This is a genomic window from Rhizobium sp. BK275 (assembly GCF_014193555.1).
Classification (GTDB): Bacteria; Pseudomonadota; Alphaproteobacteria; order Rhizobiales; family Rhizobiaceae; genus Rhizobium.
The window spans coordinates 228936-343015 of the sequence record NZ_JACHZL010000008.1; the positions used below are offsets into that span (position 1 = coordinate 228936).

Genomic DNA, 114080 nt, shown 5'->3' on the forward strand with positions numbered 1-114080 from the left:
AACCCTGCCGCCGCTGGCGACGATCATGCTTGAACCCGAGAATTAGTGACTGGTGGGAGGAGAAAATGGTAGAAAGACGCATTCAGCCACTTGCCCGCGATGCAATGGCCTATGTTCTGGCCGGCGGTAGGGGAAGCCGCCTCAAGGAGCTGACCGACCGGCGTGCCAAACCGGCCGTCTATTTCGGCGGCAAGGCGCGCATCATCGATTTCGCATTGTCCAATGCCTTGAATTCCGGCATCCGCCGCATCGGCGTCGCCACGCAATACAAGGCGCATTCGCTGATCCGCCACATGCAGCGCGGCTGGAACTTCTTCCGTCCGGAACGCAACGAAAGCTTCGACATTCTGCCGGCATCGCAACGCGTTTCCGAAACGCAGTGGTATGAAGGCACTGCCGATGCCGTCTATCAGAACATCGATATCATAGAGGATTACGGCGTCGAATACATGGTCATCCTCGCTGGCGACCATGTGTACAAGATGGACTACGAATACATGCTCCAGCAGCATGTCGATTCCGGCGCCGACGTGACGATCGGCTGCCTGGAAGTACCGCGTATGGAAGCGGTCGGTTTCGGCGTCATGCATGTCAACGACAAGGACGAGATCTTCGCCTTCATCGAAAAGCCGGCCGATCCTCCAGGCATTCCGGATAAGCCGGATTTCGCTCTCGCCTCCATGGGCATCTACGTCTTCCGCACGAAGTTCCTCCTTGAGGCGCTGCGCCGCGATGCCGCCGATCCAACCTCGAGCCGCGACTTCGGCAAGGATATCATCCCCTATATCGTCGAGCATGGTAAGGCGGTCGCCCACCGCTTCGCCAAGTCCTGCGTCCGCTCGGATTTCGAACACGAGCCCTACTGGCGCGACGTCGGTACCATCGACGCCTATTGGCAGGCCAATATCGACCTGACGGCGATCGTTCCGGCCCTCGATATCTATGACAAATCCTGGCCGATCTGGACCTACGCCGAAATCACGCCACCGGCGAAATTCGTCCATGACGACGAAGACCGCCGCGGTTCGGCAACGTCGTCCGTCGTTGCAGGCGACTGCATTATTTCAGGCGCAAGCCTCAACCGGAGCCTTCTTTTCACCGGCGTACGGGCCAACTCCTTCTCCAAACTGGATGGAGCGGTCATCCTGCCCAATGTGAAGATCGGCCGGCGCGCGCAGCTCAAGGATGTTGTGATCGACCATGGTGTCGTCATTCCGGAAGGCCTCGTCGTCGGTGAGGATCCAGAACTCGATGCGCGGCGCTTCCGACGCACGGAAAGCGGTATTTGCCTGATCACGCAACCGATGATCGACAAGCTGGATATCTGACTTATGAAAGTTCTTTCGGTTTCGTCCGAAGTCTTCCCTTTGATCAAGACAGGGGGCCTTGCCGATGTGGCAGGCGCCCTGCCCATAGCCCTCAAATCCTTCGGCGTCGAAACCAAGACCCTCATGCCCGGTTATCCCGGTGTCATGAAGGTCTTGCAAAATCCGATCGCCCGGCTGGAATTTTCCGATCTTCTGGGCCAGCCGGCACGCGTGCTTGAGGCGGAGCATCAGGGTCTCGATATCCTCGTACTCGACGCCCCCGCCTATTACGACCGCCCCGGCGGCCCCTATCTCGACACGACCGGCAAGGATCACCCGGACAACTGGCGCCGTTTTGCCGCCCTTTCGCTGGCGGGCGCCGAAATCGCCGCAGGCCTGTTGCCTGGCTGGCGGCCGGATCTCGTGCATGCCCATGACTGGCAGGCCGCCATGGTGCCGGTCTATATGCGCTATTATCCGACGCCCGAGCTGCCGAGCATCCTGACGATCCACAACATCGCCTTCCAGGGCCAGTTCGGCGCCGATATCTTTCCCGGCCTGCGCCTGCCACCCCACGCCTTTGCCACCGAAAGCATCGAATATTACGGCACCGTCGGCTTCCTGAAGGGCGGCCTGCAGATTGCCTCGGCTATCACCACCGTCAGCCCCTCCTATGCCGATGAAATCCTGACCCCGGAATTCGGCATGGGCCTGGAAGGCGTCATCGCCAGCCGCCGCAACGTGCTGCATGGCATCGTCAATGGCATCGATGCCGACATCTGGAACCCGGCGACTGATCCGGTCGTCCACACGCATTATGGCCCGACGACACTGAAAAACCGTATCGAGAACCGCAGGTCGATCGAAGAATTCTTCCATCTCGACCATGACAATGCGCCGATCTTCTGCGTCATCAGTCGGCTGACCTGGCAAAAAGGTATGGATCTTGTCGCAAGCACGGCAGATAAGATCGTCGCACTCGGCGGCAAGCTCGTCGTGCTCGGATCCGGCGAGGCAGCCCTCGAAGGTGCGCTGCTCGCCGCCGCCAACCGCAACCCGGGCCGGATCGGCGTTTCCATCGGTTACAACGAGCCGATGTCGCACCTCATGCAGGCTGGCTGTGACGCGATCATCATCCCCTCGCGCTTCGAACCCTGCGGCCTCACCCAGCTCTATGGCCTGCGCTACGGCTGCGTGCCGATCGTGGCGCGCACCGGCGGTCTCAACGATACCGTGATCGATGCCAATCATGCCGCACTTGCAGCAAAGGTGGCGACAGGCATACAATTCGCACCTGTAAACGAAGAAAGCATGCTGCAGGCACTGCGCCGCGCCATGCACCTCTACGCGGATCAAAAAGTCTGGACCCAATTGCAAAAGCAGGGCATGAAGTCGGATGTCTCTTGGGAGAAGAGCGCCGAACGTTATGTTGCCCTGTATTCAAGCCTCGTCTCGAAAGGCATGTGAACTAAAATGATCAAGTCCGTTCCCACCACGCCCTATCAGGACCAGAAACCCGGCACTTCAGGTCTGCGCAAGAAGGTTCCCGTCTTCCAGCAACCGAACTATGCTGAGAACTTCATCCAGTCGATCTTCGATTCGCTGGAAGGCTATCAGGGCAAGTGCCTGGTCATCGGCGGCGACGGACGCTACTACAACCGCGAAGTCATCCAGAAGGCGATCAAGATGGCCGCCGCCAATGGCTTCGGCAAGGTCATGGTGGGCAAGGGCGGCATTCTTTCGACACCCGCAGCCTCCCACATCATCCGCAAGTACAAGGCTTTCGGCGGCATCATTCTCTCGGCGAGCCACAACCCAGGCGGCCCGACAGAGGACTTCGGCATCAAGTACAATGTCAACAATGGCGGTCCGGCACCGGAAAAGATCACGGACGCGATCTTCGCCCGCTCCAAGGTGATCGAAAGCTACAAGATCGCCGACTTCGCCGACGTCAATATCGACCGCATCGGCAAGGAAGAGCTGCCCGGCGGCATGATCCTCTCGGTCATCGACCCGGTCGAGGACTATGCCGCGCTGATGGAAGAGCTCTTCGATTTCGGCGCGATCCGCAATCTGATCAGCCTCGGCTTTCGCATCGCCTTCGATGCCATGAGCGCCGTTACCGGCCCCTATGCCAAGGAAATCTTCGAGAACCGTCTCGGCGCGCCCTCCGGCTCCGTTCGCAATTTCATGCCGCTCCCGGATTTTGGCGGCCATCACCCCGACCCGAACCTCGTTCATGCCAAGGAGCTCTACGACGAGATGATGGGTGAGGATGCTCCCGATTTCGGCGCCGCATCCGACGGCGACGGCGACCGCAACCTCATCATCGGCCGGGGCATTTTCGTAACCCCGTCCGACAGCCTTGCTATCCTCGCCGCCAACGCCAACCTGGCGCCCGGCTATTCCGGCGGCCTCGCCGGCATTGCCCGCTCCATGCCGACATCGGGCGCGGCCGACCGTGTCGCCGAAAAACGCGGCATCGGCATCTACGAAACCCCGACCGGCTGGAAATTCTTCGGCAACCTGCTCGACGCCGGCATGGCGACGATCTGCGGTGAAGAAAGCGCCGGCACCGGCTCCAGCCATGTCCGCGAGAAGGACGGTCTCTGGGCTGTATTGCTGTGGCTGAACGTTTTGGCCGTACGCGGCGAAAGCGTGCAGGAGATCGTCACCCAGCACTGGCAGACCTACGGCCGCAACTATTATTCCCGCCATGACTACGAAGGCGTCGACAGCGATGCTGCAAACGGCCTTGTCGATAATCTGCGCAGCCAGCTTTCCACCCTGCCTGGCAAGACCTTCGGCGATCTGACCGTCGAGAAGGCAGATGACTTCGCCTATCATGATCCGATCGACAAGTCGGTCAGCGAACATCAGGGTATCCGCGTCCTCTTCCAGGGCGGCTCACGCGTCGTCTTCCGTCTTTCCGGCACCGGCACGTCTGGCGCAACCCTGCGCGTCTATATCGAGCGCTACGAGCCGGATTCGACTCGCCATAATATCGAAACGCAGGAAGCGCTCGCAGATCTGATCGCAGCCGCCGAAAGCATCGCCAACATTCGTGAGCGCACGGGCCGCAACGAGCCGACCGTGATCACCTGATCCCGGGGGGCATATGGGGGGCAACAGTTCCGCACAGGGCGGCGCCATCGTCTTCGAAACGGGCGTTGAATTTTCTGTTTGGTCGCATCATGCAACGCAGATCGATCTCTGCCTCTTCGATGAAGACGGCAAGGAATATGCAAGGCTCCCCATGGCTCGCGACAGCGGCCATGTCTTCCGTCTTTTCGCCGACAGCGTGAAGGAGGGTGCCCGCTATGGCTACCGCGCGGACGGCATCTACGCCCCGGATAACGGCCTCTGGTTCGACCCTTCGAAACTGCTGATCGATCCCTATGCCAAGGCGGTAGACCGGCCCTTCCATTACGATCCGCGCCTCGCCATTTTCGGCGAGGATACGCAGCATCTGATGCCGAAGTCGGTCGTTACCAAAGACGCGCCCGTCAAAATCCGAAAGCCGCTCTTCAAACCGGGCGGCTTTATTTACGAAGTGGCGGTCAAGCCCTTCACCATCCTGCATCCGGATGTGCCGGAAGCTCAGCGCGGCACGGTCGCCGCTCTTGCCCATCCCTCCGTTATCGCTCACCTGAAGCGCATTGGCGTCGATGCCGTCGAGCTGATGCCGATCACCGCCTGGATCGACGAGCGGCATCTGCCGCCACTCGGACTTACGAACGGCTGGGGCTACAATCCTGTTGCGTTCATGGCACTCGATCCGCGCATCGTGCCGGGCGGTATTGCAGAGCTCAGCGACACGGTGGCGAGACTGCATGAGGAGGGCATTGCCGTCATCCTTGACCTCGTCTTCAACCATACAGGCGAGAGCGACCGCTATGGCGCAACACTATCGCTGCGCGGCATCGACAATCTCAGCTACTATCGTCACGTGCCGGACCGGCCGTCCGTGCTCGTCAACGACACCGGCACCGGCAATACGGTTGCCTGCGATCATCCCTATGTTCAACAGCTCATCATCGACAGCCTGCGCCATTTCGTGCGCAATGCCGGTATCGACGGCTTCCGTTTCGACCTTGCCCCCATTCTCGGCCGCACAGAAAACGGCTTTGAGCGGAATGGCACACTGGCCGCGATCCTCACCGACGATCTGCTCACCGATCGCATCATGATCGCCGAACCCTGGGATATCGGTCCAAGCGGCTATCAGCTCGGCAATTTCCCGGCGCCCTTCCTGGAATGGAATGACCGTGCCCGCGATGACATCAGATGCTATTGGCGCGGCGATGGCTGGAAGACGGGTTCGCTCGCAACCGTGCTGGCCGGCTCGTCGAACATCTTCTCAGCCAATGGCGGAACAGCGACCCGCAGCGTCAATTTCCTCGCGGCCCATGACGGCTTCACGCTCATGGACCTCGTCTCCTACAGCGGCAAGCACAATGAGGCGAACGGCGAGAACAATCGCGACGGTCACAACGAGAACCATTCGTGGAACAACGGCGTCGAAGGCGAGACCGTTTATCCCGTGATCCGTGAGCGCCGCAAGGCCGATGTCATGGCGCTCATCTCTACGCTCTTTGCCAGCCGCGGCAGCATTATGCTCACGGCGGGCGATGAAGGCGGACGCACGCAGCATGGCAACAACAATGCCTACTGCCAGGACAATGAAATCACTTGGGTCGATTGGAAGCTGCTGGACGAAGACCTGATCGCCCATACCGCCTTCGTCGCTACGCTTCGTCGCCGCTTCTCGGTATTCTCCGATCTGACCTTCTTCTCCGGCAACGGTGATGTGGAATGGATATCGCTCTCCGGCGAACCGATGACAACAGGCGAATGGGAAACACCCTCGCTCTCCACTCTCGGCATGATGATGGCGACCCGCGATCGTTCTTCCCGCAAACAGACCCGCCTCGCCGTCCTGTTCAATCGCTCCGAGCAGCATCAGCTATTCACGCTTCTCTCAACCGGCGAAGCAAACTGGCGCCAGCTTCTGCCCGGCGAGACGCGAAACGTCGCTGCCCGTGTCATGGTGGAACCGCGTTCAGTCGCCTTTTTCGTGGAAAATTGATCCACGTTACCGGCCTGCGAGAATCGTTGTCGCAATCGTCATGAATGCGCGATAAGGCTTGCGGCTGCGGCTTTTTACGAGGAATGCATGGTCACGGAAATTTCGCTCTCGGATGTCCGGGAGCTGGTCGGCACGGAAACAGGATTATCTGACTGGATACTCGTCGATCAGAAGATGATTGATGCCTTTGCCGGGGCAACCGGCGACCATCAGTTCATTCACGTCGATCCTGTTCGCGCAGCAGCCGAAAGCCCTTTCGGCGGCACCATCGCCCATGGTTTCCTGACGCTCTCTTTGCTTTCGACGATGAACTACAACTGCTTGCCCAAGGTGCGCGAGCAGACCATGGGCATCAATTACGGCTTCGACAAAATCCGCTTCATGTCACCGGTCAAAAGCGGCACCCGCATCCGCGGCCACTTCGTGCTTTCGGATGCCCGCTTCAGGGGCGCCGGCATGCTGATGACGACCTATGACGTCTCGATCGAAATCGAGAACGAAAAGAAGCCGGCGCTCACCGCCCGCTGGATCACGATCATCCAGTTCGACCCGAAGGATCGACCGGAAGACGCTTAAGGCCAATTGCGGGGTTTAGAGCAATTCCGGCAACAGTGTGAGCGGTTGCGTGTTCGGAATTGCGTAAAACAAAGACCTAAAGCGTGGCCAGCGAATCTGAAAGATCGCGACACGCTTTAATGTCCTGCGTCCTCCGCACCTTCGGCCAGCAGCCCGAAAACATAATCCGAAAACGACCGCCAGCACTCCACCCGGAACGTATCGTCCTCGGTTCGAAAGAGCACGACCTCGGCCTTGCCGAAGATCGTCCGCGAGCAAGCGCCCACCGGAAAGACTTCGAGCGAGAGGTCCTGCGGGCAACCAACGGAAAGGGTTACCACTGCGCCAGGTCCCGAGACGATGAAACCGACATTGCGATGGGACACATCAACTGCCGAATGAAGAGCGCCGGCATCAGCGAGAAGTGCAGGCAGGTCCGAGCCGTCCTCATCGATGACGAGCCATTCATCCGGCCCCAGCCAAAGCACCGAGCGCCCCGCAGCGCGACCGGACGTCTTGGGTATAGTCGGCAAAGCTACTCCCAAAGCGGAGGAGAGTGCCGATACGGATTCAGCCGGCGCGCGCAGCGAAAGACGGCTGGCAACTGGCGCCACCGTCACGCGCACCGTGGCCGAACCGGCAAGGAGACCGGAAAGCGCCGGTTTGCGAATTGTGACCTCAGCCATGGATACGGCCTCCTTCCTTGTCAAAGAACACCAGATCCGTCACCTCGACCGGAATTGTCCGATCCGGCATGGGCACATAGAGCGTCTCGCCGACGAGGTTGCGCCCACCTTCAACCAATGCAAAGGCGATCGAGCGGCCGCAATTTTCCGACCAGTAGGCCGAGGTCACATGACCGAGCATCGTCATCGGCTTCGGCTGGTTCGGGTTGGCAACGATCTGCGCCCCCTCTTCGAGCACCAGCTTCTCATCCTTGGTGGCAAGACCAACGAGCTGCTTGCGACCTTCCTTCACAAGGTCCGGGCGCTTCAGGCCGCGGATACCGACGAAGTCCGCCTTCTTCTTGGAAACAGCCCAGGAAAGCCCCGCATCGTCGGGCGTCACGGTGCCATCCGTATCCTGGCCGACAATGATGTAGCCCTTTTCGGCGCGCAGCACATGCATGGTCTCCGTGCCGTAGACGCAGGCGCCGAGCGGCTCGGCACTGGCCCACACGGCCTCCAGCACCGACTGGCCGTAGTCGGCGGGCACGTTGATTTCGAAACCCGTCTCGCCGGTGAAGGAGACACGGAAGAGACGCGCCGGAACGCCGGCTACCTTGCATTCCGCAACACTCATATGCGGGAAGGCTTCGTTGGAAATATCGAGACCCTCGACCAGCGGCGCTACGATGTCGCGCGCCTTCGGCCCCTGCACGGCGATCACGGCCCATTGCTCGGTCACCGAGGTCAGCCATACCTTCAGATGCGAGAATTCCGTCTGCAGGTAGTCTTCCATATGGTTGAGAACACGCGGCGCCCCGCCGGTCGTGGTCGTCACATGGAAGCGATCCTCGGAGAGACGACCGACGACGCCGTCGTCATAAACGAAACCATCCTCGCGCAGCATGATGCCGTAGCGGCATTTACCTGGTTTCAGCGTATCCCAGGCATTCGTGTACATGAGATTCATGAATTCGGCGGCATCCGGCCCGACGACCTCGATCTTGCCGAGGGTAGAAGCGTCGAAGATACCGGCGGCCTCGCGTGCCGTCCGGCATTCGCGGGCAACGGCCTGATGCATCGTTTCGCCGGCACGAGGATAAAACCAGGCGCGCTTCCAGTTGCCGACATCTTCGAAGATCGCGCCCTTGGCCTCTTCCCAGGCGTGCAGGGGCGTCTTGCGCGTCGGGTCAAACAGCGGCCCACGCGAATGCGAGATCAACGCACCATAAGTCACCGGCGTATAGGGCGCGCGGAAGGTGGTGAGACCGACCTGCGGAATATCCTTGCCGAGTGTTTCGGCAGCGATCGCCAGGCCATGCATGTTGGAAAGCTTGCCCTGATCGGACGCCATGCCGTTCGTCGTGAAGCGCTTGATATGCTCGATCGAATGCATGCCCTCGCGCACAGCAAGGCGGATATCCTTGGCGCAAACATCGTGCTGGAAATCGATGAAGGCCTTAGCATTCGTGTCCGGCCCGGCACCTTCGGCCGCACCGATCATGCCACCCGTCCAGTTGAAGGCCTGCTCGACCGAAATCCCGATCTTGCTGCCCGCCTGTCTGCCAACGGCCTGCGCCATCAGTTCACCGGCGGCAAGCGATTCCTCGACGGTTTGCTGCAGGCCGTCCGTCCCGTTGCATGCGCCGACGGAAAGGCAGTCCTGTGCGTAGGTGCCGGGCAGGAAACGCTGCGTCTCCGCATCGAAGGCAACCTTGCCCCGCGACTGCGAGAAGAGGTGTACGGAGGGTGTCCAGCCGGCGCAGACGAGCAGCGCATCGACGGCGATCTTGCGTGGCGAACCACCGCCGTTGCGCGCCACCGTCATAGAGGAGATGCGCAAAGCGCCCGATGTGTTGACGACCGACTGGCCGGTCAGCACATCGATACCGAGCGCACGAGCCTCAGTGAGTACCGCCGCACCTGGCGCTTGCCTGATATCAACGATCGCTGCAATCGAAACACCCGCGCGCTTCAGGTCGAAAGCAGCCTCGTAAGCCGAGTCATGCGCGGTATAGATACCGACCTTCTGGCCAACCGCAACGCCATAATGATTGAGATACATGCGGCCAGCCGAGGCGAGCATGATGCCCGGCCGGTCGTTATTCGGAAATACCATGTGGCGCTCGATCGCCCCGGTCGCAAGCACAACGCGCTTGGCGCGGACCTGCCACAGCCGTTCGCGCGGCAGATCGCGGGTGGGAAGAGCAATATGGTCCGTGACCCGTTCGACGAGGCCGACGAAATTGTGGTTGTAGTAGCCGAAGGCTGTCGTGCGGGTCAGGACCTGCACATTCTCCATGGCCTTCAGCCGCGCAAGGGTCTTCTGTACCCAGGCGTAGCCGTCGAGCCCATCCACCTTGACGCCAACATCGAAACGCAACGCGCCGCCGGCTTCCGCCTGTTCGTCGCAAAGGATGACTTTGGCGCCGGCTTCTGCAGCGGCAAGTGCTGCCGAAAGCCCGGCAATACCGGCTCCGGCGACCAGCACGTCGCAATGAGCGTAGCGGCTGGCGTAATGGTCAGGATCGCCCTCTGTGGGTGCGACGCCAAGGCCGGCAGCGCGGCGGATCATCGGCTCGTATACGCGTTTCCACGCAGCCCGCGGCCACATGAAGGTCTTGTAGTAGAAGCCCGCTGCGAAGAAGGGCGAGAACAGGTTATTGATCGCACCAATATCGAAGGAAAGCGACGGCCAGCGATTCTGCGACTTCACGATCATGCCGTCGAAGACTTCCTGCACGGTTGCCCTGACGTTCGGCTGCTTGCGGGCGCTGTCGCGGGCGACATCGATCAGTGCATTCGGCTCCTCGGCGCCGGCCGAAAGAATGCCGCGCGGGCGATGATATTTGAACGACCGGGCGACAAGGTGCACACCATGGGCAATCAAGGCTGAGGCAACAGTATCGCCTTCGAGCGCCGTATAGCTGTTACCGTCGAAGGTGAAACGCGCGGTCCTGGCGGGCGTCAGTCGGCCCTTGCCGACAATACGGTTGGTGCCGCTCATTGGGCCTCTCCTTCAACAGCTTCATAGGTCTCGACCGGCGCATGCGGCTCGGCCGCAGTCCCGATGTCAGGCTTCGGTTCACCGGCCTTGTAGGTCATGATGAACTTGTCGCTGACAGTATCGCGCGCCGCGTTGAAGAAGCGCCCGCAGCCATGCATGTGCCGCCAGCGTTCGAAAATCAGGCCTTTCGGATTATCGCGCAGGAAGAAATACTCCTCGAACGCTTCATCCGAAATCGAAGCGATATTGGTCGGCCGAGCGATATGGGCGTCACCGGCTCCACGGAACTCGAGCTCGGAGCGCTCCTCCTGACAGTAAGGGCAATAGATCAGCAGCATGTCGTCCTCCTGTCAGTGCGCCACGGCGGCAGCTGCCGCCTCGTCGATCAGCCGGCCGGAGCGGAAACGCTCCAGCGTCAGCCCGGCATTGAACTTGTGCGGCTCGTCGCGGGCGATCAGGTGGGCGAAAAGATTGGCCGAACCAGGCGTCGCCTTGAAGCCGCCGGTACCCCAGCCGCAATTGACGTAAAGCCCCGGAACGGGCGTCTTCGACTGGATGGCCGAACGATCCGGTGTGTTGTCGACGATACCGCCCCATTGGCGCATCATCTTCACGCGGCGGAACATCGGGAAAAGTTCGCAGATTGCGTCCAGCGTATGCGTGATGATCTGCAGGCCGCCGGTCTGGGAGTAGGAATTATACTGGTCCGTGCCAGCGCCGATGACGAGCTCGCCCTTATCGGACTGCGAGATATAGGCATGCACGGTGTTCGACATCACGACGCAGGGGAAGATCGGCTTCAGCGGCTCGGAAACCAAGGCCTGCAGCGGGCTCGATTGCAGCGGCACGCGCACATCCGCCATCTTCATGACCGTTGTCGTGTGGCCGGCGGCCGACACGCCGACCTTCTTTGCGCCGATGAAGCCCCTGTTGGTCTCGACGCCGGTCACGCGTCCGTCTGGGCCGCGGCGGATGCCGGTGACTTCGCAATTCTGGATGATGTGGACACCACGGTCGGACGCCGCACGCGCATAACCCCAGGCAACAGCATCGTGACGCGCCGTACCGCCGCGACGCTGCAGGGCTGCACCGTTGATCGGATAGCGCGCCGTCGCCGAAATATCGAGCGGCGGGCAATAGGCCTTGGCCTGCTCCGGCGTCAGCCATTCATTGTCGATACCGTAAAGCCGATTGGCATGGATATGCCGCTTGAAGCTCTGCATGTCGTGCACATTGTGCGACAGCATCATGACGCCACGCGGCGAATACATGACATTGTAGTTGAGCTCCTGCGACAGCCCTTCCCAGAGCTTCATCGAGTGCTCGTAAATGTGCATGCTCTCTTCATAGAGATAGTTGGAGCGAATGATGGTGGTGTTGCGGCCGGTATTGCCGCCGCCGAGCCAGCCCTTTTCCAGCACCGCCACATTGGTGATGCCATGCTCTTTGGCGAGATAGTAGGCCGCGCCCAGCCCGTGGCCGCCGCCGCCGATGATGATGACGTCATATTCGGGTCGCGGCTCCGGCGAGGTCCACTGCTTTTCCCAGCCCCTGTGCCCACGCAGAGCCTCCCGCGCTACGGCAAAAACCGAATATTTCCGCATCCGCCATCATCTCCTTCAGGCAAAAGCTGTTCGTCGTGGCCATACAAATCGCAAATCGAATTGCGGCACAACGGTTCTTTTGCGACGTGAAAGAGCTTTTGTTTTGACACGACGATAGCTGCACCGCCTCCATTTGTGGCCGTCTCCCTTCGCAGATGCGGCATAGCCCTTTTCTCACCCAACAGGGCAGGCAGAAGCGGCCGACTGCAAATGCTAATGTTCCGATATGTGGAGTGTCACATGTTGGGTTTGCGTAGCATAGGGATCGCGGGCTTGTGCCTCACGCTGTTGAGCGCATGGCCTGCGCTTGCCGCCGAGCCTGTCGGCCAGGCAACCCTCATCAGAACCGAAGTGAGCGGACAGGCCGGTCCGATCATCGTCAATGACGAGGTCCATCGCAACGAGCGTATCCGCACCTCCCAATCCGGGCTCGGCCAGTTCGTCTTCCGCGACGGCACCAAGCTTGCCGTCGGGTGGGGCTCGTCCGTTGTCATCGACAAATATGTTTACGACGATTCCGACTCTGTCAAACGCCTCTCCATCAAGGCGGCTAAAGGCACGTTTCGCTGGGTCAGCGGCAATTCGAAATCCTCGGCTTACCAGATCCAGACGCCGGCCGGCACGATCGGCGTGCGCGGCACCGCTTTCGATTTCTATGTCGGCCCTGACGGTACGACTGCCGTGGTGCTGCTGAACGGTGCGGCCAGCTTCTGCGGCCCGGGCGGCTGCCGGCAGTTGCAGCAGCGTTGCGATTGCGTCATTGCGCGGCCGAACGGCAACATGACGGATGCGCAACCCGTCAACCGCGCCGTGCTGCAGCGACTGGGTAACCAGCGCGCCCTTCCCTTCCTTTCCGGCAATCAGAGTCTATCAGGCGGCCTTGGCCTGCTTGGCGGCTGCCGGATGGCCTCGGTTGAGCCCGAGCGTAAAGACCGGCTTCGCCAGGAACCCCGGCCGCGGGATCCGGATCCCCCACCCTCGCAGCAACCGCAGAAGCAGGATGATCCGCCGAAGCAGCGGCCGGAAAAACCGCATCACGATAAGCCGCATCATGACAAGCCTCATCATGACAGACCCCACCATGACAAACCAAGGGACGGCTGGCACGACAAACACGACAAGCATGGCTGGAAGGATAAGGACGATAGAGACGATCACGGAAGGCCGGACCGGCACGACGGGTTCAATCGTGCGGACAGACATGGCGCGTCTGACAGGCCAGGCCGTACGGAAAGGGCAGATAACCACCAGGACCAGCCGAGCAGACAGGAAAGAGGCGGCGGCGAAAACCAGACCGCCGGCAACGACCAGAGCATGGGAAGAGATCGGGATCGCGACCACCGTGGCCATGACCGGAATCACGGCTGGGGCGGAAACGGGAGCAGGGACCGGAACGGTGGCTGGAATCGCAATCGCTGACTGACTATTCGACGGCCTGGTTTTCCGGCAGATCGTTTTCCTCCCGGAAATGATCGTTCCTGCCCGATATCCGCTCGTAGAATTCGGTGAGACCGGGCAAGACCTGTACTCCGGCGAGCTTTGCCGCACCGATCAGCTTGCGGCTGTTCCTTGAGCGCACACGCAAGGCGCTCATCACGTCTTCATGGACGAGATGCAGGGCACCGAATTCCGGCGAGGTGGCGACCTTCTCGTCGCCGATCACGGCAAAGATCTGCGTTCGGCTGCTCTTTCCCTTGAGCGGAATGGCTCCCGCCTCCAAGAGCGCCGCACCGCTCTGCGCCCGCGCCGTGCTGTCGGAGATCAGGATGTCGAAACCGACGTCCTTGCAGCAGGATTCGATGCGCGCCGCGACATTCACGGCGTCACCAACCGCCGAATAGTTGAAGCGCGTCTTTGCGCCCATATTGCCGACACAGGCAAGGCCGGTATGGATGCCGATACCGATCCTGACCTGCCTAGCGTTGCCGAAACCGAAAGCATCGCGAGCGTTCAGCTCGGCGAGCGTCTCGCGCATGGCAAGTGCCGCCCGCAGCGCTTTTGCCCCATGATCCGAAACATCGACCGGTGCATTCCAGAACGCCATGATGGAATCACCGATGAATTTATCGAGCGTTCCCTCGTTCCCCACGACATGACGGCTCAGTGCATCGAGCAGCGTATTAAGGAACTGGACGACGGCGATCGGCGTCAGCTTTTCACTGATCTCCGTGAAATTGCGTACATCGACGAACATCATGGTGAGCTCACGCTCGTCTCCGCCGAGCTTCAGCGCGTCAGGCGTGTGCTCGATCCGGTGCAGCAGCGAAGGCGAGAGATAGTGGCCGAAAGCGCGCCGTACTTCCCGCCGCTCCCTGTCGATGACGAGGATGCGGAACGATGTTGCCGCAAAATGCGTGATGGAGCCGCTGACGATCGGCGCCAGCGGATCGAACAGCAGACCGGCGTAGAGAAAGCAGAACCACGACGCAACAAGCGCCATCGCGGTGATCGCCAGGCCGCAGACCAAAGCCACAGCCGGGCTGACGAAGGTCGTGACAAGAACGAGCAGGAAACCGACCACGGCAATGGAGAGGATCTCCAGCCCGTCGGCCCAGTCCGGCCGTGACAGGTAGCGGCCCGAGAGGATCTGCTCGACCGTCTGTGCCTGCAGCGAAACACCGGGCACATTTTCTCCGAGCGCGGTGGTGCGGATATCCTGCAGCCCGACCGCCGAGGTGCCGATGAAGATAATGCTGCCTTCGATCTGAGCAGCAACATCGGGGGCCGCTCCGCCGGCAGCAAGGACCTTTCGGGCCGAGATATAACGTTCCGCCCGGTTCGGCGTCACATAAAGCCAGATCTCTCCGGCAGCCGTCAGCGGGACGATGAAATTACCGATTTTCGCCGAGGTGATGATCCCTGCCCTGTCTGGCGCGCCGGCCAGTACATAGGTCGAAGCACCCTGCGCTACCCGCAACGCTTCGATCGCAAGATTGGGATAAAACTGCTCGCCATCGCTGAGGAACAACGGCACTGCACGAACCACCGATGACGGGCTGCCGGGATTGAGACTGACATGGCCAAGCCCCGCGGCATTCGCCTCCAGCCTCGGCCGGAGCGGCGTGGAAGCGTTAAGATGCGGAGGTGCGGCTAGCGGACTTTCGCCGGTAAAGGCAAAGCCGGCTTTTACCGGCGGCTTGTAATTACCCTCGTTGGAAAGCCCGAAGCCGAGAACGACAGGCTTTCCTTCGATCGATTGCGCGAATATCTCGTCATTGTCGGGCAATTGCGCCGCAAGCGATGGATCGACGCCCTCCACCTCCTGGATGACATTGCGCGGCGACATTCGGTCGGGCTCGGCGAAGATGACGTCGAAGGCGATGGCCGCCGCTCCCATGTCGGAGAGACGCTCGACCAGCGTTGCCAGCCTGTCGCGCGGCCAGGGCCACTGGCCGAACTCCCGCAGGGAAGCCTCGTCGATATCGACCACTCGGACCGGCATCGCTGCGAAGCTGCGCGGCACAAGGCGCTGATACTCATCGAAGGTGACGTCGCGGATCTGCTTCAACACCGGCGGATCGCTTGCCCGGAACATCGTAAGCGCGGCCACGATGATCAGGCCGATCAGCACACCGATCTGCTGCAAGCGCGTCATGTTTTGCTCGACCTCCCCGCCGCAGGCAGGCTACGCCTGTTCGACGTCAAAGACCATTCGCTCATGCGCACAAGCTGAAAAACAAACGGACGGCAATGCAGAATCCGCCCATCGCACCGGCCCAGTATTTTCGCCGAGATGTAACGGCAACACAGCGTGAAATTACTTCCAGATTTGGTCCTCGCTTTCGGCCCGACCTTCAAGCGTCGGCCTTGCCGAGCACGCGACGAAATGTTTCTGTGTCTCAGGGGATTTAATAATGCGATTGATGTCGAGGGGATGAGCCATGGCAGATCCGCAAGGAGAGACCACGGCAAGAACTGCCGAAGATTCGGCTTTCACCGCGCGCAGAAGCGGCTACTGGCTGGTCGTCGTCGTGCTGGCGATGCTGGCCGGACTGCCGCTTGCTGTCTGGCTCGATATCAGCGATCTCTCCGAAAGCGCTCTGCGCCGGCAGGCGCGGGACATGAGTTCGCTCGTCACAAGTATCCGCTCCTATTATTCGGCCAATGTCGTCGGCCGGGTGCTTGCTGCCCATCAGGCAGGTGACGTCAGCGGCACCGTCGTCTCCCACAACTATGCCAATATTCCAGGCGCCATTCCGCTGCCGGCGACGCTTTCGCTGGAACTCGGCGACGTCATCAGGGAGCAGCAGGCCAATATTACCTATCGGTTCCTCTCGGATCTCCCCTTCAAGAACCGTGCGCCTCACGATCTCGATAGTTTCGAAAAGGCGTCGCTCACGGCTCTGCGCACCAATTCCGGCCAGACGCTGACGGATCTCACCCGCGTCGGATTTACCGATACGCTGCGGCTCATCACACCTGTCGTCATGGGTCAGGCCTGTGTGGCCTGCCACAATACCCATCCCGAAAGCCCGAAGAAAGACTGGAAGGTGGGCGATGTGCGCGGCATCCAGGAAGTCATCATCCGTCAGCCCTATGCGAGCAATATTCTCGCCTTCAAATATCTGCTCTGCTACTTCCTCTTCGTCGCCATCATCGGCATCAGCTTCATCGTCCTGCAGCGTCAGCAGACGCGCGTCATCCACAGCGCCAACCGCGACCTTGAAGCCGCAAACGAATTCCTCGCCAGCGTTTCTCTCAAGATTTCCCGTTACCTGCCGCCGCAGATCTACAAGAGCATCTTCAGCGGCCAGAAGGATGTGGTCGTCCACACCGAGCGCAAGCGCCTGACGATCTTCTTCTCCGACATCAAGGATTTCACCGCGACGACAGAGCGCCTGCAGCCGGAAGCACTGACGGAGATGCTGAACGAATATCTGACCGAAATGTCCGCCATCGCACTCAACCATGGCGGCACGGTGGACAAGTTCATCGGCGATGCGATGCTGGTGTTCTTCGGCGATCCCGAGACCAAGGGGCCGGAGGAAGACGCCAAGGCATGCCTGCGCATGGCGGTGGACATGCAGCGCCGGCTCGGTGAACTGAAGGACAGATGGCGCAGAAACGGCACCGAGGAGCCCTTCGTGGTACGCATGGGGATCAACAGCGGTTACTGCAACGTCGGCAATTTCGGCAGCAACGACCGCATGGACTATACGATCATCGGCGCCGAAGCGAACCTCGCCGCCCGCCTTCAATCGATTGCTCAGGGCGGCGAAATCGTCATCAGCTACGAAACCTATGCGCTGGTGAAGGATATCGTTGACGCCCATCCCCTGCCGCCGATCACCATGAAGGGGATCCAGCGGGAGATCGTACCTTACGCCGTGGACGGGCTGATGCTCGGCACCGATCACAAGAGCCGCGTTCTGAGCGAACATCTGGCCGGCCTGGACCTGCATCTGGACATGGCTCGGCTTGAGCCCGCCGACCGTTCCCGCGTGATAGCCGCGCTGAAGGAAGCGATCGCCGCGCTCGACGAAACCAAGCCCGAGACGGCCCGCTTCTAGCGCCCCGTAATCATGGCCGGCATTTTTCCGCCCATTCGCACATGCCGTCTGGACTTCACTCCCTCGATCTGCTATCCCGCTTCACCAATCGCAAGGCTGCGGCCGCGCGAACGTTATATTTTTGCCCCAGGCGCTGCGCCGCCTTCCGGCATCAACCAAACCAAAGGAACGTGATTCTCGTGCAGGTACTTGTCCGCGATAACAATGTTGACCAGGCTCTCCGCGCTCTCAAGAAGAAGATGCAGCGCGAAGGCATTTTTCGCGAAATGAAGATGCGCGACTACTACGAGAAGCCGTCGCAGAAGCGTGCTCGCGAAAAGGCCGAGGCTGTTCGTCGCGTTCGCAAGCTGGCCCGCAAGCGCGCGCAGCGCGAAGGTCTGGTTGCAGCACGCTGAGGCGGCCGTCGTTTTTTCGACGTTTTCAGGTGCATGTGTGGCGGGGGCGATGAGTTTCGCCGCCGCCTTTTTTAATTTGCTGCTGAAGATTGCATATCCGCCTTGCCGGATATGATGCATGGGGAAAGCGAGCCCGAATGGCTATAATAACCTTCAACCCGTCCCGCTCGTTGCGTTCGCAGAAATCGGTCGTATTTGCCTCTCTGGCTCTTATCGCCGCACTTGGCCTTGCCGGTTGCGAAACGACCAACACGTCTGATGCTGTGATCCGCATCGACAAGGCGCAGGGCTCGCAGGAAAACATCGCGTCGCTGACGGCCGTCATCAATGCCAATCCGCGCGATCCGGAAGGCTATAATGTCCGCGGTTCCGCCTATGGTCGCGCCGGAGAGTTCCGCAAGGCGCTCGACGACTTCAATACGGCGCTGCAGATCAACCCGCGCTTCTTCCAGGCCTATGCCAACCGCGCGCTGGTCTACCGCAACATGGGTCAGCAGGCGCAGGCGATCGGCGATTACAATGCCGCGCTGCAGATCAATCAGAGCTATGACGTCGCCTATATCGGCCGCGGCAATGTCTACCGCATGGCCGGCCAGGACGATCAGGCCTTCAACGATTTCTCGAGAGCGATCCAGCTCGGCACGACGGATGGCCGTGCCTACCACAACCGTGGCCTGATCTATCAGAAGCGCAATCAGCAGGATAAGGCGATCGACGACTTCTCGAAGGCGATCTCGCTCTCGCCGAACTCGCCCGAGCCCTATAATGGCCGCGGCATTTCCTATATCGCGCTGAACGACGACGACAACGCCTTCGCTGATTTCAACCACGCGATCGAGCTGAATGGCAACCTCGCCGAATCCTGGGCAAACCAGGCTCTTGTCTACGAGCGCCGCGGCGAGAAGGATAAGGCAATCCGTTCCTACCGCCACGCTGTCGGCCTCGATCCGAAGTACCAGCCAGCCCGGGACGGCCTTGCCCGCGTCGGCGGCACGGCCGGCTAGCAGAAACAGGAAAAGGTGATGACGATGACAGCGAAACCGCATGTGATCGTCGTCGGCGCCGGCATCATTGGCGCCTCCATCGCCTGGCATCTCACACGCAAGGGTGCAGCAGTCACCATCATCAGCGAAGAACTCGGCGGTGTGGCGACACCTTGCTCCTTTGCCTGGATCAATGCGAGCTGGGGCAATCCTGAATTCTATTTCCATTTCCGCCGCAGGGCGATGGCCGAATGGAAGCGGCTGACGCGGGAACTGCCCGGCCTGCCGCTTACCTGGTGCGGCGGCCTCTGCTGGGATATACCGCCGGCCGATCTCGAAACCTATGCCGATGAGCATGGCCGTTGGGGCTACGGTATCACCCGGCTGAACCGGGAAGAAAGCGCGCTGCTCGAACCCGGCCTCGGCGAATATCCGGATTTCGCCCTCTATATCGCAGAAGAAGGTGCGGTGGAGCCTGTTGCCGCCGCACGTTTGATGCTTGCTGATGCTGAGGCGCATGGTGCGACATTCGTTCATGCCACGGTCAACGGTCTGCTTCAGAGTGGTGGACGAGTCATCGGGGTCGTCACGTCGGAAGGCATGCGCGAAGCCGATCATGTCGTGCTGGCCGCAGGCGCAGGCGCAGTTCCGGTCGCTGCCTCGGCGGGAATAACATTGCCGCTCTCCACGCCGGCCGGCCTGATCGTGCACTCCCGTCCTGTCTCGAAACGCTTGAACGGCCTCGTCATGACACCGCGTCTGCATATGCGCCAGACAGCGGAAGGCCGTATCATCGCCGGCACGGATTTCGGTGGCGGCGCTCCCTGCGAAGACCATCAGGCAAGCGCTGCGGAACTCTTCGCACACGTGAAGGCGACGATCATAGACAATGGCGATTTGAAGCTCGATTTCTTCACTATCGGCTATCGCCCGACACCGGCTGATGGTTTTCCCATCATCGGAAATGCCGGCCTGCCGGGTCTCTACGCCGCGGTGATGCACTCCGGTGTCACACTTGCCCCGCTTGCGGGCCTGCTGGCAGCCGAAGAGCTTCTGTCAGGCAAGAGTGACGAAAGCCTCATGCCTTTCCGGTTGCAGCGCTTCGCCGAAGCAGGATAGTCGACAATAAAATTGACGATTTTACACCTGACTATTTTAGTAGGTTGCAACCAAATGCCCTGCCCCCTAACATGACCGTGCTTTGATAGCGGGCTATTGGGCGGTACGAATGTAAGGGGCGTTTGCGAGCGATGCGGATTCTTGCTTTCGTGACAGCAGGCGAAACCGTGCTTCCGCAGCATCCAGCCCCGACAGACCAGGGGCGGCATCGATGAAGTTTGCCGTACGTCTTTTCCCGAAAGCTGCGATCGGAACATATCTCGTCGCCATGGCCGTGGCGATTGCGCTACCGATCTTCGCCTTCGTTGCCCTTCTTCTCATGCAGTTGGAAGATAATCAGCGGTCCACACTCAAGCGCGAAACCGCACAGGATGCGCTGGCGCTGTCGCGAACCATCGACCGCCAGCTTCAGGATATGGCGACGACTTTGCGGCTGCTGTCCTCCTCGCCGGAGCTGGAGGGCGGCGACTATGAGTCTTTCTACAATCGTACAGAAACGGCGCTGCGCGGCGATACGCTCTATGTGATCGCCGTCGACAGGGCCGGGCAGCAATTTCTCAATACCCGTCGCGCCTTCGGCACGCCGCTCGGAAAGACGACGAACATCGCGGCTTTCGAAGCCGCGATGAAGTCCGGCCGGATCGAAGCCTCCGACGTCTTCGTGGGTGCAACGAGCGGCACGTGGGTCTATAACGTCACCCTACCGCGTGACGAGGATCCTGTCGCCGCATTGATCATCACCCAGAATGCCAACGACCTCGCAAAACTCGTCACGACCGAAGGTCTTGCCTCCGGCTGGTCGGCAGCGGTGATCGATCAGGGTGGTCATGTCGTAGCGAGCCGCGGCCCCGCTAATCTGCAGCCCGGCGAAGCCTTCGACCCACGCATTCTGCCCTCGCTCGTCGCTTCCAGCGGCGTTTTCGAAGACAGCGATATCCTCCCGCACGCCATGCTGGGCTATGCGCAGATTCCCGGCTGGTCCTGGAAGACGGTGGTATGGGGACCGATCGCTACTGCGCAGGCACCAATACTCAGCACCTGGCGCTTCCTGCTGATCGGCGGCCTCGTGCTGCTGCTCGTCGCCGTGCTTGCCGCCTATGCCGTTGCCCGACAAGTCCGTTCCACGATCCGTGAAATTGCCGACATGGCGAACCGGCTCGGCGAAGGCCATATCGTCTCGCCGGTCGAAACCAGCGTTATCGAGGCCAACCAGGTAGCGATTGCGCTTTCCAATGCCTCTTTCGACCGCAGCCAGAGCGAGGACCGGCTGCGCTTCGTCATGCATGAACTGGTCCATCGTACCAAGAACCTGCTGACGCTCGTTCTCGCCATGATGCGTCAACTCTCCAAACAGGCCGACAGCGTCGAGACATTCCGGCTGGCCGTCGCCCATCGCCTTGAAGGGCTCGTGCGCTCGATCGAGCTTCTGACAGGCGAACAGTGGTCCGGCGTCTCGCTGCATCGCGTCATCGATATTCATCTTCAGGCTTTTCCGCAGGCCCGTGAGCAGGTGAAAATCGAGGGTACGGATTTTATCCTCAAGCCCGATGCCGTTCAGAACCTCGGCCTAGCACTGCATGAACTTGCTACCAACTCAGTAAAATACGGAGCGCTGTCCGTGCCTCAAGGCCGTGTGCGTTTCGAATGGCAGCCGGCAGAGGACGACATGCTGCGTTTCACCTGGACTGAAAGCGGCGGTCCGCCGGTCAAACCGCCGGCGCGCACTGGCTTCGGCACCACCGTCATCAAGGCGCATGCCGCCGCCGCTTTCCGGGGCAAGGTCGATATTGACTTCCGCCCGGAAGGTCTCGTCTGGATCCTCACCGCCCAGCGTGGGATGATGGAGCGCGAGTAGCGCAACCGGAACAATCACTGCAACCGTCCGTTTCGAACAGGTCATTCAAAAGGAGAAGGACCATGTTCAAGCAAACCATGATTGCGGCTGCAGTCGTCTCGGCTGCAGCCTGGGCCGGGTCTGCCACAGCTGCCGACTATATGTCGCTTGGCCGGCTCGTCTGCGGATCGGATGGCGGCCAGGGGCTGATCGTCACGTCTGAGAAGAACCTGATCTGCACCTATACGCCAGCTTCCGGTGGCCCGAAGGCGGTCTATGCCGGCAAGATCGAAAAATTCGGCATCGATATCGGCCAGACCGGCAAGAGCGTGATGATCTGGCAGGTGCTTGCCAAGACCGGCACCAATGTTCCCGATTTCGCGCTGGCAGGAGAATATTACGGCATTGGCGCCGATGCCAGCCTCGGTGCCGGTGGAGGTGCCAAGGTCATTGCCGGCGGCACCAACAAGGCCTTCATGCTGCAGCCGCTGAACCTGCAGGCCCAGGAAGGTCTCAATCTCGCCGTCGGTGTCGAGAAGATGACACTGGTGCCGGGCGAAATCTGATCGCTCCCGGCGGCAAATGAAAAGCCCGCCGAAGCGGGCTTTTCGATGAGAGCAATTCCAGCGGAAATGCGCAGCGGCTTTGCGTCGGGAACTGTGTAAGAACAAGGCGATAGAGCATTTTCGGGATTCGAGGAAAAACGAAAACGCGCTAATGAGCGATCGCCTTGTTGATCTCTTCCGTCACCTTCTTGGCATCGCCGAGCAGCATCATCGTGCCGTCCTTGTAGAACAGCGTGTTGTCGATGCCGGCGTAGCCCGAGCCGAGCGAGCGCTTGACGAACAGGCAGGTCTTGGCCTTATCGACGTCGAGGATCGGCATGCCGTAGATCGGCGAGGTCTTGTCGTCGCGCGCCGCCGGGTTGGTGACGTCGTTGGCGCCGATGACATAGGCGACATCGGCCTGGGCAAATTCCGAGTTGATGTCCTCAAGCTCGAAGACTTCGTCATAAGGCACATTGGCCTCGGCAAGCAGCACGTTCATATGGCCGGGCATGCGGCCGGCGACCGGATGAATCGCGTACTTCACCTCCACGCCGTTCTTCTTGAGATTATCGGCGAGTTCGCGCAGCGCATGCTGTGCCTGCGCCACCGCCATGCCGTAACCAGGCACGATGATGACTTTCGAGGCATTCGCCATCAGGTAGGCCGCATCTTCGGCCGAGCCGAGCTTAACGGTCTTGTCCGAGTTATCCGCCGCACCACCCGACGTCTCGCCGCCGAAACCGCCGAGGATGACGGAGATGAAGGAGCGGTTCATACCCTTGCACATGATATAAGACAGGATCGCACCCGAGGAGCCGACCAGCGCGCCGGTGACGATGAGCGCCAGATTGCCGAGCGTGAAGCCGATGCCGGCGGCGGCCCAGCCCGAATAGGAATTCAGCATCGACACGACGACTGGCATGTCGGCGCCGCCGATCGGCACGATCAGAAGCACGCCGAGCGCCAGCGACAGAGCCACGACCGCCCAGAAGTCGAAATGGCTTTCCGTCACCGCCAGCCCGATGATGAAGAGCACGATCAGGGCAAGCAGGGTGATGTTGATCAGATGCCGGAAGGGCAGCAGGATCGGCTTGCCGGACATGCGCCCGTCGAGCTTAAGAAAAGCGATGATGGAGCCGGTGAAGGTCAGCGCACCGATCGCCACGCCGAGCGCCATTTCGATGCGTGCTTCGGTGTGGATCTGACCGATCTCGCCGATTCCGAAGGCATCAGGCGTATAGAGCGCCGATGCGGCGACCAGAACCGCGGCAAGGCCGACCAGCGAATGGAAGCCGGCCACGAGCTGCGGCATCGAGGTCATGGCGATGGTGCGGGCGATATAGGCGCCCGCACTGCCGCCGATGGCAAGACCGAGGATGATGAGCACGAAGCCGCCGAAATCCGGTGTTGCCAGCACCAGCGTGGTGAGGATCGCAATCCCCATGCCGATCATGCCATAGAGATTGCCCTTGCGGCTGGTGGCCGGATGCGAGAGCCCGCGCAGCGCCAGGATGAAGAGCACGCCGGAAACGAGATAGAGGAAGGCTGCAAGATTGGTCATCGGCGCCTCACTTGTCCTTCTTGCGGTACATTGCCAGCATGCGCTGTGTGACGAGGAAGCCGCCGAAGATATTCACCGAGACGAGTACGAGGGCCACGAAACCGAAGCCGGTCGCAAGGCCGCTGGTCGAAATGCCGACCGCAAGCAGCGCACCGACGACGATGACCGAGGAGATCGCATTGGTCACGGCCATCAGCGGCGTATGCAGCGCCGGCGTCACCGACCAGACGACGTAGTAGCCAACGAAGATCGACAGCACGAAGATCGCGAACTGGAAGACGAAGGGATCGATCGCCCCGCCGGTTGCGGCACTTGCCGCCTCAGGTGCCTGGGCAGCAGCGGTGATAACCGCGGTGACGGCCTGGTCGAGCTGTTCCAGCGCCTTGTCCATTGCTTCACTGGCCATCAGTTATCCCCCTTCTTGGCGCCGCCGAATGCCGGATGCACGACATCCCCCGCATAGGTCAGCATCGTCGCCTTGATGAGCTCGTCTTCGAGGTTGAGCACGACCGATTTCGTTTCCTTGTTCACCATCGTCTCCAGGAAGGTGACAAGGTTCTTGGCATAAAGCGCGGAGGCACTGGCGGCCACACGGCCCGCCATGTTCGAGAAGCCGACTACCTTCACGCCTTCGACATCGGCGACCTCACCCGCGACCACGCCTTCGATATTGCCGCCACGCTCGACCGCGAGATCGACAGCCACCGCACCCGGCTTCATCGAAGCCAGCATGGCGCGCGACACCAGCCGCGGCGCCGGACGGCCGGGGATGAGTGCGGTCGTGATGACGATGTCCTGCTTGGCGATATGCTCGGCTACGAGTGCCGCCTGCTTGGCCTGGTATTCGGTGGACATTTCCTTGGCATAGCCGCCGGCCGTTTCCGCCGCCTTGAACTCTTCGTCCTCGACGGCGATGAACTTGGCGCCGAGCGAGGCGACCTGTTCCTTGGCCGCGGGGCGGACATCTGTCGCCGAGACGGCGGCGCCAAGACGGCGCGCCGTCGCGATCGCCTGCAGACCGGCAACGCCCGCACCCATGACGAAAACCTTGGCGGCGGGAACCGTACCTGCCGCCGTCATCATCATCGGCAGGGCTCGGTCATAAACGACGGCGGCTTCGATGACGGCCTGATAGCCGGCAAGATTGGCCTGGGATGACAGCACGTCCATCGACTGCGCGCGGGTAATGCGCGGCATCAGTTCCATGGAGAAGGTGGAAAGACCCGATCGAGCCATCGCGGCAACCGCCTCGTCATTGCCATAGGGATCCATGATGGCGATGACGACGGCACCGGCTTTGTAGCCGGCAATTTCGCTTTCGCTCGGCCGGCGGACCTTGAGGATGACATCGGCGGACGCTGCATCCGCGAATGTGCCGATTGCAGCACCGACGGCCTCGAACTCGCTGTCCGGAATGCGGGAAAGCGTTCCGGCGCCTGATTCAACGATAATATCGAAGCCGAACGACCTCATCTTTTTCACGGTTTCGACAGACGCGGCAACGCGCGTCTCATCATCAGTGATTTCCTTTGCTACGAAAATGATATTCGCCAACTGCCCCCTCCTCCGGGTCAGCTGGACCGTCGCAGGCTGCTTGCCTGCGCGGGCCAAGCATCTACATCACAAAGTTCGGAAAAACCTTGTCTTCCCGCAGGCCGCGCTTAGCGGAGCAGAAAGATGCCGGCGACGAGAATGATGAGGAAGACGAGGATGCCGCCGAGGAAGCCGGCGCCGCCGAAGAAACCTGCAGCCATGGCAAGCATCAGGGCAATTAGAATCATCGTGCCGTATTTCGTGCCGGCAATGAACATGTCGTAGGTCTTTTCATGTTCCTTGTAGTCCATCGGCGCGCCGGTCTCGACCGGTCCGGTATGATGTTCGGCCATGAATATCGTCTCCCTGAAATGCCTTAACGCTGCCTGATTCCCTTGCCCCAGCAAGGCAAACCCCTACCCGCAGGGATTACACAATGACGGGCGAAAGCGCAATGCATGAGAATGCCGCAGGAACGCCTCACCGCGACATCATCCGAACGAAAAGACGACCTCAACGGCCGGATGAAAGGAGGTCCGACGACAGATGCGGTTTTCGACTGTCGCCCACGCCTCATCTGCCCTGACGGGTATCGTCCCTCTATCGCGAAGAAAGAGAAATCACAGCGGCAGATCGGTACCAAGTTCGCCTGGCGGCACGAAACGCGCCGTCGGAATGATGGTGAGAGGCGGCAGCGTGTCGTTCGGCTTGCGCGAAAACATCATGCGCTGCTCGCTGGCGCTGGAGATGAAGAAGGGGTAACGCGTCAAAAGCTTGCGCCCGACCTCGACCACATTCGTTGCCATCAGCGTCACGTCAACCCCGTAACTCTCCGCCAGTCGGCCGGGCACAATGGTATCGGCATAGAAGACCCGCTTGTAGAAGGCGGCATGCGGGGGCCGGACGGACTGAATAACGCGGTCAGCCCGGAAATACGCTGCCGCAACGATGGCGGGTCTCAGCGTCAGATAAGGAACCCATGGCATGTTGGCGGTGAGTTCCGGATCAGCCGCAAAACGCGCCGGGTCGATCAAGGTCAGCCCCGCGTCCAAAAGCTCATCCATCGCCTCGGGAAAGGCCTCTCCGGACCGACTGATACGATGATCCGGCGTCACATAGTGAATTCGGATCGTACTGACCAGTTCGCCATAATAGTAAAGACCGAAAATATAGGCATGGCTGTCGAAATCGACATCGTCCAATAGGCCTTCCGGGGCAAGCGACAGCGCGCCATGAGCCTTATAGGCCTTATAGCGCAGCCGCTCCACCTCCTCCATGTCTTCGTTGCTTTCGACACGGCGATATTCGACGTGGTCTAGAATTTCCAGGATTTTCCTGCTGAAATCGCCACGCGTAAAAAGTGTGTCTGACATTCTCTCGATCCGCTCGTTAACGGATCATTAATCATACGCCGCCGATATATAGGCAAGAAAATCTGAGAATTTGCGTTAAATTTAAATTATTAAGGTTAACGGCCCGCAAGATTTTCGGCTGGACAACCAGTCACTTGCAGGAGGCTCAGGCGACCTTGGTGCGACGGCGCTGGACGGTGCGGCGGCCGATGATGCCCTCTTGCAGCAGCGTGATGTTCTGGGAGGGCACGGGCGGCGAGAAAACATAGCCCTGCACGAGGTCGGCGCTGCGGTGCTTGTTGAGTAGCGCCAGCTGCTCCTCGGTCTCCACACCCTCGATGACAATTTTGAGGCCGAGTTCGCGGGCGAGATTGACGGTGCCACGCAGAAGCTTGAGGCGGCGGGTATCCTCGACGATGTTGCGCACGAAGGAGCGGTCGATCTTGACGATATCGAGCGGCAGCGTGTCGAGATAGCTGAGGCTGGAGAAGCCGGTGCCGAAATCGTCGATGGCGATGGTGATGCCACGGAACCTGAGTTCCGCCAGGATGGCGCGCACCGCCGCCGGTTCGTCGATCAGGCAGCTTTCGGTTACCTCGAGATGAAGCCGCGCCGCCGCCAGGCCGGATTGGGCAAGCGCATCGGCGACGACTGAAAGGATGTCAGCGTCGCGCAGATCCCGTGCCGAAAGGTTGACCGAGACAGCGATGTGTTCCGGCCAGGTCATGCATTCGCTGCAGGCCTTGAACAGCACGAAACGAGTGATGTCGGAGATGATGCCCATATCCTCGGCGAGCCGGATGAAGACGTCGGGTGGGATCGAGCCCCTTTCCGGATGCACCCAGCGCGCCAAGGCCTCGGCGCATTCGATGCGCGCACCATCAGCCTTGAACATAGGCTGGAAGACGAGGTGCAGCGCATTTGCAGCCACCGCCTCGCGTAAATCCGCCTTCAGCTTCTGCTGCTCGATATAGCGGCCGTCCATCTCGCGCTCGAAACCGGCGATGCCACCCTTTATGCGCGACTTGCTTTCGAATAGCGCAAGGTCAGCCTTGACGCTCCATTCGTCCATGGCGAAGGCATCGCTCTCAAGAACAGCATAACCGGCACTGAGCGAGACGAGGAAGGTTACTTCATCGACTTCATATTGCCCCTGGACGGCGGCATGCAGCTTGCGGATGTCGGCATCCAGCACCTGCTTGTCGCGCGCATGCGGGAAGAAGAGGATGAACTGATCCCCCATCAGGCGGCCAACGATCGCATTGCCAGCCATCTCCTTGACCCGCATGGCGATCGCACACAGCAGATGGTCGCCGGTGACATGGCCCCGCATGTCGTTGACATGCTTGAACTCGTCGATATCGAGGATCATGAAACCGAGAGGGCCACGCTTTTTCGGATGTCTGGTGAGGTACTCCTGCACGCGCTGGCCGAAATATTCGCGATTCGGCAGACCTGTCAGTGCATCGAAGCGCACCATATGCAGGATCTTCTGCTCGGCCTTCACGCGGCTCGAAACGTCTTCGAAAATCAATACGGCGCCGCCATCCGCACGTCGGCTCGCCGAAAATTCCAGCGACAAACCCTCAGGAAAATGGATGAGCGTACGTGACAGACTGCCTTCGGCGACCTGCGTCAGCTGCCGCAGGATCAACTCCGGCTGGGACGCGTCCATGAAGCTGTAGCGCGCGCCATAGCGCAACACTGCGCCGAGATCGCGATCCTTCAGCCGATCCGGTGCGCCGATCTTCAGGAGCTCGCAGGCCTTGCGGTTGATGACCTGGATCCGGTTCTCCGTATCGACCATGACGAGGCCGTGCGGCATGTTGTTGAGCGCCGTATCAAAACGGTCGGCGATGATAGTGATTTCCCGGCGCGCAATGACGTTCTCATAGAGAAACTCGCGTACGCCGTTCGCCATGGCCCGCGTCGTCAGCCAGAAAGGAATGAGGAAGATCGAGAGCACGCCGCGATAGAAATCCAGCGCCAGGAGGCTGCAGACGATCATCGGCAGGCAACAGAAGAGCGTCTGGAGGTCGACCGCGAAGCGCGAGCCGTAGTTGCGGCCGACGACGGAAACCATGGTCGCCATGGTGACGGAAATGCAGGCAAGCTCCGCAAAGGAATCACGCACGACGAAGATGGCATAGCCACTGGCGATGCCGAGGAGCGCGGTGGTGCAGGCTCCACTGGCAACGAGAATCCGCTCCCAACGCTCGATTCCGGCGTGCGGCAGGCTCTGCTTGTCGACACGGTCGAATTGCCGGAAGATGACCATGCGAGCGCCGAAGACCAGAAGGAAGGCGACCGACAGCAGGATGTAGATCGAGTACTGTGTCTTGGCAGCCACGGCAAGGCACGTCGCAACATGCACAATCACGCCAACAAGAAGCGTCATGCGGTTCCCGGAGAGAGAACTCACAAACGACAGATACACATCCTTAGGGACCCTGTTCGGGTTATGTGGCTTCATCCATACTTTCCCTGTGCGCAGGGAATGTAAACCGAACCCTTTAAAAATTGATTTCAAACGGTTCAAACATTTGGTCAATTTTTCTAAAACCATAGGATGAGCTGCATATCCAGCACGCGATATTGCAGCTTTATCGCGAGATTATTGAAAAATATATCCGCGCGAAAGTTGTTGGAATCTCTGACGGCATCACAATCCTTAGCCGCATAAGACTATATTCCAAGGCGGACCATTTATCCTTCCAATTTCAAAAACCCTGGTCTACACCGGTTATAGAGGGAGAACTGCCGAAAACGGCAAACAATAAGGGGAGGCGAATGTCGGTATTTCTGGCCGCCAGTCGACTGATCGACTCGATCAGCGAGTTCATTGGCAAACTGTCCGAATATATGGTTCTGTTCTGCTGCCTGATCAGCGCCGGCAATGCGATGGTGCGCTACGCATTCAACTACAGCTCGAACGGCTGGCTGGAAATCCAGTGGTATCTCTTCGCCTTCGTCGTCCTCCTCGGCGCGTCGCATACCCTTCGTAAGAACGAGCATGTACGCGTCGATCTGATCTATGGCTCCGTCTCCGACAGGGCAAAGATCTGGATCGACATCATCGGCCTGATCGTCTTTCTCATCCCGGCCTGTCTCTTCCTCGCAATTCTCTGCTGGCCCTATTTCCTGCTCGCCTATCAGCAGGGTGAGGTTTCAGCCAATGCCGGCGGCCTCATCCGCTGGCCTGTGAAGCTGATGCTCTTTGCCGGCTTCGCACTCCTGACCCTCCAGGGCATTTCGGAATTGATCAAGAGAATCGCCGCGCTGACCGGCACGATCGAGATCGATACGAAATACGAAAAGCCGCTGCAGTAACTCGGCGCCCGGAGGAACGGATTTGTTTGACTACGGTATCATCCCGCCGGCCATGTTCCTTGGCATGGTCATCTTCATGCTCTACGGCTTCCCCGTCGCCTTTTCGCTCGCCGCAGTCGGCCTTTTCTTCGGCATCATCGGCATTGTGACCGGCCATTTCGGAGAGGTCTTCCTGCAGGCGCTGCCACTGCGCTTCTTCGGCATCGTCTCCAACGATCTGCTGCTGGCGATCCCCTTCTTCACCTTCATGGGTGCGATATTGGAGCGATGCGGACTGGCCGAAGATCTGCTCGAAGGCACTGGCAAACTCTTCGGCGGCATCCCCGGCGGCCTTGCCTATGCCGTCATTCTGGTCGGTGCCGTGCTTGGCGCCATCACCGGCACGGTCGCAGCCTCGGTCATCACCATGGGCGTCATCTCCCTGCCGATCATGCTGCGCTATGGCTACAGCCCGCGGCTTGCAACGGGCGTCATCGCCGCCTCGGGCACGATTACCCAGGTCATTCCGCCTTCGCTGGTGCTGGTGGTGCTTGCCGACCAGCTCGGTCGCTCCGTCGGCGACATGTATCTCGGCGCAATCGGTCCTTCGATCCTGCAGGTGGCGATCTTCGTCGCCTATATCCTGATCCTGTCAATCATCAACCCGAAGGCGATGCCACCGCTGCCCAAGGACGTGCGCGGCGATTTCGACTGGGCGTTGCTGATAAAGGTACTGTGGGGCATGATCCCCTCGATCGTGCTGATCTTCCTTGTGCTCGGCACCATCTTCATGGGCCTCGCCACTCCGACGGAAGCAGGCGCGCTTGGCGTCGTCGGCGCCATGGTGCTTGCCGCCCTGCACAGTCGCCTCACCTGGCCGCTGATCCGCGAAGCCATGAGCACGACCACGCACATCACCTCGATGGTGGTGATGATCCTGATCGGCTCGACCTGCTTCAGCCTCGTCTTCCAGGGCATGGACGGCACACGCTGGATCGAACACATGCTCTTGGGCATCCCCGGCGGACCTGTCGGCTTCCTGATCTTCGTCAACATTTTCATCTTCATCCTCGCCTTTTTCCTCGATTTCTTCGAGATCGCCTTCATCGTCATCCCGATGCTGGCGCCGGTCGCCTCCAGTCTCGGTATCGACCTGATCTGGTTCGGCGTCTTGATCTGCGTGAACATGCAGACGAGCTTCATGCATCCGCCCTTTGGCTTCGCGCTCTTCTACCTGCGCTCCATCGCCAACAGGGATGTCCGCACCAAGGATATCTATCTCGGCGCCCTGCCCTGGGTCGGCATGCAACTCATTCTCGTGGCGATTGTGATCTTCTGGCCGGAATCGGTCACCTATTGGCTGGATCACGGTCCGAAAGTGGACCCGAACTCGATCAAGATCGAAGTACCGGGTTTCGGCGGTCAGCTCGGCCTGCCGTCATTCGGGGCGCCGGGCGGCAGCAATGGCTCGCCGCAGATTCCGGGCTTGACCCTACCGGCCCTGCCGAGCACGCCCCCGCCGATACCCCCCGCGCAGTAAAGCATTTACGCGAAAACGAAAGCCCAGGATTTTCATCCAGGGCTTTCGAGGCCGATATCGCTGAGAAACGGCAGAATGCCTTAGATCTTGCCCGCGCGCTGCTGGATCATCATGAATGTATCGAACGTATATTCCGACAGCTGCATCCAGAGATAGGCGTCTCTCTTGAAAGCAGTCTGATCATCGTAGATTTTCCTGAAATACTGGTTCGTGCCTGAGATTTCGCCGTAGATCCCCATCGCAGCCTGGAAGCAGGCTTCCATGATCTCCTGGCTGAACGGCCTCAGGGTCGCCCCCTCCGCAACAAGCTGCTTCAACGCGCTTGGGTTCTTCATGTCGTATTTCGCCAGCATGTTGGTGTTGGCGAAGGCGCAGGCGTCGTTGAGCGCCGCCTGATAGTGCTTCGGCAGGCTGCTCCATTTATCGAGATTGAAGAAGGCGTGCACCGTCGGGCCACCTTCCCACCAGCCCGGGTAATAATAGTACTTCGCCACCTTGTGGAAGCCGAGCTTCAGGTCGTCATACGGACCGACGAATTCTGCCGCATCAATCGTTCCCTTTTCGAGCGCCGGGTAGATGTCGCCGCCGGCGATCTGCTGCGGGATGACGCCGACCTTCTCCATAACACGGCCGGCGAGACCGGCAATGCGCATCTTGACACCCTTGAGATCATCGAGCGTGTTGATCTCCTTGCGGAACCAGCCGCCCATCTGGGCGCCGGTATTGCCGGCCGGCAGGGCATACATTCCCTGCGTGGCATAGAATTCGTTCATCAGCGTATTGCCGTTGCCCTGGTAAAACCAGGCATTGGTCAGGCGGCTGTTCAGTCCGAACGGAATGGCCGTTCCGATCGCGTAGGTCGGGTCCTTGCCGACGAAATAATAGGACGTGGTGTGGGCTGCCTCAACGGTACCGGCGGCCACCGCATCGACGGCCTGCAGGCCCGGGACGATTTCACCGGCTGCGAAAGGCTGGATCGTGAAATTGCCATCCGTGGCAGCAGAAACATGCTTGGCGATATCTTCGGCGCCGCCATAGATCGTGTCCAGGCTCTTCGGAAACGACGAGGTCATACGCCAGGAAATCTTCGGGTTTTCCTGCGCAACTGCAGGCGCAGCCAATGCAGTTGCGGCAACGGCTCCGGCGCCGGCTGTTCCCGCCTTTTTCATAAATGAACGACGATCCATCAAAAACCTCCCGTATAGATGGCACTGCGTGGCAATCCTCACCCCTACCCGCAGTAGGGGCAAAGCTAAGCATGGCGGAAGAAGCGTTTCAAGCTTTCGTCTATTAGTCTTTGGGATCACGACGCTTCTGTGGCGCGAGCCACACATCCATCGGAATCAGCAGCTTAGCAGCCAAGCGTTGACTTACCGCCCATTCTGGAGGCAGAAACGTCTGCTAGTGTTTTCTCCGGGACGAAAATGACGAAACCGATCGTTGCTATTCCTGCCGATATCCGCATCCTCGATGGCGCAACCTGGCATGCGGCGCAGCATCAATATCTCCGCGCGGCCCTGAATGCCGCCGGCGTGATGGCTTTCATCATTCCCGCCTTCGAGGAAGGGTACGACACGGATGCGATCCTCGACCGGGTCGACGGCGTGCTGGTATCCGGCTCAGCCAGCAATGTGCACCCCTCGCTCTACGGCCTCGAAGCTGCGGAAGCCGACGGCCCCTTTGACCCGGCCCGCGACGCCACGAGCCTGCCGCTGATCCGCCGTGCCATCGACCGCGCCATTCCACTTCTTGCCATCTGCCGCGGCATTCAGGAATTGAACGTTGCCCTTGGCGGCTCGCTTGCCAGTGAAATCCAGGAGCAACCTGGCATCTGGGATCACCGTAAACCTGATGTCACGGATCGCGACCATATGTACGCGATCCGCCAGAGCGTTTTCATCAGGGAAGGCTCCTGCATTGCTGGCATCGTCGGCGCCGGCGAGATCCGCGTGAACTCCCTGCATCGGCAGGCAATCGCCAGGACCGCGCCGCGCCTGCAGGTGGAAGCCACGGCAGAGGACGGCACGATCGAGGCCGTCTCCGTCATCGACGCCAAGGCCTTCGCCGTCGGCGTACAGTGGCATCCGGAATATTGGGCCGAGACCGACAAGCCTTCAAACAAGCTCTTCACCGCTTTCGGCGATGCTGTCAGGGGTTACGCCGCGAGCAGGCTGCCGCCGCTGCCGGCACAGGCAATCGGCTGAAACAGAAAGGCCGCCGGATCGCGCCGACGGCCTTGTTTCTTTCTGATCGAATGGCTCAGCGACCGCCTTCGATCTTGCGATGACGCTGATTGGCGCCATGGACGCCATAGGGATATTGCCCCGGTGTCGGCGCACTGATCTCATTGAGCTTCGCCGTCTCCTCCTCTGACAGCACCAGTTTCGCAGCCTCAAGATTGTCGGCAAGCTGTTCTGAGGTGCGGGCGCCGAGGATGACTGAGGTCACGGCCGGACGTGCCGCGACCCAGGCCAGTGCCACCTGAGCCATGCTGACACCGCGTGCCCTAGCGATCTCTTCGACAGCAGTGATGATGTCCCAGGTCCGCTCCTGCGCATTGCGGCCCGCATAGGCTTCGCCGCCACGGTTGGGATTTTCGCCGAGGCGCGTCGCACCCGTCGGCATCTCGTCACGTTTGTACTTACCGGTCAGCCAGCCGCCGCCGAGCGGTGACCATGGCAACAGACCCATGCCGGCATCCTTGCAGGCATCGACGATCTCGAGCTCGATGTCGCGCATCAGCAGGTTATATTGCGGCTGCAGCGTCACCGGAGGCGTATAGCCCTGGGCCTTGGCGATTTCGGAAGCCTTGGCAATATGCCAGCCGACATAGTTGGAGAAACCATAATAGCCGATCTTGCCGGCGCGAACAGCATCGTCGAGGAAGCGCAGCGTCTCCTCGATCGGCGTCAGGGCATCCCATGCATGCATCTGGTAGAGATCGATATGCTCGACGCCCAGACGGCGCAGCGAGTCGTTGAGCGCTTGATTGAGGTGACGGCGGGAAAGACCGATATCGTTCGGCCCGTCGCCCATCGGGAAGCGGCCCTTGGTGGCGATCACCGCCTGCTGTGCCTGCGTCGGGCGCGCCTTGAGCCAACGGCCGATAATCTCCTCCGATGCACCGGCGCTGTAGACGTCTGCAGTATCGATGAAATTGCCGCCCCAGGCGAAGTAGTCGTCGAGCATCTTGAAGGAAGCCGCCTCATCGGATTCCTTCCCGAAAGTCATGGTACCCAGGCAATATGCGGTGACGACGGCCCCGCTGGGACCGAGCTTGCGATAATCCATTTCTGCCTCCTTCCAGAAAACGCCGGCTGCCGGCATGAAAAAACGCCGGGCGGAGCAGACGCTCCCCGATCAAATCGCTATGTATAAGCTTGAGACGGCGAAATGCCGCCGATGACAGTTACGGCCGCAACAAACGGGCGCGACCGGAGCTAACCATAGCCAATCCTTCCCGGCCGACCAAGTAGGGAAACGGGAAAAAGTCCAAGGGCAAAAAAGGAAAAAGCGAAAACTCCCTCCGCCTTCGGAGGGGATGGCAGCGACGAGCTACGACTTGACGGGCGTTTCCGCCACCGGGGTAACCGGCTTGCCCTGTTCGAACCAGGTGATCAGGTTTGCGGCCACCAGATCCGCCATGGCATTACGCGTCGGCACCGAAGCCGAGGCTACATGCGGCAACAGGACCGTATTCGGCGCGGCCAACAATCCCGCCGGCACGTTCGGCTCGTCATAGAAAACGTCCAGGCCGGCAGCGCCGATCGCGCCTGCATTCAGCGCGGCAACCAGGTCATCCTCATCCACCGTCCATCCACGGCCGACATTGACCAATACGCCATCAGGGCCGAGCGCGGCGAGAACCTCCGCATTAACAGTCTTGTGGGTTTGCGGCGTCTTCGGCACGATCGCAATCAGCGTGTCGACGGCCTCGGCGAGCCCCTTCAGCGTCGGCTGGTAATCATAGGGTGCATCGGCATGGCGCGAGCGGGTGTGATAGCTGATCTTCACCTTGAAAGGTTCCAGCCGTTTGGCAATCTCTAGGCCGATACGTCCGAGGCCGTAGAGGCCGACATGCCGGCCCTTCAGCGAAAAGCGCGTCAGCGGATAGGAAGCGCCCGGCTTCCAGTTGCCGTCCCGCAACCAGTTCTCCGCCTTGGGGATTTCGCGGATGGTGTTGAGCAGAAGCGCAATCGCCGTATCGGCAACCTCGTCGTTCAGCACGTCGGGCGTATTGGTGACGATGATGCCTTTCGAGCCTGCGAGCTTGGCATCGATGCCATCGTACCCGACGCCGAAACTGGCGACGATCTCGATAGAAGGCAACTGCTCGAACCAGGCAGCCGGAAAGGCTCCGCTGACTGCTACACCACGAATGCGTTTCGCCGTCTCGGCATCGAGCTTCAGCGTCTCGTCACGATCGACGGCTGTCACCTCGAAGCGGTCCTTCAACTGGGTAAGAACGCGATCATGCATCTTCCCGGGAACGAGAACGGCAATACGGGACATGGCTTTTCCTCTTGGCTTCGGCGGTCAGCTACGCGGCCGATAGGGGCTGGTGGACTGGCGGATACGCATTTCCGGCTTGATGAGATGGATGCCATCAGGCTCATGGCTGCCGGCAAGCCGATCAAGTAGGGCGCGGGCGGCAAGACGTCCAACCTCGGTCTGGCCGTTCCAGACAGTGGTCAGCGCCGGCGTTGCAATCGAGGCCTCTTCCAGGTCGTCATAGCCTGTGACCGAAATATCGCCGCCTGGCACCAGGCCGGCGCGGGCAATGCCGTTCATGAGGCCGATAGCGACCAGATCGTTCCAGCAGACGGCCGCCGTCGGCTTCTGCGGCAGGGAAAGGAAATGCACCGCGGCTTCGAAACCGCCTTGCTTGGAACGCGGGCCGGGAATGCGCAGGTTCGGATCGACCTCGATGCCGGCCTTGCGCAGTGCATTGACATAGCCCTGATAACGGTCGCGTCCTGTCGAGGTCTGGTCCGTGCCGCCGATCATGGCGATCGTCCGATGGCCGAGGCCGATCAGGTGATTGGTGGCAAGCGAAATACCGTAGCTGTCGTCACCGCGATAGGTCGGCACATCCTGACTGTCCATGGAGCGGGCGACGAGGATCGCCGGCATGCCGTTCTCTTCCGCAAGCTGGATGTCTTCCGGCGGCGTACCGATCGCCGGCGACATGATCACCCCGTCGCCGCCGAGCTGCAGCAGGGTTTCGATGAAGGTGCGCTGCTTTTCGACGGAATCGTAATGGTTGGAAAGAATGAAAGTGTGTCGGCTGCGGTCGAGTTCGCTTTCGATCGCCTTCAGGATCTCCCCGTAGAACGGGTTCATGATGTCGTGGACGACCACGCCGATAATGCCGGAGCGCGAGGTACGAAGGCTGGCAGCGCGGCGATTGTAGATATAACCCAGTGCGCGGGCCTGTTCCTTGATCTTTTCGCGGGTATTGCCTGCCACGAGGGGACTATCGCGTAAGGCCAGGGAAACGGTCGCCGTTGATATGCCGAGCGTTTCGGCAATCGTCGAAAGCTTGATCTTCTGAGCCACGTCTCCTCCTCCAGGCAACGCGTGAAGTCGATAACGGACTGCCGCAGCGCAGCGACAGCCTTAAAAAATTTAATTAAAAGATTTAAGCGGTGCAGGCAATTCGCCTTTTGAGGAAATTTTCAATCTTCCTCATCTTCGTCGACATGCATCGCCTCGGCCTGCAGATTGCCATCGATCGCCTTCAGCAGACGCACCAGATTGCGGATTTCCTTTTCGGAAAAACCGGACGTCGCAAGCTTGTCGCAGGAGGAAGCGGCAAGCTCGATCGCCTGCACGCTGCCGCGGCCGAGTTCGGTGAGATAGACCTTGGTGAGCCGGGCATCCTCGGCATCGGGCTTGCGCTCGAGGAAGCCTTGGGCCTCCATGCGGCCGATGGTGCGGGTCATGGTGGGTGCCTTGACGCCAAGCTTCTGGGCAAGTCCGCCCGCCGTCATGCCATCGCTTTCGGCAAGCGAAAGGATCACGCCGTCTTGGCCGGCATAAAGACCGCTTTCGAGCAGGTTGCGCGACAGGACCGTGCGCATGGAGCGGGCAGCCTGCGTCAAGGCCGGCGAAAGATCGACAATCGTGTATTCGGTCTGATCCTTCTTTTTCTTGTGCTTCTTGCCGTCCTTATGCTTCTTGCCCATTGCCATCCCTTTGATCTTTAAGCACTGCCCAGGCTGCGCTATGACATTGCCCATCATCTCGTCATAAACAAGAGGCAACGCCCGTGTTGGTTCCGTCGTTCCGTTTCGAGGACAATGATCCGGCGCTCGCTCCTGAGGCCCGTCACCACTGGATCGCGGTCCTGCCGCTCGGCGCCCATGAACAGCACGGTCCGCATCTGCCCTTCGAAACCGACACATTGATCGCGCAGGGTGTCGTCGACAGGCTGAAAACCGCCCTTCCGGCCGGTTTGCCCGTCACCGTACTCCCCATCGAATCGGTCGGCTACTCCTTAGAGCACATGGATGTTGAAGGAACGAAGACGCTCTCTTTCGATACAGCCGTAAAGCGTTGGCTCGATATCGCTGAAAACCTCTCGACGCTCGGCATCCGCAAATTCGTGATGCTGAATGCCCATGGCGGCAACTCGCCGCTCATGACCATCGTCGCCACGGAAGCGCGCGTGCGCTTCAACATGCTGGCCGTCGCTACCAGCTGGACCCGCTTCGGCCTGCCGGAGGGCATCATTTCACCTCAGGAAAAGGCGATCGACATTCACGGCGGTGATATCGAAACATCCGTTATGCTGGCCTTATATCCGGACAGGGTGGATATGGAAAAAGCTGCCGATTTTCCCTCTCGCCAGACAGACTTCGCCGAGCGCTTCAAGCACCTGCGCGCCTATGGCCCGCACGCCTTCGGCTGGAAGATGTCGGATCTCAATCCGCAGGGCGTGGCCGGCAATGCCGCTAAGGCCACGGCGGAAAAGGGCGAAGCGCTGATTACCCATGCCGTTAACGGGTTGGTCGAGCTGCTGCAGGATATCGACGCCTTCGACGCAGAAACGCTGCGATGACCATCAGCTTTGCACAAAGGGCAATGTGATCTTATAACATACAAAACCCTTTGAACTGCCGCTTCCAAGCGCCTATATGAAACCGACCCATTCAGGCCCCGGACTTTGCCCTCGGGGTCAAGGCCCTATTCCTAGAGGTTCTCATGACCGACGCGATCCAGACACAGCAGAAGCCCATTCCCGTTACCGTGCTCACCGGTTATCTCGGCGCGGGCAAGACGACGCTGCTCAACCGCATTCTTTCCGAAAATCACGGCAAGAAATATGCAGTCATCGTCAACGAGTTCGGCGAAATCGGCATCGACAACGACCTGATCGTCGAGTCCGATGAAGAAATCTACGAAATGAACAATGGCTGTGTGTGCTGCACGGTCCGCGGCGACCTGATCCGTGTCGTCGAGGGCCTGATGCGCCGTCCCGGCCGTTTCGATGGCATTATCGTCGAAACCACCGGTCTTGCCGATCCGGTTCCGGTTGCCCAGACATTCTTCATGGATGACGACGTGCGTGCCAAGACCGAGCTCGATGCCGTCGTCGCCCTCGTCGATGCCAAGCATCTGCCGCTGCGCCTGAAGGACAGCCGCGAGGCCGAGGACCAGATCGCCTTTGCCGATGTCGTCATCATCAACAAGACCGACCTCGTGACGCCGGAAGAACTGGCTCAGATCGACGATATCGTGCGCGCCATCAACCCGGCCGCCCGCGTCTACAAGACCAGCCGCTCCGGCGTCGATCTCGCCCGCGTGCTGGATCAGGGCGCCTTCAATCTCGAGCGCGCTCTGGAGAACGATCCGCATTTCCTCGAGCACGGCCATGACGATCATGTCTGCGGCCCGGATTGCGACCATGACCACCATCATCACGATCATGACCACGATCATCATCACCATCACGACGGCGAGATGTCGGCCATCCATGACGTGACGGTTCAGTCCGTTTCGCTGCGCGGCGGCGAAATGAACCCGGAGCGCTTCTTCCCCTGGATCCAGAAGATCACCCAGACGCAAGGCCCGAACATCCTGCGCCTCAAGGGCATCATCGCCTTCAAGGATGACGCCGAGCGCTATGTCGTCCAGGGCGTGCACATGATCATCGAAGGCGACCACCAGCGTCCCTGGAAGGATGGCGAAAAGCACGAGACCCGTCTCGTCTTCATCGGCCGCGATCTCGATCGCGCAAAGCTGGAAGAATCCTTCAAGGCGTGCGAGGCGGCCGCCTGATGCCAACAGTTGCACCGCTTGATCTCGACGGCCACGTTCTGGCCGTCGAATTTTTAGGTGATGTCCCCTTCTTCGCGAATGCCAGCGGCACCTTTCACCGGCTCGAAGGCAGCGACAAGGTCATCGAAGCCCATCAGGGCATGTTGACAGCGATCCGCGATCCCTACAGCGAAAGCCTGATTTCCGGCGGCGAGGACGGCAAGGTGCTGCGCGTCGATGTTAACGGCAATGTCAGCGAGATCGCCTCCGCGCCGCGCAAGTGGATTTCGCAGGTCGCAGCCGGCCCGCAGGGCGCTGTCGCCTATTCCTACGGCAAGAGCACGCTGGTGCGCCTTGCCGACGGCACGACCAAGGAATTCCCGGAAGAGCGCACGGTCGAAGGCATTGCCTTTGCACCGAAAGGCCTGCGCATAGCGGCTGCCCGCTATAACGGTGTTTCGCTGCACTGGGTCGGCATGAGCGCCAAGCCTGTTGATCTCGAATGGAAGGGCGCCCATACCGGCGTGACCTTCTCGCCTGATGGTAATTTCCTCGTCACCTCGATGCAGGAAAACGCGCTGCATGGTTGGAAACTCGACGTCAAATCGGGCACCGAAGCCCGCCATATGCGCATGACCGGCTATCCGGCCAAGGTCAAATCGCTCTCCTGGTCCGCCAAGGGCAAGTGGCTCGCTTCCTCGGGTGCACCGGCCGCCATCGTCTGGCCCTTCCAGGGCAAGGACGGCCCGATGGGTAAGGCGCCGCTGGAACTCGGCACCCGCGCCAACATCATGGCGACCGCGGTGAAATTCCACCCCGCCGAGGACATCCTCGCCATCGGCTTCATCGACGGCATGATCCTCGCCGTCCGTCTCGCCGACAGCAAGGAAGCGCTGTTGCGCCGCCCCGGCAAGGGCGCCATCACGAGCATGAGCTGGAGCAAGAATGGCAAGCTGCTCGCCTTCGCCTCCGAAGCCGGCGATTGCGGCGTGGTGGATATCGCGGCGGACTGACTCCATGACAGTCGAAGTCGCACCTCTGGATGCCGGGCATATGTATCAGGCGGCCATGGTGCGGCGCGTTGCGCTATGGCACGCACTACCGCACCTTCGCGATGTGCATACGCCTGAGGAAGACGAAGCCTATTGGCGAACGCATCTGCTGGCGGAATACACGGTTCTCGGCGCCTTCGTCGACGGTGGGCTTGCCGGCGTTATTGCTTACGGAAATGGCTGGATTGAGCAGCTCTATGTTCTGCCCGATGTCCAGGGCATGGGGATTGGCACAAGGTTTCTCTCCTTGGCGGTAAACGACATGAACGACATCCGCCTCTGGACCTTCCAGCAAAATCGCCGCGCTCGCGCCTTCTATGAAGCGCGTGGCTTCTCATCCGTCGAGAAAACCGACGGCAGCGGCAATGAGGAAGGAGAGCCTGACGTGCTCTACCATTGGCGTCGCCTGCCGGAACCGGTGTATAGTGCTGATCCACTCCGCCGCTGAACACTTGGCTGTGCGCAGAGTGCAAGAACAAGGATCCGGGAATGCAAGCTTCGAATAACGCCGCCGCCAAAGAGTTGGGCGCCTTCGCGTCCGTCTGGTCGGCAATCCGTGCCGAAGCGACGGATCTCGCGAGGCGTGAACCGACGCTGCAGACTTTGCTCGAAACGCAGATCATCGGCGCAGAAAGCGATGCTGATATCATCGCGCATGTGATCTCCGCACGCCTCGCAGTGGCAAAGATCGATGCCCGAGACCTCTTCGGACTATTTCACGGCACACTGCTGGAGCGTGCCGATATCCGCGCCGCCATTGAAGCCGATCTTCTGGCTGTGCGCGAACGCGACCCCGCCTGCACCACCTATCTGCACGCACTTCTGAACCTCAAGGGCTTCCACGCCCTGCAGACGCATCGCATTGCCCATGCCCTTTGGACCGACGACCGTTTCGAGATTGCGAGCTGGCTTTCCAACCTCGCCTCGCTGGTCTTCGGCCCAGATATCCATCCGGCGGCAAGGATCGGCTCCTCGATCATGCTGGATCATGGTTCGGGCATCGTGATCGGCGAAACAGCCGTCATCGAGGATGAAGTCTCTATCCTGCAAAACGTCACGCTCGGCGGCACGGGTAAGGAAACCGGAGACCGGCATCCGAAGATCCGGCATGGCGTCATGATCGGCGCCGGCGCGAAGATTCTCGGCAATATCGAGATCGGTGCTTTCAGCAAGATTGCCGCTGGCAGTGTCGTGTTGAAGCCAGTACCAGCGCATTGCACGGTCGCTGGCGTTCCGGCTGCCGTCGTACGCATTCATCGCAATGATGAGATCCCTGCCGAGACCATGGATCAGAATATCTAAGGCAGGCCGCGCTCAAGCAGCCTGCTGGTTTTCCGCTGACGCCTCGACGCGGTTGCGGCCTTCGCGTTTCGAACGATAAAGCGCCTCATCCGCCTTCTGCACGATTCGCTCAAAATCCACGCTGTTTTCCTGACGCGTGGCGACGCCGATGCTGAGTGTCGGAAAGATCGCCAGATTTGGCATCTCCATCACGGCTGCCGCAAAGGAGAGGCGAATACGGTTGGCGATCGCGACTGCTTCTTCCTGATCGGCATCCCTGAGAACGACGAGGAACTCATCCCCGCCCTGCCGGGCGAGCAGATCGCCGGGGCGCATGATACCCTTCGACACTGTCGCAAAGAGCCGCAACACCTCATCGCCAGTGGCATGACCGTGCTGGTCGTTCAACTGCTTGAAATGATCGATATCGATGATGAGCAGCGAGACCGGGTGAACGCCGAGCAACGATACATGTCGGGCAAGGCCGCTGCGGTTGAGCGTGCCTGTCAGCGGATCGTGATGAGCAAGCTCGATGAGCTGGTTCCTGCTCCGCTCGGCCGCCATCAGCACCATCGCCATGCTGCGCAGCATGATGAAGGCCACCGCCGATACCGCCATCCAGCTATGGATCACGCTGCCGCCGAAGGGATCCGGCCCGCCGATATCACCAGTGGCGGCCAGAAAGCTGCGAACCGCGAAGATGACTGCAGTGACAACGTAGAGCCCGCAAAGAATGGCCGCCGAATAGAGCCTTTCACGGCGGGCGATGCCTGCGGCCTCCCTGACGATGGTGAGATCGCAAAGGCAGCAGATCACCGAGACATAGAGCAGGCGTTCAGATATCGCTGAGGGATCGCTGATGAAAAGCGCCACCGGCATGCTGGCGCTGACGATCACGATCCAGAAATAACGCCGGTGGATGGGATGGCGGGCAAAAGCGCGCACCGCAAAAAACATCAGCATGTAGCCGACAATGGTCAGCACATTGCCCACATCGATAGAGACATAATAGGGCACGAGATTGCGTAGCGCGACGAGGAATGAACCGATACCGACGAGCAGGTTGCTCGTGCCCCACCAGAGCGGCCAGCTTTCGAAGCGGCCCGTCGCATAGGCGGCAAACTGCAGAGCGCTCAAAACGACGCAGCTCACAGCAACGATGAAATAGATTGTCCGCAGATCCAGCAGCATCGAGCCTATCCCGAAGTCCCACGCGGCGAACCCTACAGGAAGCGATTTGCAGTTTGATTGGACGCTTCGCTAAAAATTTAACGACGTCTCGTTTTCTGCGTCAGGTTGCCCGTACTGTGCTGATGATGTCTGCCAGCAGGCCGTGCAGCGAATCGCGGTAGCCGTTGCGGGCGGAAGGGCCGCTCTCTTCCGACGTCATGACCACGGTGAGGTTGAGCGACGGAACGATATAAAGCATCTGTCCGCCATAGCCCCAGGCGAAATGCACCTTTTCTCCGCCGATCCGCCGCATGAACCAGCCATAGCCATATTCGTCGCCGGAGAAGCGCGAATTGGTGCGGTACCGCCAGGACTGGGCGACCCAGTCCGCCGGAACCACCTGTTTGCCATCGGCCGTGCGCCCGCCATTGCGGTAGAGCTCGCCGAAGGCAAGCAGGGATCGGGCGCTCATCGCCATCTGGTTGCCGCCGAGATAGATGCCCTGCGGGTCACGCTCCCACGCACCGATGCGGAAACCCTCGACAGGACCGAGCCATTCCCGCGCCAGCGCCAGCGTCGACTTGCCACCGACCTTGGTGAGAATGGCGGAGAGAAGATGCGTGGAGGCGGTGGAATAAAGCATCTCCCCGCCCGGCTGATCGGTGAAAGGTTGCGACAGCGCAAAGCGCACCCAGTTGCGAGAGGAAACCCAGCGGCCGTAATTCGCCCCCGACAGGCGATCCAGCCCCGCCTGCATGGAGAGAAGATTGCCGACCGTGATCTCGTTGAGGCGAGGATCCGGACGAACGGGCAGATCCGCCTTCAGGATCGGCGCGATCTTCTGGTCTGGTCCTTCCAGCAGGCCTTTGCCGATGGCAATCCCGACCAGCGCCGAAATGATCGATTTCGAGGCGGATTTGATATTGGTCGATTCCGATGGCGTGTGGCCGCGATAGCCATGCTCTGCCACCACGCGCCCATCACGAGCGACAACGACGGTTTTCAGCGGCCTCAGCTCGTCCCGACTTCCGAGGCTGTCCAGAAGAGCTGGGACGGAGCCTGCCGCCTGCTGAGCGGCAGCGGCAATGGGGACGAGCAGCAGAAGAAGGAAGAGAGCAAGGCGCTTGATCATGGAGCGATGAGCTAGCGCAACTGGGCGGCGAAATCAGCAGCGGAGACCGGCGATTCACGCGGACGTGAAACTTTATGATCCGCGCACCGGCCACTTGCAGTCCCGCGAAGCGGCACGACATACTGCGCATGACCAGCCCATATGTGCATCTGGAGGAGACAGCATGGCCCGCGTGATCGTCATCGGAGCAACAGGACATGTCGGCACCTATCTCGTGCCTCGCCTCGTCGAGGCCGGCCATGAAGTGGTGGCGATCAGCCGCGGCGCTGCCGCGCCCTACAAGACGAGTGAAGCGTGGAGCCGCGTCGATATCAGACGCATGGATCGCGCAGCGCTCGAGGCCGAAGGCCGCTTCGGCCATGAGATCCGTGCGCTGAATGGCGAGATCGTCATCGACATGATCTGCTTCACGCCTGACAGCAACGAACAGCTGACAACCGCCCTCGAAGGCCATGTCGGCCATTTCCTTCACACCGGCACGATCTGGACACATGGTTTCTCCACCGTCGTCCCGACGCCCGAGGAGACGCCGAAGAAGCCCTTCGGCGACTACGGCGTGAAGAAAGCGGCAATCGAAACCTATCTCTTGCGGATGGTGCGGGAGAGGAACTTCCCCGCAACCCTCATCCATCCCGGCCATATCGTCGGTCCCGGCTGGAGCCCTCTGAACCCGGCAGGTCACTTCAATCCCAATGTTTTCACGACACTGGCGCGCGGCGAAACACTGGCCCTGCCGAATTTCGGCATGGAAACCGTACATCACGTCCATGCCGACGACATTGCCGAACTCTTCATGGCCGCCATTGCCAAGCCGCAGGCCGCGATCGGCGAGGCCTTCCATGCGGTTTCGGAAAAGGCAATCACGCTACGAGGTTATGCTGAGGCGATGGCCGCATGGTTTGGCCAGGAAGCGAAGCTGGAATTCCTCGCCTATGACGCCTGGGCGGAAAAACAGATCCCGGAAGAAGCGAGAGCTACCTGGGAACACATTGCCCGCAGCCCCAATTGCTCGATGGAAAAGGCCCGCCGGCTGCTTGGCTTCACACCGCGGCACAGCTCGTTGCAGGCCGTGCAGGAAGCCGTCCGCTGGCTGATTGACAATGGCCGGATACAGGCAACGGCTCCCTGATCCCCAGACGATAGCCCGAAACAAAAAGCCCCTCCCGGAGAATGAACTGACCCCCGAAGGTTGTTGTCCAACTTTCGGGGGGTCAGTTCAGAGAATGGGAGAGGCTTTGTCGATCAGGCCGCCTTCCGGACCGGCGCGCCGGCCAGCATGCGTCCCGAAGGGACGATCATACCAGCCGCGCCGCCAAGCCAGCCCTCAACAAGTTCAAGCGCCAGAAAGCGCGAACGTTCGAAGGGGCCGGGCATGACAAGGTGACGAGCCTTTTCGGCGAAGAAGCCGAAACGCTCGTAATAATCCGCGTCGCCGACGAGCAGGATTGCACCGTGGCCGCGCTTCTTTGCTTCGAGGATCGCCGCCCGCATCAACGCGGAGCCGATACCCTTACCGCCATGTTTGCCGTCAACAGCGAGCGGGCCGAGCAGCAGTGCGTCGAGCGGCGAGCCTTCATAGTTGATGCCGGCTTCGACGTTCCACAGGCGTACCGTGCCGATGACACGGCCGTCACGGTCACGCGCGACCAGCGCCAGGCCCTCGGCCGGAACGCGGTTACGGCGGATCATTTCCGACGACTTCTTGCGACGGTCCGGCCCCATGACGCGATCGAGCAGGCTCTCGCGAGCGACCACGTCGGACGGATTTTCCACGTCGATGGTGAAAGCAACAGGCGCAAAGAATGCGCGGACAGAATCAAGAACAGCGGCCATCTTGGCCTCCCGTACCCAATACCGTTATCAGCGGTGATGACTGGAAATTGTGAAGTTGCCGCCCCGGCTGATTACGGGGCTGGCAGAAACAGGACCTTAGATGACGTAGGCCTTCAGCGGCTCGAAGCCGTTGAAAGCGACCGCCGAGTAGGTCGTCGTATAGGCGCCGGTGCCTTCGATCAGAACCTCGTCGCCAATCGTCAGGGAGATCGGCAACGGGTAGAGGTTCTTTTCGTACAGCACGTCGGCCGAATCGCAGGTCGGGCCGGCGATCACGCAGGGCTCCATCTCGTCGCCGTCACGCTCGGTGCGGATCGGGTAGCGAATGGCCTCGTCCATGGTTTCGGCGAGACCGCCGAATTTGCCGATGTCGAGGAAAACCCAGCGGGCGTCGTCATTATCAGACTTCTTGGAAATCAGCACGACTTCAGCCTTGATGACGCCGGCATTGCCAACCATGCCGCGACCCGGCTCGATGATCGTCTGCGGGATCTGGTTGCCGAAATGCGTGCGCAGCGCCTGATAGATCGACTTGCCGTAAGCTTCTGCCGACGGAACGTCGCGCAGGTACTTGGTCGGGAAGCCACCGCCCATGTTGACCATCTGCAGGTGGATGCCCTGCTTGGCAAGCTGGACGAAGACGCGCTTGGCATCGGCAAGGGCCGAATCCCAGGCATCGACCTTGGTCATCTGCGAGCCGACATGGAACGAGACGCCGTAGGACTGTAGGCCGAGCTGATGAGCGTAGACGAGAACGTCGACGGCCATCTGCGGAACGCAGCCGAACTTGCGCGACAGCGGCCATTCGGCACCTTCGCCATCGGTCAGCACGCGGCAGAAAACGCGAGCGCCTGGAGCCGCACGGGAAATCTTCTCGACTTCTTCGTGGCTGTCGACGGCAAAGAGGCTGACGCCAAGCGCATGGGCGCGGGCGACATCGCGTTCCTTCTTGATCGTGTTGCCGTAGGAAATACGAGCTGCAGTCGCACCGGCTTCGAGCGCCATTTCGATTTCTGCGACGGACGCGCAATCGAAATTGGAGCCGAGGCCCGCGAGCAGCTTCAGCACTTCCGGGGCCGGGTTGGCCTTGACGGCGTAGTAGATCGCGCTGTCCGGCATGGCGTGACGGAAGGCGTGGAAATTGTCGCTGATGACGTCGAGATCAACCACGAGGCAGGGACCGTCGGGACGTCGGGTTGCGAGAAAGTCGCGGATGCGCTGGGTGGTCATATCGATTCCCTCTTCCAATTCCAGAGCTCCGGCGTGAACCGGAGGACAAAGGGCGTGCGGGAATCGCTCAGGAACCAGCCGGTGGAGACCCCGGATCCTTGACGACGCTCGACGCGCAAGTAATGAACCAACGCCGCAAATGCGGTATAGGTTCGGCTTTGTCTGCCATGGATTGGAGGGAATATCCCTGCCGCACTTCCGGCAATGAAGGTGTGCCTCTTCAGTAACCCCCGCTGATGGAAAGCAGGGAGAGAACAAAAAGGCCCGCACCGTCGTTGCTTCAGGCGTCCTCGCATTTTCCGGTTGGCCGGAAAAGCGACTGGAGGGGTTAATTCCAGGTACCTTACCGATTTCCTCACCAATTCGAGGGTTCGGCGGACACCCATGGGCACGTGCGACTTTGGGCTGAATGGGAAATAAGAATATTTGCCTTCACAATCAAGAGAAATTTTGCGCCACCGCCCAAAAAATAATTGAACGATGAGGGACAATTTGTTCAACCTCCTTCAACAGATTTGGAGCACCGCTTATGGACACCCTGACCCGCATCCGTGCCTTCATCGATGTTGTTGAAGCAGAAGGCTTTTCCGCCGCGGCACGGCGTACGGGGCGCTCCAAGGCGCTGCTCTCGAAATACGTGCGTGAACTGGAAGACGAACTGGGCGCTCTGCTGCTCAACCGCACCACCCGGCAGTTCTCCATGACCGAGGCCGGCCACACATATTATCGTACCGCTTCCGACATCCTGAAGGAGATCGACAACCTCGCCGATCTCGTGCGCGAGAACAATGCACAGTTGAAGGGCCGCCTCAAGGTCTCCGTGCCGCGCACCTTCGTCGATGCGGATGTCGGCCAGTCCTTGATCGATTTCGCCAAGGAAAATCCGAACCTGCAGCTGGAGATCGCCGCCGACGACCGTTTCGTCGACCTGATCGAGGAAGGCTTCGACGTTGCGGTCCGCGTCACCAAGCTTGAAGATTCCGGCATGATCGCCCGCAAGATCTCCGATTTCCGCGTGCACATCTGCGCCACGCCGGAATTCCTGGAGCGGTATCCCAATATCGAGCACCCGAGCGATATCTGCAATGTGCCTTTCATCATCGACACCAATTCCCGCAGCCAGGCAAGCATCCGCTTCTACAATCCCGACAGCACCTCCTTTGCGGTTGCCGTTTCCGGGCCGATGGAAGTCAATAGCCCGCATGCCACGCTGCGCGCCGCGCTGTCGGGGATCGGTATTGCGCTGATTCCTGACTTTATCGCCCGCAAGCCGATCGAGGACGGCCGGCTGGTGACGTTGTTCAATGATTATATTCCGACCGACCGCGGCATCTATGCCGTCTATCCGCACCGGCGTTATCTGCCGGCAAAGGTGAGGATCTTCGTGGATTACCTCCACAACTGGTTCAAGAAACATCCCTGACGCGAACGGGATGCGCGCCCAAGCGTCGCAGGGACGGTCCCAATTCCGTCCCATTTTCTGGTGACAAATCACCCCAACCGAACAGGGGCAGCGGGTAAGCATGAAAAGATCGACATTTCTGACGGCTGGGCTTCTTTCGCTGGCCCCCGCCACCGCCTTCGCCCATCCGCATATTTTCGTGGAGGCCCGACTGGAAGTGGTCGCAGCACCTGACGGCAGCATTCAGGAACTGCGCAACGTCTGGCGTTTCGACGAGGTCTTCTCCTCCTCGGTCGTCATGGATTTCGACAAGAACACCGATCTGAAGCTGGAGCCGAGCGAACTTGCCGAGGTCGGCAAGACCGTCCGGGATTCGCTTGCCGATTATGATTATTACATGAACCTGACGATCGACGGGAAGAACATCACCGTCCAGAAGCCCGACATCATCCATGTCGATTACAAGGACGGCCAGCTCTTGATGTTCTTCGCCGTCAAGCCGGTCGAAAAGATGCCGCTGAAGGGCAAGCTCACCTTCGGCGTCTACGACCCGACGCTCTACACCTCAATCGATTTTCCGACCGACGACGAGCTTGCCATGGTCGGCACCAACTTCCAGTCCTGCAAGCACGCGGTCGTGCGCCCGGATGCGGACGAGGTGATCTCGGAAAACAAGCAATCGCTGACCGACGCATTCTTCAACGATCCGACCGGCACCAATATGTCGAAGCTCTTCGCCACGCGGCTGGAGATCACATGCTGACAAAACGCCTGCCTCTCGCCCTGCTCGCGCTCGCCATCATGGCTGCCGCCGCCCACGCCCAATCGCCGCTCGGTATCGGCACGGCGGAACCGAGCTTCCAGCCGACGGGCGGGCCGCTGGAGCCTCTTTTTCTCTATGTCAACTACGAGCAGCAGGCCTTCTACCGCGCCTTGACCAATGCGCTGAAAGCCATGCGGCAGGATCCCTGGCAGCTCTCTTCGCCGATCGGTCTTTCCTTTGCCTATGGCGTCTTTCATGCCGCCGGCCCCGGCCACGGCAAGGCCGTCATCTCGTCCTACATGATCGCCAACGAAGTCGAGCTTCGACGTGGCGTCGTCATCTCCTTCATCTCCGCCTTCGTCCAGGGCGTCATGGCCGTCGTGCTCGTCGGCGGCGCCTGGCTGGTGTTGCGTGGCACCGGCATCACGCTGACCATGGCAACACAGGCCATGGAAATTGCCAGCTTCGTGATGGTCATCCTCTTCGGCGGCTGGCTGCTTTTTCGCAAGCTGCGCTCGATCGCCGGCAGCTGGCCGCATCGGCAGCTGATGGCGACGCCAGCCGGCCCCGTCAGCATGATGCTGAATTGGAAGGATAATGCCGCCGAGCGCCAGAGCGCCGATTTCAGCTTTAACGGCAAGGCGCAGGCGGTCGAGCGCGGCCACACCTATGTGCCCGGCATGATCTGCGAGACCTGCGGCAACGCCCATGTGCCCGATCCTTCGCTCGTCAGCGGCGACAAGTTCAGCATGCGCGAAGCCTGGTCGGCTGTCATCGCCGTGGGCTTACGCCCCTGCTCCGGCGCATTGCTGGTCATGACCTTCTCACTGCTGAACGGGCTTTATCTCGGCGGCGTGCTCTCGGTCGTCGCCATGTCGCTCGGCACCGCGATTACGGTTGCGGTTCTCGCCACACTTGCCGTCGCTGCCAAAAGTACTGCTGTGCGCCTCTCCGGCCGCGGCTCGTCAGCCTCCGTATGGATCGGCAATACGATCGAGATACTGGGCGCAATTCTCGTGATCCTGATGGGTGTGTTGCTGCTCGGAGCCTCCCTGCAGGGATAGGCCCTCAGAGCTTCTTGCTGCGCTGATAGCGCGCCCGCAGCCAGAATATGCCGAAGAAGCACATCAACAGGCAGACGCCGACGATGACGGCCAATGTCGGCGAAAAACTGCCGATCCACAACACGATGGTCGGCAGGAAATAGATCACCAGCCCAGCACAAACCAGAATGATAGCGGCTGCAATTGCCTGCGAACGGCTTTCCGGGCTCATGGACATGCTCACTCCTCTTGTCCGGGAGTGGAATAGGCCAGCCGCCTCGCAAAGGCAACCGGCCCTGATACTGCTGGAATCGCGATGCTATTGGGACAAAGTGACCTTAGCGGAAGAAACCGTCGCCTCGATATGATCGACAAGCTGATCGGGAAGACCCAGCCTGCCGGCGAGCAGATCGAGATAGCCGCGTTCGGCACGCGAGTCCGGCTCGATCGTCAGGCGCGAGGCGGTGTAGAGTTCGACCTTCTGCTCCTCGGTAACGGCGGCTGCGACAAGCGCATCGATATCCGTCGGCTCCGAAAGCTCGTGCTCGATGAAGGTCGCGGCCTCCCCGCTGACATCGGCCGCCTTGACCTTGTCCATGATGAGGGCGCGCTCCGCATCGTCGATATGGCCGTCGGCCTTGGCAGCGGCGATCATGGCGCGGATGAGGACGAGCACGAATTCATTGCTGGTCGCGGGTGAAGCCGAGCCGAAACCGGATTCTGCAGGCGGCGGCAGGAGCACGGGATTGTTGGCCGTCGGCGCATCTGACGGTGCTGCAGGCGCCTGTCCGGCCTGATAGTTCTTCCAGGCCTGGTAGCCGAGACCGGCAATGGCTGCGAGACCGCCGATGGTGATGGCATTGCCCGCGATGCTGCGGCCGGCCTTGGTGCCCAGAAGGACGGCGGCAAGCGCGCCAGTCTTCAAGGGATTGTCCTTCGCCATCTGGATCGCATCGCCCGCCCGGTCGCGCACACTGCCGCCCACACCCGGCACCTGAGATCCCAGAAGCTGGTCGAGTAGTTTCTTCGCGTCGAACATGTCCTCATCTTCTCCGTGTTTTAGAGGCTGGAGGAGAACATAGGTTTGCGACTGCCGAAATACAAACGAGGGCGGCGCGGCCACCCTCGTTCAAAATCTGTCAGCGTTCAAAACCGGCAAGTCTCGAGAGCTCAACCCTTCAGCGCGAAAGCTTCCGAAGCGAGCTTGGTGATACCTGCCCAGTCGCCTGCCGCGACCAATTCCTTCGGCGCGACCCACGAACCGCCGACACAGATGACGTTCGGCAGAGAAAGATAGTCATTGGCATTCTTCAGCGAGATGCCCCCGGTCGGGCAGAAAAGCGTGCCTGACAGCGGCGAGGACAGCGCCTTCAGATAGGCGGCACCGCCGGCCTGCTCGGCCGGGAAGAACTTCAGAACCTGGTAGCCTTCTTCGCGTAGCGCCATGACCTCGCTTGCGGTCGCTGCACCCGGCACCAGCGGCACCGGAGAATCGGCGGCGGCATCCAGAAGCTCCTGGGTCGTGCCGGGGCTGACGATGAACTTGGAACCTGCCTGCACCGCGGCTTCCCAATGAGCAGCGTTCAGGATCGTGCCGGCGCCGACTTCCGCGCCTTCCACTTCAGCAGCAACGGCGCGCACCGCATCGAGAGCGGCCGGCGTGCGCATGGTGATTTCGATGGCCTTGAGACCACCGGCGACGAGCGCGCGCGCAAGCAGCACGGCCGACTTCGCGTCATCGACGATAAGAACCGGAACGACAGGCTGGAGTTTCAGGATGGAAAGGAGTTTCTCTGTCTTCTCGCCCATGGCCGCAGTTTCCTTGAAACGATTGAAATCGAGTTTCGAATAACGCCCTCATAAAGGCTTGTCGAGATAAAACCATCCTGCGCGACAATACGGGTATTAAATCACTATAAATTGGGTTACCGTACCGCAATCGTCACAAAAGGTTCATTCGTATGGCGAAAGAGATCGAACGGAAGTTCCTCGTACGCAGCGATGCTTGGCGCTCCGCAGTTCAGTCGAAATCGGTCCTGAAACAAGGCTATATCGCCTCGATGGACGACCGCTCAGTACGCGTCCGCATATCGGATGAAAAGACCGCGCGGTTAACGCTGAAGATCGGCCGGAGCACCCTTACCCGCGACGAATTCGAATATGAGATCCCCGTCTCTGACGCCGAGGAATTGCTCGAAAACGCCATCGGCATCGTCATCGAAAAGACGCGTTACCGCGTGCCCCACGAAGGTTTCGTCTGGGAAGTCGATGTCTTCGCCGGCGCCCATCGCGGCCTCATCATAGCCGAGGTCGAGATGCAGGCCGAGACCGACAATCCCTCCCTGCCGGCTTGGATCGGACGCGAGGTAACAGGTGACTTCCGCTACTCCAATCAGGCACTTGCCACAGAATTCGAGCACGACAGGCATGGGCTATCGCATACGGCCTAAGGCCGACTTTACGGACGAGTTCCAAAGCGCGGCCGTGGAACAGCTCACGCGTGCCATCACCGTTCTCGAGAAACGGCCGGAAGGCACCCACGAGGCGATCCACTCTTTCCGCAAGAATATGAAGCGGCTGCGTTCGCTCTATCGCCTCGTGTCCCGCCAAGCGCCGGATTTCCAGAAGCGGGAGAATGCCCGACTGAGGGACACTGCAAGGTCGCTCTCGGCCATCCGCAATGCCGCAGCAATCGTCGGCACCGGCCGCTACCTGCAGGAGAATGCTCGAAACGTGGAAGAGGCGGAGGCGCTCGGTCGCATCGTGTCCATTCTGGAAGCGCGTCGCGACTGGATGGCGGAAGCCGAAAGCGACCTCGAGCAGCGGCTGCATGATACCGCCGGCACGCTGCGGGAGGCGATCGCAGCACTCGACGATATCACCTTCGACAAGAGCCACCGCAAGAATGCCCGCATGTTGGCAAAGAGTTGGCGCCGGACGGCATCGCGTGCAAGGGAGGCACTGGATGCCTGCCACGAGGATGCAGCGGCTGAAGATTTTCACGAATTGCGCAAGCGCACCTATGACTACCGGCTCTATCACGCGCTTCTGGGCGATCTCTGGCCGAGCGCGATGAAGGTCAAGCGCGACTTCGCCAAGGACCTCGTCGAACGCCTCGGGCATATCAACGATCTCTCTGTGCTTTCAGGCCTTGTGGAGGCAGAGCCGCAGCTCTTCACCCGCAACGACGACCTCGCCCATCTGCTGGATGCCATCATCTTCCGCCAGCAGGAGGACCGGCGCGAGGCGCTGCGAGGCGCCGAAACACTCTACAGCGATGAGCCGGATGAGGAAGCGCAGCGTCTCGAGCTGCTCTGGGTCTCGATCCGCAATTGACGCATTTGCCCTGTTGACCTCAACATTGGTTGAGGTTCTAGCCTCAGCCGGTCAATGAACCCGCTGAGGAAGATATGTCTGCCGACAACGCCACGACGCCGCAAATCCAGGGCATCTACGAAACCCATCTCACCGTCGCCGATCTGAAGACTTCCATTTCGTTCTACCGCGATATTCTGGGCCTGGAGCTCGCCGCCGAATTTCCCGAGCGCCGCATCGCCTTCTTCTGGGTGAACGGCAAGAAGAACGCCATGCTCGGCCTCTGGGAAACCGGTACCGGCCCTTTGAAGATGCGTCTGCACATGGCCTTCCGCCTGTCGCAGGAGGAAATGATGCGGGCGCCGGCGCTGCTGATCCACAAGGGCCTGAAGCTGCACGGCTTTCACGGCGAGCCGATCACCGAACCGATCGTCATCGGCTGGATGCCGGCGCTGTCGCTCTACTTCCACGATCCCGACGGGCATTCGATCGAATTCCTGAACGTGCTCGACGAAGAGCCGGATGCTGCGTTTGGCATGCGGTCCTACGCCGAGTGGAAGGCGCGCGGATAAGCCACAATCCCATAGTGCCGTCCTTGCGTAATGTCATTGCGCAGGGGCCGCATATTCTGTATTTCCACGCGCATGACCGACAATGCGACCCAAACAAGCCCCTTCCTCGTGGCAGCGCTCTATCATTTTGTATCCCTGCCGCGCTTCGAGAGCCTGCAGGCGCCGTTGCAGGCGCTCTGCGAGGAGAATGGCGTGAAGGGCACGCTTCTGCTTGCCCATGAGGGTATCAATGGCACGATTGCTGGACCGGACGCCGGCATTCATGCCGTCCTCTCTTTCCTGCGCGCCCAGCCGGAATTTGCTGCCTTGGAGCATAAGGAAAGCCGCGCTTCCAAAATGCCGTTCCTGCGCATGAAAACGAAGCTGAAGAAAGAAATCGTCACGATGGGTGTCGAGAACATCGATCCCAACAAGGTGGTCGGAACCTATGTCGATCCCAGCGACTGGAATGCGCTGATCTCGGATCCCGACACGATCGTCATCGACACTCGCAACGACTACGAGACGGCGATCGGCATCTTCCGCGGCGCGGTCGACCCGAAGACCAAGACTTTCCGCGAGTTTCCCGACTGGGTGCGCAACAATCCCGGCCTGCACAACAAGCCGAGGATCGCCATGTACTGCACCGGCGGCATCCGCTGCGAGAAGGCGACGGCTTTCATGAAGGAACAGGGCTTCGATGAGGTCTATCACCTCAAGGGCGGCATCCTGAAATATCTGGAAGAAGTGCCGCAGGAAGAAAGCCTGTGGGACGGCGCCTGCTTCGTTTTCGACGAGCGCGTTTCCGTCGAGCACGGCCTGAAGGAAGGCGAGCACAAACTTTGCCACGCCTGCCGCAACCCGATCACGGCAGAAGAGGTCACCTCGCCCTACTACGAGGAAGGCGTTTCCTGCAGCAATTGTTACCATACGCGCAGCGAAGAAGACCGCCTGCGCTATCGTCAACGCCAGCACCAGATCGCGCTCGCTAAGAAGCGCGGCCAGAAGCATATCGGCACGTAAGGCGGACTTTTAACGGGCAAGGCGGCGCTGCGGCTGAACCTCACGGCGTTCCTGCAACAGCTCGTTGATCTGGTCGGCAGCCATCGGCTTGCCGAAGAAATAGCCCTGCAGGCTGTCACAACCAAAGAGGCGAAGCGCGATCGCCTGCTCCTCCGTCTCGATGCCTTCGGCGGTGACGGGAATATCCAGCGCGCGAGCAAGTGCGACCGTCGCCTGCAGCATTTCCCGCTGCCGGCCGTTGCCGGTAATGTCAGTCACCAGCGAGCGGTCGATCTTGATGCGGTCGAAGCCGAACTGCCGCAGGTAGCCGATCGAAGAGAAGCCGGAGCCGAAGTCGTCGAGCGCCACCTTGACACCGAGCGACTTCAGTCGCTCGATCGACTGGCGCGTGCGCTGCGGATTCTGGATCATGTAGCCTTCGGTGATCTCCAGCGTGACGCGGCTCGCCTCGATCTCCGTCTGCTTCAGCACATAGCGAACATAATCGGTGAAGGCCGGATTACGGAACTGGCCCGGTGAAACGTTGACCGAGATCTTCAGCTCCGGCCACTGTTTTGCCGTTTCGCAGGCCTTGCGCAGCACGAATAGCCCGAGGGATTCGATGAGGCCGCTGGTCTCTGCGATCGGAATGAAAACCTCAGGCGAAACCGGACCGTGGCCAGGCCGATTCCAGCGTACCAGTGCCTCCACGCCATTCATCTCATGCGTCGCGGCGTCGACGAGCGGCTGATAGGCAAGCGTGAGATCGCCGCTTTCGATCGCCATACGCAGATCGAGCTCCAGCGCATTGCGCTGCGCGCGATCGGTATCCATGGCCGGATCGTAGAGCGTCATGCGGGCGCGGCCGGCTTCTTTTGCCTTGTACATGGCGAGATCGGCGCGGCGCACCAGTTCTTCGCGATCGATCGAGCCGAGCGGCGACATGGCGATGCCGATGCTGGCGCCGACCACGACGATCCGCCGACCGACCTCCAGGGGTTCGGCGAGGAAATCGAGGATCTGCTCCGCAAGCTGCAATGCGGCGGCATTTTCCGCATCCGAAAGGAAAGCGATTGCGAACTCGTCGCCGCCAATGCGCGCGAGCAAGGCATCGTCAGGGATCAGCACGTCCAGTCCTGCCGCAACAGCGCGGATCAGCTGGTCGCCGGTGCCGTGGCCATAGCTGTCGTTGACTTCCTTGAACCCGTCGAGATCGAGATAGAGCAGCAGGACGTTCCGTTTCGTCTGCCGTGCTTCCGCGACGAAACTGTCCACCGCAAGGCTCAAGCCATCGCGGTTGGAAAGACCACTCAGGCGATCGCGAAGCGCTTCTTCACGCGCACTGTTTTCCTCCGCCTTCAGGCGCCGCCCGGCCAGCCAGCCGATGATGAGCAGAACGACGAAGAACAGGCCGACAAGACCAAGCGCCTGGATGACCATGGGCCGGACCTGCGCATAGCCGATATCGCCGGGCGAACGCGACACCCAGACAAGCTTGGCAAGAACCGCGCGAGCGGGGTCTGCGATCTCGACGGAATAGGCCGAAACAGAATCCGCAGGCACGAGCCGCAACCCGTTCAGCACATAAGTGGTGCCGAGAGCAGATACTTTGGCATCATCGAGATGCCGGGCGAAAATCAGATAGCGATGCTGACCGGCAGGCGCGTCCAACGCACCGGACTTCTCGCGCACAAGCGCGATGCCGACAGCCGCGATACCCTTTTCGGTCCTGATGAAGCCGGTCGCTTCCGGCTTGTCGTTGGCGTCAGGTGCACGAACCTTATCCAAAAGCAGCCAGAGGGACGGGGTAAAGAAATCGCTGACCGGCTTCTGCATGGGCAGGCCGTCCTGATAGGCGATGACGGTCTTCTTCTCGTCATCGATGACGATAGCCATGTCGAAGAGAGAGCTGTTGACGGACATCTCACCGTAATTGCTGATCGTCCATACCATGCCATCCGGCTTGTAGACATTGGCAGCCGCGTCATCCCAGGCGGCATAATCGTCGAGCGTGGCGGCAAGCTGATCTTCGAAGGTCTTGAGTGCACCGATCGTGGTTTCGCGCGAACGCTCTTCGTCGAGCACATTGGCATTTTCGGAAACGCGTTCCAGCGCCGTCAGCACCATGACGGTGACAACGGCGACAATGACCGCAAAGGAAAAAAGCACGCCGGTCACCGTGGTATGGCGGCCCAAACCCGATCCGTTGCTTCTAGACCTCAAGACTGGCGGCAATTCATACAACTCCCCGTTCAAGAAATCTTCGCAGGCAACGGTCAAGAAACGCTTAAAATCATGAGAACAATCGAGAATCCGGCTCAGGATTTACTTGAATATCGCACGCCACAGCACATTGACAACCAGTTTCCAATAATGGTAACTAGTTTCCATAACTCGATATGGAGAGCCGAAAACTTTGAAGCGCACGATCGAAGCAGACCTGCTGACGGACATTATGCTGATGGTCTTTCGCATCAATGGACGACTATTGGATGGCGGCGATCGGCTCGGTGCACCGCTGAACCTCACCAGCGCTCGCTGGCAGGTGCTTGGTGCGATCACGCTGTCTTCCGGAAACGTCACCGTCCCGGTCATCGCCGAGATGATGGGCATGACGCGACAGGGCGCCCAGAAACAGGTGAACAAGCTGGAAGAGGACGACTTCATCGAAAAACGAGCGAACCCGCGCCATCAGCGCTCGCCCTTTTATGGACTGACGCCACAAGGCGCGGAAAGCTATGCACGGATAACCGACTTTCATACCGGCTGGGCCAACAGACTTGCCGATGGGCTGGATGCATCGGATCTCCGCACCGCGCTCAGTCTCCTGAACGGTTTCGACCAACGGCTGGCGCTCGACGCCACGGAAAGCAAGGAGCAGACATGAAGACGATCATTCATGCCGGCGCGGGCACTCTGGCCATGATCCTGATTGCGGGATTTCTGACCGCAACGCTGATCTCCGAACTGCTTCTGAACGAGGCGGCCGTCCTTATGGTCAAAAAAGCGATCCTTGCCGGCGTCTGTCTGCTGATCCCGGCGATGGCAATCACCGGCGGCAGCGGCTTTTCGCTGGCGCTCGGCCGTCATTCGCCGGCTATCGACAGAAAGCGCAAACGGATGAAGATCATTGCCGCCAACGGGCTACTCATATTACTGCCCTTGGCAATCCTGCTCTATCTGCGAGCAGCTGCAGGTCTGTTCGATAGCTTTTTCTACACCATGCAGGCGTTGGAAGTGCTGGCCGGATCGACGCAGCTTGCGCTGCTTGCCGGGAACTTCCGTGACGGGCGGAAGATGACGCGAGGCAAACGCCTCGCTGCGGTAAAAACGCTACGCGCGATTTGAAACGGCGGGGCACCCATTCCCCGCTGGAAATCTGTCGATCTCAGACGACCTTGTGGTTGCCCTTTGGGAATTGGCTCGCCAATTCGCGATACCACTTGCCGCTCTTCTTGACCGTACGAACCTGCGTTTCGTAATCGACGTGAACGAGGCCGAAGCGCATGCGATAACCTTCCGCCCATTCGAAATTGTCCATCAGACTCCAGGCGAAGTAGCCGCGCATCGGATAACCGTCCTTGATCAGATCGGCGACGACATTGAGATGGTCGCTGACATAGTCGAGGCGCATCACATCATCGACCTCGCCATTGACGACGCCGGTATTGTCGCAGGCGCCGTTCTCGGTGATGTAGCACTCCGGCAGGTCGTAACGGCGATAGAGGTCCTCGACGAGCAGCTTGAGGCCTGGCGAATAGACCTCCCAGCCGATATCCGTCTTCACGTCGCTTGCCGGAGGTGCTTCCACAGTCCAGGGGAAGTCACCCCCGCGGCTCGCATCGTCGGCGACGCGATCCGGCTTATAGTAGTTGAGACCCCACCAATCGAGCTTCTGATTGATGATCTTGAGATCGCCATCTTCGATGACGGGCATGCGGTCGCCGAGCGCTTCGACGAATTCCTTTGGATATTCGCCCTTGAAGACCGGATCGAAGAAGGCGCCGTTGTGGAACTGATGCGCGCGCTCACCGGCAGCGAGATCGGTAGCACTGTCAGACCCCGGAATGATCGAGGAGGCGTTGAGCACCAGGCCGACCGGCACGCCAGACGCCTCCGAACGGATCGCCTCGACGCCAAGGCCGTGCGCGAGGTTCATGTAGTGCATGGCGTGCAGGGCGGCCTGCATGTTGCGCTCGCCCGGCGCGTGAATGCCATAGAGATGGCTGAGCCAGACGATGCACCACGGCTCGTTGAAGGTCGCTACGCTGTCGAGGCGGTCGCCAAGGCGGCTCATGACAGTCTTTGCATAGCGCTGATAGGCATAAGCGGTCGAACGCGCCGTCCAGCCGCCGTCACCGGCGAGCAGCAGCGGCAGATCCCAGTGGTAGAGCGTCGCGAAAGTCTTGATGCCGCGTGCCTTGCAGCCATCGACGAGACGATCGTAGAAATCGAGGCCGGCTTCGTTCACCGGGCCTGCGCCATCGGGGATGATGCGCGGCCAGGCGATCGAGAAGCGATAGGCATCGACGCCCATATCCTTGATGAGATCGAGGTCCTGCTCCAACCGGTTATAGTGGTCGCAGGCGACATCACCGTTATCGCGATTATAGACGCGGCCGGGCATGTTGCAGAAGGCGTCCCAGATGGACGGCTTGCGGCCATCGGCCTTGCTGGCGCCCTCGATCTGGAAGGCAGCGGTGGCAACACCGAAAGTGAAATCACCGGGAAAGCGGTCGGCAAGCTTTTTCGGATCGATCATCTCTAAATCCCATCTCTCAGTTGTGGACTGACCGTTTGCGCGGGGTTTAACCAAGCCCGCGCCCAAAGTACAGGCCGGCAGCACGAAAAACTGCAACGTTACAGGAAGAAAGACGACAGAACAGCAAGGCTGTCACAAGCCACTCTTCCGGGTCTCATAACGCCAATGTCAGCAGTCGTGATTTGCCGTCGCAACCCTGATCCTTACACGGAAAAGGGCATCGCAATATGAAAGGAAACGAATGCTCTCCTCGATCCATCTGCTGCAGCCGCATCTCCTGAGCCTGCTGCGCATCGTCTCGTCCCTCGTGCTTTTCAGCTACGGAACGCAGAAGATCCTGCTTTTCCCGGCTGCGGCAAGCGTGCCGCCCGTCGGCTCGCTGTCCTGGATTGCCGGCCTCATCGAACTCACGCTCGGCTTTCTGGTGCTGATCGGTTTCCAGACCCGCATCGCAGCCTTCGTGCTTTCGGGCCTCATGGCCTTTGCCTATTTCATCGGCCACGCATCGAAGAGCTTCTTCCCCGCGCAGAACGGCGGTGTCGCGGCGATCCTGTTCTGCTTCGTCTTCCTCTACCTGGTCGCCGCTGGCGCCGGCCCCTTCAGCGTCGATAACCTGCTGAAACGCGGCCGCACCACCGTCGCCGCCTGATCACCGAAAAAAGAAAAAAGCCGGGACGATATCGAACCGCCCCGGCTTTTTGACACGTGCTTGATAGCGTAGAACTCAGACCTTGACCCAGGCACCGTTGCGCTTCGAAGAGGCGACGCAGGCCTCGACGAAAGCGACACCCTTCACGCCGTCGTCGACGGTCGGGTAGACCACGGCCTTATCGACAGCCTTGCCCTTCTTGTGAGCGTTGATGGCGTGCGCGGCTTCCGTATAGATCGTCGCGAAGGCTTCGAGATAGCCTTCCGGGTGACCCGAGGGAACGCGGGAAACGCGGGCAGCGGCAGCGCCGGAACCGGCACCGTTGCGAGTGATCAGCCGCTTGGATTCGCCGAACGGCGTATACCAGAGATAGTTGGGATCGGCCTGAACCCATTCGAAACCACCCTTGGTGCCGTAAACGCGCACCTTGAGGCCGTTCTCGTGGCCGGGCGCCACCTGACTGCACCAGAGCATGCCCTTGGCCGGCTTTTCCGAACCCTTGGCCTTGAAGCGCAGCATCACATGGGCGTTGTCATCGAGACGGCGGCCCGGCACGAAGCTGTCGAGGTCTGCAGCAAGGCTGTCGAGTTCGAGGCCGGTGATGAACGAGGCCAGGTTATAGGCATGTGTACCGATATCGCCAGTTGAGCCGCCGACGCCGGACTGGGCCGGGTCGGTGCGCCATGCAGCCTGCTTCTGGCCAGACTGCTCGATTGCTTCCGTCAGCCAGTCCTGCGGATACTCGGCCTGGACGATCCGGATATCACCGAGTTCGCCATTGGCAATCATCTCGCGCGCCTGACGCACCATCGGGTAGCCGGTATAGTTATGCGTCAGGATGAACAGCGCGCCGCTCTCGTCGGCAACCTTCTTCAGCTTCTTGGCGTCGGCAAGGTTTGAGGTCAGCGGCTTGTCGCAGATGACATGGATGCCGCGGCGCAGGAATTCCTTGGCCGCGTCATAATGCACATGGTTCGGCGTGACGATGGAAACGGCTTCGATGCCGTTCTTCAACTTGGCCTCGCGGATCGCCATTTCCCGGTAGCTGGAATAGGTGCGCGACGGATCGAGACCGAGATCGCGACCGGACTGAACAGCCTTTTCTGGTGTCGACGACAGCGCGCCGGCGATCAGATCATACTGATCGTCGATACGTGCGGCGATGCGGTGAACGGCGCCGATGAAGGCCCCTGCCCCGCCACCAACCATGCCTAGCCGGATGCGCGGCTCGCGGGTCTGTTCGGATGATGCTTCGATTGCCATGATATTCTCCTCGAAATCCCGATCCGCTTACGACAAACCCAGCATGCGCCGGTTGGCAGCCTGATCGGTGCCGCCGGCCGCGAAGTCGTCGAAGGCCTTCTCGGTCACGCGGATGATATGCGCCTTGACGAATTCGGCCCCTTCACGCGCGCCATCTTCCGGATGCTTCAGCGCGCATTCCCATTCGACTACGGCCCAGCCGTCGAAGTTGTTGGCGGTCATCTTGGAGAAGACTGCGCCGAAATCGACCTGGCCGTCGCCCAGCGAACGGAAGCGGCCGGCGCGTTCGACCCAGCCCTGATAACCGCCGTAGACGCCCTGGCGTCCGGTCGGGTTGAACTCCGCATCCTTGACGTGGAACATCTTGATGCGGTCTTTGTAGATGTCGATATTGTCGAGATAGTCGAGGCACTGCAGAACGTAGTGCGACGGATCGTAGAGCATATTGGCGCGCGGATGGTTGCCGACGCGCTCCAGGAACATCTCGTAGGTGATGCCGTCGTGCAGGTCTTCGCCCGGATGGATTTCGTAGCAGACGTCGACGCCGTTTTCGTCGGCATGATCGAGGATCGGCTTCCAGCGACGGGCAAGCTCGTCGAAGGCGGTCTCGACGAGACCGGCAGGACGCTGCGGCCACGGATAGATGAAGGGCCAGGCGAGCGCACCGGAGAAGGTCGCATGCGCCTTCAGGCCGAGGTTCTTGGAAGCGGTCAGCGCATACTTGACCTGCTGCACGGCCCATTCCTGGCGCGCCTTCGGATTGCCGCGCACTTCGGGTGCGGCAAAACCATCGAAGGCTTCGTCATAGGCCGGATGAACGGCAACGAGCTGGCCCTGCAGGTGGGTGGAAAGCTCGGTGACCTCGACACCGTTTTCACGCGCCTTGCCCGCGAATTCATCGCAGTAATCCTTTGACGTCGCCGCCTTCTTGAGGTCGATGAGCTGGCTTGCCCAGGTCGGAACCTGCACGCCCTTGTAGCCGGTGTCGGCCGCCCATTTGGTGATCGCGTCCCAGGAATTGAAAGGCGCGGTATCGCCCGCGAACTGCCCGAGGAACAGGCCGGGTCCCTTGATCGTCTTCATGTCAGTTTCCTCCCTGAATATCGATCGTAAACGTTTTCGATAAATCTTAGTGCGCCGTCCGGTAAAGAAACGGCGCCTCCCCGCCAATGCGAAGGATTTAGCGGGGTAGCCGAAAATCAACGCGGTCTGGACCTAATCACGCTCGCCGCGGAACGGCAAGAGGTACGTGCCGCATTTTGGCTGCAACTTGTCTGAAGGCACGAAAAATGCGCCCATCCTCTCGAATGGGCGCATGCGTGAAAGCAGCAATCAGAACGGAGAATCCGGGAAGTAGAAGTTCTTGGCATTCTCCTTGGTGACGAGCGTTGCGTCGAGGATGTAGTTGCCGTGAACCGGAACCTGATCGTAGAGCGCAGCAGCCGTCAGTTCCATGGCCGTGCCGACCATTGCCGGCGGGTAGAGAACGTCGACAGGGATCAGCTTGTCACCATCCATGACCTTCTTGACCATGTCCTTGGAGCCGGCGCCGGCAACGACATACTGGATGTCGGTGCGCTTGGCCTGCTCGATGGCCTGGAGAACGCCAACGGCCATGTCGTCATCCTGGCACCATACGGCGTCGATCTTCGGATACTTCGTCAGATAGTCCTGCATGACCTTGAAGGCATCGTCGCGGTTCCAGTTGCCATACTGGCGATCGAGAACCTTTACCTTGGAGCCGGCGATACCCTTGTCGAAACCGTCCTGGCGCTGCTGATCGATCGGGATCGGCAGACCGCGGATGACGACGACCTCAGCTTCCGGAGTCTTTTCGGCAATGTACTTGCCGGCGACTTCGCCGAGCGCCGGGTTGTTGCCGGCAACGTAGAGGTCACGCACGGAATTGTCGTTGTTCGATGGCGCGCGGTCGACGAGCGCAACGAACTTGCCCTTGCCCTTGACTTCCTTGATGGCGTTGACGAGCGGATCCGGATCCGACGGCAGGATGACGAGAGCGTCGATGCCCTGTGTGTCGAGGTCCTGCACGGCATTTGCCTGCGTTGCGGCATCCGGCGAGGTTTTGACGATGACATTGAGGCCCGGATGTTCGGCCATCAGCTTCTTGGCAACGCGTTCTGCATGGAACACGACACCCGATGTCCAGCCGTGGTCGGCAGCCGGAATGGACACGCCGATCGTGTAATTCTTGTCCTGGGCGTAGGCTGCGCCGGCAAAAGCCACCCCCGCAACAGCCAGACCCAACATGAGCTTGCGCATGCTATTTCCTCCCAAAAATATCAGGGACTTGTCCAATCCGAACCGGGTGCCCTGGATAGCCCGGCCAATCCGAGAAGCAGGCTTGTCTTACGATTTGCGGACCAGCGACCGCTGCACCAGCATGGCGATGATGATGATCGCGCCCTGGATCGCACCGATGAGATATTCGCTGATGAAGTTCGAAAGCAGCATGATGTTGCCGACGAGCTCGAGAATGAAGGCGCCGCAGATCGTGCCCCAGACACGGCCCGCACCACCCTTCAATGCCGTGCCGCCGACGACGACGGCCGTAATCGCCTGCAGCTCCCACAAGATGCCTGTTGTTGCCGAGGTCGAACCGAGGCGCGGCACATAGAGCAACACGGCAATCGCCACGCAGAGACCCTGGATGACGAAGGCAATCGTCCGCACGCGGTTGACCGCGATGCCTGAATAGCGGGCAACGTCGCTGTTCGAGCCGACAGCCACGACATGGCGGCCGTAACGCGTGCGGTAGAGAATGAAGGCCGCAACGGCAGTGACGGCAAGGATGACGGCGATCGGCACCGGAATGCCGAGGATATTGCCGAAATAGGCCGGACGATAGAGCGTCTGAATATCTGCCGAGCGCAGCGTGATCGCTCCACCCTGCGACAGCCATGTCGTCAGGCCGCGATAAATGCCCATCGTACCGAGCGTCGCGATAAAGGGTTCGATCTTGCCGATCGTCGTGATGAGGCCGTTTGCGAGACCGCAGAGCGCACCGGCAATCACGGCGAAGACGACAGCTGCCGTCAGCATCAGTGTCGGATCGGCGATGACGCCGGAATTGATGAGCAGGATCATCAAGCTCGCGACGAAAGCCACCATGGAGCCAACGGAAAGATCGAGGTCGCCGGCGGAGATCACGAAGGTTGCGCCGACGGCGATGATCGCAATGAAGGCGCAGCGGGTCGCGACATTTGTAAGGTTGGTGATGCCGATGAAATTCGGATTGACCAGCGCGCCCACGATGAGGAGCAGAGCCAGTGCGGCAAAGGGCGCAACCGCGCGCAGATCGACATCACGCCAGGATCTGCGCCGAATTTCCCTGGTCTCCTCGTTAACACTCATATCCAAAACCAACCTCCCGTCCCATGACTGCTGGGCATCTTGTTTATCGCGCGGTGCGCCCGTGCCCTGCCGGCGTCAGGCCGCCGCCTGACGCTTCAGTCCTGCGGCGTAACGCATGATTTCCTGTTCGGAAATTTCGTCCCCTTCCAGGATGCCGACGATCCGGCCTTCGCGCATGACGGCAACGCGCGTGCAGAGACCGATAATCTCGGGCATTTCCGAGGAAACGACGATGATCGACCGCCCGTCGCGGGCGAGCGCCGAGATGAAATGATAGATCTGCTGCTTGGTACCGACATCGATGCCACGCGTTGGCTCGTCGATGATGATGATCTGCGGTTCGGTCTCCATGACCTTGGCGAGAAGCAGCTTCTGCTGGTTGCCACCCGACATGCGGCCGGCAATGATATTGCCGTCACGCACGCGGATGTCGAAGCGCCGCTTAGCCTTGGCAAGTGCGGCCGCCTCGCTGCTCGGGCTCAGATAACCATGGCTGACATGCCGCTCGAGCGACTGCAGGGTCAGGTTGGCGATCATGCCCGAGCCGAGCAGAAGCCCCTTCGACTTGCGATCCTTGGTCATATAGGCGAGGCCGGCGCGATTAGCCGCGCGCGCATCGCCCGAAGACACGCTTTCGCCGTGGATGACGACCTCGCCCGACAGACGCGAGCGCAGGCCGACGATCGCTTCCATCAATTCCGTGCGGCCGGAGCCGATCAAGCCTGAGAAACCGATGACTTCGCCCTTGCGCACGTCGAAGCTCGCATCCTGCACGTAGCCAGTCGAAACCGCGCTGACGCGAAGAACCACTTCCTCGTCCACATTGGGCTCGACCTTAGCGGGATAGAGGCTGGAAAGCTCACGGCCGACCATCAACTGCGCGATGGATTCCCCATCAAGCATGGAGGTCGGCGCCGTCTTGACCCACTGGCCGTCACGCAGCACCGTGACCTTGTCGGTCAGCTCCATGACCTCGTCGAGCTTGTGGGACACGAAGACGAAGCTTGTGCCCTGCTCGCGCAGCTTGCGCACCTGCTTGAAGAGCATATTGGTTTCTTCCCGCGACAACACGGCCGTCGGCTCGTCCATAAAGACAACACGGGCATCACGGCTGATCGCCTTGGCGATCTCGACCATCTGCTTGTCGGCGATCGAGAGCGAGCTGATCATCGCATTCTCGTCGACATGCGAACCGAGCACATCCAGCACCCGGCGAGTCTCCGCGCGCATATATCTGCGATCGAGCACACCGAAATGCGTAACTTCGCGGCCGAGAAACAGGCTCTCGGTCACGGTCAGATGTTCGGCGAGATTGAATTCCTGATGGATGATGACGATCCCGAGCGCTTCGGCCGCGCCGTTCGGCGGCAGCACCACAGGCTTGCCGTCGAGCACGATTTCGCCCGACGTCGGCTGCTCGAAGCCGGAGAGAATCTTGACCAGGGTGGATTTGCCGGCGCCGTTTTCACCCATCAGCGCATGGATTTCACCAGCGCGAAGATCGAAATTGACGCTGAAAAGAACCTGCACGCCGCTGAAAGACTTGCAAATGCGCCTGGCGGACAACACCACCGGTGCAGCTTCTGCGGTATCCACGGTCATGATTTCCTCCTGCGGCTCCCATCCGCTTATGTTGGGCATATGTAAACCTTTACATCGCGCATGTAAAGGTTTACATGGTGGATTTACACAGATCTGTTGTGCGGTGCCTTTGACCTCCCGGCAAGTCTGTGTAGTGTGCGGCGAAGACAGCCCAAGGCGGAGCCCCGTGTCGAATTCCACGCCCGCAACAATCGAAGACGTCGCCCGGATCGCCGAGGTTTCCATCGCGACGGTTTCGCGGGCAATCCACATGCCCGAAAAGGTGGCCAATTCGACGCGACTGAAGGTCAACCAGGCAATCGCCATCACCGGTTATACGACCAATGCCATGGCGCGCAGCCTGCGGCTCGGCCGTTCCAACATGATCCTTGTGGTGGCGCCCGATATCGGCGACCCCAACTTTTCCAACATCCTGATCGGCTTGGAGAATGAGGCTCGCGCCCATGGCTACGGCATCCTCATCGGCCATACGCAGAACGATGCGCAGCGCGGCCTCGAATATCTGAAGTTTTTCAGTTCCAACCAGGCGGCGGGACTCATCCTTTTCACCGGCATCCTGCCCTTCGGCCACCAGACTGTGACGGCGCAACTGCCGCCGAGCGTCGGCGTATTCGAACCCGTCTTCAATGGTGGCATCCCCTATGTCGGCGTTGACGACATCGAGGGCGCCAGGAAAGCCGTCGACCTGCTCCTGGCCGAAGGGCACCGCAAGATCGCCTTTATCGGCGATTCCCGCACCCGGCTGGCCTACAGCCGCCGCCGGCAAGGCTATGACGCCGGTCTCGACGCCGCCGGTGTGCCGAAAGACACGCGTATCGTGTTGGAGGGCGACGGCACGATCGAGAGCGGCCGCCATGCCGTGGAGCAGCTCTTCATGCGCGATACGCTGCCCACCGCCTTCATGTGCGTCAACGACCAGACGGCGATCGGCGTCATGATCGGCCTCAACGCCCGCGGCTACAATATCCCGCAGGACTTTTCCGTCACCGGCTTCGACGACGTGCCGCAAGCCGTCTTCATGAGCCCGTCGCTGACGACCATTCGCCAGCCGCGAACGGCAATCGGCAAACAGGCGATGGCGCTGCTCCTCGAACTCCTCTCCAACAGCCATCCGGCCGAAACGGAAATTTTGCTGCGGCCGGACCTTGTTGTGCGCAACTCTGTCTCAGCACCGCCGCGTAACTGGCAGAAGCGGTAGGCTCGAAGCCACTGTCAATGATCTGCTGTTGCCCGAACTCAATGCTGTCCTAATTTGGCGACGGACTCCTTTGTGAAGACGAGGCAACCGAGATGACGCAAGATCTGCTGACCGACAGGTACCGGGGTTACATTGCCTGCCTGAACGGACAGGATTGGGATAACCTGGGAAACTTCGTCCACGAGCATGTTCGGTATAACGGCGAGCATGTTGGACTGTCCGGCTATCGCGAGATGCTCGAAGGCGATTTTCGCGCCATCCCCGATCTCTTCTTCGACATTCAGCTGCTGATCTGCGAGCCGCCGCGTGTGGCAAGCCGTTTGCAGTTCAACTGCACGCCTAAGGGCGAGATGTTCGGTCTTCCTGTCAACGGCAGGAGAGTGCAGTTTGCCGAAAACGTCTTCTACGAGTTCCTGGACGGAAAGATCGAAAACGTCTGGTCGGTCATAGACAAGGCCGCGATCGAATTACAACTTTGAAACCCTCAGGCTTCCTCTGCGATCATGCAATCCGCCTGAACGTGCTGAATTGAAATCTCTGCACGCTGTCCCAAGGTGTCGAATGATCGTGGCGGCGGCTGTCGATCAGCTCGAAACCTGCTCCCAGCAGTTCCAGCAGACTGTCCGAACTATGGCGCGCAACTGGCAGACCGCTGCACTTTTCCGGCCCATCGAGGGCGAAAGTTCCCATAATCAGAGAGCCGCCGATCTTCAGCGCGCGTTTCAGTCGCTCGATGTAGGCCGCTTGTTCAGCCGCATCGGTCAGAAAATGGAAGGCTGCGCGATCGTGCCAGATATCATAGGTCTGCGCCGGCTCCCAAAGAGTGGCGTCGCCGGCAATCCATGTCACCTCGTCAGCCTTGACGCCGAGACGCTTTTGCGCCGTATCGAGCGCAGCCGCCGAGAGATCGAGCACAGTCACATCGACGAACCCTTCGGCAAGAAGGCTGTCAACGAGCCTTGAAGCTCCACCGCCGACATCGACGATAGCGTCGGATCGTTTTGCCTTAACGAAGTGAATCAGCTCGAGAGAAGGCGCCGGGCTTTCCTGAAACCAGCTGACATCAGCCTCGCCTTTGGTCGAATAGACGTTTTCCCAATGCAGTTTGCGATCGTCCGTCATGAAGCGCTCCAAGCGTTTTCTCCATCGCCGCTGATGGCATGCCAGATTTCCATATACCCGACCAGTACAGCCAGCCAACGTTCGCCTTCGCAAATGAAAAAGCCGGGAAGCTCTCGCTCCCCGGCTTTTCAAATAATCGAAACCGCCGATCAAACGTAGCGGTTGACGATATTTTCCAGCAGTTCCTGCTTGCCGGACTTCGGCTGCGGGTTGACGTCCTTGCTCTCGACCCACTGCGTGATCTCTTCCAGCGAATATTCGCCGCGGAAGAGCTTCTGGCCTTCGGCCGAATTCCAGCCGGCATAGCGGTCTGCGAGCGGCTGCGACAGAGCCTTGTCTTCGAGCATCTTGGCAGCAGCCTTCAGGCCGCGGGCGCAGCAATCCATGCCGCCGATATGACCGATCAGCAGGTCTGCCGGATCGAGCGACTGACGGCGCAGCTTCGAATCGAAGTTGGTACCACCCGTCTTGAAGCCGCCGCCCGCCAGGACGTAATAATAAGCCAGAGCCATTTCCGGAACGTTGTTCGGGAACTGGTCGGTATCCCAGCCGGACTGGTAGTCGTTGCGGTTCATGTCGATCGAGCCGAAAATGCCGAGCGCATTTGCGAGCGCCAGCTCATGTTCGAAGGAATGGCCGGCGAGGATGGCGTGGCCCTGCTCGATGTTGAGCTTCACTTCGTTTTCGAGGCCGTGCTTCCTAAGGAAGCCATAGACGGTCGCGACGTCGTAGTCGTACTGGTGCTTGGTCGGCTCCTGTGGCTTCGGCTCGATGAGGATCGTGCCCTTGAAGCCGATCTTGTGCTTGTACTCGACAACGAGGTTGAGGAAGCGACCGAGCTGGTCGAGTTCGCGGCCGATATCGGTATTGAGCAGCGTTTCATAACCTTCGCGGCCGCCCCACAGAACGTAGTTTTCGCCGCCGAGCTTCTGCGTGGCGTCGATGCAGGTCTTCACCGTTGCAGCGGCAAATGCAAAGACGTCCGGATCCGGGTTGGTCGCAGCACCCGACATATAGCGGCGGTTGGAGAAAAGGTTCGCCGTGCCCCAGAGCAGCTTGGTGCCGGTGGCCGCCTGCTTCTCGGCGAAGTAGTCGACGATCTCGTTCAGATTCCTCGTGTTTTCGGCAAAATTCTTGCCTTCCGGACGTACGTCGGCGTCATGGAAGCAGTAATAGGGCGCGCCGAGCAGTGAGAAGAATTCGAAAGCGACGTCAGCCTTCAGCTTTGCGGCCTTCATCGTGTCTTCGAACCACGGACGCAGGAAGGTCTGACCGCCGAAGGGGTCGCCGCCCGGCCAGGTGAAGGTGTGCCAGTAGGCGACGGCAAAGCGCAGATGGTCTTCCATGCGCTTGCCGAGAACGATTTCATCCGGCTGGTAGTGGCGGAAGGCCAGCGGGTTGGTGCTGTCAGGGCCTTCGTACTTCACTTTCTGGATGTCGCCGAAAAATCCGGTGCTCATTGGGGTTCTCCTTGGGTTTGTCGTTCAGTCTTATCGTTAGTGTCGTGCGGCCCCTCATCCGACCCTTCGGGCCACCTTCTCCCCGAGGGGAGACGGGCATGAGGCAGCGCCGCCAGTCTCTTCTCGCCAGCGGGGAAAAGGTGCCGGCAGCCGGATGAGGGGCTGCCGGCTGCAGTTCTCAATGCACCAGCGACTTGATCGCCGGATAGGTCGCGCGATAACGCTTGTAGGCATCTTCATAGGCGCCGCTCAGTGCCGAAACCGGCTCGATCGTGCCGGCCGTCACCGGCGGTGTGCAGACAGCAACCGGATCGGCGCTCGTTGCCGCAATCAGGCCGAGACGGGCAGCACCGAAGGCGGCGCCGAAATCGCCGTCTGCCGGCAGGTCGACGGGAACGCCGAGCGCAGTCGCGATCGAGGCCAGCCAATAGCGCGAGCGCGAACCGCCGCCGATCGCCGTGACGCGGGAAATATCCGTGCCGGCCGAACGCAGGGCTTCCAGATTGTCGCGGATCGCGAAGGACACGCCCTCCAGCACGGCCTGGGTCAGCACTGCGCGGCTGCTTTCATGCTCAAGGCCGATGAAGGCGCCACGGATGACCGCATCGTTATGCGGCGTGCGCTCGCCTGAGAGGTAAGGCAGGAAGGTCACGCCGGTCGGCGCCTTCAGGCTTTCGCCGAGTTCGCCGGTGAGATCAGCAGCCGACTTGCCGGTGACCGAAGAATGCCAGTTCAGCGCATCGGTGGCCGACAGGATAACACCCATCTGGTGCCAGGTATTCGGCAGCGCGTGGCAGAAGGCATGAACGGCGCTTTCCGGCTTCGGCAGGTAGGCGGCGTTGGCGGCGAAGAGAACGCCTGACGTGCCGAGCGATACGAAAGCGGCGCCATCGCTGACCGTGCCCATGCCGCAGGCCGAAGCCGCGTTGTCGCCAGCGCCACCGGCAACCACGACATCGCCTGAAATGCCCCAGGCCGAGGCGAGCTCGGCGCGCAGCTTGCCGCCCTGCTCCGTGCCTTCGATCAGCTTCGGCATCTGCTTTTCATCGAGATTGGTCGCGGCCAGCAGTTCGGACGACCAGGCGCGCTTGCCGGTATCGAGCCAGGACGTGCCGGCCGAGTCGGACATTTCCGAGATGTGCTCGCCGGTCAACCAGAGGCGTAGATAATCCTTCGGCAGCAGAACCTTGGCGACCTTGGCGAAGATCTCTGGCTCGTTTTTGGCGACCCAGGCAAGCTTCGGTGCGGTGAAGCCCGGAAAAACGATATTGCCGGTCAGCTTGCGGAAGCGCGGATCGGCATCGAGCGCGGCCGCCTCGACATAGGAACGCGTGTCGTTCCAGAGAATGCAGGGGCGCAGCACCTTGTCGGAGGCGTCGAGCAGCGTCGCACCGTGCATCTGGCCGGAGAGGCCGATGCCCTTCACTGCGGCAAGCTCCTTCGGGTGTTTGGCCTTGAGGCCGGCGACAGCCTCTTCCGTAGCGCGTACCCAATGAGCCGGTTCCTGTTCGGACCAGCCGGAATGCGGGCGCGAGACGTCGAGCGAACCATTGGCGGAACCGATGATCTTCTGATCGCCGTCGATCAGCATCGCCTTGACGCCCGAAGTTCCGAGATCGAGACCCAGATACATGTGGTATTTCTCCCTTTGCCGTTACGGCAGATTGTCTTTCAGGAATATGTCGAGGCGGATGCGCTCCTGCGCATCGATGACCGCAAGCCCGTCTGCCTTCGCCTTGAGAACACGGATCGCGCTGCGAACCTCGTGGCCGGCATCCTGATTGAGGATTGCGTCGATAGTGCCATCGAGAAGAGCTGCGCGCGTATGCGCCGTCAATTCATGGGCAATCACCGTCAGCGACCTGTCTGCCGCCTTTTCCTTTAGTGCCCGGATAAGGCCACGATTACCGGCGCCGAGGCTGTAGATGCCGATAATGCCATCATTCTTGCCGAGCGCATCGGCAATCAACATATGGGCGACTTCAGGATCGTCCCGACCTTCGAGCACCGGCAGCAGATGCAGCGCCGGAAATTCCTGCGCCATGACAGATGCAAAGCCCTCCAGGCGTTCGCGATGGTCGCGTACCAACATGGAGCCGGCCAGAATGACGATCTCGCCCCTGGCGCCGCCGAGGAAGCGTCCAAGCAGACGCGCAGCGGTGCGCCCCGCGGCGATGTTGTCGACGCCGGCATAATGATGACGCAGCGATCCCGTCAGATCGGAAACGAGAGTGACGACCGGAATGCCGTCATGCACCAGCCGGTCCACGGCAGCACGCACATCGGGCGCATCCGTGGCGACAAGCGCGACACCTGAGGGCTTTTCGGCAGCGAGCGTTTCCAGCTCGCGCACCAGCGCCTGCGGATCGAAGGCGGGCACTTCGACGATGCGGATATCCGTACGCTCAGCGGCCGAACGCGCAATCGCCGCGCGGATTTCGGCATTCAGGCCATGCATGAAGGAGTTGTCGCTGGCGGGCAGGATGAAGGTCAGCGGATAGACGCGGCCCTTGGCAAGGTTTGCAGCCGCCACGTCGCGCACATAGCCGAGATCGCGGATGGCTGTCTCCACCTTCTCCCGCGTCACATGGCGCACGCCTGGCCGCTGGTTCAGAACCCGGTCCACGGTCGCAAGACTGACACCCGCCGCAGCGGCGATATCATGAACGGTTGGCCTCATCATTCCTCCTGACGAGACCATTAGCGCCAATTTTGATGTACGTAAATCAAAAAATACGTGAGCTGGAAAACACCCGCGCTGAAGGAGCAGAGAAACCGCTCATATTTAAAAGCAAAAAGGCCCTCCGAAGAGGGCCTTTCTCGCAATGGCGGCCGGAGGTCAGTGGCCGCCACCGCCTCCCCCGCCGCCTTGCGGCGCGGGTTTCTTGATCATGACGACACCAAGGATCATCGCCAGGAAAAGCACCGTCAGCATCAGGAAGATGTCGCTGAAGGAAAGGATCATCGCCTGTTTGGTGGCCAAGCCAACCATCTGCTTGACCGCGACATTGGCTCCATCCAGACCCCAATTGTTGAAATTGGCGGTCATGTTGTTCATCTGGTCGATCGCGGCCGTATTGCCCCAATGGACGTTTTCGCGCAGCCGCTCGTAATGCACGTCTTGGCGGGTGGTGAGCACGGTATTGATGACAGCAAGACCGACGGCGCCGCCGAGGTTACGCGTCAGGTTGAAAAGACCGGATGCGCCGCGGATACGCGCCGGCGGCAGCGTGCCGAGCGCGATGTTGTTGATCGGCACCATGCACATCATCAGGCCGAAGCCGCGCAGGATCTGTGGGATGAAGAGCTCGTAGAAGTCCCAGTCCTGCGTCAGATGCGTCATGATATAGGTACCCGCCGCAAAGCTCACGAAGCCGATCGCCATCATCAAACGCAGATCGATCTTGGTCGACAGCCGGCCGGCAATCGGCGCGGTGAAGAACATCGCAAGGCCCGACACGAACATCGTCTCGCCGATCATCTGCGAATCGTAGCCACGGATACGGCCGAGATAGACCGGATAGATATAGGTGAGCCCATAAAGGCCGATGCCCATGACGAAGGAGAACACCGAGCCGAAGGAAAAATTTCGGTTCGAGAAGGCCGTCAGGTCGACGACCGGGAATTCCACCGTGAAGGCGCGGTAGAAGAAGACGACACAAGCGACAGTCGACGCGACGGCGCCTGCAACGATGTAGCTGTCGTTGAACCAGTCGTTCGAATTGCCCTCTTCCAGCACATATTCCAGCGAGCCGAGAAAGATGCCCATGGCAAACAGCCCGTACCAGTCGAACTTCTTGAAGAGCGACAGTTCCGGCTTGTCGAAATCGATGAAGTTCCAGGTGACGATCGTGACGATGATACCGGGCACGATGTTGACCAGGAACAGCCAGTGCCAGGAGAAGGCATGGCTCAGATAACCGCCGACTGTCGGGCCGATGGTCGGCGCAAGCGTGGCGATGAGACCGATGATCGGCGAGACGATCGAACGCTTCGACGGCGGGAAGATCGTGAAGGCGGCCGCGAAGACTGAGGGGATCATGCCGCCGCCGATGAAGCCCTGAATGGCACGGTAGACGATCATCTGGTCGATGTTCGTCGCCGTTGCGGCCAGGGCGCTCGCCATGGTGAAACCGGCAGCCGAGATTGCGAAGAGGTAACGCGTCGAGATGATACGCGCCAGCGTGCCCGACAGCGGGATCATGATGACTTCGGCGATCAGATAGGCCGTTTGCACCCAGCCAATCTCGTCCGTACCGGCAGAAAGTCCTGCCTGGATCTCCGCAAGCGAGGCGGAGACAATCTGGATGTCGAGGATCGACATGAACATGCCAAGCACCATCGCGAAGAAAGCGATGAGCCTTTTAGGATCCATGCGATCGGCGGCATGCGCGGGCGCTGCCGGGATCGAACCTGCCGTTGCTGTCGCACTCCCGGCCATGGGACCACCTCTGCCCTAAGGGCTTACTTCACCGGCGCCGTGCGGGTATCGACGTCGACGACGACGCTGAGACCGGCGCGCAGGCGGCCGCTGTCAAGCGCATCCTGCGGCAGGGCGATACGAACCGGCACGCGCTGGATGATCTTGGTGAAATTACCCGTCGCGTTTTCCGGCGGCAGCATGGAGAAGACCGAACCGGAAGCCGGCGAGATCGATTCGACGGTGCCGACGACAGGGTAATCGCTGTAGGCGTCGACATGGACGTTCACCTTGGAGCCGGGAACCAGATGCTGGATCTGCGTTTCCTTAAAGTTGGCGTCGATATAGAGCTGACGGGTCGGCACGAGCGCCATCAGCCGCTGGCCGGGCGAAACGAGATCGCCCTCCTGAACCGAACGGTTGCCGACGATGCCGTCATAAGGTGCCTTCAGCACGGTGAAGGAGAGGTCGCGGGCGGCTTTGTCGCGCTGGATTTCCAACGTGCGGACAGAACCTTCGGCTTCCTTGCGCTGAGCTTCGAGGATGGCAATGTTGGCCTGTGCAGCAACGATATTGGCATCGCCGCCTGCGAGGTTAGCCTTAGCCTGATCGAGCGCCGTATTGGCGTCGTCGAGGTCTGCCGTGGTACCGACCGACTTCGCCTGCAGATCACTCTGGCGCTTCTGCTTGATTTCCGCACCGCGCACCGTGGCTTCGAGGGCGGTCTTCTGAGCCTGCGCCTGCACGAGACTGGCCTTCGCGCCTTCGATCTGTGCATCGATGCGGCTCAACGAAAGCTGCTCCGTCACGATCTGGGCATTCGCCTGGTCGAGGGCGTTCTGGTAGTCGCCGTTATCAAGGGTAGCGAGAACGTCGCCTGCCTTGACTTCCTGATTGGCAACAACATTCACCTTCGCGACGTAGCCGGTAACCTTCGGCGAGATCGTCGCGATATCACCCTCGATATAGGCGTCGTCGGTCGACACGAGGAATCGGCCGTGGGTCCACCAGTCGTAGCCGTACCAGCCGGCACCGCCGAGCAGCGCCAGCACGACGACGGGCAGTACAAAGCTGCGGCGCTTCTTTGGAGCAGCCGGTGCAGGTGCGACAGCAGGCGCGGACTGCGCGGGAGCCGTCTGCGGCGCCTCGGCCTTCGGGGCTTCGGCGGGAGCTGCGATTTCCGCTTTCACCTCTTCGGCGCCGGCATTTTCGCTGACGATGCGCGCGACGTTGCTTTTCTGGTTGGTCGACATTAACGGCTACCGATCTGGAGTAAAATAATCGAACTGAACGGTTCGGTTCAGTTGACATAAAGGGTTTTTGACATCATATCAAGATGCATAGAACCAATCGGTTCGATTTCTCTGAAAGAAAACACGAATTCGCCAAGACGGTTAAGGAGACATGACACTGAAGCCCGAGGACACCGCCGTATTCAGCCCACCCAATCCGGGGGGCCGCTTTGCTGCGGGTGAGGATCCCGCCAAGCGCCAGCAGATCCTTGATGGTGCCCGGCGCGTGTTCATGAAGATGGGCTTCGACGCGGCCAGCATGAACGATGTGACCCGCGAGGCCGGCGTTTCCAAGGGAACGCTCTATGTCTACTTCGCCAATAAGGAAGAACTCTTCCACGCCATGGTCGAAACCGAGCGCGCCGCCTTCGTCGCGGCCGTTCGCACGGTCCTCGCGGAACACGACGATGTCGAGGCCGGCCTGTACGAATTCGGGATGACCTTCGTCACCCACATGACCGGAGACAAGGTCATCGATGCGATGCGTACCGTACTCGGCGTACGCGAGCGCATGCCCCTTCTCTGTCAGCGCTTCTTCAAGGGGCCGCAGAACCTGCGCACCATCATGCACGACTTCCTGGAGAAGCATGTTCGGGCAGGCACCCTGAAGATCGACGATATCGATCTCGCCGCCGGGCAGTTTCTCGACCTTGCAAGCGGTAGCTTCTTCAAGCTGCGCCTCTTCGGCAATATGGAAGGACCGCCGCCGCGCAACGAGATCGAACGCGTCATCCGCGGCGCGATCTATGTCTTCATGGCAGCCTACGGCGTTCGCAAACACGAACCTGCCTGATCCGTTTCTCCACCTCGATTGGTTTTCCGCCGGATTTGCGCAATAGCGATCAAATCCTGCTGCCGCATTTCCACTAGGAATAAGACGGCAACCAAGGGAGAGGAAATGAGCGCCATCGGACGGGCGATATGGTTCATCGAGAGCCATTTCGAAACCGATATAAGCCTCGACGAGATCGCAGAAGCCGCCGGATTGTCGCGCTATCATCTGTCGCGCGTCTTCGGTCTGGTGACCGGCCATTCGATCAGCGGCTATATTCGCGCACGGCGTCTGAGCGGTGCCGCGCTGTCCCTTATCTCGGGCTCATCCAGCATTCTCGAGGTTGCCCTCGGCGCGGGCTATGGCTCGCACGAGGCTTTCACCCGTGCCTTCCGCGACCAGTTCGGCATGACGCCGGACGCGGTGCGGCGACAGGGGCACATTCGCAATCTTGTTTTGATGGAGCCTATCAGGATGAAAACCGCAAACCTCAACGATCTCGAACCACCCCGTTTCGAAAGCCTGCCGCCGATGCTTTTCGCCGGCCTGCAGGAAACCTATGCCTATGGCGGCAACGCTGCGATCCCGTCGCTCTGGCAGAAATTCAACCAGCATTTCGGCCATATCCCCAACCAGAAAGGCAATGTCGCCTACGGGATCTGTACCCATATCGACGGCGAGGCCGAGAAATTCCGCTATATGGCGGCGGCCGAGGTATCCGACGCCGACGAGCTGCCGGATGGCTTTGCCACACTAAAGCTGCCGGCCCAGCGCTACGCCGTCTTCTCCCACCGCGGCCATGTTTCCGGCATACCAGCCACGATGGACCTGATCTTCGGCAACTGGTGGCCGACTTCGGGCCTCGAACACGGCAGCATGCCTGACATGTTCGAACGCTACGATGACCGCTTCGATCCCTATACGGGAATGGGCGTGACGGAAATCTGGCTGCCGATCAGGGAATAAAAGCCCGATCGTTTTCGTATACCCCCTTGCGGCGCTTGCCCGGCAAGTCCGTAACGATAGATTGTCCGCGTTCTTATGTGACGCAAGGGGGAAATACGCCGATGCAGGATATCATGACGCTCATTCAGGACCCGGCTGCCTGGGTGGCGCTTGTCACGCTCGTGGTGATGGAAGTGGTTCTCGGGATAGACAACCTCATCTTCATCTCCATCCTCACCAACAAGCTGCCGCGCGAGCATCGGGAAAGAGCGCGCAGGACCGGTATCGCCCTTGCTCTCGTTATGCGTCTTGCCCTGCTCGGCACCATCGCCTGGATCGTCCAGCTCACCGAACCGCTCTTCGAGCTTTTCGGCCACGGCTTCTCCTGGAAGGATCTCATCCTGATCGCCGGCGGTCTCTTCCTCGTCTGGAAGGCCACAAAGGAAATCCACCACAATGTCGATCCGGAGGACCATCAGGAGGATTTCATTGCGAGCTCGACAGGCACGAACTTCGCGTCGGCAATAGGCCAGATCCTGCTGCTCGATCTCGTTTTCTCGGTGGACAGTATCATCACCGCCGTCGGCATGACCCCGCACCTGCCGATCATGGTGGTCGCCGTCATCGCCGCCGTCACGGTTATGCTGGTCGCAGCAACGCCGCTCGCCAATTTCATCGAGCGCAACCCGACGATCGTCATGCTGGCGCTCGCCTTCCTGCTGATGATCGGCACGACGCTGATAGCCGACGGCATGGGCTTCCACGTGCCGAAGGGCTACGTCTACGCCGCCATGGCCTTCTCGGCCCTCGTCGAGGCGCTGAACATGCTGGCGAGGAACGCGCGCCGGCGAAAGCGTGAGGGCGGCCACTAAGGCCGCCCATCCATCAGAGATCCGCTTGTTGTCTCCGCCTTACTCGATAAGGCGGAGGTTCTTCTGCGCGCATGGCGGCTTCGCTGAAAAGCACAGACATCGCCTGCTTCATGTCGTCGCCGGGCTTCACGTCGAAGAACAGATCATCCGAGTCGCCCGCCCGGAGGGGCCGGAAGAGGCCCACTGGAAGCGGTTTTTCTTGACGTGTCCTTTTGAATATGGCCTAAGCGCAACCATCAGGATAATCGGCGGATTATGCGGGCAGACGCCTCCTCCAGCCGGTTCCCGAAAGATATCTGCATCCTCCAGGCCGAACGTTGCTTTCATCGAAAAGCCGCTCGGCATTCATTGACGGGCACAAAAAATGACAGCTTCCGGCGTCCGCGTCCGCATCGCTCCCTCGCCGACTGGCGAGCCGCATGTCGGCACCGCTTACATCGCTCTTTTCAACTATCTCTTTGCCAAGAAGCACGGCGGCGAGTTCATCCTGCGCATCGAGGATACCGATGCGACGCGCTCGACCCCTGAATTCGAGACGAAGGTGCTGGATGCGCTGAAATGGTGCGGGCTGGAATGGAAGGAAGGCCCCGATATCGGCGGCCCCTACGGCCCCTATCGCCAGTCCGACCGCAAGGACATGTATCAGCCATACGCTCAGGAACTGCTGGACAAGGGCCATGCCTTTCGCTGTTTCTGCACGCCCGAGCGGCTGGAGCAGATGCGCGAGACCCAGCGCGCTGCCGGTAAGCAGCCGAAATATGACGGTCTCTGCCTGAGCCTCACAGCTGAAGAAGTCACGGCCAAGATGACATCAGGCGAAAGCTCCGTCATCCGCATGAAGATCCCGACCGAGGGCTCCTGCGATTTCACCGATGGCGTCTACGGCGACGTGTCTATCCCGTGGGATTCCGTCGATATGCAGGTGCTCATCAAGGGCGACGGCATGCCGACCTATCATATGGCCAACGTCATCGACGACCATCTGATGAAGATCACCCATGTCGCGCGCGGCGAGGAATGGCTGGCCTCCGTGCCGAAGCACATCCTGCTTTATCGCTATTTCGGCTGGGACCAGCCGGTCTTCATGCATCTCTCGCTGATGCGCAACGCCGATAAGTCCAAGCTGTCGAAGCGCAAGAACCCGACCTCGATCTCCTATTATTCCGCGCTCGGCTATATTCCCGAAGCGCTGATGAACTTCCTCGGCCTGTTCTTCATTCAGATCGCCGAAGGCGAAGAATTGCTGACGATGGAGGAACTCTCCGAAAAATTCGATCCGGACAACCTCTCCAAGGCCGGTGCGATCTTCGACATCCAGAAGCTCGACTGGCTGAACGGCCGCTGGATCCGCGAAAAGCTGTCGGAAGAAGATTTCCGCACCCGCGTGCTGACCTGGGCGATGGAAAACGACCGCCTGCAGGCAGGCCTGCGCCTCTCGCAGACGCGCATTTCCAAGCTCGGCGAATTGCCTGATCTCGCCGGCTTTCTGCTGAAGTCCGATCTCGGCCTGCAGCCGGCCGATTTCGCCAAGATCAAGTCGCCACCGGAAGAGATCCTCGAGATCCTCAACGCCGTTCAGCCGGATCTCGAAAAGATCCTGGAATGGAACGTCGAGACGATCGAGGCCGAGCTGCGCGCCGTCGCCGACCGGATGGGCAAGAAGCTGAAGGTCGTCGTCGCACCGCTCTTCGTTGCCGTTTCCGGCTCGTCGCGCTCGCTGCCACTCTTCGATTCCATGGCGATCCTCGGCCGCTCCGTCGTACGCCAGCGCCTGAAGCTCGCCTCGCAGGCAGTCGCCGCCCTTGTCGGCTCGAAGTAAGAACGGTCAGAGGATTTCGACAATGGCTGACAACAAGACCGAAAGCACCCTTTCCTCCGATGCAACGGAAGTTCGCGCCCAGAAGCTGAAGCTGCTGCGCGAGCAGATCGGCGACGTCTATCCGGCGCATTTCCACCGGACGATGACCAATGCCGAATTGGCCGCAAAATACGAGGGCCTGGAGCCCGACGTCGAGACACAGGATGTCGTGACCGTCGCCGGCCGCGTTTACTCGTCGCGCAACTCCGGCATGTTCATGGACATCCACGACGCTGGCGGCAAGATCCAGATTTTCAGCCACAAGGACACGACCCCGGAAGAAGCGCGTGCGCTTCTGCCGATGATCGATATCGGCGACATTATCGGCGTCACCGGTGTCGTGCGCCGCACCAAGCGCGGCGAGCTGACGATCAATGCCCAGAAGATCGAGATGCTGACGAAGTCACTGCTGCCGATGCCCGAGAAGTGGCACGGCCTCTCCGACATCGAGCTACGCTACCGCAAGCGCCACCTCGACATCATGACCAACGAGGAATCGAAGCTGCGCTTCCAGCAGCGCTCGAAGATCCTCTCCGGCATCCGCCGCTTCATGGAAAATGACGGCTTCATGGAAGTCGAAACGCCGATGCTGCATTCGGTCTATGGCGGCGCCACTGCCGAGCCGTTCAAGACGCATCACAACACGCTGAAGCTCGACATGTACCTGCGCATCGCGCCGGAACTGTTCCTGAAGCGCACGCTGGTTTCGGGCCTCACAGACAAGGTCTTCGAGATCAACCGCAACTTCCGCAACGAAGGCGTCTCCACCCGGCATAATCCGGAATTCACCATGATGGAGTGCTACTGGGCCTATGCCGATTACGAGGACATCATGGACCTTGTCGAGCGGCTGTTCGAGAGCCTGGCACTCTCCATCCACGGAACGACGGAATTCCCCTTCGGCGACAAGACCATGTCCTTCAAGGGGCCGTTCAAGCGTGTTCCGATGCCTGACGCGGTCAAGGAAGTCACCGGCATCGACTTCCTGGCGATGAAGACCGACGAGGAAGCCCGCGCCGCTGCCAAGGCTGCCGGCTTCGAGGTCGAGAAGGACTGGACCTGGGGCGAATGCCTCGCTTTCATCTTCGAAGAGAAGGTCGAGCAGACGCTGATCCAGCCTTCGCACGTTACGCATTTCCCGAAGGATATCTCGCCCTTCGCCAAGGAGGTGCCGGGCGAGCCGCGCCTCGTCGAACGTTTCGAAACCTATTGCAACGCTTGGGAACTCGGCAACGCCTTCTCCGAACTCAACGATCCGGAAGAACAGCGCCGCCGCATGGTCGAGCAGCTCGAGCAGGCCCATGTCCGCGGCGAGAAGGAAAAGCAGCTTGACGAGGAGTTCCTCGATGCGATCGACCAGGGCATGCCGCCCGCCGGCGGGCTCGGCATCGGCGTCGACCGCCTGATCATGCTGCTCACCAACGCACCGTCGATCCGCGACGTCATCCTCTTCCCGGCCCGCCGCAGCAAGGCGGACTGAGACGCGAATTTCCCTGATAAGAAAAAGGGGAGCGACCGAAAGGACGCTCCCCTTTTGTTTATGGTGACTGGTGAAACACCGAGCCGATCGTCCATGAAACGGTGGTTTGATCAATCACCGCGTGCACGGGTGAATCCGCCAACTCGCGCATGAGCCGGCTAGCGGAATCCGATGCCTGCCTCGCGGTGTCCCAGATCACCATATCGGTAATGGTGCCATCCTCGTGTTCCACCATGATCCTTGAGCGGAAGCCCGGCTGCCGGCGCAGCCAGGGTTCGACATCAGCATTGGCTGCCAGAAAATCCTGAGCGACGAGCCCATCCTTCAAACGGAAAGAGGTTATTTCGATTGCATGTGCCATGTGCCGTCTCAGCTTAGATCATATATCCGCCCGCGACCTCGATCGTCTGCGCGTTGATCCACGCGCCATCGTCGGATGCAAGCATGGCGATGACGCGGCCGACATCTTCCGCCTCGCCGATACGACCAAGCGCGGTCTGCGAGGCAAGCAGTGCTGCAAATTCCGGATTCTTGTCCAGCGCCGCGTCGGCAAGATTGGTGCGGATGGGGCCAGGCGAAATGGCATTGGCTCGGATCCTGCGGCCGCCGAATTCCTTCGCCTGATAACGGGTCAGCGTCTCAAGTCCGGACTTGAGGGCCGCATAAGGCGCAACGCCGGCCGTTGCGACGCGAACGGAAGCGCTCGTCACGTTGAGGATCACGCCACCGTCCGCCATCAGCGGCAAGAGCGCCTGCGTCAGGAAGAACGGCCCCTTCAAATGAACATTCATGAGGGCGTCGAACTGCTCCTTGGTTACCGTCTCCATGAGATTGAATATGCCGAAACCAGCATTATTGACGAGGCAGTCGAAATCGCTGCGCCCCCAATAGGTGGAAAGCAGCCGTTTGACCTCTTCCACGAAGGCGGGGAAGCTGTCGGCATCGCCGACATCGAGGGCAAGAGCCACGGCCTGCCCGCCTTCGGCCTTGATCTCGGCAACGACCTCATCTGCACCCGGCTTGTAGCTGTTATAGGTGAGGACAACGCCCATGCCGCGTCTTGCGCATTCCAGCGCCGCTGACTGGCCGATGCCACGGCTTCCGCCGGTGATGATTGCAATCTTCATCTCTGTCTCCTTTGCTTCGATGGTCGGAAGCTATGGGAAACGGCCGGCAGACACTCCGCCGGAAACTGCCTCGTTCTTGCCTATTCCTGCTTTTGTCTTGCGCGTGATCACGTGCTGGTCCAGGATTTGGGCATGGAAACAATGCTCCACGAATTGCGCCGCTTGACGGCCCATGCCGAAAATCGTCCCACGGAGACCGGCATACCCGGCATCGTGATGGTCAAGGGGGAGATTCCCGAACATAAGCTCGGCGCCGTCTATGAACCGATGGTCAATATGATCCTCGATGGCAGCAAGACCCTGACGATCGCTGGCCGCGATTATTATTATGATCCCGCCAGCTATTTCGTGATCTCGGTCGATATACCGGCGACCGGCATGGTGCGGCAGACCGGCCCCGACCGGCCCTATATCGGCGTCAGCCTTTCGCTCAATCCGGCGCGTGTCGCGGCCCTTCTGCTGGATATTCCACTGCAATCCTATGTGGCGGGGCAGAGCGGTGGCTATTCCGTTTGCCGCATGACTCCGGAACTTTTGAATGCATGGCTGCGAATGCTGCAACTGATGGAGCGCCCGCAGGATATTCCTGCCCTCGCCCCGGCCTACGAGCGCGAGATCCTCTATCGCGTGCTACAGGGACCGCAGGGCTGGATGCTGCGCGATATTGCGGCACCGGATAGCGCCCTGTCGCAAGTAAGGCTCGCAATCCGCTGGGTTCGTGAACACTACACCGAAGCGATCGAGGTCGAAAAACTCGCCATCCTCGCCTCCATGAGCGTCTCGGCCTTTCACCGCCATTTCAAGGCCGTGACGGCGATGAGCCCCATCCAGTACCAGAAGCGTATCCGCCTGCTGCAGGCCCGCCAGTTGCTGATCGCCCAATCTGGAAACGCATCCTCGGTCGCCTATGCCGTGGGCTATGAGAGCGCTTCGCAATTCACTCGGGAATATGCACGCCTCTTCGGCCAGCCGCCGGCGCGCGACGTATCTTCGATAAGGGAAAATATCAGGCCGGCAGCCTGATCGTTGTCGGACCTAGTGGCCGCTCTTGGCAGGCGCTTCCTCTGCGGGAGCAGCTTCCGCTGGAGTGGCTGCATCCTTGGCCGCTTGCTCCTCAGCGGATGGCTCCTCAGGTTCTTTGGCCGGCACGGCGCCTGCTGCCTTGCCCCCTCCCTTGGTGGAGGCAACGGCAACCGGGTCGATGCAATCGGCCGGATCCTTGAGGCTGGCGTTCAGCGCTGCGATCTGATCGTCCGGCAGGTCGATGCGTTCGCCATAGAAGAGGCCCTGCTCGCTCGCCTTGCCGTCGTAGTAGCGGGCCGTATAGGGCTTATCATCCAGCCCTTCGACCATCTTGTCGGGATGCGCGATATAGACCACGTCGGCGCCGATCGCCCGGCCACGAATATCCGAACGGAGCGTCGGACCGTTTTCATCGAGTACGACAACCTGCACGAGGTCGGGTTTCTGCGTTGCATAGACGGCCTGGGCGACACGCAGCGCCGTCTTGATGCGCGTCATGCCGTCGACAGGCTCGGTCTTGATATATTTGCGGACCCAGACGTGGTCCTGTTTCTTGATCGTCACGAGATTGACGTCGGTACAGGCCACGCCATCGACGGATTCCTCGTCGCCCAGCAGCCTGTCCTTGCCGACATAAACTGCAGCGCCGCCGGAAACGCCCGCCAGCAGAGCGCTACCACCGATGATCAAAGCCAATTTCCGGGAAGGCCGGAATATGCGCAGTAAGGCCTTCACGCCAACTGCTCCGCCATCTGAAAACTCCAACGCAATACAAGTGACTGTGAAGCTAAGGGAAATGACGTTTCCGAATCTTTAAATGGGCCGCCCGACTTTGTCTCGAATTGGCAAAATACCAAAAAAGGTCCAGCCGCCGATGCGCTTGCCAGACCGCTGAAGTACATGTTCTAAAATGCCATGGCCTTCACGCTTCGCCAGATCCAGTATTTTGTCGCCGTTGCCGAACAGGGCTCTGTCACGCGCGCGGCGCAGAACCTGTCGATCTCCCAATCCTCGATCACCGAAGCGCTGAAAGAACTGGAAAACGACCTCGGCGTCGTGCTGTTCGAGCGCCACCCACGGGGACTCTCGATCACCCACAATGGCCACCAGTTCCTGCGGCATGCCACGAAAATCCTGGCATCGGTCTCGGATGCCCGCACCAGCTTTTCCGGCCAGCAGAGCATACCCTCCGGCACGCTCAACATCGGCGTCACCTCGCTCGTCGCAGGTTATGTGCTGTCCGATCTGCTGGCCCGCTATCGCCGCGCCTGCCCCGGCGTCGAGGTCAGCGCCATCGAGGATAATGGCAGTTATCTGGAACATCTGCTCGTCGGCGGCGAGCTGGATGTTGCAGTTATGGTGATTTCAAATCTGCGTGATCGCATGGCCCTGCAGGCCGAAATCCTGGAAACCTCGCCCTATCGCCTGTGGTTGCCGATGGGCCACCCGCTGGTTTCGGCCGATATCATCTCCATCGCCGATATCGCTCGCGAGCCATTGATCATGCTGACGGTGGACGAGATCGAGGAGAATACCGGCAAGCTGTTGACCGCACTCGGCGCCCGTCCGCACGTCGCCTTCCGCACCCGCTCGGTGGAGGCCGTGCGCAGCCTGGTTGCAACGGGTGCGGGCGTGGCGCTGCTGCCCGATCTTGTCTACCGCCCCTGGTCGCTGGAAGGCGACCGTATCGAAAGCCGCGACGTTTCCGGCTCCCTGCCCGTCGTGCAGGTCGGCATGGTCTGGCGCAAGGGCTCCAGCCTGCCGCAGGCAGCACGCGATTTCGTCGCCATCGCCGAGAACATGCGATCGGGCCGATCCCGCTAGATATCGGAATTTCCGATATCGCCTTTCTGATAAATGAATTTGCGAAACCGGCCATTCCGCGTCACCTTTTCTTCCGGGAACAAAACGCCGCAAAAGCGGCACCGAACCGGGAGACAGACGATGAAGCATCTTCTGAAATCGTGCACTGCTGCGCTCGCGAGCCTGAGCTTTGCGACACAGGCTGTCGCTGCCGAACCGCTGAAGGAGTTGGGCAAGGGAGAAGGCGCCGTCAGCATCGTCGCCTGGGCCGGTTATATCGAGCGCGGCGAGACCGACAAGAATTACGACTGGGTCACCGATTTCGAAAAGGAAACCGGCTGCAAGGTTTCCGTCAAGACCGCCGCCACCTCCGATGAAATGGTGGCGCTGATGAACGAAGGCGGCTTCGACCTCGTCACTGCCTCAGGCGACGCGTCGCTTCGCCTCGTCGCGGGAAAACGCGTCCAGCCCATCAACACCGATCTCATCCCGAGCTTCAAAACCGTCGACAAGCGCCTGCAGAATGCGCCCTGGAATACGGTGAATGGCGTCCATTACGGGGTGCCCTATCTCTGGGGGCCGAACGTGCTGATGTACAATACAGACACTTTCAAGGATAAGGCGCCGACGAGCTGGAATATCGTCTTCGACGAGCAGAACCTGCCTGATGGTAAGTCCAACAAGGGCCGCGTTCAGGCCTATGACGGCCCGATCTACATCGCCGATGCCGCTCTGTATCTGATGGCGCACAAGCCCGATCTCGGCATCAAGGACCCCTATGAACTCAACGAGGAGCAGTACAAGGCTGCCCTCGATCTGCTGCGCGGCCAGCGCAAGATCGTCTCGCGCTACTGGCATGATGCGATGATCCAGGTCGACGACTTCAAGAATGAAGGCGTCGTCGCCTCCGGCTCCTGGCCCTTCCAGGTCAACCTGCTGCAGGCCGACAAGCAGAAAATTGCCTCCACCTTCCCCGAGGAGGGCGTGACGGGCTGGGCCGACACGACCATGCTGCACGCCGACAGCGAACATCCGAACTGCGCCTATATGTGGATGGAACATTCCCTGAAGGCGAAAGTACAGGGTGATGCCGCCGCCTGGTTCGGCGCCGTACCCTCGGTTCCGGCCGCCTGCAAGGGCAACGAACTCCTGACCGATGCCGGCTGCAACACCAATGGCTATGATCACTTCGACAAGATCAAGTTCTGGAAGACGCCGGTCGCCAAATGCGCAAGCGAGAGCGAATGCGTACCCTATCATCGCTGGGTATCCGACTATATCGGCGTGATCGGCGGGCGGTGACGCCAAGCCCGATCCATGTAAATCCCCCCAGCCCCTCCCGACAGGGGAAGGGGCTGGAGTGGCACCCCGAATTCCTGTTGTAACGCCGAAGGGTTTGAGCGTGGGCGCGGCAGGGTAAGCCCCTCCCCCTAGGGGGAGGGGTTTGGGGGGCGGTTTTCAACCCGAAGCCCCTCTCGATAACATTGCAATACCGGAGCCCCCATGACGTCAGCCGTCCGTTTCCAGAAGGTGTCTCGCCATTTCGGCGCGGTGCGCGCCGTCGATGGCGTCGATCTCGAGATCGCGCCCGGTGAATTCTTCGCCATGCTCGGCCCGTCCGGCTCCGGCAAGACCACCTGCCTGCGGCTGATTGCGGGCTTCGAACAGCCGACATCGGGACATATCGAGATCTTCGGTGAAACCGCCGAGGGCATTCCGCCCTATCGCCGCAACGTCAATACCGTTTTCCAGGATTACGCGCTCTTCCCGCATCTCGATATTCTCGACAACGTCGCCTACGGGCTGATGGTCAAGGGCGTCGGCAAGGCGGAGCGGATCAGGGAGGCCGAGAAGGCACTGGAACTGGTGAAGCTGCCGGGCTATGGCAGCCGCCGCCCCGGCCAGCTCTCCGGCGGCCAGCGGCAGCGCGTGGCGCTGGCCCGCGCGCTCGTCAACAAGCCACGGGTGCTTCTGCTGGACGAACCGCTCGGAGCTCTGGACCTGAAGCTGCGCGAGCAGATGCAGGAAGAACTGAAGAGCCTGCAGCGCGCGCTCGGCATCACCTTCATCTTCGTCACCCACGACCAGGGCGAAGCACTTTCCATGGCCGACCGTGTTGCGGTCTTCAACGATGGCGGCATCGTCCAGCACGGCACTCCGCAGGATATCTACCGTCGCCCGAAGACACGCTTCGTCGCCGATTTCGTCGGCTCGTCGAATGTCATTTCTCCCGATGTGATGACGGTTCTCGGCGGCGAGAAACGCTGGGCGAGTTTGCGGCCGGAAGCAATCCGCCTCGCGGCTGACGGTATCGAAGCCAGGGTCGAGAATGCCAGCTTCCTGGGTGCCTCAACCCGCCTTACTGTCGATATCAAAGGGTCGCACCTGCATGTCATGCTGCCGGCCGGCAGTGATATCCCTGATGTCGGCACCGCCATCCGTCTCGCCTGGCAGCAGGGCGACGTGCACTATATGGGTGACGCGGCATGACGGCGGTGGCAATCACCAAGCCGCAAACCTCGATCCTGCCGCGGCGCGGCGGTTTCTTCAGCCGCCTGTCGGACAATTTCTGGCGCCACCCGAAACTGCTCCTGTTGCTGATGCTGACACCGCCTCTGCTTTGGCTCGGCATCATCTATGTCGGCTCGCTGATCGCGCTCCTGCTGCAGAGCTTCTTCTCGATCGACGATTTCTCGGGAATGGTGAATTACGAGTTCACTCTCGATACCTATGCGCAGCTTTTGAACCCCGGCAATTTCGACATCATCGTCAGAACCGTCCTGATGGCGGCACTGGTAACGATCGCCTCGGCCATCGTCGCCTTCCCGATCGCCTATTACGCCGCGCGTTATGCGCAGGGAAAATGGAAGGCTCTCTTCTATCTCGGCGTCATGCTGCCGCTCTGGTCGAGCTATCTCGTCAAGATCTACGCCTGGAAGCTGATCCTTGCCAAGGAAGGCATCCTCACCTGGCTCTTCGACAAGCTCTATCTTTCCTGGCTGCTCGATAGCGTCCTCGCCTTGCCGGTCGTCGGCGGCAATTCGCTTTCCGTCAGCTATCTCGGCACCTTCATCGTCTTCGTCTATATCTGGCTGCCCTACATGATCCTGCCGACGCAGGCAGCACTCGAGCGCGTGCCCGGCAACCTGATCGAGGCATCAGCCGATCTCGGTGCCACCCCGCACCAGACCTTCCGAACCGTGCTTTTCCCGCTGGCGCTGCCCGGCATCGTCGCCGGTTCTATCTTCACTTTCTCGCTGACCTTGGGCGACTACATCATTCCGCAGATCATCGGCTCGTCGCGCCTCTTCATCGGCCAGGCGGTCTATACGCAGCAGGGAACCGCCGGCAACGTACCGCTCGCGGCGGCCTTCTCCGTCGTGCCGATCGTCATCATGGCGGTCTATCTGTGGCTTGCCAAACGCATGGGGGCTTTCGATGCGCTCTGATCGCGTACAACGTTCCCCAGCGCTTTTGAAGATCGCCGCGGCCGGCGGTCTGCTCTTCCTGCATCTGCCGATCCTGTTGATCTTCGTCTACGCCTTCACGACGGAAGAGAAGAGCTATCAATGGCCGCCGCCGGGCCTGACGCTGCAATGGTTCGGCATCGCCTGGAATCGCCCGGACGTCTGGTCGGCACTTGGTCTCTCTCTACAGGTTGCCTGCATCGCGACGGCGATCGCGCTCATCCTCGGCACGCTCTGCGCAGCCGCCGTCAGCCAGACGAAATTCTTCGGCCGCGAGGCGATCTCGCTGCTCGTCATCCTGCCGATCGCGCTTCCCGGCATCATCACCGGCATCGCGCTGCGCTCCGCCTTCAGCCTGTTCGATATCCCCTTCTCGGTCTGGACGATCGTGCTCGGCCACGCAACCTTCTGCGTCGTTGTCGTCTACAACAATGCCGTCGCCCGTTTCCGCCGCACGTCGGGCTCGCTGATCGAAGCCTCGATGGATCTTGGCGCCGACGGCTTCCAGACCTTTCGCCATATCATCCTGCCGAATATCGGCACGGCGCTTCTGGCTGGCGGCATGCTCGCCTTCGCTCTGTCCTTCGATGAGGTGATCGTCACCACCTTCACCGGCGGCCAGCAATCCACCCTGCCGATCTGGATGCTCGAAGAACTGATCCGCCCACGCCAGCGCCCGGTCACCAATGTCGTCGCCGTGGTCGTCGTGCTCGTCACCTTCCTGCCGATCCTGGCAGCCTATTACCTCACACGCGATGGCGATCAGATCGCCGGCGCCGGCAAATAACCCGGAGTGGGATCGGAAAGTGTCAAACGCTTTCCTGCCCCCATCTCGCTCCACCAACGAACAAGGAGAACGCCCATGGACACGCAAATGCTGATCGGTTCCCGCTTCGAGACCGGCACGGAAACGGAAGAGCACATCCTGAACCCGAAGACCGGCGAGACGGTGCTGAACCTCGCCGAAGCTTCGCTCGGTCAGATCGATGCCGCCGTCGATGCCGCCGAAAAAGCCTTTGTCACCTGGGCACAGACGACCCCATCCGAACGCTCCACCTATCTCCTGAAGATCGCCGACACCATTGAAAGGGATGCAAAGGGCTTTGCCACGCTCGAGGCGCTGAACTGCGGCAAACCGATCAATGCCGTGCTGAATGACGAAATCCCAGCCATCGTCGATTGCTACCGCTTCTTTGCCGGTGCGGTGCGCAATCTGCATGGACCGGTCGCAGGCGAATATCTTCCCGGTCATACCTCGATGATCCGCCGCGACCCGATCGGCATCGTCGGCTCGATCGCGCCATGGAACTATCCGCTGATGATGATGGCCTGGAAGCTGGCGCCTGCCATCGCCGGCGGCAATACGGTCGTTTTCAAGCCGTCCGAACAGACGCCGCTGACAGCACTCAAGATGGCAAAGCTCCTCTCTGACATTCTCCCCGAGGGCGTAGTCAACGTCATCCTCGGCCGCGGCGAGAGTGTCGGCAACGCGCTGATCAACCATCCGAAAATCGATATGGTGTCGATTACAGGCGATATTGCGACCGGCAAGAAGGTGCTGCAGGCTGCCGCCAAGACCGTCAAGCGTACCCATCTGGAACTTGGCGGCAAGGCGCCGGTCATTGTCTTCGACGACGCCGATATCGATGCCGTCGTCGCCGGCATCCGCACCTTCGGCTATTACAATGCCGGCCAGGACTGCACAGCCGCCTGCCGCATCTATGCCGACGCCAGGGTCTACGACAATTTCGTCGCCGACCTGACCTCTGCCGTATCCAGCATCCGCTTCAACCAGACCGACGACACCGAAAACGAAATCGGCCCGCTGATTTCCAAGCGCCAGCGCGATCGTGTCGAAAGCTTCGTTACCCGAGCCTCTGAACATAAGCACATGGACATCACCACCGGCGGCAAGGTCTCTGGCGATAAGGGCTTCTTCTTCGCCCCGACAGTCGTTGCGGGCGCAACGCAGGAGGATGAGATCGTCCGCCGCGAAGTTTTCGGCCCTGTCGTCTCGGTCACCCGCTTCACCAATGTCGAGGATGCAGTAACCTGGGCGAATGACAGCGATTACGGCCTTGCCTCTTCCGTCTGGACCAAGGATATCGGCCGCGGCATGAAGACCGCCGCCCGCCTTCAATATGGCTGTACTTGGATCAATACCCATTTCATGCTGGTCAACGAGATGCCGCATGGCGGTTTGAAGCAGTCAGGCTACGGCAAGGATATGTCCGTCTACGCTCTGGAAGATTACACAGCTGTCCGTCACGTGATGATCAATCACGGATAGTTGAACAAGAGCCTCCTGTTCCGCTGCAAAAGTCACTACCGCCATCAGTGACTTTTGTCACTTTGTCATAATACAACTGCAAATACTGTTTTTCGAACGTGGAATTGCTGTTTCACCGTATATGGCAACCCGCGATAAATGTGATTCTTCGTCGGATCAAAGAAATCGGTCAGGCATTACTTACCCATGGCGACGCCCATCGATATCTCCGAGCTCGAAAAGGCCCTGGACGGATTACTGGAATCCGCACTTGTACCTGATAGCTGGGAGCGCACGCTGGAGCAGATCAGTCAGGCGACTGGTTCCGTGGGGACCCATATCATGCCGGTTCGGGGAAAATTCCCCGCCGGCTTCCTGAGCACGCCGAATTTGCTGGAGGCCTTCCAGGTCTATTTTTCCGAAGAATGGTACAAGCGCGATTTCCGTGAACGCGGTCTGGCGGTTGCGATGACCAAAGGTGTCGTCATCGAACACGACATCGCCAGCGAGGAAGAATTCAAGAATCAGAGCTTCTATACGGAGTTTCTGGCCCGCTTCGGCTTTCGCTATTCCGCCATGGTGGGCTTTACCGCCGGCGATACGATGCTGAGCCTCAATCTGCAGCGCCGGATCGAAGACCAGCCTTTCGATCGCGACGATGCGCGATTGCTCATAAAAATGCAGTCGAGGCTGACCGCTGCGGCCGAAATCATCCGCGCGCTGCATGTCGCCAGGATCGACAGCATGAGCGAAGCCTTCGAGCTCGCCGGTACCGCAGTCATCTTCTTCGACCGGGCTGGGCGTATCACCCGGCTGAATCAGCGGGCGGAGAAACTGCTCGACGGAAATATCCGTATCCTGGATCGGGAACTCGTTGGCATCAGCCAGGAAGAGACCAGTGTCCTGCGACGCCACCTGCAGGCAATCCTTTCGAAGGAGTCTTTCGTCAATCCTGTCGTTTCCACGCCCGTTCTGTTTTCCCGCCCGGGAAAGACACCGCTCGTCATCCGCGCCCAACGGCTGAACGGCGTGCCGGCCGAACTCTTCTCGCATTCCGCCGCTGTCGCCATCATCACGGATCTTTCCGAGCGTACGAGCCCAAGCCGCGATCTGCTGCGACAGCTGTTCGCACTCACCCCTCAGGAAACGACGGTCGCGCGCCTGCTCATGGATGGTTCGTCACCGCGTCAGATCGCCGAAATATGCGGACTGACCTATGAGACGACGCGCGGCTACGTGAAAAAGGTTCTCGCCAAGACTGGCACGCAGCGCCAGTCTCAACTCATCTCGCTGCTCTCAAGCCTGAAAGTCTAGGGCTTATAGAGCGCAAGTAGTTCGCACCCGCCTTCCCAGATCATGTCGAGCGCCACATAAATGATGACGGCAAGGCCGATCCAGCCGAGGAACGACGTTCCATTTTAAACGATTTGGAACAAAATCCGCTTCGATGCGTCTTCCTCCAAAAATCACGGAGGAAGATATCCATGCTGAAATGGGCTCTGATATTTCTGGTCATTTCGATCGTCGCCGGCTTTTTCGGCTTCTCCGGCATTTCCGCGGCAACAGCGACGATCGCCCGCGTACTCTTCGGCATATTCCTCGTCGTCTTCCTGATCTTCCTCATCCTGGCGCTGATGGCCGGGCAGGCGATCTTCTAGCCAGCAGGTTATTCCGGCTGGCTGGCTTGCCGGCGGCTTCAAGACAAGTTCGTTAGAGCACCGCCCTGAGCCACGGATGCACTCCTTTCACCCGCCGTTTCACGAGACTGTCGATCGACACCGATCCTGCACCGGAAACTGCCAGCACAAACATGCCGCCGGCAATTGCAAGATCCTTCTCGAAATGCAGCAACTCGTTCTGGCTTGCGAGATTGGTGTGGAACAGAAAAGCCGTCGCGAGGCAGAACAGCCCCAGGGCAACCGCGCCGAGCCGACTGAGGAAACCAGTGGCGATCGAGAGGCCGGCGCTGAGTTGCAGGGCAATCACGCCAAAGGTCACCAGTGCCGGCAAGCCAAGCTTTTCGAAAGTGGCAAGGGTCGCGGTGATGTCTGCGATGAGAGACGCTCCCTCATGCAGGAAGATCAGGGATAGCAGAAGCCTACCCAGAAGAAGAATGAGGTCGGCCAGACGGGGCCGGCTTGAAGCGTTTTCCATCATATCCTCCACTGACGGACGTGCTGACTTCGGATCAGCATACCGTAAAACCCTGGTTCAACGGCAAGATCGATTTCTCGCCGCCTGTCAGCGATCTCGCCAAGGACGGCTTCCCGTTGGTCGGCGGCCGTGTCGATTATATCGGCGGCCACGCCCGTTGCGGCCCTCGTCTACCGGCGCCATGGCCACATCATCAACCTGTCCATCTGGCCTGCGACGTCATCGACACAAACGACCACAGCACATGACGGCTACAATATGGTATGGTCGGATGGCGGACTGATGTTGTGGGCGATTTCGGATGTCGCCTCGGGCGATCTTGCCGAGTTCGAAACGCTATTTAGGAGCGCCGCAAGACTCTAAAGCAGGCTTGCGCCGACATTGATCGCAAGCGCGAGAATGGTGGTGTTGAAAAGAAACGATAGAAGCGCATGCAGCAGGGTCAGCTTGCGCATCGCTGTCGAGGTGACGGCCACATCGGCCGTCTGCGCCGCCACGCCGATCGTGAAGGAGAAATAGAGGAAGTCCCAATAGGCGGGCTCTTCGATACCGTCGGGGAATTTCAGTCCGTCGCCCTTGTTCGGCCCGCCATAGAAATAATGTGCATAATGGATCGTGAAGAGCGTATGCAGGAAAAACCAGGAGATCATGATCGTCAGGATCGCCGCGGCCGCACGCCAGAGCGCGATATTGGCCGGCGCGTCCTTGATCGAATGAAGCTCGATGCCGATGCCGGCAATACTGGCAAGGGCCGCCGCGATCGACAGAAAGAGCAGGAACGTGTCGGAAAAATCGAGGTCCGCAGATCGCTTGCGGATGCTCTGGATGGTGGCCCGAAGCATCTTGCGCCAGCTCAGCCCGATGAAGACGATCGCCGAAGCATTCCAGCCGAACAGGATATTGCTGGCGCTGACCTCCCGGGAGGTCAGCAGTAGAAAGACTATGAAACCGCCGAGCACCGAAAGGATGAAGCTTGCATGCTTGTAGGCAAGCGAGACCAGCGAATTTCCGTCATCCCCGTCAGCCACTGCAATCCTCCGGCCTCCATGTCCTTGATATCAACACGAAAAAGGCGCAGATGCCAGCGGCACCCGCGCCTTTCATCAAAGTGCGGCTTGCTCGGCCTTAAGCGGCGGCGAGCTGCAGTTCCTTGCGGACCTGGCTGCGCAGCGTGCCCAGATCCTTTGCGAACGCCCTGATACCTTCGGCGAGCTTTTCGGTCGCCATCGCATCTTCGTTCATCATCCAGCGGAAGGTCTTTTCGTCGACCGTAACCTTCGGAGCCGGCTTGATCGTTTCCGGCGACAGCTTGCGCTCGAGCTTGCCCTGGTCGTTCGACAGTTCGTCGAGCAGGTTCGGAGCAATCGTCAGGCGATCGCAACCGGCCAGCGCTTCGATTTCGCCGGTGTTGCGGAAAGAGGCGCCCATGACGACCGTCTTGATGTCGTTGGCCTTGTAGTAGTTGTAGATGTCGCGAACGGACAGAACGCCCGGATCTTCCTCGGCAGTGAAATCCTTGCCCGTCGACTTCTTGTACCAGTCAAGGATGCGGCCGACGAAGGGTGAGATCAGGAACACGCCGGCGTCAGCGCAGGCGATTGCCTGGGCTTTAGAGAAGAGCAGCGTCAGATTGCAGTCGATGCCCTCCTTCTGCAGGATTTCGGCGGCGCGAATGCCTTCCCAGGTGGAAGCGAGCTTGATGAGGATGCGATCCCTCTCGATGCCGCGCTCCTTGTAGGAGGCGATGATGCTGCGTGCCTTGTTAAGTGAGGCTTCCATATCGAAGGAGAGGTCGGCATCGACTTCCGTCGAAACGCGGCCGGGAACGAGCTTTACGAGTGCTGCGCCAACAGAGATGGCAAGGCGATCGGCAACGGCTGCAGCCGCAGCATCCGCATCACCGCCGAGTTTCTTGCCCCAGGCGATCGCTTCCTTCATGTCGTTGGCGAACATTTCGGTGCCAAGCGCCTTGAGAACGATGGACGGATTGGTCGTGCAATCGACCGGCTTCAGGCGGGCGACAGCCTGAATGTCGCCGGTGTCGGCGACGACGGTTGTGATCTCGCGGAGTTGGTCAAGCTTGGATGTCATGGTCTAAATCCTTTTTGAACTTGGGCTGCGGACCGGCGCGAGTTCCGCCCGGCAAAGAGGTGATCTAAGGACAGATGGTTTGCATGTAGCAGGCGAATAGTCGCGCGTCCGTCACGGATGATTCATAAACGTGAGAGACACTGGCGGTGTTCCCAAGGGCGGTGTTCCAGGCGCCGCAAAATGACAAGCGCATCACAAGCGATGCCGCCTGCGGCTGAAAGGTCGGTCGTGACTTTCCGCATGCCCGCACATTGTCCTCCTCGGACGGACAAGAACGACGTTGTCGGCCATGACTATCGCCGCTCTCGCAACGAAAAGTCAAGGACATTTGTGCATTTCAATTGACATAAGTGTCACACCCGGCATTATCGCGGGAACAAAGCCGATATCGCAACCTTATGCTATTGATGGCAAAGATCTAGGGCGAAATCGGCGCGGGAGGAGATGTGGTCAAGCTGAAACGCGGCACGCACACTGCCTATTCCGAAGCCTCGTCGCTCAGGCTGAGGGCCGCATGGCTCTACTATAACGAGGGCCTGACCCAGAAGGATGTCGCCGAACAGCTCGGCATCAGCCGCACTACCGTCATCCGCCTGCTCGACGAGGCGATGAAACGCAGCGAAGTGCAGATCTGGATTAACGATTCCATCGGGGACTGTGTCGAGCTGTCGGTCAAGCTCGAGCGGGCTTACGGGCTGGACGAGGCTATCGTCGTGCCGCAGCCCGCCAATTGCGACGTCAATTCCCTGGCAAAGAATGTCGGTCTGGCGCTCGGCCAGTTCCTGTCGGAGGCCATTCCGGACGATTACACGATCGGCGTCGGCTGGGGTCGCACCATGACCGCCTCGCTCGCGAGCTTTCGCCCGCCGCGCCGGGACAATTGCAAGATTGTCTCCCTGCTCGGCGGCATCGTCGCTGTCCACCAGACGAACCCGATCGACTACACTTGGCGGTTGGCAAACCAGCTTGGCGCCGAGTGCTACATGTTCCTCGCCCCACTGCTCGTCGATTCGACCGAGACCAAGCGCAACCTTGTCGAAAAATGCGGGCTCGATACGATCTATCAGCTGGCGGAAAACCTTGATCTCGCGATCGTCAGCTGCGGCGATATCGGCCCGCATTCGACCTCGCTCTCCGAGGGCTGGATTTCGAAGGCCGAGTTGCAGCAGTTGATAGATGCCGGCTGCGTCTGTGACACCATGTTCAACTTTCTGGACAAGGACGGCAATTCCGTCGACCATTCGATCAATGAGCGGGTCATGTCGGTGGATCTCGATACGCTGAAGAAGGCGAAGCACATCGTGCTGTCTTCCGGCGGCGCACACCGCGCCGTCGCGATCCGCGCGACGATCAAGCGGGTCGGCTGCAACACGCTGATAACAGATGAGAGTGCGGCAAAAGCGCTGCTGGAACTCGCCGAAGCCGCCTGAACGGCCTCGGCCTATCGCGTCGGTCAGGCGTGCGCCGATTCCCAGCCGAGCATCGCCCGCTTGCGGGTGAGACCCCAATGGTATCCAGTCAATGCCCCGTTCTTGCCGAGTGCGCGGTGGCAGGGCACGACGAAGGAAATCGGGTTGGCCCCGACCGCCGCACCGACCGCGCGCATGGCAGTCGGTCGACCGATATCCTTGGCGATATCGCTATAGGTCACAGCCTTGCCGAAGGGGATTTTCAAGAGGCTCTGCCAGACGCTGACCTGGAAATCCGTGCCGATCAGGACGACCCTCAACGGCTGGTCCGATGTCCAGCGGCCCGGCTGGAAGATACGCTCGGCATAGGGTGCTGTCGCTTGGCGGTCCTCGACATAATCAGCGTTCGGCCAGCGGCAGGTCATATCCTCGAGACAGGCCTTTTCATCGCCGGAATCGCTGAAAGCGAGACCTGCGAGGCCGCGGTCCGTAACCATGACGAGCGCCGTCCCGAATGGGCAAGCGTGGAACCCGTAACGGATCGTCAGCCCACCGCCCTTCGCCTTCCATTCGCCCGGAGACATTGCCTCATGCGTGACGAACAGGTCGTGCAGGCGGCTCGGGCCTGAGAGACCGACCTCGATCGAAGTTTCGAGCAGCGGCATTTCTTCCCTGCGCAGCAGCCGCTTGGCGTGGTCGAGCGTCACGGCCTGCAGGAAGGCTTTCGGCGACAGGCCGGCCCAGCGGGTGAATGTCTTCTGGAGCTGCGTCGGCGACTGGTTCAGCCGAGCGGCAATCGCTTCAAGCGACGGCTGGTCGCGATATTCCTCGCTGATGAGTTCGATGACTTGACGGACGATATCGTAATCAGGGCCATCAGGAGTGATATCTGTGTCGAGCTTCGCGATCATGTTCATCGTCTTTCTCCTTTACAAAGGAGATAATCAAGGGCGAGCAGCTAAACCACCCGTTTCTTGCGCCCCGATTCTCAAATACGCTGTCTTACCGTTGCCAATGCGCCCTTGAAGGCCTTGGCGAAGCTCTCGCGATCGTCAGGATTGAGAAAGGAGCCGACATCGGTGCGTTTGCCCTCCCCGAAAATATGCATGGAGAGAATGCCGATCTCCTGATGTCGGCGCACGAGAAAGCGCGTCCAGAACGGATTGAAGTGATGCTCGATCATGCGGCCCGAGGGGGAGAACTTGCGCACCGCAACATCGGTGCGTGAAACCGTCACCTCTTCCCGCACCCTGCCGGACCGGTAGTTCAGCCAGAAGGCACCATAAAGCAGCAGGAAATCCAGGCCGAAGAAGAAGCCGATCGGCCAGGCGCCGGTCACGATGAAGAACATGCCGTAGATGAAGCAGATCGCGCCGGACATGCCGAGCAACACCTTGAAGCCCTTCCGCCCGAGCGAACGGTAGGGAAAGAGTTCGGCTGCGAAAACCGGCTGATCGTTGCGGCTGTCGGCGTTGCTTTCCATCATGGCCGCCGAGTATAGATTTTCCATGGCGAATCCGAAACTCAAATCCGTTACCAAACCGTCGCAAGACTCGAATGTGATCGTCAACCGCAAGCCGGCGGCGGTGAAGACCGCCTATTCGCTCGCCGAACGCGAGGAGATCTTCCGCCGCTTCTCCATTCAGCGTCCGGAGCCACGGGGCGAACTGGAACACACCAATCCCTTCACCCTCGTCGTGGCGGTGGCACTCTCCGCCCAGGCGACCGATGCCGGCGTCAACAAGGCGACGCGCGCGCTCTTCAAGGTCGCCGATACGCCGCAGAAAATGCTCGATCTCGGCGAGGAGAAGGTCCGTGACTACATCAGGACGATCGGACTTTATCGCAACAAGGCGAAGAACGTCATTGCGCTCTCGCAGATGCTGGTCGACGAGTTCGGCGGCAAGGTGCCGGAGACGCGCGAGGAGCTGGTTCGCCTGCCGGGCGTCGGCCGAAAGACCGCCAATGTCGTACTGTCAATGGCTTTCGGCCAGGCAACGATGGCCGTCGACACCCACATCTTCCGCATTGCCAACCGTATCAAGCTCGCGCCGGGCAAAACACCCGACGAGGTGGAAGAGCGGCTGATGAAGGTCGTGCCGAAGCACTACCTCTATCACGCTCATCACTGGCTGATCCTGCATGGCCGCTATACCTGCAAGGCCCGCCGCCCGGAATGCGAACGCTGCGTGATCGCCGACATCTGCAAATCGCCGGAAAAGAGCTGCGATATCCCGGCACCGCTGGTCGAACTACCTCCGCAGGTGATCGGCGAGGCCGTCGAGTAGGGCAACAATCGCCCTCTCATATTCTTCACGCCTGCCGCCCGCTTCGATGGCGATTGCTGCGCGGTCGAAGCCGGCTGACAGCAGAGCCGTCAATGGCCCGAGCAGTGTGCTGGCCTGCGGCAGACAGGCTTCGAGCCCTGCCCGCAATGTCGCTTCTGTAGTCTCGACATCGATCTGCGTGGCCGCAGGCAGGCCAATCACCGCCGGCGCCTCGAGCAGAAGCAGCCGTGTCCGCCCTGCCACCGCCATCGCATCGAAATAGGCTGCGGCACCTGCAAGCAGTGCCGCACGCGGTTCGGTTTCCGGCTTTGCGCGCTTCTCTATCTCTTCGGCGACATCAGCCGCCTCTCTTGCGATCACCGCCCGGAAGAGCGCCTTCTTGTCTTCAAAGTGATGGTAGAGAGCCCCGCGCGTGACGCCGGCTGCCGCGACAATGTCAGGCGTCGCCGTCGCCGCATATCCCTTCTCGACGAAAAGCCGGCGCGCGGCATCCATCAGGGCCTGTCTGGTCTGCTCGGTTCTCTCACGATTGCTGCGACTCATGACTCTTCTTTACATACAATCTGAATGTATGTTAATTACAAAAACATACAGACTGCACGTAAAGATCCGAAGGAGGGAAAGCGATGAAATCGACGAGCTACTATCCTGTCATCATGACGGATGACGTTGCCGGCACGGCTGCCTTCTATTGCCGCCATTTCCGTTTCCAGCGGCTGTTCGAAAGCGACTGGTACATTCATCTGCAATCGACAGAGGATGAGCATGTGACGCTCGCCGTGCTTGATGGCAGCCACGAAACCATTCCGGCTGCGGGCCGCGGCAAGGTCTCCGGGCTTCTGCTGAATTTCGAGGTAGAGGATGTGGACGCGATCTACGCTGCCTGCACGGCGGCCGACCTGCCGATCCTGCGCGAGATTCGCGACGAGGCTTTCGGCCAGCGCCATTTCATTACCGCCGACCCGAACGGCGTGCTGATCGACATCATCAAGCCGATCCCGCCGAGCGCCGAATACGCTGTCATGTATGACGCGGCAGCGCTGCCTGGTTAAGCGCGGAAACCGGGATCGCGCGCCGAGATCAGCTTATGCAGATGCACCATCATGCCGGCAGCAAAGAGCGGTGTGAGCAGGTTGACGATCGGGATCGCCAGGAAAAGTGCGATCACCAGACCGCCGAGAAAGACGGTTGGACCATGCTTGGCGCGAAACAGCCGCGCCTCCGGCGGCGAACGGAAGCGCATGGCCGCGAACTCGAAGAATTCCCGCCCGAGCAAGTAGCCGTTCACTAGGAAGAAGGCCACGAGATTGATGCCGGGAATGAAGAGCAGGAAGAGCGCGATGATATTGCCGACGATGACCACGCCGAGAAATTTGAGCGAGCTTGCCATTGCAGGACCGAGCGGCATGGCCTTGCCCGGCGCCTCCTGCGGATAATCCCGCTTTTCGATTACTTCCGCGACGTCGTCGAGAAAGAGGCCGGCTATCAGAGCGGTGACCGGCGAAAGCAGCAGCGCCAGACCGAGCGCAAGGCCGATACCGGCGGCGACAAGGAAAACGAAGCTGAGCCAGCCGGCCCAATCAGGCATCTCGGGAAAGAACCCGGCCACCCAGGGAAAGGCGAAATTGATGAACAGACCGCGCAGCGCAAACCATAAGCCGATCAGCACCAGCACCGTCAGTCCCAGAACTTTCCAGAAAGCCGACCGGGTCTCTGGCGCAAACAGGTTGGCAAGTGAAAGGCGAGCGGCCTCAAGGATCATTTCTCTGGCGTCTCCGTTACGCAGCGTCATGTAGGAAACCTGCGTCCTTCCGGCAAGTCAGTTGAAAATTACATGCATGAATAGAAAACTTGTCGAAAATTATGTGCTAATATATAGTTCATAGTGTTCGAAATACGTGTGGGCCATAAGAAGAGCTTCCGGACAATATTAAGAAACAAGGATTCGGCACTGCATGAATCCACGGAAAGCCTCTGAGGAAATGGGGGAGGCTGCGACGTGGAAGATTTTGTAGAGAAGCTTAGGCAATACGCCAAGTCCGGCACGCCTGCCGAACGACGCATCGCGAAATATTTCACAGAACACTTGAACGACCTGCCGTTCGAAACCGCTGCGTCGGTTGCCGACCGGCTTGATCTTTCGCCCATGACGGTTGGCCGTTTCCTTCGTGCACTCGGCTATCAGGGCCTGGACAGCGTCAAGGTGGAGATCCGCGAAACGGCAACGACCTCTCCCGTCCAATTCCAGAGCGCGATGACGGAATTGCAGACGGATGCATCGGAGGGCAAGGCACTCGCCGTTCTCGTGGCCGAACAGATACAGGCGCTGCATCACATCTATCATCTGACTGCGCAGCCGCATTGGGCCGAAGCCGTCGCAATGATCGGTGCCGCTAAAGAGGTCTTCGTCGCCACCCATGCCAGACTTGCCGGCTTCTCCAATCATTTCTGCCAGCGACTGACCCAGGCTCGCGACGGCGTGCGTGCGATCGACGGCGCGGGAAGCCGCTTCACGGAGCTTTTCGCCCGTTCCTTCGTCGACGATGCCGTGCTCGTCATCATCGATTGCCGGCGCTTCACCAGGTCGCGGCTGCTTGCGCGGACTGCCCGACGCTACGGCTACAAGGTGATCTTGATTTCCGCCCAGCATGCGGACTGGCTGCCCGAACAGGCGAATATCGTCCTGCCTCTGCCGCCTGCCCGCGCGCCCGACGCGGATAACCTGCCGCCGCTGATCGCCTTGCTCGATTGTCTGTCCGAGGCGGTCATATTGAATGCCGGCGAGGAGGCGAGCCAGCGTCGCCGACGCATGGTGGAATTTGCAACGATCCTCGGCGAGGCGACAAACCGCTGAGCCTTTGCTTCAATCTAACCAGCAAAGGCTCTATTCCACGGCTTCCAGCTCTGCCCGGTGACGATACATGGCAAGAAAGCGGCGATAATCGCGGTCGTAAAACGCCTGCTTGCTCCTGTCGGGAAGCCGTTCAACGCCGCCCGGATACATGGCTTTGCCCGCCGCCGCCAAATCTCTGTGTAAGCCGCAGGCAACCGATGCAGCGATCGCGGTGCCGAGCAGTACCGCCTCGTTCATGCCAGGCACGATGACCTTGCAGCCCGTCACATCCGAATAGAGTTCCATCAAAACGGGGTTCTTCACATGCCCGCCGGCCACATGCAGCGTATTCGGCACGTAGCCGTGATCTCTCATCTTTTCGAGGATATGACGGATGCCGAGCGCAATTCCGACTGCGGTCCGCCAATAGAGCGCGCAGAGCCCGTCGAAGGACGTATCGAGCGTCAGCCCGCTGACGACGCCGACGGCATGCGGATCGGCCAGCGGCGACCGGTTGCCGTGAAAATCGGGAAGGACGAAGATCCGCGCACCGAGCGCGTCACCCTCCTCTGCCCTGAGTTCAGCGATGCGGGCGACGATCCTCTGATGCAGCACCGTGGTCGGCTCACCGCCGGCCGCATGCATGCGCACGATATGATCGAGCAGCGCACCGGCCGCCGATTGGCCAGCCTCGACGAGCCATGATTGCGGAAAGACCGCCTCGTAATACGGCCCCCACATTCCCTGGCTCGGCTTTCGCTCGCGGGAAAAGGCGACAACGCAGCTCGATGTCCCGGCAATCAGCGCAAGCTGATGCTCGAGCTTTGCCGGATCGCCGGCATAGCCGCTGAGCGTGCCGAGAGCGCCGGCATAGGCATCGATCATTCCGGCCGAGACATGGCAATCGGTGGTCAGGCCCAATGCTTCGGCAGCCTGCGGCGTCAACTTACCGATGCTCTCGCCGACGGCTGCCGTCTCATCCGGCAGATGGCCGCGTGCCAGCAGATCCTCAAGACCGATCTGCTGCAGGAAATCCTGCCGCCAGCCCTTTTCCTTGTGAGCCAGATAGTTCCACTTGGCTGTCAGCGTGCAGCGGGAGCGCGCAAGCGAACCGGTGGCCTTCCAGGTCAGGAAGTCAGCGAGATCGAAGAAATGGCCGGCCTTCTCCCAGGTCGCCGGCAGCTTCTTCTTCAGCCACATCAGCTTCGGCATTTCCATTTCCGGCGACATGACATTGCCGGAATGTTCCAGCACCTCATGCTTCGTCGCCGTACAGAAATCGGCTTCCTTCAGTGCCCGATGATCGAGCCAGACGATGGTGTCGAAACGCGTCTCACCGCCGGTGGAAACGCTGATCTGCCTGCCCTCGGTGTCACGCACCACAAGCGAACAAGTGGCGTCGAAACCGATCGCGCCAATAGCGGCCGCTTCAATGCAGGACTGGCCCATCGCGGTGCGCACCGCAATGCAGACGGCCGCCCAGATATCCTCGGAATCATGCTCGGCATGGTTCTCGCGCGGCCGATTCATGACAATAGGATGTTCAGCCTTGGCAAGCAGGTGGCCATGCGCGTCAAAGACACCGGCGCGTGCGCTACCCGTGCCGATGTCCACCGCAACCACATGATCACGCATCAATGCTGAGTCCCGTCCCGCTTTTGTTTGCGGACAAGGTGTATCAATTCCGGCATGGCGTCAAACACCACTTCCGGTGAAAGACGGTCGAGTTCTTCCCGGTATCCGGCGAAGTTGGCATGCGAGCCGCCGGTGAAGGCGAAGACCGTCATGCCCGCCGCTTTTGCTGCGGCAATACCGGCCGGACTGTCCTCGATGACGATGCAGTCGCGCGGCTCGACTTGCATTTTGCTGGCCGCGTAGAGGAACAGATCGGGCGCCGGTTTGCCGCGCTTGACCATGCTGGCGCTGAAGATATTCGGCAGCTTCGGTAGGAGCCCGGTGACTGAAAGCGACAGCCTGATCCGCTCGACCTGGCTCGACGAAGCTACACAGCAGGGAACACCAAGCGCATCGATCGTTTCGCCAATGCCCGCCATGGGTTTCAGCTCGGTGCGGAAGCGGGCGTAGAGATTGGTGCGGATGCCTTCGAGAAACGCCTCGTTGGCATGCACATTGAACTCCGTTTCCAATATGTCGATCAGGGTTGCAAGGCTGCGACCGAGGAAACGCTCATAGGCCTCGTCCTCGGTGATCGTCACGCCGAGGTCGGCCATCGCCCTGACGAGAACGCTGATCGAAATCGGCTCACTGTCGACGAGCACACCGTCGCAATCGAAAATGACCAGCCGTGGTTCAGCATCAGACATGGAAGACCCAACCTGAGTTCAGTTCGGACGCAACCGTCCTGCTTTGTCCGCAAGGCCGGGATGGCGGCAGAAACACCGCCACCGGGATTTCTTACACTGCGAGCTTGCCGTCGAGATAGAGCTGCAAGGTTTCCTTCGTGCCTTTTTCCCACAGGGTTTTGAGCGCATGGGCGAAACGCTTGCGGAAAAGCTCGGATTTCGCCACCTCGCCGAAAATATCGTCGAAGACGAGGAAGGCCGCGGGATCGTCCTTGGCCTTTACCGCCGCCTCGTGCAGACGGTCGGCGCTGACATCGTTGAAGACGATGTCCTTGCCGCTGTCGCTCTTGCCGAAGAAGTAGCGGCACCAGAGCGCAGAGACGAGCGCGAGGCCGACGACATCCCTACCTTGGCGCAGGTTGTCGAGCGTCGAGGGCAGGATGAATTTCGGCTGACGGTTGGAGCCATCCTGTGCCAGCCGCGGGATCGTGTCGGCGATCTTCGGGTTGAGGAAACGGCGTTCGATCAGCTTGAAATAATCGGCAAGCGACGTATCCGGCACCGGCGGTACGATCGGGATGATTTCCTCGTTTTCCAGCTTGGCGAGGAAGGCGCGGATCAGATCGTTCTCCATTGCCTCATGCACGAAATGAATGTCCATCAGCGCCGCCGGATAGGCGATCGCCGCATGGCCGCCGTTGAGGATGCGGATCTTCATATGCTCATAGGGCGTGACATCGGGTACGAAGGTGACGCCGACCTTTTCGAGCGCCGGGCGCCCCATCGGGAACTTGTCCTCCAGCACCCACTGCTTGAATTCTTCGCAATAGACCGGCCAGTTGTCCTCGATATCGAAAGTCTGCTTGAGGAAATCGATCTCGCGCTGGCTGGTCGCCGGCGTGATGCGGTCCACCATGCCGTTCGGGAAGGAGACGTTGGCCTTGATCCAGTCGGCAAAGGCAGGATCGGAAAGCTTGGCCGTTCCGACGACAGCATTTGCGGTGATGACGCCATTATGGGGAATGTTGTCGCAGGACATGACGGTGAAGGGCTCGACGCCCTTGTCTTTGCGCGCCTTCAGGCCGGCAACGATCAGACCGAAGACCGTCTTCGGCGCAGAGGGGTTCTGCCCGTCGGCGGCAATCGCCGGATGCGCCGGATTGAACTTGCCCGAGGCATCGATGAAGTAGCCGCCTTCGGTGATCGTCATCGAGACGATACGGATCTCGGGATCGGCCAGCTTGGCAATGATGACATCAGGTTCGCCGACCGGCAGGATATCGATCATCGGCGCGGTCACGCGCGCCGACGTCTTGTTGTTGTCCTGCTCGACGACGGTCGTCAGGAAATCCTGCGCCGCAAGCTTCTCGCGCATGGCCGCATCCGAGGGCAGGACGCCCGCACCGATGATAGCCCAGTTGTGATCGCTGCCGGCATTGAAGAGATCGTCGAGATAAATCGCTTGATGCGCGCGATGGAAGTTACCGACGCCGAAGTGCACGATGCCGGCTTTCAGCGACGCCCGCTCATAGGCCGGAATGGCTGCAGTCTTTGCTGCCTCGGCGAGCGTTGCCAGCGATAGTTTCCACGTCATGTTTCAGTCCTCTTGAAGGTCTTGCGAAAGGGCTTTCGTCCTCCCGGTAGCGCGGGCCGGACGAAGCCGCCCGGTCCGCATGTCTGCCCCCAGCCGGCGGCTGCCTCAGATGGCGAGACCGCTCTCGTTGAATTTATGGATGCGTATCTTGTCCGGCGTCAGGTAGACAGTATCACCGGCCTTGGACGCAAAGTCGCCGTTGCTGCGCGCCGTCACCATCCCGATACCCTCGACATCGACATGCAGGAACGTATCGGAGCCGAGATGTTCGGCCACCATGACCCTGCCCTTCCAGTCGCCGCTCTCGGTCGACAGCAGCACATGTTCTGGACGGATGCCGATCGTGTGCGCATTGAGCTGCGCAGCATTCTGCCCCTTGATGAAATTCATCTTGGGCGAGCCGATGAAGCCTGCAACGAAGAGGTTTCGCGGGCTGCGGTATAGCTCCAGCGGCGAACCGACCTGCTCGATATTGCCCCTGTTCAGAACCACGATCTTGTCGGCCATGGTCATGGCTTCCACCTGGTCGTGGGTGACATAGACCATCGTCGTCTTGAGCTGCTGGTGCAGCTCGCTGATTTCGATGCGCATGTTGACGCGCAGCGCCGCATCAAGGTTCGACAGCGGCTCGTCGAAGAGGAAGGCCGAAGGTTGGCGCACGATCGCACGGCCGATGGCGACACGCTGACGCTGACCGCCCGAAAGCTGGCGCGGCTTGCGGTCCAGATACTCGCCGAGGTTCAGCACGCGCGCCGCATCGTTCACCTTGCGGTCGATCTCTGCCTTGTCCATGCCCGCCATCTTCAGCGGGAAGGCGATGTTGTTGCGCACGCTCATATGTGGATAGAGCGCGTAGGACTGGAAGACCATCGCCAGCCCTCGCTCGGACGGCGCCTTCTCGGTCGCATCCTTGCCGTCGATGACGATCTTGCCGCCGGAGACATCTTCGAGACCGGCGATCAGGCGTAGAAGCGTGGACTTGCCGCAGCCGGAGGGGCCGACGAAGACGACGAATTCGCCGTCCCTGATATCGAGATCGATCGAAGGGATGACCTTGGCTTCGCCGAAGACCTTCGAAACCTTTTGAAGGGTAATGCTGCCCATGTTTCTCTCCCTATGATCTTATTTCACCGCGCCGAAAGTCAGGCCGCGGACAAGTTGTTTCTGGCTGAACCAGCCGAGGATGAGGATCGGCGCGATCGCCATGGTCGAAGCCGCCGAAAGCTTGGCGTAGAACAGGCCTTCCGGGCTCGAATAGGAGGCGATGAAGGCCGTCAGCGGCGCTGCCTTGGAGGCCGTGAGGTTCAGCGTCCAGAAGGCTTCGTTCCAGGCGAGGATGATGTTGAGCAGCAGCGTCGAGGCGATGCCCGGCACCGCCATCGGCGTCAGCACATAGATGATTTCCTTGGCGAGCGATGCACCATCCATGCGGGCGGCTTCAAGGATCTCGCCGGGAATTTCCTTGAAGTAGGTGTAGAGCATCCAGACGATGATCGGCAGGTTGATCAGTGTCAGCGCGATCACCAGACCGGTGCGCGTATCGAGCAGGCCCGAATTGCGAAACATCAGGTAGATCGGGATGAGCGCGCCGACCGGCGGCATCATCTTCGTCGACAGCATCCACATCAGCACATCTTTGGTCCGCTTAGTCGGCGCAAAGGCCATGGCCCAGGCGGCGGGAATTGCGATGATGAGGCCGATCAGCGTCGAGCCGAAGGAGATCACCACCGAATTCATGAAGTGGCTGAGATAGTTGGAGCGGCTCTGCACCTCCGCGTAGTTCTCCGTCGTCCAGTGGAAGAACAGGAACTGCGGCGGCGAGGCGATCGCATCTGCCTCCGACTTGAAGCTCGTCAGGAAAGTCCAGAGGATCGGGAAGAAGATCAGGATGGCGAGCGTCCAGGCGATCGCGGTCATGATGACTTTACGTTGGGTAGTAACCTTTCTAGCCATCTCAAGCCTCCAGATTCTTGCCGACGAGGCGCACGAGGAAGATCGCAACGATATTGGCAAGCACGACCGCCACGATACCGCCCGCCGAAGCCCCGCCGATATCGAACTGCAGCAGCGCCTGTACATAGACGAGATAGGTGAGGTTCGTGCTCTGCGTGCCCGGGCCGCCATTGGTGGTGACGAGGATTTCGGCAAAGACCGACAGCAGGAAGATCGTCTGGATGAGGATCACTACCGTGATGGCGCGGGCCATGTGCGGCAGGATGATATAGATAAATTTCGAGATCGCTCCGGCGCCGTCCATCTCGGCGGCTTCCTTCTGCTCTTCATCGAGCGACTGCAGCGCCGTGAGCAGGATGAGCGTGGTGAAGGGAAGCCATTGCCAGGCGACGATCAGAATGATCGAAAACAGCGGGACGCTTGCCAGCCAGTCGATCGGCTGCAGGCCGACAGCCTTTGCCATATAGGCGAAGAGGCCGTTGACCGGATTCATGAACATGTTCTTCCAGACAAGCGCTGCCACCGTCGGCATGACGAAGAAAGGCGCGATGACCAGGATACGCACGATTCCCTGACCGTAAATGTCCTGGTCGAGCAGCAGCGCAAAGAGGATACCGCCGACGACGGTGATCAGAAGCACACCGGCGACCAGCACCAGCGTATTGATGAGCGCTGCGAAGAAGGCCGGATCGGTGAGGAAGTATTGGTAGTTTAAGAGACCGACGAAACTCTCCATGCCCGGGCTGAGCAGATTGTAATTCAGCAGGGAGAAGTAAATCGTCATCGCCAGCGGGACGATCATCCACGCGAAGAGCAGCACCACGGACGGTGCTATCATCAGGCGTGCTGCGGAGCGAGTGTGGAACGTTGCCATAGCAATCACCGGTCTGATCTGAAGCGGAAATGGCTGCGAAACAGCTTTGGAAAAAGCGGCCGCCGATACAGTTCGGATGATCGGCGGCCCGGAGGTGCGGAATGTCAAGCATTCCGTACATGCTCAGGAGGTTTTACTTGATATAGCCCGCCTTGGTCATTTCGCGGGTGGTCAGCTGCTGCGCGCTCTGCAGGGCCTGGTCGACCGAGATCTGGCCGGCAAGAGCTGCGGAGAACTGCTGGCCGACAGCCGTGCCGATGCCCTGGAATTCCGGGATCGCCACGAACTGGACGCCGACATAGGGAACCGGCTTGACAGTCGGCTTGGTCGGGTCGGCGGAGTTGATGCTGTCGAGCGTCATCTTCGCAAACGGAGCGGCCTTCTGGTAGTCGGCATTCGCATAGAGCGAAGTGCGGGTGCCGGGAGGTGCATTCAGCCAGCCTTCCTTTTCGGCGACGAGATTGGTGTAGTCCTTGCTGGTTGCCCAGGCGATGAACTTCTCGGCGGCTTCAGACTTCTGCGAGCCTGCCGGAATGGCGAGGTTCCAAGCCCAGAGCCAGTTGCCGCGCTTGCCGAGGCCCTTGTCCGGAGCCAGCGCAAAGCCGACCTTGTCGGCAACCTGCGACTGCTTCGGATCGGCCACGAAGGAAGCAGCAACCGTTGCGTCGATCCACATGCCGCACTTGCCGGTCTGGAAGAGCGCCAGATTTTCGTTGAAGCCGTTGGAAGAAGCACCCGGAGGGCCGGCTTCCTTCATCAGGTTGACGTAGAAGGTCAGCGTGTCCTTCCACTCGGGCTGATCGAACTGCGGCTTCCACTCTTCATCGAACCAGCGAGCGCCGAAAGAGTTCGACATCGCCGTCAGGAAGGCCATGTTTTCGCCCCAGCCGGCCTTGCCGCGCAGGCAGATGCCGTAGATTTCCTTGTCCTTGTTGGTGATCTTCTTCGCAGCGTCTGCGATGAAGTCCCAGGTCGGCGCGTCGGGCATCTTCAGGCCGGCGGCGTCGAACAGGTCCTTGCGGTACATGACCATGGAGCTTTCGCCGTAGAACGGAGCTGCATAGAGCTTGCCGTCCTGGCTGATGCCGCTGCGGATAGCCGGCAGCAGGTCATTCACGTCGTAGCTGTCGCCGAGATTGTCGAGCGGCAGCAGCCAGCCCTGCTTTGCCCAGATCGGAACTTCATAGGTGCCGATCGTGAGCACGTCATACTGGCCACCCTTGGTCGCGATGTCGGTCGTGACCTTCTGGCGCAGTACGTTTTCTTCGAGGGTTACCCATTCAAGGTCGATGCCGGGATTTTTCGCCTTGAAGTCATCCGTCAGCTTCTGCATCCGGATCATGTCGCCGTTGTTCACGGTCGCGATTGTCAGCGTCTCGGCCGAAGCCATGCCGGCAAACGCCATTGCCGAGCAGGCGCCCAGCAGGAAAGTTCTCAATGTCATATCTTCCTCCCAGAAGATGAGTAGTGAGCATTCGCTTTGCTCATGGGCAATTACTCATCAGCGGAGAAAATTTGTCAATTGGCAATCGTTGCTGCGATGCCGAACAATCGAGCTATAGCATTGATTCAGAAAGGTAATATTTTTGCTCAGTTATTGAGCAAAAACTCAGCGGTCTCTTCGTCCGTGATCAAACCGTTCACCTGATGGCCGCTGATGGCCGCCCTGATCGCCTTGAACTTGCGCTTGCCCTTGGCAATCCCGATGACGACAGACGAATCGCGCGGCGGGATCGGAGCCGATGCGACACGCTCGTTGATCGGGTTGTCGAGCAGCTTGCCGTCGGCGTCGAATATCCAGCCGCAAATCTCGCCCGCCGCGCCGCCGCGCATCAGTTCCATCATCTCGTCCTTCTCGAGGAAACCGTCGACGCAGAGCGGGCCGTCGATCCCGAGCTCGCCGATACCGACGAAGGTCACATCCGCCTGTGCGCTGATCGCCAGCGTCGAGCGCACGAGCTGCTGGCCATGCAGAAGCTCGCGCTCCTCCGCCGAGGTGACGAGAACCGGCAGCGGCATCGGATAGTGCCGCGCCTTCACGGCATCGGCCATGCTGAAGATGACGTTGTAATAGGCGGCCGAACCGTCCGGGGCGATATTGCCCGTCAGCGAAACGATGCGGTGATTGGGACATTCGATCGCCGGCAACTGGTCGACGGCCGCCTTCAGCGTTCGCCCGGTGCCGACCGCGAGCACGATCGGATCGGGGCGCTTCAGCCAGCGCTCGATCTCGGAAGCTGCCGCCTCCGCAATGCCGACCGTCGTCGATGATGAGCCTGGATCGCTCGGAACGACCTCGACGTGCTTAAGACCGAATTTCTTGCGCAGCTGATTACCGAGTTCGAGGCAGGCGGCAATCGGATGGTCGAGCCGTACCTTGATCAGCCGCTCGGCCACGGCGAGCGAGACAAGCCGCTGTGCCGACTGGCGCGAAATGCCCATGGCGGACGCGATTTCATCCTGCGTACGGCCGGCAACATAATAGAGCCAACCGGCGCGCGCCGCGTCATCCAGCCGTCCGGAGGTCTCCGATCTCTTCACCATCTATCGCCGCCATTGATTTCTTTGAGTCTGTCTGGCGCCAGATCAAACCAAAAATCGGGCAAATGTCGAGGGCGTTGAAAAAGTGAGCAGCCAGTTCTTTATCCGAACCACTGCATGACGATGTAGATGGCAGCCTTGAAGAGACCGTAGATCACCCCACCGGCAACAGTGACGGAAACCGCCGTCATGACGAAGCCAAGGAGCGAAAACAGCCCGTCCCGGCCGAGAATTGCAAAGGCAAAGACGGAAATCGCAATCGCCGGCAGGATATTGCCGAGCGGCACCGGCAGCACGAGAACGATCGCCAGCACCAGGCAGCAGAAGCCCGCCAGATATTCCGCAGGCGGCTCCACGAAAATGCTGAGCCGCGGCTGCAGCATGCGTTCCGCCCAGGCGAGCCAGGGATGGATGCGCCCAACGATCGTCTCGAAATCCTCCCGTCGCATGGAGCGCGCCGCAATTGCCTTCGGCAACCACGGCTTCAAGCCGAAGGTGAGCTGCGCAGCGAGGAATACCAGGGGAGCGCCGAGCAGCGAGGAGGTGCCGGGCGGTGTTGGAAAGGCGTTCGGCAATGCGAAGATCAGCATCAATGCGCCGATCGCCCGGTCGCCCATCGTCTGGAACAGATCTCCGATCGACACTCGTTCACGGCTTCGATCCGCCGCCATCTGTCGCAGGATGGAGGAAAGCCGCCGGCCTTTTGGGCGCGGCCTGCGAGTGGTCGTTCTATTGGCTTCGGTATTTTCGATGGTCATGAATCCGGCATCGGCAGGTGAATAATGAAAAGCTTGCCCGTGCAATATGCCAATAGCATGACCCTGACGGATGAAAATTTCGGTGCGCGCATGCCAGTAACTTAGTTCATTTATCGAATAATCCTTGTAATTCCCCGCCAAGAGTGCGAGCAGACGCCGACACAGACAATCGGCAGACACCAGATGATCATTTCATTCGATATCGGTGGCTCCGCCATCAAGGGCGGAATTGCGCGTTCAGAATCCGACATCGTACCGCTCGGCCGCCGCCCGACGCCGAAGGACGATTTCCCGGCTTTCGTCAAAACGCTGAAGAGCTTTATCACCGAGGCCGGCGAACAACCCTCCCGCATTGCGCTCTCGATTGCCGGCGTCGTCGACCCGGACACGCAGCGCCTGATCGTCGCCAACATACCCTGCATCCACGGCCGCAATCTCGCTGCCGATCTGGAGGCTACGCTCGGCCTGCCCGTGCTGATCGCCAATGATGCCGATTGCTTCGCCATGGCGGAAGCCGAGCTCGGCGCCGGCCGCGGCCACCGCATCGTCTTCGGCGCCATCCTCGGCACCGGCGTCGGC

108 protein-coding genes and 1 pseudogene (2 of these 109 cut by a window edge) are annotated in these 114080 nt (G+C 60.2%); 54 read left to right on the plus strand and 55 right to left on the minus strand.

From position 1 onward, the window contains the following. The 6 genes from glgB to FHT82_RS24615 form a co-directional block, all read left to right on the plus strand. On the plus strand, positions 1–46 hold the 3' portion of the coding sequence (gene glgB / locus FHT82_RS24590) for a 1,4-alpha-glucan branching protein GlgB (RefSeq protein ID WP_183735297.1). 2162 nt of this gene lie to the left of the window's left edge; only the last 46 of its 2208 coding nucleotides appear in the window; its start codon lies beyond the left edge, outside the window; it ends in the stop codon at positions 44–46. 19 nt (positions 47–65) lie between these two features. Beyond that, positions 66–1328, plus strand: a complete 1263-nt coding sequence (gene glgC, locus FHT82_RS24595) for a glucose-1-phosphate adenylyltransferase (protein WP_183735298.1) — start codon at positions 66–68, stop codon at positions 1326–1328. 3 nt (positions 1329–1331) lie between these two features. Continuing rightward, positions 1332–2774 (plus strand): glycogen synthase GlgA, encoded by a 1443-nt coding sequence (glgA, locus tag FHT82_RS24600; protein WP_183735299.1) that lies wholly within the window; start codon positions 1332–1334, stop codon positions 2772–2774. A gap of 6 nt (positions 2775–2780) precedes the next feature. Continuing rightward, entirely contained in the window at positions 2781–4412 is a 1632-nt protein-coding gene (locus FHT82_RS24605; RefSeq protein WP_183735300.1) for an alpha-D-glucose phosphate-specific phosphoglucomutase, read from the plus strand. A gap of 13 nt (positions 4413–4425) precedes the next feature. After that, positions 4426–6396 carry a glycogen debranching protein GlgX gene (gene glgX / locus FHT82_RS24610; RefSeq protein WP_183735301.1) on the plus strand — a complete coding sequence of 657 codons (1971 nt, stop codon included), beginning with the start codon at positions 4426–4428 and terminating at the stop codon, positions 6394–6396. Positions 6397–6483: 87 nt separating this feature from the next. Further along, positions 6484–6972: a MaoC family dehydratase gene (locus FHT82_RS24615; RefSeq protein WP_183735302.1), complete on the plus strand. Its 489-nt coding sequence runs from the start codon at positions 6484–6486 to the stop codon at positions 6970–6972. A gap of 116 nt (positions 6973–7088) precedes the next feature. On the opposite strand, the gene FHT82_RS24620 is transcribed toward FHT82_RS24615, so the two are convergent. The 4 genes from FHT82_RS24620 to FHT82_RS24635 are packed head-to-tail and all read right to left on the minus strand — an operon-like array spanning position 7089 to position 12227. Continuing rightward, positions 7089–7637 (minus strand): sarcosine oxidase subunit gamma, encoded by a 549-nt coding sequence (locus FHT82_RS24620; RefSeq protein WP_183735303.1) that lies wholly within the window; start codon positions 7635–7637, stop codon positions 7089–7091. Next, entirely contained in the window at positions 7630–10623 is a 2994-nt protein-coding gene (locus FHT82_RS24625; protein ID WP_183735304.1) for a sarcosine oxidase subunit alpha, read from the minus strand. Before FHT82_RS24625 ends, FHT82_RS24620 begins: the two co-directional genes overlap by 8 nt. Further along, a complete protein-coding gene (locus tag FHT82_RS24630) occupies positions 10620–10961 on the minus strand; it encodes a sarcosine oxidase subunit delta (protein WP_183735305.1) in 342 nt (113 codons plus the stop codon). The genes FHT82_RS24625 and FHT82_RS24630 overlap by 4 nt, the downstream gene beginning before the upstream one ends. A 12-nt stretch (positions 10962–10973) precedes the next feature. Beyond that, the gene (locus FHT82_RS24635; RefSeq protein WP_183735306.1) at positions 10974–12227 is read right to left on the minus strand and encodes a sarcosine oxidase subunit beta family protein; all 1254 of its coding nucleotides are present in this window, start codon (positions 12225–12227) and stop codon (positions 10974–10976) included. Between the two features lie 240 nt (positions 12228–12467). Between FHT82_RS24635 and FHT82_RS24640 the strand changes: the two genes are divergently transcribed. Next, positions 12468–13646: a FecR domain-containing protein gene (locus FHT82_RS24640; protein WP_183735307.1), complete on the plus strand. Its 1179-nt coding sequence runs from the start codon at positions 12468–12470 to the stop codon at positions 13644–13646. A gap of 4 nt (positions 13647–13650) precedes the next feature. On the opposite strand, the gene FHT82_RS24645 is transcribed toward FHT82_RS24640, so the two are convergent. Beyond that, a complete protein-coding gene (locus FHT82_RS24645) occupies positions 13651–15822 on the minus strand; it encodes an adenylate/guanylate cyclase domain-containing protein (RefSeq protein ID WP_183735308.1) in 2172 nt (723 codons plus the stop codon). 286 nt (positions 15823–16108) lie between these two features. Between FHT82_RS24645 and FHT82_RS24650 the strand changes: the two genes are divergently transcribed. From FHT82_RS24650 to FHT82_RS24675, 6 genes are all read left to right on the plus strand, one after another. Beyond that, positions 16109–17737, plus strand: a complete 1629-nt coding sequence (locus FHT82_RS24650; RefSeq protein ID WP_183735309.1) for an adenylate/guanylate cyclase domain-containing protein — start codon at positions 16109–16111, stop codon at positions 17735–17737. A gap of 179 nt (positions 17738–17916) precedes the next feature. Continuing rightward, positions 17917–18132, plus strand: coding sequence for a 30S ribosomal protein S21 (gene rpsU, locus FHT82_RS24655; RefSeq protein WP_003542939.1), 216 nt, complete (start codon positions 17917–17919; stop codon positions 18130–18132). 137 nt (positions 18133–18269) lie between these two features. After that, complete coding sequence (locus FHT82_RS24660) at positions 18270–19136, plus strand: tetratricopeptide repeat protein (protein WP_183735310.1); 867 nt, start codon at positions 18270–18272, stop codon at positions 19134–19136. 24 nt (positions 19137–19160) lie between these two features. Next, positions 19161–20234 carry an FAD-dependent oxidoreductase gene (locus FHT82_RS24665; protein ID WP_183735467.1) on the plus strand — a complete coding sequence of 358 codons (1074 nt, stop codon included), beginning with the start codon at positions 19161–19163 and terminating at the stop codon, positions 20232–20234. Positions 20235–20445: 211 nt separating this feature from the next. Further along, a complete protein-coding gene (locus FHT82_RS24670; RefSeq protein WP_183735311.1) occupies positions 20446–22089 on the plus strand; it encodes a sensor histidine kinase in 1644 nt (547 codons plus the stop codon). Between the two features lie 62 nt (positions 22090–22151). Further along, positions 22152–22634 carry a DUF992 domain-containing protein gene (locus tag FHT82_RS24675; protein ID WP_183735312.1) on the plus strand — a complete coding sequence of 161 codons (483 nt, stop codon included), beginning with the start codon at positions 22152–22154 and terminating at the stop codon, positions 22632–22634. A 148-nt stretch (positions 22635–22782) separates the two neighbouring features. Here FHT82_RS24675 and FHT82_RS24680 read toward each other — a convergent pair whose 3' ends face one another. The 6 genes from FHT82_RS24680 to FHT82_RS24705 all read right to left on the minus strand — a co-directional run bounded on the left by FHT82_RS24680 (position 22783) and on the right by FHT82_RS24705 (position 29535). Further along, positions 22783–24177 (minus strand): NAD(P)(+) transhydrogenase (Re/Si-specific) subunit beta, encoded by a 1395-nt coding sequence (locus FHT82_RS24680; protein WP_183735313.1) that lies wholly within the window; start codon positions 24175–24177, stop codon positions 22783–22785. Positions 24178–24184: 7 nt separating this feature from the next. Beyond that, complete coding sequence (locus tag FHT82_RS24685; protein ID WP_007817406.1) at positions 24185–24583, minus strand: proton-translocating transhydrogenase family protein; 399 nt, start codon at positions 24581–24583, stop codon at positions 24185–24187. Further along, positions 24583–25731, minus strand: coding sequence for a Re/Si-specific NAD(P)(+) transhydrogenase subunit alpha (locus tag FHT82_RS24690; RefSeq protein ID WP_183735314.1), 1149 nt, complete (start codon positions 25729–25731; stop codon positions 24583–24585). Before FHT82_RS24690 ends, FHT82_RS24685 begins: the two co-directional genes overlap by 1 nt. A 107-nt stretch (positions 25732–25838) precedes the next feature. After that, a complete protein-coding gene (locus FHT82_RS24695; RefSeq protein WP_183735315.1) occupies positions 25839–26063 on the minus strand; it encodes an aa3-type cytochrome c oxidase subunit IV in 225 nt (74 codons plus the stop codon). 267 nt (positions 26064–26330) lie between these two features. Next, positions 26331–27083: a hypothetical protein gene (locus FHT82_RS24700; protein WP_183735316.1), complete on the minus strand. Its 753-nt coding sequence runs from the start codon at positions 27081–27083 to the stop codon at positions 26331–26333. 145 nt (positions 27084–27228) lie between these two features. Further along, positions 27229–29535: an EAL domain-containing protein gene (locus tag FHT82_RS24705; protein ID WP_183735317.1), complete on the minus strand. Its 2307-nt coding sequence runs from the start codon at positions 29533–29535 to the stop codon at positions 27229–27231. A 317-nt stretch (positions 29536–29852) separates the two neighbouring features. Here FHT82_RS24705 and FHT82_RS24710 point away from each other — a divergent pair, with 317 nt between their 5' ends. Beyond that, the gene (locus tag FHT82_RS24710) at positions 29853–30392 is read left to right on the plus strand and encodes a TRAP transporter small permease subunit (RefSeq protein WP_183735319.1); all 540 of its coding nucleotides are present in this window, start codon (positions 29853–29855) and stop codon (positions 30390–30392) included. 22 nt (positions 30393–30414) lie between these two features. Then, complete coding sequence (locus tag FHT82_RS24715) at positions 30415–31911, plus strand: TRAP transporter large permease subunit (RefSeq protein ID WP_183735320.1); 1497 nt, start codon at positions 30415–30417, stop codon at positions 31909–31911. Positions 31912–31991: 80 nt separating this feature from the next. Here FHT82_RS24715 and FHT82_RS24720 read toward each other — a convergent pair whose 3' ends face one another. Beyond that, the gene (locus tag FHT82_RS24720) at positions 31992–33098 is read right to left on the minus strand and encodes a TRAP transporter substrate-binding protein (RefSeq protein ID WP_183735321.1); all 1107 of its coding nucleotides are present in this window, start codon (positions 33096–33098) and stop codon (positions 31992–31994) included. Between the two features lie 237 nt (positions 33099–33335). Between FHT82_RS24720 and FHT82_RS24725 the strand changes: the two genes are divergently transcribed. Further along, entirely contained in the window at positions 33336–34115 is a 780-nt protein-coding gene (locus tag FHT82_RS24725; RefSeq protein WP_183735322.1) for a gamma-glutamyl-gamma-aminobutyrate hydrolase family protein, read from the plus strand. A 55-nt stretch (positions 34116–34170) separates the two neighbouring features. Here the strand turns inward: FHT82_RS24725 and FHT82_RS24730 are convergent, their stop codons facing one another. The 4 genes from FHT82_RS24730 to FHT82_RS24745 all read right to left on the minus strand — a co-directional run bounded on the left by FHT82_RS24730 (position 34171) and on the right by FHT82_RS24745 (position 38099). Further along, entirely contained in the window at positions 34171–35202 is a 1032-nt protein-coding gene (locus FHT82_RS24730; protein ID WP_183735323.1) for an aldo/keto reductase, read from the minus strand. A 264-nt stretch (positions 35203–35466) separates the two neighbouring features. Further along, a complete protein-coding gene (locus tag FHT82_RS24735; RefSeq protein WP_183735324.1) occupies positions 35467–36423 on the minus strand; it encodes a 2-hydroxyacid dehydrogenase in 957 nt (318 codons plus the stop codon). Between the two features lie 24 nt (positions 36424–36447). Further along, positions 36448–37470, minus strand: a complete 1023-nt coding sequence (locus FHT82_RS24740; protein WP_183735325.1) for a LacI family DNA-binding transcriptional regulator — start codon at positions 37468–37470, stop codon at positions 36448–36450. A gap of 119 nt (positions 37471–37589) precedes the next feature. Further along, positions 37590–38099, minus strand: coding sequence for a MarR family transcriptional regulator (locus FHT82_RS24745; RefSeq protein WP_183735327.1), 510 nt, complete (start codon positions 38097–38099; stop codon positions 37590–37592). A gap of 83 nt (positions 38100–38182) precedes the next feature. Between FHT82_RS24745 and FHT82_RS24750 the strand changes: the two genes are divergently transcribed. The 5 genes from FHT82_RS24750 to cysE all read left to right on the plus strand — a co-directional run bounded on the left by FHT82_RS24750 (position 38183) and on the right by cysE (position 42527). After that, positions 38183–38974, plus strand: coding sequence for a creatininase family protein (locus FHT82_RS24750; RefSeq protein WP_183735329.1), 792 nt, complete (start codon positions 38183–38185; stop codon positions 38972–38974). Between the two features lie 143 nt (positions 38975–39117). Next, entirely contained in the window at positions 39118–40194 is a 1077-nt protein-coding gene (locus tag FHT82_RS24755; protein ID WP_183735330.1) for a GTP-binding protein, read from the plus strand. Continuing rightward, positions 40194–41186: a WD40 repeat domain-containing protein gene (locus FHT82_RS24760; protein ID WP_183735332.1), complete on the plus strand. Its 993-nt coding sequence runs from the start codon at positions 40194–40196 to the stop codon at positions 41184–41186. The genes FHT82_RS24755 and FHT82_RS24760 overlap by 1 nt, the downstream gene beginning before the upstream one ends. Before the next feature lie 4 nt (positions 41187–41190). Beyond that, positions 41191–41673 (plus strand): GNAT family N-acetyltransferase, encoded by a 483-nt coding sequence (locus tag FHT82_RS24765; protein ID WP_183735334.1) that lies wholly within the window; start codon positions 41191–41193, stop codon positions 41671–41673. 41 nt (positions 41674–41714) lie between these two features. After that, positions 41715–42527 (plus strand): serine O-acetyltransferase, encoded by an 813-nt coding sequence (gene cysE / locus FHT82_RS24770; protein WP_183735335.1) that lies wholly within the window; start codon positions 41715–41717, stop codon positions 42525–42527. 12 nt (positions 42528–42539) lie between these two features. Here cysE and FHT82_RS24775 read toward each other — a convergent pair whose 3' ends face one another. Together FHT82_RS24775 and FHT82_RS24780 are read right to left on the minus strand one after the other, a co-directional pair. Beyond that, entirely contained in the window at positions 42540–43697 is a 1158-nt protein-coding gene (locus FHT82_RS24775; RefSeq protein ID WP_183735336.1) for a GGDEF domain-containing protein, read from the minus strand. A gap of 100 nt (positions 43698–43797) precedes the next feature. Continuing rightward, positions 43798–44808 (minus strand): serine hydrolase, encoded by a 1011-nt coding sequence (locus FHT82_RS24780; protein WP_183735337.1) that lies wholly within the window; start codon positions 44806–44808, stop codon positions 43798–43800. Positions 44809–44971: 163 nt separating this feature from the next. Between FHT82_RS24780 and FHT82_RS24785 the strand changes: the two genes are divergently transcribed. Further along, positions 44972–45937, plus strand: a complete 966-nt coding sequence (locus FHT82_RS24785) for an NAD(P)-dependent oxidoreductase (RefSeq protein WP_183735338.1) — start codon at positions 44972–44974, stop codon at positions 45935–45937. Between the two features lie 113 nt (positions 45938–46050). On the opposite strand, the gene FHT82_RS24790 is transcribed toward FHT82_RS24785, so the two are convergent. Then, positions 46051–46641 (minus strand): N-acetyltransferase, encoded by a 591-nt coding sequence (locus tag FHT82_RS24790; RefSeq protein ID WP_183735339.1) that lies wholly within the window; start codon positions 46639–46641, stop codon positions 46051–46053. A gap of 96 nt (positions 46642–46737) precedes the next feature. Beyond that, a complete protein-coding gene (gene odc2, locus FHT82_RS24795) occupies positions 46738–47871 on the minus strand; it encodes an ornithine/lysine decarboxylase (RefSeq protein WP_183735340.1) in 1134 nt (377 codons plus the stop codon). Between the two features lie 529 nt (positions 47872–48400). Between odc2 and FHT82_RS24800 the strand changes: the two genes are divergently transcribed. From FHT82_RS24800 to FHT82_RS24810, 3 genes are all read left to right on the plus strand, one after another. Next, a complete protein-coding gene (locus tag FHT82_RS24800) occupies positions 48401–49294 on the plus strand; it encodes a LysR family transcriptional regulator (RefSeq protein ID WP_183735341.1) in 894 nt (297 codons plus the stop codon). 100 nt (positions 49295–49394) lie between these two features. After that, positions 49395–50036 (plus strand): DUF1007 family protein, encoded by a 642-nt coding sequence (locus FHT82_RS24805; protein WP_183735342.1) that lies wholly within the window; start codon positions 49395–49397, stop codon positions 50034–50036. After that, positions 50030–51100 (plus strand): nickel/cobalt transporter, encoded by a 1071-nt coding sequence (locus FHT82_RS24810; RefSeq protein WP_183735344.1) that lies wholly within the window; start codon positions 50030–50032, stop codon positions 51098–51100. The genes FHT82_RS24805 and FHT82_RS24810 overlap by 7 nt, the downstream gene beginning before the upstream one ends. 4 nt (positions 51101–51104) lie before the next feature. Here FHT82_RS24810 and FHT82_RS24815 read toward each other — a convergent pair whose 3' ends face one another. From FHT82_RS24815 to FHT82_RS24825, 3 genes are all read right to left on the minus strand, one after another. Further along, on the minus strand, positions 51105–51311 hold the full coding sequence (locus tag FHT82_RS24815; protein ID WP_183735468.1) for a hypothetical protein: 207 nt from the start codon (positions 51309–51311) through the stop codon (positions 51105–51107). Between the two features lie 87 nt (positions 51312–51398). After that, entirely contained in the window at positions 51399–52118 is a 720-nt protein-coding gene (locus FHT82_RS24820) for a tellurite resistance TerB family protein (protein WP_183735345.1), read from the minus strand. 131 nt (positions 52119–52249) lie between these two features. Next, positions 52250–52888, minus strand: a complete 639-nt coding sequence (locus FHT82_RS24825; protein WP_183735347.1) for a 2-dehydro-3-deoxy-phosphogluconate aldolase — start codon at positions 52886–52888, stop codon at positions 52250–52252. 152 nt (positions 52889–53040) lie between these two features. On the opposite strand from FHT82_RS24825, the gene FHT82_RS24830 reads away from it, so the two are divergent. The 4 genes from FHT82_RS24830 to FHT82_RS24845 all read left to right on the plus strand — a co-directional run bounded on the left by FHT82_RS24830 (position 53041) and on the right by FHT82_RS24845 (position 55968). Then, entirely contained in the window at positions 53041–53529 is a 489-nt protein-coding gene (locus tag FHT82_RS24830; RefSeq protein WP_183735348.1) for a CYTH domain-containing protein, read from the plus strand. After that, the gene (locus FHT82_RS24835) at positions 53507–54415 is read left to right on the plus strand and encodes a CHAD domain-containing protein (protein WP_183735349.1); all 909 of its coding nucleotides are present in this window, start codon (positions 53507–53509) and stop codon (positions 54413–54415) included. The genes FHT82_RS24830 and FHT82_RS24835 overlap by 23 nt, the downstream gene beginning before the upstream one ends. A 74-nt stretch (positions 54416–54489) precedes the next feature. Next, positions 54490–54966: a VOC family protein gene (locus FHT82_RS24840; RefSeq protein WP_183735351.1), complete on the plus strand. Its 477-nt coding sequence runs from the start codon at positions 54490–54492 to the stop codon at positions 54964–54966. 72 nt (positions 54967–55038) lie between these two features. Then, the gene (locus FHT82_RS24845) at positions 55039–55968 is read left to right on the plus strand and encodes a rhodanese-related sulfurtransferase (protein ID WP_183735352.1); all 930 of its coding nucleotides are present in this window, start codon (positions 55039–55041) and stop codon (positions 55966–55968) included. Between the two features lie 9 nt (positions 55969–55977). Here the strand turns inward: FHT82_RS24845 and FHT82_RS24850 are convergent, their stop codons facing one another. Next, positions 55978–58182, minus strand: coding sequence for an EAL domain-containing protein (locus FHT82_RS24850; RefSeq protein WP_183735354.1), 2205 nt, complete (start codon positions 58180–58182; stop codon positions 55978–55980). Positions 58183–58363: 181 nt separating this feature from the next. Here FHT82_RS24850 and FHT82_RS24855 point away from each other — a divergent pair, with 181 nt between their 5' ends. Both FHT82_RS24855 and FHT82_RS24860 read left to right on the plus strand, forming a co-directional pair. After that, entirely contained in the window at positions 58364–58834 is a 471-nt protein-coding gene (locus FHT82_RS24855) for a MarR family winged helix-turn-helix transcriptional regulator (protein ID WP_183735355.1), read from the plus strand. Next, positions 58831–59295: a hypothetical protein gene (locus FHT82_RS24860; protein WP_183735357.1), complete on the plus strand. Its 465-nt coding sequence runs from the start codon at positions 58831–58833 to the stop codon at positions 59293–59295. Before FHT82_RS24855 ends, FHT82_RS24860 begins: the two co-directional genes overlap by 4 nt. A 40-nt stretch (positions 59296–59335) precedes the next feature. Here FHT82_RS24860 and FHT82_RS24865 read toward each other — a convergent pair whose 3' ends face one another. Next, positions 59336–60709 (minus strand): GH1 family beta-glucosidase, encoded by a 1374-nt coding sequence (locus FHT82_RS24865; protein ID WP_183735359.1) that lies wholly within the window; start codon positions 60707–60709, stop codon positions 59336–59338. 241 nt (positions 60710–60950) lie between these two features. Between FHT82_RS24865 and FHT82_RS24870 the strand changes: the two genes are divergently transcribed. Then, a complete protein-coding gene (locus FHT82_RS24870) occupies positions 60951–61358 on the plus strand; it encodes a DoxX family protein (protein WP_183735360.1) in 408 nt (135 codons plus the stop codon). A 75-nt stretch (positions 61359–61433) separates the two neighbouring features. On the opposite strand, the gene FHT82_RS24875 is transcribed toward FHT82_RS24870, so the two are convergent. From FHT82_RS24875 to FHT82_RS24895, 5 genes are all read right to left on the minus strand, one after another. After that, positions 61434–62621, minus strand: a complete 1188-nt coding sequence (locus FHT82_RS24875) for a Gfo/Idh/MocA family oxidoreductase (protein WP_183735361.1) — start codon at positions 62619–62621, stop codon at positions 61434–61436. A 27-nt stretch (positions 62622–62648) separates the two neighbouring features. Further along, positions 62649–63704, minus strand: coding sequence for a sugar phosphate isomerase/epimerase (locus FHT82_RS24880; RefSeq protein ID WP_183735362.1), 1056 nt, complete (start codon positions 63702–63704; stop codon positions 62649–62651). Positions 63705–63953: 249 nt separating this feature from the next. Next, the gene (locus FHT82_RS24885) at positions 63954–64901 is read right to left on the minus strand and encodes a substrate-binding domain-containing protein (protein WP_183735364.1); all 948 of its coding nucleotides are present in this window, start codon (positions 64899–64901) and stop codon (positions 63954–63956) included. A gap of 87 nt (positions 64902–64988) precedes the next feature. Next, complete coding sequence (locus tag FHT82_RS24890) at positions 64989–65993, minus strand: ABC transporter permease (protein ID WP_183735469.1); 1005 nt, start codon at positions 65991–65993, stop codon at positions 64989–64991. 75 nt (positions 65994–66068) lie between these two features. Beyond that, positions 66069–67595, minus strand: a complete 1527-nt coding sequence (locus FHT82_RS24895) for a sugar ABC transporter ATP-binding protein (RefSeq protein ID WP_183735366.1) — start codon at positions 67593–67595, stop codon at positions 66069–66071. Between the two features lie 166 nt (positions 67596–67761). Between FHT82_RS24895 and FHT82_RS24900 the strand changes: the two genes are divergently transcribed. Continuing rightward, positions 67762–68793: a LacI family DNA-binding transcriptional regulator gene (locus tag FHT82_RS24900; RefSeq protein ID WP_183735368.1), complete on the plus strand. Its 1032-nt coding sequence runs from the start codon at positions 67762–67764 to the stop codon at positions 68791–68793. Between the two features lie 92 nt (positions 68794–68885). Continuing rightward, on the plus strand, positions 68886–69272 hold the full coding sequence (locus FHT82_RS24905) for an ester cyclase (RefSeq protein ID WP_183735369.1): 387 nt from the start codon (positions 68886–68888) through the stop codon (positions 69270–69272). 22 nt (positions 69273–69294) lie between these two features. On the opposite strand, the gene FHT82_RS24910 is transcribed toward FHT82_RS24905, so the two are convergent. The 6 genes from FHT82_RS24910 to FHT82_RS24935 form a co-directional block, all read right to left on the minus strand. Beyond that, positions 69295–69915 (minus strand): class I SAM-dependent methyltransferase, encoded by a 621-nt coding sequence (locus FHT82_RS24910; protein WP_183735370.1) that lies wholly within the window; start codon positions 69913–69915, stop codon positions 69295–69297. Positions 69916–70064: 149 nt separating this feature from the next. Beyond that, positions 70065–71375, minus strand: a complete 1311-nt coding sequence (gene xylA / locus FHT82_RS24915) for a xylose isomerase (RefSeq protein ID WP_183735371.1) — start codon at positions 71373–71375, stop codon at positions 70065–70067. Between the two features lie 178 nt (positions 71376–71553). Beyond that, on the minus strand, positions 71554–73008 hold the full coding sequence (xylB, locus tag FHT82_RS24920; protein ID WP_183735372.1) for a xylulokinase: 1455 nt from the start codon (positions 73006–73008) through the stop codon (positions 71554–71556). 21 nt (positions 73009–73029) lie between these two features. Continuing rightward, complete coding sequence (locus FHT82_RS24925) at positions 73030–74055, minus strand: LacI family DNA-binding transcriptional regulator (protein ID WP_183735470.1); 1026 nt, start codon at positions 74053–74055, stop codon at positions 73030–73032. Positions 74056–74214: 159 nt separating this feature from the next. Beyond that, positions 74215–75816, minus strand: coding sequence for a DHA2 family efflux MFS transporter permease subunit (locus FHT82_RS24930; RefSeq protein ID WP_183735373.1), 1602 nt, complete (start codon positions 75814–75816; stop codon positions 74215–74217). Between the two features lie 23 nt (positions 75817–75839). Beyond that, complete coding sequence (locus tag FHT82_RS24935; protein WP_183735374.1) at positions 75840–77048, minus strand: HlyD family secretion protein; 1209 nt, start codon at positions 77046–77048, stop codon at positions 75840–75842. A 151-nt stretch (positions 77049–77199) separates the two neighbouring features. Between FHT82_RS24935 and FHT82_RS24940 the strand changes: the two genes are divergently transcribed. The 5 genes from FHT82_RS24940 to lysS all read left to right on the plus strand — a co-directional run bounded on the left by FHT82_RS24940 (position 77200) and on the right by lysS (position 83014). Then, positions 77200–77880, plus strand: coding sequence for a TetR/AcrR family transcriptional regulator (locus FHT82_RS24940; RefSeq protein WP_183735375.1), 681 nt, complete (start codon positions 77200–77202; stop codon positions 77878–77880). A 105-nt stretch (positions 77881–77985) separates the two neighbouring features. Beyond that, positions 77986–78825, plus strand: coding sequence for an AraC family transcriptional regulator (locus tag FHT82_RS24945; RefSeq protein WP_183735376.1), 840 nt, complete (start codon positions 77986–77988; stop codon positions 78823–78825). A 101-nt stretch (positions 78826–78926) separates the two neighbouring features. Next, positions 78927–79676, plus strand: coding sequence for a TerC family protein (locus tag FHT82_RS24950; protein ID WP_183735377.1), 750 nt, complete (start codon positions 78927–78929; stop codon positions 79674–79676). 364 nt (positions 79677–80040) lie between these two features. Then, on the plus strand, positions 80041–81495 hold the full coding sequence (gene gltX / locus FHT82_RS24955) for a glutamate--tRNA ligase (RefSeq protein ID WP_183735378.1): 1455 nt from the start codon (positions 80041–80043) through the stop codon (positions 81493–81495). Between the two features lie 22 nt (positions 81496–81517). Then, on the plus strand, positions 81518–83014 hold the full coding sequence (lysS, locus tag FHT82_RS24960; RefSeq protein WP_183735379.1) for a lysine--tRNA ligase: 1497 nt from the start codon (positions 81518–81520) through the stop codon (positions 83012–83014). A 58-nt stretch (positions 83015–83072) separates the two neighbouring features. Here lysS and FHT82_RS24965 read toward each other — a convergent pair whose 3' ends face one another. Then, complete coding sequence (locus FHT82_RS24965) at positions 83073–83375, minus strand: hypothetical protein (RefSeq protein ID WP_183735380.1); 303 nt, start codon at positions 83373–83375, stop codon at positions 83073–83075. Positions 83376–83388: 13 nt separating this feature from the next. Continuing rightward, complete coding sequence (locus FHT82_RS24970; protein ID WP_183735381.1) at positions 83389–84141, minus strand: SDR family oxidoreductase; 753 nt, start codon at positions 84139–84141, stop codon at positions 83389–83391. A 132-nt stretch (positions 84142–84273) separates the two neighbouring features. On the opposite strand from FHT82_RS24970, the gene FHT82_RS24975 reads away from it, so the two are divergent. After that, entirely contained in the window at positions 84274–85164 is an 891-nt protein-coding gene (locus FHT82_RS24975; RefSeq protein ID WP_183735382.1) for an AraC family transcriptional regulator, read from the plus strand. Between the two features lie 12 nt (positions 85165–85176). On the opposite strand, the gene FHT82_RS24980 is transcribed toward FHT82_RS24975, so the two are convergent. Beyond that, on the minus strand, positions 85177–85899 hold the full coding sequence (locus FHT82_RS24980; RefSeq protein ID WP_183735383.1) for a hypothetical protein: 723 nt from the start codon (positions 85897–85899) through the stop codon (positions 85177–85179). Positions 85900–86079: 180 nt separating this feature from the next. On the opposite strand from FHT82_RS24980, the gene FHT82_RS24985 reads away from it, so the two are divergent. The 8 genes from FHT82_RS24985 to FHT82_RS25020 all read left to right on the plus strand — a co-directional run bounded on the left by FHT82_RS24985 (position 86080) and on the right by FHT82_RS25020 (position 94361). Further along, positions 86080–86988, plus strand: a complete 909-nt coding sequence (locus tag FHT82_RS24985; protein ID WP_183735384.1) for a LysR family transcriptional regulator — start codon at positions 86080–86082, stop codon at positions 86986–86988. 120 nt (positions 86989–87108) lie between these two features. Continuing rightward, positions 87109–88269 (plus strand): ABC transporter substrate-binding protein, encoded by a 1161-nt coding sequence (locus FHT82_RS24990; protein ID WP_183735385.1) that lies wholly within the window; start codon positions 87109–87111, stop codon positions 88267–88269. Between the two features lie 201 nt (positions 88270–88470). Further along, complete coding sequence (locus FHT82_RS24995; protein WP_183735386.1) at positions 88471–89457, plus strand: ABC transporter ATP-binding protein; 987 nt, start codon at positions 88471–88473, stop codon at positions 89455–89457. Beyond that, on the plus strand, positions 89454–90416 hold the full coding sequence (locus tag FHT82_RS25000) for an ABC transporter permease (protein WP_183735387.1): 963 nt from the start codon (positions 89454–89456) through the stop codon (positions 90414–90416). The genes FHT82_RS24995 and FHT82_RS25000 overlap by 4 nt, the downstream gene beginning before the upstream one ends. Next, positions 90406–91221: an ABC transporter permease gene (locus FHT82_RS25005; protein ID WP_183735388.1), complete on the plus strand. Its 816-nt coding sequence runs from the start codon at positions 90406–90408 to the stop codon at positions 91219–91221. The genes FHT82_RS25000 and FHT82_RS25005 overlap by 11 nt, the downstream gene beginning before the upstream one ends. Before the next feature lie 75 nt (positions 91222–91296). Then, on the plus strand, positions 91297–92724 hold the full coding sequence (locus FHT82_RS25010; RefSeq protein ID WP_183735389.1) for a gamma-aminobutyraldehyde dehydrogenase: 1428 nt from the start codon (positions 91297–91299) through the stop codon (positions 92722–92724). Between the two features lie 186 nt (positions 92725–92910). Beyond that, positions 92911–94017, plus strand: a complete 1107-nt coding sequence (locus tag FHT82_RS25015; RefSeq protein ID WP_183735390.1) for a LuxR C-terminal-related transcriptional regulator — start codon at positions 92911–92913, stop codon at positions 94015–94017. Between the two features lie 170 nt (positions 94018–94187). Further along, entirely contained in the window at positions 94188–94361 is a 174-nt protein-coding gene (locus FHT82_RS25020; RefSeq protein WP_007817547.1) for a DUF1328 domain-containing protein, read from the plus strand. A 52-nt stretch (positions 94362–94413) separates the two neighbouring features. Here FHT82_RS25020 and FHT82_RS25025 read toward each other — a convergent pair whose 3' ends face one another. Further along, positions 94414–94860, minus strand: a complete 447-nt coding sequence (locus FHT82_RS25025; protein WP_183735391.1) for a DoxX family protein — start codon at positions 94858–94860, stop codon at positions 94414–94416. Between the two features lie 8 nt (positions 94861–94868). On the opposite strand from FHT82_RS25025, the pseudogene FHT82_RS25030 reads away from it, so the two are divergent. After that, positions 94869–95220 (plus strand): annotated as a pseudogene (locus FHT82_RS25030) (anti-sigma factor); the annotation flags it as partial. On the opposite strand, the gene FHT82_RS25035 reads toward FHT82_RS25030, so the two are convergent. Further along, complete coding sequence (locus tag FHT82_RS25035; RefSeq protein ID WP_183735392.1) at positions 95217–95885, minus strand: DUF1345 domain-containing protein; 669 nt, start codon at positions 95883–95885, stop codon at positions 95217–95219. The pseudogene FHT82_RS25030 and the gene FHT82_RS25035 overlap by 4 nt on opposite strands. A gap of 97 nt (positions 95886–95982) precedes the next feature. Beyond that, positions 95983–96948 carry a transaldolase gene (gene tal, locus FHT82_RS25040; RefSeq protein ID WP_183735393.1) on the minus strand — a complete coding sequence of 322 codons (966 nt, stop codon included), beginning with the start codon at positions 96946–96948 and terminating at the stop codon, positions 95983–95985. 446 nt (positions 96949–97394) lie between these two features. Here tal and FHT82_RS25045 point away from each other — a divergent pair, with 446 nt between their 5' ends. Continuing rightward, positions 97395–98378 carry a sugar-binding transcriptional regulator gene (locus FHT82_RS25045; RefSeq protein ID WP_183735394.1) on the plus strand — a complete coding sequence of 328 codons (984 nt, stop codon included), beginning with the start codon at positions 97395–97397 and terminating at the stop codon, positions 98376–98378. 23 nt (positions 98379–98401) lie between these two features. Here the strand turns inward: FHT82_RS25045 and FHT82_RS25050 are convergent, their stop codons facing one another. After that, positions 98402–99274 (minus strand): bifunctional helix-turn-helix domain-containing protein/methylated-DNA--[protein]-cysteine S-methyltransferase, encoded by an 873-nt coding sequence (locus FHT82_RS25050; RefSeq protein WP_183735395.1) that lies wholly within the window; start codon positions 99272–99274, stop codon positions 98402–98404. Positions 99275–99345: 71 nt separating this feature from the next. After that, the gene (locus tag FHT82_RS25055; protein ID WP_183735471.1) at positions 99346–99843 is read right to left on the minus strand and encodes a DUF2244 domain-containing protein; all 498 of its coding nucleotides are present in this window, start codon (positions 99841–99843) and stop codon (positions 99346–99348) included. On the opposite strand from FHT82_RS25055, the gene nth reads away from it, so the two are divergent. After that, a complete protein-coding gene (nth, locus tag FHT82_RS25060; RefSeq protein WP_183735396.1) occupies positions 99842–100645 on the plus strand; it encodes an endonuclease III in 804 nt (267 codons plus the stop codon). The genes FHT82_RS25055 and nth overlap by 2 nt on opposite strands. Here the strand turns inward: nth and FHT82_RS25065 are convergent. Beyond that, positions 100610–101188: a TetR family transcriptional regulator gene (locus tag FHT82_RS25065; RefSeq protein WP_183735397.1), complete on the minus strand. Its 579-nt coding sequence runs from the start codon at positions 101186–101188 to the stop codon at positions 100610–100612. The genes nth and FHT82_RS25065 overlap by 36 nt on opposite strands. A gap of 83 nt (positions 101189–101271) precedes the next feature. Here FHT82_RS25065 and FHT82_RS25070 point away from each other — a divergent pair, with 83 nt between their 5' ends. Then, positions 101272–101697, plus strand: coding sequence for a VOC family protein (locus FHT82_RS25070; RefSeq protein WP_183735398.1), 426 nt, complete (start codon positions 101272–101274; stop codon positions 101695–101697). Here FHT82_RS25070 and FHT82_RS25075 read toward each other — a convergent pair. Beyond that, a complete protein-coding gene (locus tag FHT82_RS25075) occupies positions 101694–102407 on the minus strand; it encodes a sulfate transporter family protein (RefSeq protein ID WP_183735472.1) in 714 nt (237 codons plus the stop codon). The genes FHT82_RS25070 and FHT82_RS25075 overlap by 4 nt on opposite strands. Before the next feature lie 237 nt (positions 102408–102644). Here FHT82_RS25075 and FHT82_RS25080 point away from each other — a divergent pair, with 237 nt between their 5' ends. Continuing rightward, positions 102645–103499: a MurR/RpiR family transcriptional regulator gene (locus tag FHT82_RS25080; RefSeq protein WP_183735399.1), complete on the plus strand. Its 855-nt coding sequence runs from the start codon at positions 102645–102647 to the stop codon at positions 103497–103499. A 30-nt stretch (positions 103500–103529) separates the two neighbouring features. Here the strand turns inward: FHT82_RS25080 and FHT82_RS25085 are convergent, their stop codons facing one another. The 9 genes from FHT82_RS25085 to FHT82_RS25125 all read right to left on the minus strand — a co-directional run bounded on the left by FHT82_RS25085 (position 103530) and on the right by FHT82_RS25125 (position 113423). Continuing rightward, positions 103530–105113 carry an FGGY-family carbohydrate kinase gene (locus FHT82_RS25085; RefSeq protein ID WP_183735400.1) on the minus strand — a complete coding sequence of 528 codons (1584 nt, stop codon included), beginning with the start codon at positions 105111–105113 and terminating at the stop codon, positions 103530–103532. Then, positions 105113–105802, minus strand: coding sequence for an HAD family hydrolase (locus FHT82_RS25090; protein WP_183735401.1), 690 nt, complete (start codon positions 105800–105802; stop codon positions 105113–105115). Before FHT82_RS25090 ends, FHT82_RS25085 begins: the two co-directional genes overlap by 1 nt. Before the next feature lie 91 nt (positions 105803–105893). After that, positions 105894–107375 carry a mannitol dehydrogenase family protein gene (locus FHT82_RS25095; protein ID WP_183735402.1) on the minus strand — a complete coding sequence of 494 codons (1482 nt, stop codon included), beginning with the start codon at positions 107373–107375 and terminating at the stop codon, positions 105894–105896. 105 nt (positions 107376–107480) lie between these two features. Continuing rightward, entirely contained in the window at positions 107481–108479 is a 999-nt protein-coding gene (locus FHT82_RS25100; RefSeq protein WP_183735403.1) for an ABC transporter ATP-binding protein, read from the minus strand. A gap of 18 nt (positions 108480–108497) precedes the next feature. Then, positions 108498–109328, minus strand: coding sequence for a carbohydrate ABC transporter permease (locus FHT82_RS25105; protein ID WP_183735404.1), 831 nt, complete (start codon positions 109326–109328; stop codon positions 108498–108500). A gap of 1 nt (position 109329) precedes the next feature. Continuing rightward, positions 109330–110202 (minus strand): sugar ABC transporter permease, encoded by an 873-nt coding sequence (locus FHT82_RS25110; RefSeq protein ID WP_183735405.1) that lies wholly within the window; start codon positions 110200–110202, stop codon positions 109330–109332. A gap of 133 nt (positions 110203–110335) precedes the next feature. Beyond that, the gene (locus tag FHT82_RS25115) at positions 110336–111646 is read right to left on the minus strand and encodes a sugar ABC transporter substrate-binding protein (RefSeq protein ID WP_183735406.1); all 1311 of its coding nucleotides are present in this window, start codon (positions 111644–111646) and stop codon (positions 110336–110338) included. Between the two features lie 146 nt (positions 111647–111792). After that, positions 111793–112746 carry a sugar-binding transcriptional regulator gene (locus FHT82_RS25120; RefSeq protein ID WP_183735407.1) on the minus strand — a complete coding sequence of 318 codons (954 nt, stop codon included), beginning with the start codon at positions 112744–112746 and terminating at the stop codon, positions 111793–111795. Positions 112747–112844: 98 nt separating this feature from the next. Next, entirely contained in the window at positions 112845–113423 is a 579-nt protein-coding gene (locus FHT82_RS25125) for an exopolysaccharide biosynthesis protein (protein WP_183735473.1), read from the minus strand. Positions 113424–113684: 261 nt separating this feature from the next. On the opposite strand from FHT82_RS25125, the gene FHT82_RS25130 reads away from it, so the two are divergent. Beyond that, positions 113685–114080, plus strand: partial view of an ROK family protein gene (locus FHT82_RS25130; RefSeq protein WP_183735408.1) — the 5' portion only. It continues 516 nt past the right edge of the window; only the first 396 of its 912 coding nucleotides appear in the window; it begins with the start codon at positions 113685–113687; its stop codon lies beyond the right edge, outside the window.

What these genes read in the sequence shown, in the direction of transcription:
- glgC (WP_183735298.1), top strand. Translation starts at nt 66, where the DNA reads ATGGTAGAAAGACGCATTCAGCCACTTGCCCGCGATGCAATGGCCTAT.
- glgA (WP_183735299.1), top strand. Translation starts at nt 1,332, where the DNA reads ATGAAAGTTCTTTCGGTTTCGTCCGAAGTCTTCCCTTTGATCAAGACA.
- FHT82_RS24605 (WP_183735300.1), top strand. Translation starts at nt 2,781, where the DNA reads ATGATCAAGTCCGTTCCCACCACGCCCTATCAGGACCAGAAACCCGGC.
- glgX (WP_183735301.1), top strand. Translation starts at nt 4,426, where the DNA reads ATGGGGGGCAACAGTTCCGCACAGGGCGGCGCCATCGTCTTCGAAACG.
- FHT82_RS24615 (WP_183735302.1), top strand. Translation starts at nt 6,484, where the DNA reads ATGGTCACGGAAATTTCGCTCTCGGATGTCCGGGAGCTGGTCGGCACG.
- FHT82_RS24620 (WP_183735303.1), bottom strand. Translation starts at nt 7,637, where the DNA reads ATGGCTGAGGTCACAATTCGCAAACCGGCGCTTTCCGGTCTCCTTGCC.
- FHT82_RS24625 (WP_183735304.1), bottom strand. Translation starts at nt 10,623, where the DNA reads ATGAGCGGCACCAACCGTATTGTCGGCAAGGGCCGACTGACGCCCGCC.
- FHT82_RS24630 (WP_183735305.1), bottom strand. Translation starts at nt 10,961, where the DNA reads ATGCTGCTGATCTATTGCCCTTACTGTCAGGAGGAGCGCTCCGAGCTC.
- FHT82_RS24635 (WP_183735306.1), bottom strand. Translation starts at nt 12,227, where the DNA reads ATGCGGAAATATTCGGTTTTTGCCGTAGCGCGGGAGGCTCTGCGTGGG.
- FHT82_RS24640 (WP_183735307.1), top strand. Translation starts at nt 12,468, where the DNA reads ATGTTGGGTTTGCGTAGCATAGGGATCGCGGGCTTGTGCCTCACGCTG.
- FHT82_RS24645 (WP_183735308.1), bottom strand. Translation starts at nt 15,822, where the DNA reads ATGACGCGCTTGCAGCAGATCGGTGTGCTGATCGGCCTGATCATCGTG.
- FHT82_RS24650 (WP_183735309.1), top strand. Translation starts at nt 16,109, where the DNA reads ATGGCAGATCCGCAAGGAGAGACCACGGCAAGAACTGCCGAAGATTCG.
- FHT82_RS24660 (WP_183735310.1), top strand. Translation starts at nt 18,270, where the DNA reads ATGGCTATAATAACCTTCAACCCGTCCCGCTCGTTGCGTTCGCAGAAA.
- FHT82_RS24665 (WP_183735467.1), top strand. Translation starts at nt 19,161, where the DNA reads ATGACAGCGAAACCGCATGTGATCGTCGTCGGCGCCGGCATCATTGGC.
- FHT82_RS24670 (WP_183735311.1), top strand. Translation starts at nt 20,446, where the DNA reads ATGAAGTTTGCCGTACGTCTTTTCCCGAAAGCTGCGATCGGAACATAT.
- FHT82_RS24675 (WP_183735312.1), top strand. Translation starts at nt 22,152, where the DNA reads ATGTTCAAGCAAACCATGATTGCGGCTGCAGTCGTCTCGGCTGCAGCC.
- FHT82_RS24680 (WP_183735313.1), bottom strand. Translation starts at nt 24,177, where the DNA reads ATGACCAATCTTGCAGCCTTCCTCTATCTCGTTTCCGGCGTGCTCTTC.
- FHT82_RS24685 (WP_007817406.1), bottom strand. Translation starts at nt 24,583, where the DNA reads ATGGCCAGTGAAGCAATGGACAAGGCGCTGGAACAGCTCGACCAGGCC.
- FHT82_RS24695 (WP_183735315.1), bottom strand. Translation starts at nt 26,063, where the DNA reads ATGGCCGAACATCATACCGGACCGGTCGAGACCGGCGCGCCGATGGAC.
- FHT82_RS24700 (WP_183735316.1), bottom strand. Translation starts at nt 27,083, where the DNA reads ATGTCAGACACACTTTTTACGCGTGGCGATTTCAGCAGGAAAATCCTG.
- FHT82_RS24705 (WP_183735317.1), bottom strand. Translation starts at nt 29,535, where the DNA reads ATGAAGCCACATAACCCGAACAGGGTCCCTAAGGATGTGTATCTGTCG.
- FHT82_RS24710 (WP_183735319.1), top strand. Translation starts at nt 29,853, where the DNA reads ATGTCGGTATTTCTGGCCGCCAGTCGACTGATCGACTCGATCAGCGAG.
- FHT82_RS24720 (WP_183735321.1), bottom strand. Translation starts at nt 33,098, where the DNA reads ATGGATCGTCGTTCATTTATGAAAAAGGCGGGAACAGCCGGCGCCGGA.
- FHT82_RS24725 (WP_183735322.1), top strand. Translation starts at nt 33,336, where the DNA reads ATGACGAAACCGATCGTTGCTATTCCTGCCGATATCCGCATCCTCGAT.
- FHT82_RS24730 (WP_183735323.1), bottom strand. Translation starts at nt 35,202, where the DNA reads ATGGATTATCGCAAGCTCGGTCCCAGCGGGGCCGTCGTCACCGCATAT.
- FHT82_RS24735 (WP_183735324.1), bottom strand. Translation starts at nt 36,423, where the DNA reads ATGTCCCGTATTGCCGTTCTCGTTCCCGGGAAGATGCATGATCGCGTT.
- FHT82_RS24745 (WP_183735327.1), bottom strand. Translation starts at nt 38,099, where the DNA reads ATGGGCAAGAAGCATAAGGACGGCAAGAAGCACAAGAAAAAGAAGGAT.
- FHT82_RS24755 (WP_183735330.1), top strand. Translation starts at nt 39,118, where the DNA reads ATGACCGACGCGATCCAGACACAGCAGAAGCCCATTCCCGTTACCGTG.
- FHT82_RS24760 (WP_183735332.1), top strand. Translation starts at nt 40,194, where the DNA reads ATGCCAACAGTTGCACCGCTTGATCTCGACGGCCACGTTCTGGCCGTC.
- FHT82_RS24765 (WP_183735334.1), top strand. Translation starts at nt 41,191, where the DNA reads ATGACAGTCGAAGTCGCACCTCTGGATGCCGGGCATATGTATCAGGCG.
- cysE (WP_183735335.1), top strand. Translation starts at nt 41,715, where the DNA reads ATGCAAGCTTCGAATAACGCCGCCGCCAAAGAGTTGGGCGCCTTCGCG.
- FHT82_RS24775 (WP_183735336.1), bottom strand. Translation starts at nt 43,697, where the DNA reads ATGCTGCTGGATCTGCGGACAATCTATTTCATCGTTGCTGTGAGCTGC.
- FHT82_RS24780 (WP_183735337.1), bottom strand. Translation starts at nt 44,808, where the DNA reads ATGATCAAGCGCCTTGCTCTCTTCCTTCTTCTGCTGCTCGTCCCCATT.
- FHT82_RS24785 (WP_183735338.1), top strand. Translation starts at nt 44,972, where the DNA reads ATGGCCCGCGTGATCGTCATCGGAGCAACAGGACATGTCGGCACCTAT.
- FHT82_RS24790 (WP_183735339.1), bottom strand. Translation starts at nt 46,641, where the DNA reads ATGGCCGCTGTTCTTGATTCTGTCCGCGCATTCTTTGCGCCTGTTGCT.
- odc2 (WP_183735340.1), bottom strand. Translation starts at nt 47,871, where the DNA reads ATGACCACCCAGCGCATCCGCGACTTTCTCGCAACCCGACGTCCCGAC.
- FHT82_RS24800 (WP_183735341.1), top strand. Translation starts at nt 48,401, where the DNA reads ATGGACACCCTGACCCGCATCCGTGCCTTCATCGATGTTGTTGAAGCA.
- FHT82_RS24805 (WP_183735342.1), top strand. Translation starts at nt 49,395, where the DNA reads ATGAAAAGATCGACATTTCTGACGGCTGGGCTTCTTTCGCTGGCCCCC.
- FHT82_RS24810 (WP_183735344.1), top strand. Translation starts at nt 50,030, where the DNA reads ATGCTGACAAAACGCCTGCCTCTCGCCCTGCTCGCGCTCGCCATCATG.
- FHT82_RS24815 (WP_183735468.1), bottom strand. Translation starts at nt 51,311, where the DNA reads ATGAGCCCGGAAAGCCGTTCGCAGGCAATTGCAGCCGCTATCATTCTG.
- FHT82_RS24820 (WP_183735345.1), bottom strand. Translation starts at nt 52,118, where the DNA reads ATGTTCGACGCGAAGAAACTACTCGACCAGCTTCTGGGATCTCAGGTG.
- FHT82_RS24825 (WP_183735347.1), bottom strand. Translation starts at nt 52,888, where the DNA reads ATGGGCGAGAAGACAGAGAAACTCCTTTCCATCCTGAAACTCCAGCCT.
- FHT82_RS24830 (WP_183735348.1), top strand. Translation starts at nt 53,041, where the DNA reads ATGGCGAAAGAGATCGAACGGAAGTTCCTCGTACGCAGCGATGCTTGG.
- FHT82_RS24835 (WP_183735349.1), top strand. Translation starts at nt 53,507, where the DNA reads ATGGGCTATCGCATACGGCCTAAGGCCGACTTTACGGACGAGTTCCAA.
- FHT82_RS24840 (WP_183735351.1), top strand. Translation starts at nt 54,490, where the DNA reads ATGTCTGCCGACAACGCCACGACGCCGCAAATCCAGGGCATCTACGAA.
- FHT82_RS24845 (WP_183735352.1), top strand. Translation starts at nt 55,039, where the DNA reads ATGACCGACAATGCGACCCAAACAAGCCCCTTCCTCGTGGCAGCGCTC.
- FHT82_RS24860 (WP_183735357.1), top strand. Translation starts at nt 58,831, where the DNA reads ATGAAGACGATCATTCATGCCGGCGCGGGCACTCTGGCCATGATCCTG.
- FHT82_RS24865 (WP_183735359.1), bottom strand. Translation starts at nt 60,709, where the DNA reads ATGATCGATCCGAAAAAGCTTGCCGACCGCTTTCCCGGTGATTTCACT.
- FHT82_RS24870 (WP_183735360.1), top strand. Translation starts at nt 60,951, where the DNA reads ATGCTCTCCTCGATCCATCTGCTGCAGCCGCATCTCCTGAGCCTGCTG.
- FHT82_RS24875 (WP_183735361.1), bottom strand. Translation starts at nt 62,621, where the DNA reads ATGGCAATCGAAGCATCATCCGAACAGACCCGCGAGCCGCGCATCCGG.
- FHT82_RS24880 (WP_183735362.1), bottom strand. Translation starts at nt 63,704, where the DNA reads ATGAAGACGATCAAGGGACCCGGCCTGTTCCTCGGGCAGTTCGCGGGC.
- FHT82_RS24885 (WP_183735364.1), bottom strand. Translation starts at nt 64,901, where the DNA reads ATGCGCAAGCTCATGTTGGGTCTGGCTGTTGCGGGGGTGGCTTTTGCC.
- FHT82_RS24890 (WP_183735469.1), bottom strand. Translation starts at nt 65,993, where the DNA reads ATGAGTGTTAACGAGGAGACCAGGGAAATTCGGCGCAGATCCTGGCGT.
- FHT82_RS24895 (WP_183735366.1), bottom strand. Translation starts at nt 67,595, where the DNA reads ATGACCGTGGATACCGCAGAAGCTGCACCGGTGGTGTTGTCCGCCAGG.
- FHT82_RS24905 (WP_183735369.1), top strand. Translation starts at nt 68,886, where the DNA reads ATGACGCAAGATCTGCTGACCGACAGGTACCGGGGTTACATTGCCTGC.
- FHT82_RS24910 (WP_183735370.1), bottom strand. Translation starts at nt 69,915, where the DNA reads ATGACGGACGATCGCAAACTGCATTGGGAAAACGTCTATTCGACCAAA.
- xylA (WP_183735371.1), bottom strand. Translation starts at nt 71,375, where the DNA reads ATGAGCACCGGATTTTTCGGCGACATCCAGAAAGTGAAGTACGAAGGC.
- xylB (WP_183735372.1), bottom strand. Translation starts at nt 73,008, where the DNA reads ATGTATCTGGGTCTCGATCTCGGAACTTCGGGCGTCAAGGCGATGCTG.
- FHT82_RS24925 (WP_183735470.1), bottom strand. Translation starts at nt 74,055, where the DNA reads ATGAGGCCAACCGTTCATGATATCGCCGCTGCGGCGGGTGTCAGTCTT.
- FHT82_RS24930 (WP_183735373.1), bottom strand. Translation starts at nt 75,816, where the DNA reads ATGGCCGGGAGTGCGACAGCAACGGCAGGTTCGATCCCGGCAGCGCCC.
- FHT82_RS24935 (WP_183735374.1), bottom strand. Translation starts at nt 77,048, where the DNA reads ATGTCGACCAACCAGAAAAGCAACGTCGCGCGCATCGTCAGCGAAAAT.
- FHT82_RS24940 (WP_183735375.1), top strand. Translation starts at nt 77,200, where the DNA reads ATGACACTGAAGCCCGAGGACACCGCCGTATTCAGCCCACCCAATCCG.
- FHT82_RS24945 (WP_183735376.1), top strand. Translation starts at nt 77,986, where the DNA reads ATGAGCGCCATCGGACGGGCGATATGGTTCATCGAGAGCCATTTCGAA.
- FHT82_RS24950 (WP_183735377.1), top strand. Translation starts at nt 78,927, where the DNA reads ATGCAGGATATCATGACGCTCATTCAGGACCCGGCTGCCTGGGTGGCG.
- gltX (WP_183735378.1), top strand. Translation starts at nt 80,041, where the DNA reads ATGACAGCTTCCGGCGTCCGCGTCCGCATCGCTCCCTCGCCGACTGGC.
- lysS (WP_183735379.1), top strand. Translation starts at nt 81,518, where the DNA reads ATGGCTGACAACAAGACCGAAAGCACCCTTTCCTCCGATGCAACGGAA.
- FHT82_RS24965 (WP_183735380.1), bottom strand. Translation starts at nt 83,375, where the DNA reads ATGGCACATGCAATCGAAATAACCTCTTTCCGTTTGAAGGATGGGCTC.
- FHT82_RS24970 (WP_183735381.1), bottom strand. Translation starts at nt 84,141, where the DNA reads ATGAAGATTGCAATCATCACCGGCGGAAGCCGTGGCATCGGCCAGTCA.
- FHT82_RS24975 (WP_183735382.1), top strand. Translation starts at nt 84,274, where the DNA reads ATGGAAACAATGCTCCACGAATTGCGCCGCTTGACGGCCCATGCCGAA.
- FHT82_RS24985 (WP_183735384.1), top strand. Translation starts at nt 86,080, where the DNA reads ATGGCCTTCACGCTTCGCCAGATCCAGTATTTTGTCGCCGTTGCCGAA.
- FHT82_RS24990 (WP_183735385.1), top strand. Translation starts at nt 87,109, where the DNA reads ATGAAGCATCTTCTGAAATCGTGCACTGCTGCGCTCGCGAGCCTGAGC.
- FHT82_RS24995 (WP_183735386.1), top strand. Translation starts at nt 88,471, where the DNA reads ATGACGTCAGCCGTCCGTTTCCAGAAGGTGTCTCGCCATTTCGGCGCG.
- FHT82_RS25000 (WP_183735387.1), top strand. Translation starts at nt 89,454, where the DNA reads ATGACGGCGGTGGCAATCACCAAGCCGCAAACCTCGATCCTGCCGCGG.
- FHT82_RS25005 (WP_183735388.1), top strand. Translation starts at nt 90,406, where the DNA reads ATGCGCTCTGATCGCGTACAACGTTCCCCAGCGCTTTTGAAGATCGCC.
- FHT82_RS25010 (WP_183735389.1), top strand. Translation starts at nt 91,297, where the DNA reads ATGGACACGCAAATGCTGATCGGTTCCCGCTTCGAGACCGGCACGGAA.
- FHT82_RS25015 (WP_183735390.1), top strand. Translation starts at nt 92,911, where the DNA reads ATGGCGACGCCCATCGATATCTCCGAGCTCGAAAAGGCCCTGGACGGA.
- FHT82_RS25020 (WP_007817547.1), top strand. Translation starts at nt 94,188, where the DNA reads ATGCTGAAATGGGCTCTGATATTTCTGGTCATTTCGATCGTCGCCGGC.
- FHT82_RS25025 (WP_183735391.1), bottom strand. Translation starts at nt 94,860, where the DNA reads ATGATGGAAAACGCTTCAAGCCGGCCCCGTCTGGCCGACCTCATTCTT.
- tal (WP_183735393.1), bottom strand. Translation starts at nt 96,948, where the DNA reads ATGACATCCAAGCTTGACCAACTCCGCGAGATCACAACCGTCGTCGCC.
- FHT82_RS25050 (WP_183735395.1), bottom strand. Translation starts at nt 99,274, where the DNA reads ATGAACATGATCGCGAAGCTCGACACAGATATCACTCCTGATGGCCCT.
- nth (WP_183735396.1), top strand. Translation starts at nt 99,842, where the DNA reads ATGGCCGCCGAGTATAGATTTTCCATGGCGAATCCGAAACTCAAATCC.
- FHT82_RS25055 (WP_183735471.1), bottom strand. Translation starts at nt 99,843, where the DNA reads ATGATGGAAAGCAACGCCGACAGCCGCAACGATCAGCCGGTTTTCGCA.
- FHT82_RS25065 (WP_183735397.1), bottom strand. Translation starts at nt 101,188, where the DNA reads ATGAGTCGCAGCAATCGTGAGAGAACCGAGCAGACCAGACAGGCCCTG.
- FHT82_RS25070 (WP_183735398.1), top strand. Translation starts at nt 101,272, where the DNA reads ATGAAATCGACGAGCTACTATCCTGTCATCATGACGGATGACGTTGCC.
- FHT82_RS25075 (WP_183735472.1), bottom strand. Translation starts at nt 102,407, where the DNA reads ATGATCCTTGAGGCCGCTCGCCTTTCACTTGCCAACCTGTTTGCGCCA.
- FHT82_RS25085 (WP_183735400.1), bottom strand. Translation starts at nt 105,113, where the DNA reads ATGCGTGATCATGTGGTTGCGGTGGACATCGGCACGGGTAGCGCACGC.
- FHT82_RS25090 (WP_183735401.1), bottom strand. Translation starts at nt 105,802, where the DNA reads ATGTCTGATGCTGAACCACGGCTGGTCATTTTCGATTGCGACGGTGTG.
- FHT82_RS25095 (WP_183735402.1), bottom strand. Translation starts at nt 107,375, where the DNA reads ATGACGTGGAAACTATCGCTGGCAACGCTCGCCGAGGCAGCAAAGACT.
- FHT82_RS25100 (WP_183735403.1), bottom strand. Translation starts at nt 108,479, where the DNA reads ATGGGCAGCATTACCCTTCAAAAGGTTTCGAAGGTCTTCGGCGAAGCC.
- FHT82_RS25105 (WP_183735404.1), bottom strand. Translation starts at nt 109,328, where the DNA reads ATGGCTAGAAAGGTTACTACCCAACGTAAAGTCATCATGACCGCGATC.
- FHT82_RS25110 (WP_183735405.1), bottom strand. Translation starts at nt 110,202, where the DNA reads ATGGCAACGTTCCACACTCGCTCCGCAGCACGCCTGATGATAGCACCG.
- FHT82_RS25115 (WP_183735406.1), bottom strand. Translation starts at nt 111,646, where the DNA reads ATGACATTGAGAACTTTCCTGCTGGGCGCCTGCTCGGCAATGGCGTTT.
- FHT82_RS25120 (WP_183735407.1), bottom strand. Translation starts at nt 112,746, where the DNA reads ATGGTGAAGAGATCGGAGACCTCCGGACGGCTGGATGACGCGGCGCGC.